Origin of the sequence: Paenirhodobacter ferrireducens (genome assembly GCF_004022265.1) — a bacterium.
Lineage (GTDB): Bacteria > Pseudomonadota > Alphaproteobacteria > Rhodobacterales > Rhodobacteraceae > Rhodobacter > Rhodobacter ferrireducens.
Genome location: NZ_SAVB01000010.1, coordinates 56,161 through 157,186, shown reverse-complemented (window position 1 = coordinate 157,186; position 101,026 = coordinate 56,161). Strand labels below are relative to the sequence as shown.

The 101,026-nt window shown below is 68.3% G+C and carries 98 protein-coding genes and 2 pseudogenes (1 of these 100 cut by a window edge); 45 read left to right on the top strand and 55 right to left on the bottom strand.

The window, feature by feature from the left end:
* Positions 1 to 118 precede the first annotated feature (118 nt).
* Positions 119 to 784 (bottom strand): DsbA family protein, encoded by a 666-nt coding sequence (locus tag EOW65_RS09925; protein WP_128148997.1) that lies wholly within the window; start codon positions 782 to 784, stop codon positions 119 to 121.
* A complete protein-coding gene (locus EOW65_RS09920; protein ID WP_128148995.1) occupies positions 784 to 1,335 on the bottom strand; it encodes a DUF721 domain-containing protein in 552 nt (183 codons plus the stop codon). Before EOW65_RS09920 ends, EOW65_RS09925 begins: the two co-directional genes overlap by 1 nt.
* Positions 1,336 to 1,430: 95 nt before the next feature.
* On the opposite strand from EOW65_RS09920, the gene mutY reads away from it, so the two are divergent.
* Positions 1,431 to 2,486, top strand: a complete 1,056-nt coding sequence (gene mutY / locus EOW65_RS09915) for an A/G-specific adenine glycosylase (protein WP_128148993.1) — start codon at positions 1,431 to 1,433, stop codon at positions 2,484 to 2,486.
* Positions 2,487 to 2,538: 52 nt separating this feature from the next.
* Complete coding sequence (locus EOW65_RS09910; RefSeq protein ID WP_128148991.1) at positions 2,539 to 3,681, top strand: alkane 1-monooxygenase; 1,143 nt, start codon at positions 2,539 to 2,541, stop codon at positions 3,679 to 3,681.
* A 91-nt stretch (positions 3,682 to 3,772) separates the two neighbouring features.
* On the opposite strand, the gene EOW65_RS09905 is transcribed toward EOW65_RS09910, so the two are convergent.
* Positions 3,773 to 4,408 (bottom strand): alpha-ketoglutarate-dependent dioxygenase AlkB family protein, encoded by a 636-nt coding sequence (locus EOW65_RS09905; protein WP_128148989.1) that lies wholly within the window; start codon positions 4,406 to 4,408, stop codon positions 3,773 to 3,775.
* 175 nt (positions 4,409 to 4,583) lie between these two features.
* Here EOW65_RS09905 and dnaK point away from each other — a divergent pair, with 175 nt between their 5' ends.
* From dnaK to radC, 3 genes are all read left to right on the top strand, one after another.
* Positions 4,584 to 6,503: a molecular chaperone DnaK gene (gene dnaK / locus EOW65_RS09900; RefSeq protein ID WP_128148987.1), complete on the top strand. Its 1,920-nt coding sequence runs from the start codon at positions 4,584 to 4,586 to the stop codon at positions 6,501 to 6,503.
* A gap of 60 nt (positions 6,504 to 6,563) precedes the next feature.
* Positions 6,564 to 7,709 (top strand): molecular chaperone DnaJ, encoded by a 1,146-nt coding sequence (dnaJ, locus tag EOW65_RS09895; RefSeq protein ID WP_121530629.1) that lies wholly within the window; start codon positions 6,564 to 6,566, stop codon positions 7,707 to 7,709.
* A 74-nt stretch (positions 7,710 to 7,783) separates the two neighbouring features.
* Entirely contained in the window at positions 7,784 to 8,551 is a 768-nt protein-coding gene (gene radC, locus EOW65_RS09890; RefSeq protein ID WP_128148985.1) for a RadC family protein, read from the top strand.
* On the opposite strand, the gene EOW65_RS09885 is transcribed toward radC, so the two are convergent.
* Both EOW65_RS09885 and secA read right to left on the bottom strand, forming a co-directional pair.
* The gene (locus EOW65_RS09885) at positions 8,548 to 9,507 is read right to left on the bottom strand and encodes a hypothetical protein (RefSeq protein WP_128148983.1); all 960 of its coding nucleotides are present in this window, start codon (positions 9,505 to 9,507) and stop codon (positions 8,548 to 8,550) included. The genes radC and EOW65_RS09885 overlap by 4 nt on opposite strands.
* 197 nt (positions 9,508 to 9,704) lie before the next feature.
* On the bottom strand, positions 9,705 to 12,413 hold the full coding sequence (gene secA / locus EOW65_RS09880; protein ID WP_128148981.1) for a preprotein translocase subunit SecA: 2,709 nt from the start codon (positions 12,411 to 12,413) through the stop codon (positions 9,705 to 9,707).
* A 185-nt stretch (positions 12,414 to 12,598) separates the two neighbouring features.
* Between secA and EOW65_RS09875 the strand changes: the two genes are divergently transcribed.
* The 4 genes from EOW65_RS09875 to EOW65_RS19960 all read left to right on the top strand — a co-directional run bounded on the left by EOW65_RS09875 (position 12,599) and on the right by EOW65_RS19960 (position 15,707).
* Positions 12,599 to 13,468 carry a peptidylprolyl isomerase gene (locus EOW65_RS09875; protein WP_128148979.1) on the top strand — a complete coding sequence of 290 codons (870 nt, stop codon included), beginning with the start codon at positions 12,599 to 12,601 and terminating at the stop codon, positions 13,466 to 13,468.
* Between the two features lie 24 nt (positions 13,469 to 13,492).
* Entirely contained in the window at positions 13,493 to 14,911 is a 1,419-nt protein-coding gene (argJ, locus tag EOW65_RS09870; RefSeq protein WP_128148977.1) for a bifunctional glutamate N-acetyltransferase/amino-acid acetyltransferase ArgJ, read from the top strand.
* A 50-nt stretch (positions 14,912 to 14,961) separates the two neighbouring features.
* Entirely contained in the window at positions 14,962 to 15,354 is a 393-nt protein-coding gene (gene mutT, locus EOW65_RS09865) for an 8-oxo-dGTP diphosphatase MutT (RefSeq protein ID WP_240664615.1), read from the top strand.
* A gap of 215 nt (positions 15,355 to 15,569) precedes the next feature.
* Complete coding sequence (locus tag EOW65_RS19960; protein WP_164880052.1) at positions 15,570 to 15,707, top strand: hypothetical protein; 138 nt, start codon at positions 15,570 to 15,572, stop codon at positions 15,705 to 15,707.
* Positions 15,708 to 15,801: 94 nt separating this feature from the next.
* Here the strand turns inward: EOW65_RS19960 and infB are convergent, their stop codons facing one another.
* From infB to pip, 5 genes are all read right to left on the bottom strand, one after another.
* Positions 15,802 to 18,336, bottom strand: coding sequence for a translation initiation factor IF-2 (gene infB / locus EOW65_RS09860; protein WP_128148975.1), 2,535 nt, complete (start codon positions 18,334 to 18,336; stop codon positions 15,802 to 15,804).
* The gene (locus EOW65_RS09855; RefSeq protein ID WP_128148973.1) at positions 18,333 to 18,962 is read right to left on the bottom strand and encodes an RNA-binding protein; all 630 of its coding nucleotides are present in this window, start codon (positions 18,960 to 18,962) and stop codon (positions 18,333 to 18,335) included. Before EOW65_RS09855 ends, infB begins: the two co-directional genes overlap by 4 nt.
* 1 nt (position 18,963) lies before the next feature.
* Positions 18,964 to 20,568 carry a transcription termination factor NusA gene (nusA, locus tag EOW65_RS09850; protein ID WP_128148971.1) on the bottom strand — a complete coding sequence of 535 codons (1,605 nt, stop codon included), beginning with the start codon at positions 20,566 to 20,568 and terminating at the stop codon, positions 18,964 to 18,966.
* A gap of 3 nt (positions 20,569 to 20,571) precedes the next feature.
* Positions 20,572 to 21,168 carry a ribosome maturation factor RimP gene (gene rimP, locus EOW65_RS09845; RefSeq protein WP_128148969.1) on the bottom strand — a complete coding sequence of 199 codons (597 nt, stop codon included), beginning with the start codon at positions 21,166 to 21,168 and terminating at the stop codon, positions 20,572 to 20,574.
* 139 nt (positions 21,169 to 21,307) lie between these two features.
* The gene (gene pip, locus EOW65_RS09840; RefSeq protein WP_128148968.1) at positions 21,308 to 22,279 is read right to left on the bottom strand and encodes a prolyl aminopeptidase; all 972 of its coding nucleotides are present in this window, start codon (positions 22,277 to 22,279) and stop codon (positions 21,308 to 21,310) included.
* Positions 22,280 to 22,346: 67 nt separating this feature from the next.
* On the opposite strand from pip, the gene ubiG reads away from it, so the two are divergent.
* Positions 22,347 to 23,090 carry a bifunctional 2-polyprenyl-6-hydroxyphenol methylase/3-demethylubiquinol 3-O-methyltransferase UbiG gene (ubiG, locus tag EOW65_RS09835; RefSeq protein WP_128148966.1) on the top strand — a complete coding sequence of 248 codons (744 nt, stop codon included), beginning with the start codon at positions 22,347 to 22,349 and terminating at the stop codon, positions 23,088 to 23,090.
* 118 nt (positions 23,091 to 23,208) lie between these two features.
* Here ubiG and mog read toward each other — a convergent pair whose 3' ends face one another.
* Positions 23,209 to 23,745 carry a molybdopterin adenylyltransferase gene (mog, locus tag EOW65_RS09830; protein ID WP_128148964.1) on the bottom strand — a complete coding sequence of 179 codons (537 nt, stop codon included), beginning with the start codon at positions 23,743 to 23,745 and terminating at the stop codon, positions 23,209 to 23,211.
* A complete protein-coding gene (locus EOW65_RS09825) occupies positions 23,742 to 24,971 on the bottom strand; it encodes an argininosuccinate synthase (protein WP_121530656.1) in 1,230 nt (409 codons plus the stop codon). Before EOW65_RS09825 ends, mog begins: the two co-directional genes overlap by 4 nt.
* A 148-nt stretch (positions 24,972 to 25,119) precedes the next feature.
* Between EOW65_RS09825 and ilvA the strand changes: the two genes are divergently transcribed.
* Positions 25,120 to 26,367, top strand: a complete 1,248-nt coding sequence (gene ilvA, locus EOW65_RS09820) for a threonine ammonia-lyase IlvA (protein ID WP_128148962.1) — start codon at positions 25,120 to 25,122, stop codon at positions 26,365 to 26,367.
* Between the two features lie 3 nt (positions 26,368 to 26,370).
* Here the strand turns inward: ilvA and EOW65_RS09815 are convergent, their stop codons facing one another.
* The gene (locus tag EOW65_RS09815) at positions 26,371 to 26,700 is read right to left on the bottom strand and encodes an Hpt domain-containing protein (RefSeq protein WP_113898520.1); all 330 of its coding nucleotides are present in this window, start codon (positions 26,698 to 26,700) and stop codon (positions 26,371 to 26,373) included.
* Between the two features lie 150 nt (positions 26,701 to 26,850).
* Between EOW65_RS09815 and EOW65_RS09810 the strand changes: the two genes are divergently transcribed.
* Entirely contained in the window at positions 26,851 to 28,125 is a 1,275-nt protein-coding gene (locus EOW65_RS09810) for a PP2C family protein-serine/threonine phosphatase (RefSeq protein ID WP_128149013.1), read from the top strand.
* Here EOW65_RS09810 and EOW65_RS09805 read toward each other — a convergent pair.
* On the bottom strand, positions 28,122 to 28,568 hold the full coding sequence (locus tag EOW65_RS09805; protein WP_128148960.1) for an NUDIX hydrolase: 447 nt from the start codon (positions 28,566 to 28,568) through the stop codon (positions 28,122 to 28,124). The genes EOW65_RS09810 and EOW65_RS09805 overlap by 4 nt on opposite strands.
* Positions 28,569 to 28,668: 100 nt before the next feature.
* Here EOW65_RS09805 and hslO point away from each other — a divergent pair, with 100 nt between their 5' ends.
* The 6 genes from hslO (at position 28,669) to EOW65_RS09775 (ending at position 35,148) form a co-directional block, all read left to right on the top strand.
* Positions 28,669 to 29,682, top strand: coding sequence for an Hsp33 family molecular chaperone HslO (hslO, locus tag EOW65_RS09800; protein ID WP_128148958.1), 1,014 nt, complete (start codon positions 28,669 to 28,671; stop codon positions 29,680 to 29,682).
* Complete coding sequence (locus EOW65_RS09795; RefSeq protein ID WP_128148956.1) at positions 29,675 to 30,271, top strand: CoA pyrophosphatase; 597 nt, start codon at positions 29,675 to 29,677, stop codon at positions 30,269 to 30,271. Before hslO ends, EOW65_RS09795 begins: the two co-directional genes overlap by 8 nt.
* Positions 30,268 to 31,413 (top strand): CCA tRNA nucleotidyltransferase, encoded by a 1,146-nt coding sequence (locus tag EOW65_RS09790; RefSeq protein ID WP_128148954.1) that lies wholly within the window; start codon positions 30,268 to 30,270, stop codon positions 31,411 to 31,413. Before EOW65_RS09795 ends, EOW65_RS09790 begins: the two co-directional genes overlap by 4 nt.
* A 54-nt stretch (positions 31,414 to 31,467) precedes the next feature.
* The gene (locus tag EOW65_RS09785; RefSeq protein WP_128148952.1) at positions 31,468 to 33,303 is read left to right on the top strand and encodes an ABC transporter ATP-binding protein; all 1,836 of its coding nucleotides are present in this window, start codon (positions 31,468 to 31,470) and stop codon (positions 33,301 to 33,303) included.
* Between the two features lie 52 nt (positions 33,304 to 33,355).
* Complete coding sequence (locus tag EOW65_RS09780) at positions 33,356 to 34,579, top strand: class I SAM-dependent RNA methyltransferase (protein ID WP_128148950.1); 1,224 nt, start codon at positions 33,356 to 33,358, stop codon at positions 34,577 to 34,579.
* Positions 34,580 to 34,647: 68 nt separating this feature from the next.
* Positions 34,648 to 35,148: a L,D-transpeptidase family protein gene (locus EOW65_RS09775; protein ID WP_128149011.1), complete on the top strand. Its 501-nt coding sequence runs from the start codon at positions 34,648 to 34,650 to the stop codon at positions 35,146 to 35,148.
* Between the two features lie 75 nt (positions 35,149 to 35,223).
* Here the strand turns inward: EOW65_RS09775 and EOW65_RS09770 are convergent, their stop codons facing one another.
* Positions 35,224 to 35,736 carry a CAP domain-containing protein gene (locus EOW65_RS09770; protein WP_128148948.1) on the bottom strand — a complete coding sequence of 171 codons (513 nt, stop codon included), beginning with the start codon at positions 35,734 to 35,736 and terminating at the stop codon, positions 35,224 to 35,226.
* Between the two features lie 173 nt (positions 35,737 to 35,909).
* Between EOW65_RS09770 and EOW65_RS09765 the strand changes: the two genes are divergently transcribed.
* Positions 35,910 to 36,518, top strand: coding sequence for a L,D-transpeptidase (locus EOW65_RS09765; protein WP_128148946.1), 609 nt, complete (start codon positions 35,910 to 35,912; stop codon positions 36,516 to 36,518).
* Positions 36,519 to 36,575: 57 nt separating this feature from the next.
* Here EOW65_RS09765 and EOW65_RS09760 read toward each other — a convergent pair whose 3' ends face one another.
* Positions 36,576 to 37,532 (bottom strand): LysR family transcriptional regulator, encoded by a 957-nt coding sequence (locus EOW65_RS09760; protein ID WP_128148944.1) that lies wholly within the window; start codon positions 37,530 to 37,532, stop codon positions 36,576 to 36,578.
* A 149-nt stretch (positions 37,533 to 37,681) separates the two neighbouring features.
* Between EOW65_RS09760 and EOW65_RS09755 the strand changes: the two genes are divergently transcribed.
* From EOW65_RS09755 to EOW65_RS09715, 9 genes are all read left to right on the top strand, one after another.
* The gene (locus EOW65_RS09755; protein ID WP_128148942.1) at positions 37,682 to 38,458 is read left to right on the top strand and encodes a transporter substrate-binding domain-containing protein; all 777 of its coding nucleotides are present in this window, start codon (positions 37,682 to 37,684) and stop codon (positions 38,456 to 38,458) included.
* Between the two features lie 84 nt (positions 38,459 to 38,542).
* A complete protein-coding gene (locus EOW65_RS09750) occupies positions 38,543 to 39,190 on the top strand; it encodes an amino acid ABC transporter permease (RefSeq protein WP_128148940.1) in 648 nt (215 codons plus the stop codon).
* Between the two features lie 39 nt (positions 39,191 to 39,229).
* The gene (locus tag EOW65_RS09745) at positions 39,230 to 39,886 is read left to right on the top strand and encodes an amino acid ABC transporter permease (RefSeq protein WP_128148938.1); all 657 of its coding nucleotides are present in this window, start codon (positions 39,230 to 39,232) and stop codon (positions 39,884 to 39,886) included.
* A gap of 15 nt (positions 39,887 to 39,901) precedes the next feature.
* Entirely contained in the window at positions 39,902 to 40,669 is a 768-nt protein-coding gene (locus EOW65_RS09740) for an amino acid ABC transporter ATP-binding protein (RefSeq protein ID WP_128148936.1), read from the top strand.
* A complete protein-coding gene (locus EOW65_RS09735) occupies positions 40,666 to 42,024 on the top strand; it encodes an aminotransferase family protein (protein ID WP_128148934.1) in 1,359 nt (452 codons plus the stop codon). Before EOW65_RS09740 ends, EOW65_RS09735 begins: the two co-directional genes overlap by 4 nt.
* Positions 42,021 to 42,716 (top strand): CoA transferase subunit A, encoded by a 696-nt coding sequence (locus tag EOW65_RS09730; protein WP_128148932.1) that lies wholly within the window; start codon positions 42,021 to 42,023, stop codon positions 42,714 to 42,716. Before EOW65_RS09735 ends, EOW65_RS09730 begins: the two co-directional genes overlap by 4 nt.
* Positions 42,703 to 43,371 (top strand): 3-oxoacid CoA-transferase subunit B, encoded by a 669-nt coding sequence (locus EOW65_RS09725; RefSeq protein WP_240664613.1) that lies wholly within the window; start codon positions 42,703 to 42,705, stop codon positions 43,369 to 43,371. Before EOW65_RS09730 ends, EOW65_RS09725 begins: the two co-directional genes overlap by 14 nt.
* 11 nt (positions 43,372 to 43,382) lie before the next feature.
* Positions 43,383 to 44,675, top strand: coding sequence for an ArgE/DapE family deacylase (locus EOW65_RS09720; RefSeq protein ID WP_128148930.1), 1,293 nt, complete (start codon positions 43,383 to 43,385; stop codon positions 44,673 to 44,675).
* An 11-nt stretch (positions 44,676 to 44,686) separates the two neighbouring features.
* Positions 44,687 to 45,862 carry an acetyl-CoA C-acyltransferase gene (locus tag EOW65_RS09715; RefSeq protein WP_128148928.1) on the top strand — a complete coding sequence of 392 codons (1,176 nt, stop codon included), beginning with the start codon at positions 44,687 to 44,689 and terminating at the stop codon, positions 45,860 to 45,862.
* Positions 45,863 to 45,866: 4 nt separating this feature from the next.
* Here EOW65_RS09715 and hemH read toward each other — a convergent pair whose 3' ends face one another.
* Complete coding sequence (hemH, locus tag EOW65_RS09710) at positions 45,867 to 46,922, bottom strand: ferrochelatase (protein ID WP_128148926.1); 1,056 nt, start codon at positions 46,920 to 46,922, stop codon at positions 45,867 to 45,869.
* 101 nt (positions 46,923 to 47,023) lie between these two features.
* Here hemH and otsB point away from each other — a divergent pair, with 101 nt between their 5' ends.
* Together otsB and EOW65_RS09700 are read left to right on the top strand one after the other, a co-directional pair.
* Complete coding sequence (otsB, locus tag EOW65_RS09705; RefSeq protein ID WP_128148924.1) at positions 47,024 to 47,761, top strand: trehalose-phosphatase; 738 nt, start codon at positions 47,024 to 47,026, stop codon at positions 47,759 to 47,761.
* Position 47,762: 1 nt separating this feature from the next.
* Complete coding sequence (locus tag EOW65_RS09700) at positions 47,763 to 49,109, top strand: alpha,alpha-trehalose-phosphate synthase (UDP-forming) (protein WP_128148922.1); 1,347 nt, start codon at positions 47,763 to 47,765, stop codon at positions 49,107 to 49,109.
* Here the strand turns inward: EOW65_RS09700 and EOW65_RS09695 are convergent.
* Positions 49,106 to 49,939 (bottom strand): methyltransferase domain-containing protein, encoded by an 834-nt coding sequence (locus EOW65_RS09695; RefSeq protein WP_128148920.1) that lies wholly within the window; start codon positions 49,937 to 49,939, stop codon positions 49,106 to 49,108. The two genes, EOW65_RS09700 and EOW65_RS09695, sit on opposite strands and share 4 nt — an antisense overlap.
* Before the next feature lie 34 nt (positions 49,940 to 49,973).
* Here EOW65_RS09695 and EOW65_RS09690 point away from each other — a divergent pair, with 34 nt between their 5' ends.
* Genes EOW65_RS09690 through EOW65_RS09675 form a run of 4 tightly spaced genes read left to right on the top strand, consistent with a single transcriptional unit; the run spans position 49,974 to position 52,283 of the window.
* A complete protein-coding gene (locus EOW65_RS09690; protein ID WP_128149007.1) occupies positions 49,974 to 50,711 on the top strand; it encodes a ComF family protein in 738 nt (245 codons plus the stop codon).
* A 35-nt stretch (positions 50,712 to 50,746) separates the two neighbouring features.
* Positions 50,747 to 51,007, top strand: a complete 261-nt coding sequence (grxC, locus tag EOW65_RS09685) for a glutaredoxin 3 (protein ID WP_121530686.1) — start codon at positions 50,747 to 50,749, stop codon at positions 51,005 to 51,007.
* A complete protein-coding gene (locus EOW65_RS09680; protein ID WP_128148918.1) occupies positions 51,004 to 51,846 on the top strand; it encodes a carbon-nitrogen hydrolase family protein in 843 nt (280 codons plus the stop codon). Before grxC ends, EOW65_RS09680 begins: the two co-directional genes overlap by 4 nt.
* Complete coding sequence (locus EOW65_RS09675; protein WP_121530690.1) at positions 51,843 to 52,283, top strand: MarR family winged helix-turn-helix transcriptional regulator; 441 nt, start codon at positions 51,843 to 51,845, stop codon at positions 52,281 to 52,283. The genes EOW65_RS09680 and EOW65_RS09675 overlap by 4 nt, the downstream gene beginning before the upstream one ends.
* A 173-nt stretch (positions 52,284 to 52,456) precedes the next feature.
* Here the strand turns inward: EOW65_RS09675 and EOW65_RS09670 are convergent, their stop codons facing one another.
* The 3 genes from EOW65_RS09670 to EOW65_RS09660 form a co-directional block, all read right to left on the bottom strand.
* Entirely contained in the window at positions 52,457 to 53,560 is a 1,104-nt protein-coding gene (locus EOW65_RS09670) for a site-specific DNA-methyltransferase (RefSeq protein ID WP_128148916.1), read from the bottom strand.
* 111 nt (positions 53,561 to 53,671) lie between these two features.
* The gene (locus tag EOW65_RS09665) at positions 53,672 to 54,307 is read right to left on the bottom strand and encodes a ribonuclease HII (RefSeq protein WP_128148914.1); all 636 of its coding nucleotides are present in this window, start codon (positions 54,305 to 54,307) and stop codon (positions 53,672 to 53,674) included.
* A gap of 84 nt (positions 54,308 to 54,391) precedes the next feature.
* Complete coding sequence (locus EOW65_RS09660) at positions 54,392 to 54,910, bottom strand: hypothetical protein (RefSeq protein WP_128148913.1); 519 nt, start codon at positions 54,908 to 54,910, stop codon at positions 54,392 to 54,394.
* Between the two features lie 163 nt (positions 54,911 to 55,073).
* On the opposite strand from EOW65_RS09660, the gene EOW65_RS09655 reads away from it, so the two are divergent.
* The 4 genes from EOW65_RS09655 (at position 55,074) to EOW65_RS09640 (ending at position 58,489) form a co-directional block, all read left to right on the top strand.
* A complete protein-coding gene (locus tag EOW65_RS09655) occupies positions 55,074 to 55,367 on the top strand; it encodes a hypothetical protein (protein WP_128148911.1) in 294 nt (97 codons plus the stop codon).
* The gene (locus EOW65_RS09650; RefSeq protein ID WP_128148909.1) at positions 55,339 to 56,043 is read left to right on the top strand and encodes a winged helix-turn-helix domain-containing protein; all 705 of its coding nucleotides are present in this window, start codon (positions 55,339 to 55,341) and stop codon (positions 56,041 to 56,043) included. The genes EOW65_RS09655 and EOW65_RS09650 overlap by 29 nt, the downstream gene beginning before the upstream one ends.
* A gap of 66 nt (positions 56,044 to 56,109) precedes the next feature.
* Complete coding sequence (locus EOW65_RS09645; RefSeq protein WP_128148907.1) at positions 56,110 to 57,204, top strand: carboxynorspermidine decarboxylase; 1,095 nt, start codon at positions 56,110 to 56,112, stop codon at positions 57,202 to 57,204.
* Between the two features lie 49 nt (positions 57,205 to 57,253).
* Complete coding sequence (locus EOW65_RS09640; protein ID WP_128148905.1) at positions 57,254 to 58,489, top strand: saccharopine dehydrogenase family protein; 1,236 nt, start codon at positions 57,254 to 57,256, stop codon at positions 58,487 to 58,489.
* 600 nt (positions 58,490 to 59,089) lie between these two features.
* Here the strand turns inward: EOW65_RS09640 and EOW65_RS09630 are convergent.
* The 7 genes and pseudogenes from EOW65_RS09630 to EOW65_RS09600 form a co-directional block, all read right to left on the bottom strand.
* A pseudogene (locus EOW65_RS09630) lies at positions 59,090 to 59,411 on the bottom strand (integrase core domain-containing protein); the annotation flags it as partial.
* Positions 59,398 to 59,852 (bottom strand): annotated as a pseudogene (locus EOW65_RS09625) (IS5 family transposase); the annotation flags it as partial. The pseudogenes EOW65_RS09625 and EOW65_RS09630, both read right to left, overlap by 14 nt.
* A 71-nt stretch (positions 59,853 to 59,923) precedes the next feature.
* Positions 59,924 to 60,172, bottom strand: a complete 249-nt coding sequence (locus EOW65_RS09620) for a helix-hairpin-helix domain-containing protein (protein ID WP_164880051.1) — start codon at positions 60,170 to 60,172, stop codon at positions 59,924 to 59,926.
* The gene (locus EOW65_RS09615) at positions 60,172 to 61,347 is read right to left on the bottom strand and encodes an acetyl-CoA C-acyltransferase family protein (RefSeq protein WP_128148903.1); all 1,176 of its coding nucleotides are present in this window, start codon (positions 61,345 to 61,347) and stop codon (positions 60,172 to 60,174) included. The genes EOW65_RS09620 and EOW65_RS09615 overlap by 1 nt, the downstream gene beginning before the upstream one ends.
* A gap of 96 nt (positions 61,348 to 61,443) precedes the next feature.
* On the bottom strand, positions 61,444 to 62,175 hold the full coding sequence (locus EOW65_RS09610; RefSeq protein WP_128148901.1) for a metallophosphoesterase: 732 nt from the start codon (positions 62,173 to 62,175) through the stop codon (positions 61,444 to 61,446).
* A gap of 81 nt (positions 62,176 to 62,256) precedes the next feature.
* Positions 62,257 to 63,852 (bottom strand): phosphoglycerate dehydrogenase, encoded by a 1,596-nt coding sequence (serA, locus tag EOW65_RS09605; protein ID WP_128148899.1) that lies wholly within the window; start codon positions 63,850 to 63,852, stop codon positions 62,257 to 62,259.
* Between the two features lie 111 nt (positions 63,853 to 63,963).
* A complete protein-coding gene (locus EOW65_RS09600; RefSeq protein ID WP_128148897.1) occupies positions 63,964 to 65,109 on the bottom strand; it encodes a phosphoserine transaminase in 1,146 nt (381 codons plus the stop codon).
* Positions 65,110 to 65,278: 169 nt separating this feature from the next.
* Between EOW65_RS09600 and serB the strand changes: the two genes are divergently transcribed.
* Complete coding sequence (gene serB / locus EOW65_RS09595) at positions 65,279 to 66,151, top strand: phosphoserine phosphatase SerB (protein ID WP_128148895.1); 873 nt, start codon at positions 65,279 to 65,281, stop codon at positions 66,149 to 66,151.
* On the opposite strand, the gene nagA is transcribed toward serB, so the two are convergent.
* On the bottom strand, positions 66,127 to 67,275 hold the full coding sequence (gene nagA, locus EOW65_RS09590; protein WP_128148893.1) for an N-acetylglucosamine-6-phosphate deacetylase: 1,149 nt from the start codon (positions 67,273 to 67,275) through the stop codon (positions 66,127 to 66,129). The genes serB and nagA overlap by 25 nt on opposite strands.
* Positions 67,263 to 68,081, bottom strand: coding sequence for a BadF/BadG/BcrA/BcrD ATPase family protein (locus tag EOW65_RS09585; RefSeq protein WP_128148891.1), 819 nt, complete (start codon positions 68,079 to 68,081; stop codon positions 67,263 to 67,265). Before EOW65_RS09585 ends, nagA begins: the two co-directional genes overlap by 13 nt.
* 193 nt (positions 68,082 to 68,274) lie before the next feature.
* On the opposite strand from EOW65_RS09585, the gene EOW65_RS09580 reads away from it, so the two are divergent.
* The 3 genes from EOW65_RS09580 (at position 68,275) to EOW65_RS09570 (ending at position 70,205) form a co-directional block, all read left to right on the top strand.
* Positions 68,275 to 68,925 carry a hypothetical protein gene (locus EOW65_RS09580; protein WP_128148889.1) on the top strand — a complete coding sequence of 217 codons (651 nt, stop codon included), beginning with the start codon at positions 68,275 to 68,277 and terminating at the stop codon, positions 68,923 to 68,925.
* A 145-nt stretch (positions 68,926 to 69,070) separates the two neighbouring features.
* Complete coding sequence (locus EOW65_RS09575; RefSeq protein WP_128148887.1) at positions 69,071 to 69,844, top strand: DUF6478 family protein; 774 nt, start codon at positions 69,071 to 69,073, stop codon at positions 69,842 to 69,844.
* A 10-nt stretch (positions 69,845 to 69,854) separates the two neighbouring features.
* On the top strand, positions 69,855 to 70,205 hold the full coding sequence (locus tag EOW65_RS09570; RefSeq protein ID WP_128148885.1) for a hypothetical protein: 351 nt from the start codon (positions 69,855 to 69,857) through the stop codon (positions 70,203 to 70,205).
* Between the two features lie 59 nt (positions 70,206 to 70,264).
* Here EOW65_RS09570 and EOW65_RS09565 read toward each other — a convergent pair whose 3' ends face one another.
* From EOW65_RS09565 to EOW65_RS09545, 5 genes are all read right to left on the bottom strand, one after another.
* Positions 70,265 to 72,277 carry an NADPH-dependent 2,4-dienoyl-CoA reductase gene (locus EOW65_RS09565; RefSeq protein WP_128148883.1) on the bottom strand — a complete coding sequence of 671 codons (2,013 nt, stop codon included), beginning with the start codon at positions 72,275 to 72,277 and terminating at the stop codon, positions 70,265 to 70,267.
* An 83-nt stretch (positions 72,278 to 72,360) separates the two neighbouring features.
* On the bottom strand, positions 72,361 to 73,461 hold the full coding sequence (locus EOW65_RS09560; RefSeq protein WP_128148882.1) for an ABC transporter permease: 1,101 nt from the start codon (positions 73,459 to 73,461) through the stop codon (positions 72,361 to 72,363).
* 2 nt (positions 73,462 to 73,463) lie between these two features.
* Complete coding sequence (locus tag EOW65_RS09555; RefSeq protein WP_128148880.1) at positions 73,464 to 74,609, bottom strand: ABC transporter permease; 1,146 nt, start codon at positions 74,607 to 74,609, stop codon at positions 73,464 to 73,466.
* Positions 74,606 to 76,366, bottom strand: coding sequence for an ATP-binding cassette domain-containing protein (locus tag EOW65_RS09550; protein WP_128148878.1), 1,761 nt, complete (start codon positions 76,364 to 76,366; stop codon positions 74,606 to 74,608). Before EOW65_RS09550 ends, EOW65_RS09555 begins: the two co-directional genes overlap by 4 nt.
* 5 nt (positions 76,367 to 76,371) lie before the next feature.
* Positions 76,372 to 77,358: an HlyD family efflux transporter periplasmic adaptor subunit gene (locus EOW65_RS09545; RefSeq protein WP_128148876.1), complete on the bottom strand. Its 987-nt coding sequence runs from the start codon at positions 77,356 to 77,358 to the stop codon at positions 76,372 to 76,374.
* A 103-nt stretch (positions 77,359 to 77,461) separates the two neighbouring features.
* On the opposite strand from EOW65_RS09545, the gene EOW65_RS09540 reads away from it, so the two are divergent.
* Positions 77,462 to 78,115, top strand: coding sequence for a TetR/AcrR family transcriptional regulator (locus EOW65_RS09540; RefSeq protein ID WP_128148874.1), 654 nt, complete (start codon positions 77,462 to 77,464; stop codon positions 78,113 to 78,115).
* On the opposite strand, the gene EOW65_RS09535 is transcribed toward EOW65_RS09540, so the two are convergent.
* From EOW65_RS09535 to iolG, 9 genes are all read right to left on the bottom strand, one after another.
* Entirely contained in the window at positions 78,105 to 78,884 is a 780-nt protein-coding gene (locus EOW65_RS09535; protein ID WP_128148872.1) for a TIM barrel protein, read from the bottom strand. The genes EOW65_RS09540 and EOW65_RS09535 overlap by 11 nt on opposite strands.
* 24 nt (positions 78,885 to 78,908) lie before the next feature.
* Entirely contained in the window at positions 78,909 to 79,715 is an 807-nt protein-coding gene (gene iolB / locus EOW65_RS09530; RefSeq protein WP_128148870.1) for a 5-deoxy-glucuronate isomerase, read from the bottom strand.
* Positions 79,716 to 79,743: 28 nt separating this feature from the next.
* Entirely contained in the window at positions 79,744 to 80,646 is a 903-nt protein-coding gene (gene iolE, locus EOW65_RS09525) for a myo-inosose-2 dehydratase (protein WP_128148868.1), read from the bottom strand.
* Positions 80,647 to 80,669: 23 nt separating this feature from the next.
* Positions 80,670 to 82,502, bottom strand: a complete 1,833-nt coding sequence (iolD, locus tag EOW65_RS09520) for a 3D-(3,5/4)-trihydroxycyclohexane-1,2-dione acylhydrolase (decyclizing) (protein ID WP_128149003.1) — start codon at positions 82,500 to 82,502, stop codon at positions 80,670 to 80,672.
* Positions 82,503 to 82,504: 2 nt separating this feature from the next.
* Complete coding sequence (locus EOW65_RS09515; protein ID WP_128148866.1) at positions 82,505 to 84,421, bottom strand: bifunctional 5-dehydro-2-deoxygluconokinase/5-dehydro-2-deoxyphosphogluconate aldolase; 1,917 nt, start codon at positions 84,419 to 84,421, stop codon at positions 82,505 to 82,507.
* Between the two features lie 122 nt (positions 84,422 to 84,543).
* Positions 84,544 to 85,362, bottom strand: a complete 819-nt coding sequence (locus EOW65_RS09510) for an ATP-binding cassette domain-containing protein (RefSeq protein ID WP_128148864.1) — start codon at positions 85,360 to 85,362, stop codon at positions 84,544 to 84,546.
* Between the two features lies 1 nt (position 85,363).
* Entirely contained in the window at positions 85,364 to 86,467 is a 1,104-nt protein-coding gene (locus EOW65_RS09505) for an ABC transporter permease (protein WP_128148862.1), read from the bottom strand.
* A gap of 61 nt (positions 86,468 to 86,528) precedes the next feature.
* Positions 86,529 to 87,455, bottom strand: a complete 927-nt coding sequence (locus EOW65_RS09500; protein WP_128148860.1) for a sugar ABC transporter substrate-binding protein — start codon at positions 87,453 to 87,455, stop codon at positions 86,529 to 86,531.
* Between the two features lie 116 nt (positions 87,456 to 87,571).
* Positions 87,572 to 88,579: an inositol 2-dehydrogenase gene (gene iolG, locus EOW65_RS09495; RefSeq protein WP_128148858.1), complete on the bottom strand. Its 1,008-nt coding sequence runs from the start codon at positions 88,577 to 88,579 to the stop codon at positions 87,572 to 87,574.
* Between the two features lie 166 nt (positions 88,580 to 88,745).
* On the opposite strand from iolG, the gene EOW65_RS09490 reads away from it, so the two are divergent.
* Positions 88,746 to 89,771, top strand: a complete 1,026-nt coding sequence (locus EOW65_RS09490) for a LacI family DNA-binding transcriptional regulator (protein WP_128148856.1) — start codon at positions 88,746 to 88,748, stop codon at positions 89,769 to 89,771.
* A gap of 12 nt (positions 89,772 to 89,783) precedes the next feature.
* Here EOW65_RS09490 and EOW65_RS09485 read toward each other — a convergent pair whose 3' ends face one another.
* Together EOW65_RS09485 and EOW65_RS09480 are read right to left on the bottom strand one after the other, a co-directional pair.
* Positions 89,784 to 90,203, bottom strand: coding sequence for a MarR family winged helix-turn-helix transcriptional regulator (locus tag EOW65_RS09485; protein ID WP_128148854.1), 420 nt, complete (start codon positions 90,201 to 90,203; stop codon positions 89,784 to 89,786).
* 116 nt (positions 90,204 to 90,319) lie between these two features.
* A complete protein-coding gene (locus EOW65_RS09480; protein WP_240664611.1) occupies positions 90,320 to 91,360 on the bottom strand; it encodes a substrate-binding domain-containing protein in 1,041 nt (346 codons plus the stop codon).
* 202 nt (positions 91,361 to 91,562) lie between these two features.
* Between EOW65_RS09480 and EOW65_RS09475 the strand changes: the two genes are divergently transcribed.
* Positions 91,563 to 93,014 (top strand): amidase, encoded by a 1,452-nt coding sequence (locus tag EOW65_RS09475; RefSeq protein WP_128148852.1) that lies wholly within the window; start codon positions 91,563 to 91,565, stop codon positions 93,012 to 93,014.
* On the opposite strand, the gene EOW65_RS09470 is transcribed toward EOW65_RS09475, so the two are convergent.
* The 9 genes from EOW65_RS09470 to EOW65_RS09430 all read right to left on the bottom strand — a co-directional run.
* On the bottom strand, positions 93,011 to 93,775 hold the full coding sequence (locus EOW65_RS09470; RefSeq protein WP_128148850.1) for an urease accessory protein UreD: 765 nt from the start codon (positions 93,773 to 93,775) through the stop codon (positions 93,011 to 93,013). The genes EOW65_RS09475 and EOW65_RS09470 overlap by 4 nt on opposite strands.
* 11 nt (positions 93,776 to 93,786) lie before the next feature.
* A complete protein-coding gene (ureG, locus tag EOW65_RS09465) occupies positions 93,787 to 94,392 on the bottom strand; it encodes an urease accessory protein UreG (protein ID WP_121534270.1) in 606 nt (201 codons plus the stop codon).
* Entirely contained in the window at positions 94,389 to 96,092 is a 1,704-nt protein-coding gene (gene ureC, locus EOW65_RS09460) for an urease subunit alpha (protein ID WP_128148848.1), read from the bottom strand. The genes ureG and ureC overlap by 4 nt, the downstream gene beginning before the upstream one ends.
* Positions 96,089 to 96,763: an urease subunit beta gene (gene ureB, locus EOW65_RS09455; RefSeq protein WP_128148846.1), complete on the bottom strand. Its 675-nt coding sequence runs from the start codon at positions 96,761 to 96,763 to the stop codon at positions 96,089 to 96,091. The genes ureC and ureB overlap by 4 nt, the downstream gene beginning before the upstream one ends.
* Positions 96,764 to 96,775: 12 nt before the next feature.
* Positions 96,776 to 97,444 carry an urease accessory protein UreF gene (locus EOW65_RS09450; RefSeq protein WP_128148844.1) on the bottom strand — a complete coding sequence of 223 codons (669 nt, stop codon included), beginning with the start codon at positions 97,442 to 97,444 and terminating at the stop codon, positions 96,776 to 96,778.
* Positions 97,441 to 97,875 carry an urease accessory protein UreE gene (locus EOW65_RS09445; RefSeq protein WP_240664609.1) on the bottom strand — a complete coding sequence of 145 codons (435 nt, stop codon included), beginning with the start codon at positions 97,873 to 97,875 and terminating at the stop codon, positions 97,441 to 97,443. The genes EOW65_RS09450 and EOW65_RS09445 overlap by 4 nt, the downstream gene beginning before the upstream one ends.
* 74 nt (positions 97,876 to 97,949) lie before the next feature.
* Positions 97,950 to 99,464 carry an amidase gene (locus EOW65_RS09440; protein ID WP_128148839.1) on the bottom strand — a complete coding sequence of 505 codons (1,515 nt, stop codon included), beginning with the start codon at positions 99,462 to 99,464 and terminating at the stop codon, positions 97,950 to 97,952.
* A 144-nt stretch (positions 99,465 to 99,608) separates the two neighbouring features.
* A complete protein-coding gene (locus EOW65_RS09435) occupies positions 99,609 to 100,322 on the bottom strand; it encodes an ABC transporter ATP-binding protein (protein ID WP_128148837.1) in 714 nt (237 codons plus the stop codon).
* Positions 100,306 to 101,026: the 3' portion of an ATP-binding cassette domain-containing protein gene (locus EOW65_RS09430; RefSeq protein ID WP_128148835.1), read on the bottom strand. Its footprint extends 17 nt past the window's final position; the window shows 721 of its 738 coding nt (coding positions 18–738); its start codon lies beyond the right edge, outside the window; the stop codon is at positions 100,306 to 100,308. The genes EOW65_RS09435 and EOW65_RS09430 overlap by 17 nt, the downstream gene beginning before the upstream one ends.

Sequence of the window (101,026 nt, the reverse complement as noted above, 5' to 3'; positions counted from 1 at the left end):
TGGGGGGGGGGGGGGGGGGGGGGGGGGGGGGGGGGGGGGGGGGGGGGGGGGGGGGGGGGGGGGGGGGGGGGGGGGGGGGGGGGGGGGGGGGGGGGGGGGCCCCCCCCCCCCCAGCCCCTCAGCCCGCGAGCTTCGCGTCGAGGATCTTCTTCAGCTCCTCGTAGCTCATGTTCGAGTATTTCTCGCCATTGATGATCAGCGTCGGCGTGCCCTCGATCTGATCGTCGGTGGCGTGCTTCTGGAAGGTGGTCACCATCGCCTCGGCGCGGGCCTGATCCTTCAGGCAGGTGTCGAGCTGTTCGTTCGTCAGCCCGGCCTTCAGCCCGATCTTGCGCAGGTTGTCCGAGATCGTCTGTTCCTTGCCGTCGCCGATCCAGTCCTTCTGCGTGCCATAGATCATGTCGACGATGCCGTAATACTTCATCGTGCCGCCGCATTGCGCGATCAGCCCGGCCCAGAGACCGAACTTGTCGAAATAGACTTCGCGGTGGATGAACTTGACCTTGCCGGTGTCGATGTAGTCGCGCTTGAGCGCCCCGAAGACCTCGTCATGGAAATGCGCGCAATGAGGGCAGGTGTAGGAGGCGTATTCGATCAGCGTCACCGGCGCATCGGGGCTGCCGAGCGGCACGTCGGGAAGCAGGTCCGCCGCCGGGGCGTCCTCGGCCATCGCCGGCACGGCAAAGCCGGTCTGGCCCGCGCCCTGGCGCGTGGCGATCCAGCCGCCGGCGACAGCGATCACGGCGGCCCCGGACAGCCCGAGGAGGAGGGTGCGTCGGTTCATCAGTCAGCCTTTCTTTCTTTCGCCCGCCTTGCGGACTTCATCAGGACGTTTTCAGCAAGTTGTTCGAGTGCGGCGCGCAGGCCGGCATCAGCGCAGCCCTCGGCGGTCTCGCGCGCCTCGGCGCGCTGCGCCGGGGTGGGTTCGGGGCGGGCCGCGCGCGGCGCCGGGGCGAATTGCGCCTGGCCCTCGGCAAAGCCCGTGGCGGAGGTCTGCGTCAGCACCACGCGCGAGATCGCGTTATAGCCGTAGCAGGCGTTCACCTTCTCGCGGATGCGCTCGCGGCTCATGTCGACCATCGGCGCGGCGGCGCCCTCGACCAGCAGGGTCAGGGTCGCGCCGAAGCCGCCCTTGGCATAGCCGATCTTCACCGGGCGGGTGAGACGGGAAAGGTCGTCGCCCACCACCTCGGGCCAATGGGTGAAGAGCCGCGCCACGGCGAAGCCGCGCGCCTCGCCTGCGGTGCGGATACGCTCGCGCACCAGCTTCGAGGCGGGCTCGAAGCCGCGGGTGCGGCGCTCTGCATTCGGCGTGGTGCGAGACGTGTCGCTCATCGGCTCCTTCCGGCCTGTCCTTCCCGGCGTTCGGCGTTATTCTAGGCTCCCGCCGGGGCTTTGCCAGATCCCGGACGGGAAGGGGAGCATAAAGATTGCGTGACGGAGACGAAGCGGCGGCGGGCGAGGCCCTTCTGGCCTGGTATGACCGCGCCGCGCGGGTGCTGCCCTGGCGGGTCGGGCCGGCGGAGCATGCCGCGGGCGAGCGGGCCGATCCCTATCGGGTCTGGATGTCCGAGGTGATGCTGCAACAGACCACCGTCGCGGCGGTGAAGGACCACTTCCACCGCTTCACCACGCGCTGGCCGCGGGTCGAGGATCTGGCCGCGGCCGAGGATGGCGCGGTGATGGCGGAATGGGCGGGGCTTGGCTATTACGCCCGTGCCCGGAACCTCTTGAAATGCGCCCGCGTGGTGGCGCAAGACCACGGCGGGGTGTTCCCGGCGACCTCGGAGGGGCTGCGCGCCCTGCCCGGCATCGGCCCCTATACCGCCGCCGCCATTGCCGCGATCGCGCATGACGAGCCCGCGGTCGTCGTCGACGGCAATGTCGAGCGGGTGGTATCGCGGCTCTGGGCCGTCGAGACGCCGCTGCCCGGGGCGAAGACCGAGCTGACGACCCTGGCCGGGCGGCTGACGCCCGCGCGGCGGCCGGGCGATCATGCGCAGGCGATGATGGACCTTGGCGCCACGATCTGCACGCCGCGCAACCCGGCCTGCGCGATCTGCCCGCTGCGGCCGTTCTGTGCGGCCGCGGCACAGGGCATCGCCGACAGCCTGCCGCGCAAGGCGCCGAAGGCGGAAAAGCCGGTGCGGCAGGGCTTTGCCTTCGTCGCGCGCGACGGCGCGGGGGGCGTGCTTCTGGAACGGCGGCCGGAGAAGGGGCTCTTGGGCGGGATGCTGGGTTTTCCGGGCTCGGACTGGGGGCCGGCGCCCGAATTCACCCCGCCGCTGGCCGCCGACTGGCGCGAGGCGCCCTCGGTGGTGCGTCACACCTTCACCCATTTCCACCTGCAGCTGCGGGTCTTCGCGGCGCAGGCGGAGGGGACAGAGTTCACCCCGCGCACCGAGTTCCGCCCCGCGTCGCTGCCCACGGTGATGCGCAAGGTCTGGGACGCCGCGCAAAGCGCGCTTTCGCCGCATCCCGAGTGATTGCCTCGGGAAACGCCTCGGCTATCATGGCGCAACCGCTGAAGGAGCGCCCATGTCCACCCGCGAGGAAATCCGCCGGCCCGGCCGGGCCCTGCCGTTCTGGGTGTCGCTCGGCACCCTGCCGCTTGCGGCGATCGAGGCGCGCTTCGGCGGCTGGTCGCTGATCCTGCTGCCGACCTATGCCTGGTGGTCGGTGACCGTACTCGACCAGATCCTCGGCCGCAACGAGGACCAGCCCGATGTCTCGACCCCGGTCGAGGATCTGTTCTGGTATCGGTTGATCACCCTGATCTGGTTCCCGATCCAGGCCTGCGTGATCTATGGCCTGATCTGGTGGGTGACCCATACCGACCATCTGGCCTGGGGAGAGATCGTCGCGCTGTTCTTCGGGGTCGGCGTGATCTCGGGCACGATCGGCATCGTCTACAGCCACGAGCTGATGCACCAGAAGACCCGGGTCGAGCGCTGGCTCGGCGATCTGTTGCTGGCGAGCGTGCTCTATTCGCATTTCCGCACCGAGCATCTTCTGGTGCACCACCTCTGGGTCGGCACGCCGCGCGACGCGGTGACCGCGCGCTACAACGAAGGCTTTCACCGCTTCTTCTGGCGCGTTCTGTTCGAATGCCCGGTGAGCGCGTGGCGCGCCGAGCGGCTGAAGCTTGCCCGGGCCGGCCGGACGGTCTGGCACGCCAGCAACCCGTTCTGGCGCTATGGCGCACTGCAGGCGCTGGCGCTGGCGCTGGCCTTTGCGGTCGGCGGCTGGCTGGGCGTCGGGCTCTTCATGCTGCAGGCCTTCTTCGCGATCTGGCAGCTCGAACTGACGAATTACGTCGAGCATTACGGGCTCACCCGCGAATACAAGGGCGAGGGGCGGTACGAGCATGTGCTGCCGCGGCACAGCTGGAATGCCGACCAGATGGCATCGAACTGGCTGCTGATCAATCTGCAGCGCCATTCGGACCACCATTACAAGCCCGACCGGCGTTTCCCGCTGTTGCAGACCTATGCCCCCGAAGAGGCGCCGCAGCTGCCCTTCGGCTATCCGGCGATGACGGCGCTTGCCATGGTGCCGCCGCTGTGGCGGCGCCGGATGAACCCGCGGGTGCGGGCCTGGCGCAAGCGCTATTACCCGCACATCGAGGACTGGACGCCCTACAGGGAGGGCACCACGCCGATGCCGCGCGGCTCGGTCTGAGCCCGCCGGGGGCGTCGCGCCCCCGGACCCCCGCGAGGTATTTTCGGCAAGATGAAGATGCCCTTTTTTCTGGCCCGGATACGCCTCTGTCTCAGGTCACCACGCGCAGCGTCAGGTTGAGGCGCCCGCCCTTCGGCAAGAGCATCGAGGTGCCCGGCGCGATCCGGTCGATGCCGTGATGGCGCAGCCGTGCCGGCCCGCCCATCACCAGCACATCGCCCGAACGCAGCCACAGGCTTTGCGTCGCCCCGCCGCGGCTTTCGTTGCCGATGCGGAAGAGCCCGTCGTCGCCGAGCGAGATCGACACCACCGGCTCGCCGAAATCGGCCTCGTCGCGGTCCTGGTGCAGCCCCATGCGCGCGCCCGCATCGTAGAAGTTGATCAGGCAGCATTCGGGCTGCCGTGCCGAGCCCGAGACCGCGCGCCAGACGGCAAGGATGCTGTCGGGGATCGCGGGCCAGGGCGTGCCCTGCGGATGCGTCTCAGCGTAACGGTAGCCGCGCCGGTCGCTGACCCAGCCGAAGCGCCCGGCCGCGCTCATCCGCACCGACATCGGCCGGCCCGAGGGGGTCACCGGCGTGACCAGTGGCGCCGCGGCCACCACGGCACGCAGATCGGCAAGCATCTGCCGCTGCTCTCCCGGGAGCAGCCAGCCCGGGTAATGCAGAAAGCCCCGGATTTCCTGCGCTTGCGGGCGTTCCGCCGCGTTCTTGTCAGATTCCGTCATTTGTTGCGATCTTCCCCCGGAACGGGTTCTTGCAGGGCCCCGGACCCCTCCTTATATACGCCCAGAAGCCCGGAGAGGACAGTTCCCGCACGGGCAGAGACTTGAACCCTGGGATAGGGGACGGGGGCCTGACGGGACCCGGCCCCGCCGTATCGCCGAAAGAAGAGGTATTGAAATGGCCAAAGTCATCGGGATCGACCTCGGCACCACGAACAGCTGCGTCGCCATCATGGACGGGGCTCAGCCGCGGGTGATCGAAAACTCGGAAGGCGCGCGCACCACGCCGTCGATCGTCGCCTTCACCGACAATGAACGCCTTGTCGGTCAGCCTGCCAAGCGTCAGGCCGTCACCAACCCCACCAACACCATCTTTGCCGTGAAGCGCCTGATCGGCCGCCGGGTCACCGACGCCGAGGTGCAGAAGGACAAGAAGCTCGTTCCCTTCTCGATCGTCGACGGTGGCAATGGTGACGCCTGGGTCGAGGTGAAGGGCGACAAGTATTCGCCCGCGCAGATCTCGGCCGTGATCCTGCAGAAGATGAAGGAAACCGCCGAAAGCTATCTCGGCGAGACCGTCACCCAGGCCGTCATCACCGTCCCCGCCTATTTCAACGACGCCCAGCGTCAGGCGACGAAGGACGCCGGCAAGATCGCCGGCCTCGAGGTGCTGCGCATCATCAACGAACCGACGGCCGCGGCGCTTGCCTATGGCCTCGACAAGAAGGACACCAAGACGATCGCGGTCTATGACCTCGGCGGCGGCACCTTCGACATCACCATCCTCGAGATCGACGACGGTCTGTTCGAGGTGAAATCGACCAACGGCGACACCTTCCTCGGTGGTGAAGACTTCGACATGCGGATCGTGAACTACCTCGCCGAGGAGTTCAAAAAGGAGCATGGCGTCGACCTCACCAAGGACAAGATGGCGCTGCAGCGTCTGAAGGAAGCGGCCGAAAAGGCGAAGATCGAGCTGTCCTCGAGCCAGCAGACCGAGATCAACCAGCCCTTCATCTCGATGGACGCCTCCTCGGGCACGCCGCTGCACATGGTGATGAAGCTCACCCGCTCGAAGCTCGAGCAGCTGGTGGGCGACCTGATCAAGGCCTCGCTGAAGCCCTGCGCCGCGGCGCTGAAGGATGCGGGCGTCTCGAAGGACGAGATCGACGAAGTCGTTCTGGTCGGCGGCATGACGCGTATGCCGAAGGTCGTCGAGGAAGTGACGAAGTTCTTCGGCAAGGAACCGCACAAGGGCGTGAACCCGGACGAGGTCGTGGCGCTTGGCGCGGCGATCCAGGCCGGCGTGCTGCAGGGTGACGTGAAGGACGTGGTCCTTCTGGACGTGACCCCGCTGTCGCTCGGCATCGAGACGCTGGGCGGTGTCTTCACCCGTCTGATCGACCGCAACACCACGATCCCGACGAAGAAGTCGCAGATCTTCTCGACCGCCGAGGACAACCAGTCGGCCGTGACCATCCGCGTCTTCCAGGGCGAGCGTGAAATGGCCGCGGACAACAAGCTGCTTGGCCAGTTCAACCTCGAGGACATCCCGCCGGCCCCGCGCGGCATTCCGCAGATCGAGGTGACCTTCGACATCGACGCGAACGGCATCGTCTCGGTCTCGGCCAAGGACAAGGGCACCGGCAAGACCCAGAACATCACGATCCAGGCCTCGGGCGGTCTGTCCGACGACGAGATCGAGAAGATGGTCAAGGACGCCGAGGCCAATGCCGAGGCCGACAAGCAGCGCAAGGAGCTGGTCGAGACCAAGAACCAGGGCGAAAGCCTGCTGCACTCGACCCGCAAGTCGCTGGAAGAGCATGGCGACAAGGTCGACGGCTCGACCGTCGAGGTGATCGAGCTGGCCTGCAACGCGCTGGAAGAAGCCCTCAAGTCGGAAGAGCCCGGCAAGATCAAGGGCGCGATCAGCAACCTGACCGATGCCGCGATGAAGCTGGGCGAGGCGATCTACAAGGCGCAGCAGTCGCAGGGCGGCGATGCCGGTGCCGAGGACGAGGCGCAGGACGGGCCGTCGCAGGACGACGACATCGTCGACGCCGACTTCGAGGACATGGGCGAGAACAAGCGCAAGTAAGCGCCGGAACAGCGGAGCGGGCCCCATGGGGCCCGTTCCCGTTCCCCGAAGGGGGCTTCAATGGCAAAACGCGATTTCTACGAGGTGCTGGGCGTTGTCCGGACGGCCTCGTTCGAAGAGATCAAGAAGGCCTATCGCGGCAAGGCGAAGGAACTTCACCCCGATCGCAACAAGGACAATCCCGACGCCGAGGCGCAGTTCAAGGAAGTGAACGAAGCCTATGACGTTCTGAAGGACGCCGAGAAGAAGGCGGCCTACGACCGTTACGGCCATGCGGCCTTCGAGGGGGGCATGGGCGGCGGCCGCGGCGGCTATGGCGGCGGCCAGGGCGATTTCGCCTCGGCCTTCTCGGATGTGTTCGAGGACCTGTTCGGCGACTTCATGGGCGGGCGTGGCGGCCAGGGCGGGCGGTCGCGCGCCACCCGCGGTTCGGACCTGCGCTACAACATGCGGGTCACGCTGGAAGAGGCGTTCAAGGGCGCGCAGAAGACGATCACTGTGCCCGGCTCCTCGGCCTGCACCGCCTGCAACGGCACCGGTGCCGAGGGTGGCGCCGAGCCGCAGACCTGCCCGACCTGTTCGGGTCTGGGCAAGGTGCGGGCGCAGAACGGCTTCTTCACCGTCGAGCGCACCTGCCCCACCTGTGGCGGCCAGGGCCAGGTGGTGAAGAACCCCTGCCGCGTCTGCCATGGCGCCGGCCGCGTCGAGAAGGAGCGCACGCTTTCGGTCAACATCCCGGCGGGGGTGGAGACCGGCACCCGCATCCGGCTTGCCGGCGAGGGCGAGGCCGGGCTGCGTGGCGGGCCGGCGGGCGATCTCTACATCTTCCTCGAGGTGCGCGAGCACGCGATCTTCCAGCGCGACGGCGTGCATCTGTTCTGCCGCGTGCCGGTCAGCATCACCTCGGCCGCGCTTGGCGGCGAGGTCGAGGTGCCGACGATCGACGGCGGCCGCTCGCGGGTGAAGATCCCGGCGGGCAGCCAGTCGGGCCGGCAGATGCGGTTGCGCGGCAAGGGGATGCCCGCGCTGCGCGGCGGTGCGGTCGGAGACATGGTGATCGAGCTGGCCGTCGAGACGCCGGTGAACCTGACCACGCGGCAAAAGGAACTGTTGCGCGAATTCGAGAAGATCGAGGCCGAGAACAACCCCGAGGGGGCGTCGTTCTTCAAGAAGGTCAAGAGCTTCTGGGACAGCATGACGGGTTGAGAGGGGCGCCTTCGGGCGCCCTTTCCAGTTTTCGCCTTCAGGTTTCGTTAACCAGACGCAGGCACAGTTGTGCCATGACCCGCCCGGACCCCGCCTTTGATGACGCGATGCTGCCGCTTTTCGGCGATGCCGACGAGGCGGAGCCGGTCGCGCTGACGGGCGAGCGCCTGCCCTCCTACATCCGCGACCACCGCAAGCGGCTGCGCGCCCGCTTCAGCGAGGGCGGCGCGGCGGCAATGCCGGATTACGAACTCCTTGAGCTTCTCCTCTTCCGCGCCCTGCCCCGGCAGGATGTGAAGCCTCTCGCCCGCCGCCTGATCGACCGCTTCGGCGATTTCGGCCGGGTGATCTCGGCCGCACCGGCGCGGCTGATGGAGGTCGAAGGCGTCGGCGAGGCGGTGGTGCAGGAGCTGAAGATCACCGAGGCCGCGGCACTGCGGCTCGCGCGCGCCAAGGTGATGCAGCGGCCGGTGCTGTCGTCCTGGGATGCGCTGCTCGACTACTGCCACACCGCGATGGCGCATCGCGAGACCGAGCAGTTCCGCGTGCTCTACCTCGACCGCCGCAACGTCCTGATCGCCGACGAGGAGCAGGCGCGCGGCACCGTCGACCATGTCCCGGTCTATCCGCGCGAGGTGATCCGCCGCGCGCTCGAGATCAACGCCTCGGCGCTGATCCTGGTGCACAACCACCCCTCGGGCGACCCGACGCCCTCCGAGGCCGACATCGCGATGACGGAGCAGATCCGGCAGGCCGGCGCGCTTCTGGGCCTCGTGCTGCACGACCATCTGGTGATCGGCAAGAGCCGCGAGGTCAGCTTTCGCGCCGCGGGCTATCTTTAGTTCGTGGCGACCGAGACCGGCAGGTCGGGCAGCGGCACGACCACATCGCCCAGCCGGTCGTCGCAGCCGGGCATGGCGACGGCGATCTCCTCGGACGCCTCGGCCCGGCCGGCGATCACCCGCCGCATGCCCACCCGCAGATCGGTGCCGCAGGTCACGTCGCTCACCGGCGCCTCGAGGTCCAGCGCAAGCCCGGTGAGGCCCGCAGGTGCGGTGTAGACCTGCAGATGCGGCCCCTCCTCGGCGAGACCATAGCTCAGAAGCCAGCCCGTGCCCGCCGCATCCGGCACCCCCGGCGCCTCGGCCCGAACGTGCCCCGCCCCGCCCCAGGAGGCGCCGCGCTCGAAGGCGTTCAACAGGAAGGCCGGCGCGCCGGTCCAGGCGACCACCACCCGGTTCACCGCCTCGAGCCCCGGCACAGCGATCGCGGTGGCAAGCGTCTGGCCATCGGGCAGATCGAGGGCATAGCCGGCCACGGGTGCCAGTGCTGGCACCAGCCCGCTCCAGTCGCCCGCCGCATCCAGCTGCACCGGAATCACCAGCCCCTCGTGCCGGATCTCGGCCGCCGCATCCGCTGCACAGGGTGCCGAGATGCTCAGCAGAACCGAAGCCCCCGCGGCGGGGGCAAGCTTCAGCGTCGGCGCAGCGCAGCGGGCAAAACCGGCCGGGGGCGCCTCGGCGAGCGGCAGCGGCCCGATTGCGGCATCCGCGGCCACGGTGCGCCGCGGCAGTGCCGGCAGCTCGGCCACCACGCCCATGCGCACACCCGTCACCTCGACCCCGGCAGGGGCATCGGCGATATTCGCGACGGCCGTGACATTGGTCAGCCCGGCGACATCAAGCCCTGCCGGCTGCGACGCCAGACCGAACTGCGAGGCGTTCTGCATCACATGGCCCATCATGCCCGCAAGCGTGACCATCATCGCCGCCGTCGTGATCTTGTGCAGGGCCCTCATCGCCGCCTCCGGAACTTCCACGAGTCGCAGGAGTAGCGGGCGAAACGGGCAAGGCCATGGCCCCGATGGGGCAATGTTTCCAAAATCAGGACGAAGATGCGGCGTTGTTCACGCGCAGAAAATCAAATGCGATCAACTGGATATGAGAAGGGCGGCCAGTGTCGCCACCGCGCCGCCCCACAGGTGCCACAATGCGGTCAGACGATCCGGCCGTGGCAGTGCTTGAACTTCTCGCCCGAGCCGCAGGGGCAGGGATCGTTGCGCGAGGGGTTGCCCCAGGTGGTCGGATCCGATTCGACGAAACCGGGCGCCGGGGTGCCGGGCTGCGGCGCCTCGCCGGCCGGAATCTCGGGCTCGGGCTCGACCTCGGGCGCGGCCATCTGCGGCATCTGCTGGGCCAGGATCGCGGCGCGCTCCTCGTCGGTCAGCGGCCGGATCTGCGCGAGCCGACGGGTCACCTCGACGCGCAGCCCGTCGAGCATCGTCTCGAACAGATGGAACGCCTCGGTCTTGTATTCCGACAGCGGGTCGCGCTGCGCATAGCCGCGGAAGCCGACGACCGAGCGCAGGTGTTCGAGCGTCACCAGATGCTCGCGCCACTTGCCGTCGATCGTCTGCAGCAGGATCTGCTTCTCGATCACCCGCATCGTCTCGTCGCCGAAGGCCTCGGCCTTCTGCGCCATGTAGGCATCGGTTGCCGCCTCGAGCCGCTCGCTCACCACGTCCTGATCGACGCCTTCCTCGGCCGCCCATTCGGCAAAGGGCAGGTCCAGGTTGAGCTGGTCGATGACCGCGGCCCGCATCCCCTCGACGTCCCACTGATCGGCATAGGATTTCGGCGGCATGTAGGTGTCGAGCAGATCGGCGACCACCTGCAGGCGCATGTCACGGGTGATTTCCGAGATGTCCTCGGCTTCCATGATCTCGCGGCGCTGGCTGAAGATCGCCTTGCGCTGATCGTTCATCACGTCGTCGAATTTCAGCAGCTGCTTGCGGATGTCGAAGTTGCGGCCCTCGACCTTCGCCTGAGCGCGTTCGAGCGACTTGTTCACCCAGGGGTGGATGATCGCCTCGCCTTCCTTCATGCCAAGCTTCGACAGCACCGCATCGAGCTTGTCCGAGCCGAAGATCCGCATCAGGTCATCTTCGAGCGACAGGAAGAACAGCGAACGGCCCGGGTCGCCCTGACGGCCAGACCGGCCGCGGAGCTGGTTGTCGATGCGGCGGCTCTCGTGCCGCTCGGTGCCCAGAACGAAGAGGCCGCCGGCCTCGATCACCTTCTGCTTCTCCTCGGCATGCTCGGCCTCGATCCGGCTGCGCAACTCGTCGGGGTTCGCCTCGGGATGCGCGGCCAGCTCGTCATGCACCTTCATCTCGACGTTGCCGCCAAGCTGGATGTCGGTGCCGCGGCCGGCCATGTTGGTGGCGATGGTGACGGCGCCGAAGCGGCCGGCATCGGCGACGATCTGCGCTTCCTGCGCGTGCTGGCGGGCGTTCAGGACGTTGTGCGGGATGCCGTCCTTCTTCAGCATCTCGGACAGCATCTCGGATTTCTCGATCGAGGTGGTGCCGACGAGGATCGGCTGGCCCTTGGCATGGGCTTCCTTGATCGCCTCGATCACCGCGGCGTATTTCTCGGCGGCGGTGCGATAGACGCGGTCATGCTCGTCGATACGGGCGACCGGGCGGTTGGTCGGCACCTCGACCACGCCGAGGCTGTAGATCTCGGCGAATTCCTCGGCCTCGGTGGCGGCGGTGCCGGTCATGCCGGCCAGCTTGTCATAAAGGCGGAAGTAGTTCTGGAAGGTGACCGAGGCGAGGGTCACGTTCTCGGGCTGGATCGCCACGCCTTCCTTCGCCTCGATCGCCTGATGCAGACCGTCGGACAGGCGCCGGCCCTTCATCATGCGGCCGGTGAACTCGTCGATCAGCACGATCTCGCCGCCGGCGACGACATAGTTCTGATCCTTGTGGAACAGCTTGTGCGCGCGCAGGGCCTGGGTGATGTGGTGCACGATCGTCGTCGATTCCGGGTCATAGAGCGATTGCCCCTCGGGCAGGATGCCGACCTCGTGCAGGCGGCGCTCCATGTATTCGTTGCCCTCTTCGGTGAAGGTCGCGTTGCGGGTCTTCTCGTCGACCGTGTAATGCGCCTCGGTCAGCTCGGGGATATACTTGTCGAGCGCGACATAAAGTTCCGAGCGGTCTTGCGACGGGCCCGAGATGATCAGCGGCGTGCGCGCCTCGTCGATCAGGATGCTGTCAACCTCGTCGACGATCGCGAAGAAATGATCGCGCTGCATCATTTCCTCGACCGATCCCTTCATGTTGTCACGCAGGTAATCGAAGCCGAGCTCGTTGTTCGTGGCATAGGTCACATCGGCGGCATAGGCGATGCGCTTCTCGTCGTCGGGCTGGAACGGATAGACGACGCCCGTCGTCAGGCCAAGCGCGCCATAGACCTTGCTCATCCATTCGGCATCGCGCCGCGCGAGGTAGTCGTTCACCGTGACCACGTGCACGCCCTTGCCGGCCAGCGCGTTCAGATAGGCCGGGAAGGTCGCCATCAGGGTCTTGCCTTCGCCCGTCTTCATCTCGGCGATATTGCCCTGATGCAGGAAAATGCCGCCCATCAGCTGCACGTCGAAGGCCCGCAGGCCAAGGGCGCGGCGCGCGCCCTCGCGGCAGTTGGCAAAGGCTTCCGGCAGCAGCGAATCCAGGCTTTCGCCGCCTTCCTGCGCGCGCTTTTGCAGCTCGTGCGTCTTCTCGATGATCTCGGCATCCGAGAGCTTCACGAAATCGGGTTCGAGCGCGTTGATCTTCGCCACCAGCGGGCGGACCGATTTCACCTTGCGGTCGTTCGGCGTCCCGAAGACCTTTTTCGCGAGTGTTCCGAGGCCCAGCATGTTTTCTCCGCGGGTTGGTCTGACCAAATCGTGTGCATTGCGGCCTTGCCGCCCCCCCGGCCGTTGCCTAGAACAGCGAACGAATACAGGGCGGAGCTGCCTTCACAGGTCCCTAGGCGATGTAAGGGGCGGCCGTCAGAGTGTCAACGCCGCGGGCTGCCGCGGCCCTTGCTGGAGTGGCCTTGATGGCGAAACTGACGAAACTTCTGGGCACCGCCGCGCTGGTGGCCTGCCTTGGCGGCGTGGCCCTGGCCGAGGATGCGAAACCGGCGCCCCGCACCGACCTCGGTGCCGATACCGTCGTCGCCACGGTGAACGGCAAGGATATCACGCTGGGCGAGATGCTGACCGTGCGCAACGGCCTGCCCGCCGAATACAAGCAGCTGCCCGATGACGTGCTGTTCAACGGCATCCTCGACCAGCTGGTCCAGCAGACCGCGCTGTCGCAGATCGGCGAGGGGATGATGACCCACCGCGACGAGATCGCGCTCGAGGTCGACCGCCGCGCCTATCTCGCGGGCGTCGTGCTCGACAGCACCGCGAAGAAGGCGGTGACCGACGAGGCGTTGCAGAAGGCCTATGACGAGAAATACGCCAAGGCCGAACCGACCAAGGAATATCACGCCGCCCATATCATCGTGCCGACCGAGGACGAGGCGAAGGCGGTCAAGGCCGAGATCGACGGCGGCAAGGACTTTGCCGAAGAGGCCAAGGCCAAGTCGCAGGACGGCGCCGCGGCGAATGGCGGCGACCTTGGCTGGTTCGCGCTCGACAAGATGGTGCAGCCCTTCGCCGATGCCGTCGCCGGGATGAAGGACGGCGATGTCGCCGGCCCGATCCAGACCGAATACGGCTGGCACGTGATCAAGCTTTACGGCACCCGCATGGCCGAGGCGCCGAAACTTGACGACGTGCGCGACCAGCTGACCGGCGATCTGCGCCAGAAGGCGGTCGAGGACCGCGTCACCGACACCGTCGCCAAGGCGAAGGTCGAGAAGAAGACGGATGGCATCGACCCTGCCGTCCTGAAAGACGACAAGATCCTCGGCGAGTGAGCCGATTTCGGAGGGGGTGAGCCCATGGCAAAGAAGAAGGACCTCGAGGACAAGGTCGAAAAGCTGAAGTCCAAGGTGAAGCAGCTGAAGGCGGAGCTGGCCGATGTGGCCGGCGACGCCGGCGAGGTGGCCGCGGCAGTTCTGGGCGAGATCCGCGAGGAGATCGTCGAGAAAGCCAAGGCGACGGTGAAGGTGAAGACGGCCAATCCGGTCTCGCCGCTCGCCCCCGAGGCCTTCCCGGCGCTGCCGGTGATCGACGGCGTCGACTTCGCCGCCGCCGCCGCCGGCGTGCGCTATGCTGGCCGCACCGACGTGATGCTCGCCCGCATCGCGCCCGGCTCGGCGATCGCCGGGGTGTTCACCACCTCCTCCACCCGCGCCGCCTGCGTGCTCGATTGCCAGGCGAAACTTGCGGGCCCGGTGGACGAGACCACGGGCGCCGCGATCATCGTCAACTCGGGCAATGCCAACGCCTTCACCGGCGCGCTTGGCCAGGCCTCGGTCGATGCGGTGACCGGCGCCGTCGCCGAGGCGCTCGGCGTGCCGGCGACGCGCGTCTTCTCCTCCTCGACCGGGGTGATCGGCGAGCCGATGCCGCATGACCGCATCGTCGCCGCGATCGACACGCTCAAGGCGGGCCTCAATGCCACCGGCATCGAGGCTGCGGCGCGCGCGATCATGACCACCGACACCTTCCCGAAAGGCGCCACCGCCGAGATCGAGGGCGAGGGCGGCACGATCCGCATCGCCGGCATCGCCAAGGGCTCGGGGATGATCGCGCCGAACATGGCGACGATGCTGGTCTACATCTTCACCGATGCGAAGATCTCGGCCGCGAACCTGCAGAAGATCCTGTCGCGCAATGTCGGCGACACCTTCAACGCGATCACCGTCGACAGCGACACCTCGACCTCGGACGCGCTGATCCTTGCCGCCACCGGCCGTTCGGCCGCAGCCGAGATCGACGACCTGCGCTCGAAGACCGCCCGTGCCTTCGAGGCCGCGTTGCGGGGCGTGATGCTCGACCTCGCGCAACAGGTGGTGCGCGACGGCGAGGGCGCGACGAAGTTCGTCGAGGTCCGGGTCACCGGCGCCGAGACGGCCGAGGACGCACACAGGGTCGCGATGGCGATCGCCAACTCGCCGCTGGTGAAGACCGCCGTCGCCGGCGAAGATGCGAACTGGGGCCGCGTTGTGATGGCCGTCGGCAAGTCCGGCGCCAAGGCCGACCGCGACAAGCTGCGCATCTCCTTCGGGGACATGGTTCTGGCCGAGAACGGCTGGCGCGTGCCCGATTACGACGAGGCGGCGGCCTCGGCCTACATGAAGAACAAGGAGCTGGTGATCGCGGTCGATCTCGGCCTTGGCTCGGCGGCGAAGACGGTGTGGACCTGCGACCTGACGCATCGCTACATCGACATCAATGCGGATTACCGCTCGTGAGCGGCGGCTGCGGCCCCGAAGGCGCACCGGCCCCGGTTTCCCCGGGGCGGGTGCTGCTTGTCTCCGCCGTTGCCCTGATCGACACCGACGGGCGCGTGCTTCTGGCACAGCGCCCGGCGGGCAAGTCACTGGCCGGGCTGTGGGAGTTTCCGGGCGGCAAGGTCGAACCCGGCGAGACCCCCGAGGCCGCGCTGATCCGTGAATTGCGCGAGGAGCTCGGCATCGACACCTGGCACAGCTGTCTGGCACCGCTGACCTTCGCCTCGCACAGCTACGAGGGCTTTCATCTGCTGATGCCGCTCTTCGCCTGTCGCCGCTGGGAGGGCACGCCCATGCCGCGCGAAGGGCAGGTGCTGAAATGGGTGCGGGCTCAGAACCTGCGCGACTATCCGATGCCGCCGGCCGACGAGCCGCTGATCCCGATCCTGCGCGACTGGCTCTGAGCTGCCACGCGCCGGCATGCCTCGCCCCGGTCCCCGGACAAAAGATCGCCCGCATGACCGCTGCGCCCGGCCGCTGCGGCATGCCGGGGTGCGTGATCCGCGCCGGGAGCATCCGCCGCGGCGCCGTCATTCCAGTGGAATGCGGTCTTTTTTATTTGCCAATTCTTCGCCTTCTGTGACAATGAGCCCAGCATGAGAGATTTGGAGGATATCTGATGCTCCGTACCATCACCGTCGGAAGCTGCGTGTCCGTGCAGGGCACCTTCGAGGCGCAACACGACGACGGTCGCGTCACCGTGCGCGTCGACGACCGGCTCTATGTCGGGCGCCCCGTCCCCCGCAAGGCGGACTGAGCCGCCCCGCCGCACCCCGCGCCGGGCGATCACTCACAGAAACGCAGAAGGGGGCCCGCCGGGCCCCCTTCGCATTTCGTGCGGCATCCTGAGCTTACAGGCTGCGCTCGACCTCTTCGCGTTCGAAGATTTCGATAACATCGCCGGGGCGGATGTCGTCGTAATTCTCGAAGGCCATGCCGCATTCCTGACCCGAGATGACTTCCTTCACCTCGTCCTTGAAGCGCTTGAGCGTCTTCAGCGTGCCCTCGTGGATCACCACGTTGTCGCGCAGCAGGCGCACGCCCGCCGAACGGCGTGCCACGCCCTCGGTGACAAGGCAGCCCGCGACCTTGCCGACGCCGGAGACCTTGAAGACCTCCTTGATCGTGGCATAGCCGATGAAGTTCTCGCGAACCTCGTTCTTCAGCAGGCCCGAGGCCGCCGCCTTGATGTCGTCGACCAGGTCATAGATGATCGAATAATAGCGGATCTCGACGCCCTTCTGGCTCGCCGCGGCACGGGCCGGGGCGTTCGCACGGACGTTGAAGCCGATGACCGGCGCCTGGCTCGCCTCGGCAAGACCGATGTCGCTTTCGGTGATCGCGCCGACGCCGGAGTGGATGACGCGCACCCGCACCTCGTCGTTGCCGATCTTCTCGAGCGCCTGGACGATCGCCTCGGCAGAGCCCTGCACGTCGGCCTTCACCACCACCGACAGCTCGGCAACGCTCTCGTCAGCCTTGGCCTTCGCCATCAGCTGTTCGAGCGTGGTCGCTGCACCGGCGGCAGCGCGCTTGTCCTTGGCGGCCTTGATCCGGTAATCGGCGATCTCGCGGGCCTGCGCCTCGGTCTCGACGACGTTCAGAACATCGCCCGCCTCGGGCGTGCCGTTGATGCCGAGCACCTCGACCGGAACCGAAGGACCGGCCTCCTCGACGCGATCGCCCTTGTCATTGATGAGCGCACGGACCTTGCCCCACTGCTCGCCGACGACGAAGATGTCGCCCTTCTTCAGGGTGCCGTTCTGCACCAGGACGGTCGCGACCGGGCCACGGCCGACGTCGAGCTTCGCCTCGATCACCGCGCCCTGCGCCGCCCGGTTCGGGTTGGCGCGGAGTTCGAGGATCTCGGCCTGCAACGCGATCGCCTCGAGCAGGGTATCAAGCCCCTGACGGGTCTTAGCCGAGACCTCGACAGTCTGCACGTCGCCGCCCATCTCTTCGACGACAACCTCGTGCTGCAGCAGATCGGTGCGCACCTTCTGCGGGTTGGCAGAGGGTTTGTCGATCTTGTTGATCGCCACGATCATCGGCACCTTCGCCGCCTTGGCGTGGTTGATCGCCTCGATCGTCTGCGGCATCACCGCGTCATCCGCGGCAACGACCAGCACGACGATGTCGGTGACCTGCGCCCCACGGGCCCGCATCGAGGTGAAGGCCGCGTGGCCGGGAGTATCGAGGAAGGTCAGCACCGCCCCCGATTCCGTCGTCACCTGATAGGCACCGATGTGCTGGGTGATGCCGCCCGCCTCGCCCGACACGACGTTGGTCGAGCGGATCGCGTCGAGCAGCGAGGTCTTGCCGTGATCGACGTGGCCCATGATCGTGATGATCGGCGGGCGCGGCTGCAGGTCCTCGTCCTTGTCCTCGACGGTGTCGATCACCTGTTCGACGTCCGCATCCGAGACGCGCACGGCGTGGTGGCCGAATTCCTCGATCACCAGTTCGGCGGTGTCGGCGTCGATGGTCTGGTTGACGGTGACCATCATCCCCATCTTCATCAGCACCTTGACGACATCCGCGGCGCGTTCGGCCATGCGGTTCGCCAGCTCGGAGACGACGATGGTCTCGGGCAGCTGCACGTCACGGGCCTGCTTCTCGGCCTTGTGCCCCATGCCCATGGCCTTCTGCCGCGCCTTCTCCTGCTTGCGCTTCATCGCGGCAAGCGAGCGCTGCCGTCCGCCTTCGCCCTCGATCTCGCTCAGGCTCAGCTTGCCGGCGCGGCGGCCATCGCCGCCCTTGCTCTTGCCACGGCTGTCGCGGTCGGCGGCCGGGGTGCGGTCGTCGCGGTCACGGTCGGTCTTGCGCGGACCGGTCGCCGAGACGCCCTTGGTCGCGGCGCGCGCGGCCGCAGCCTCGGCCGCGGCCGGGTCGGCCGGGGTCTCGGACTTCGGCGCGGGTTTCGCCCGGACCTCTTCCTTTTTCTTCTCGCGCAGCTCGGCCTCGCGGGCCTTGCGTGCCTCTTCCTCGGCCTTCAGGCGCAGCGCTTCTTCACGCTCGCGCTCTTCGCGCTCCTTGGCCTCGATCTCGGCACGCCGGCGCTCGCGCTCTTCCTCGCGGGCCTTCTCATCGGCCTCGCGTTGCGCGGCTTCCTCGACCTCGCGGGCCTTGGCGGCACGCAATGCGGCCATGCGGCGCTCCATCTCGGCGTCGGAGATGCCAGCGGGTCGGCGCGACGGATCGCCCAGATGTGCCTTTCCGGTCCCCTTTGCGGGGGCCGCGGCTCCGGGTTTCGGCACCACCACCTTCTTGCGCTTGGTCTCGACCACGACATTCTTCGTGCGCCCGTGGCTGAAGCTCTGCTTCACCGAACCGGGGCGCGCGCCGCCGCCAAGGCCGAGGGGTTTTTTGCCGTCCGTATCGCTCATGCCGTCTTACTATCCTTCATGGCGGTCTCGCCGCCGTCCTGCCTGCGCAACCCTGCAAGCCTTGCCGCTTCTCTAATCACACGAGGGGTGAGTCCGCCAGCCGCAAGCGCGCCGTGTATCGCATGATCGCGGCCGAAAGCCAAACCCAATTCCGAGGAGGTCAGGCAGCCAAACCAGCGCCCACCCTCCGGTGTCCAGAGCTTGCCCTTGCCGCGTTCCGATCCGTCGGAGGCCTGCAGGAGCACTTTGGCCTTGCCGTCGGCCAGCCAGCCCTTGACCTTTTCAAAGCCGACGATAGCGCCGCCGGCCTTTCTCGCCAGAGAGATAAGCTCAACCACGCGATGCGCAAGCCCTTCCTCGACCATGTCGGCAAGGTTTTCCGGCACCCGCACCTGCGCCCTGGCCGCGCGGGCGAACATGCCCTTCGCCGCAGCCTTCTCGATGACCGCCCGATCGGCGGTCACCCAGATCCCCCGGCCCGGCAGCTTTTCTGCCAGGTCCGGGAAGATCGTGCCATCGGGGGCGACGACGAAACGCACAAGCCCGGGCTTGGGCTGCACGTCACCGGTGACGATGCAGCGCCGTTCCGGCAGTTCGTTTTCCTTTTCCCGGCCCCCGCGGCTCATCTTACTCCTCGGCCTCCTCTTCCGACTCCTCGGGCTCATCGGCGAGCTCCGACGGGTCGACCCAGCCAAGCTGGATCCGAGCGGTCATAATCAGGTTCTGCGCGTCCTCGAGGCTCATGCCGAACTTCTCGAGGATGCCCTCGTCCTTCACCCGCTGGCCGTTCACCGTGGTCCAGCCGCCGGCCAGTTCCCAGTCGGCGCAGGTGGCGAAGTCCTCGAGCGTCTTGACGTCATCCTTGGCCAGCGCCTCGACCATCTGCGGGGTCAGCCCGTCGAAGTCAAAGAGCGACTGCTCGACGCCCAGTTCCTTCGCGGCCTCGATCGCCTTGCGGTTCTGCTCCTCGATGTAGTCGCGGGCACGCGCCTGCAGCTCCTCGGCGGTGCCTTCGTCCACGCCCTCGATCGACAGCAGCTCGTCGAGATCGACATAGGCCACTTCCTCGAGATTGGTGAAGCCCTCGGCCACCAGCAGCTGAGCGAAGAACTCGTCGAGATCCAGCGCGTCGACGAAGAGCTTGGTGCGCTCGGCGAACTCGGCCTGGCGACGCTGCGATTCCTCGGCCTCAGTCAGGATGTCGATGTCGAGCCCGGTCAGCTGCGAGGCAAGGCGCACGTTCTGGCCGCGACGGCCGATGGCGAGCGACAGCTGCTCGTCGGGCACCACGACCTCGATCTTGCCGGCATCCTCGTCGACCACGACCTTCGACACCTCGGCTGGCTGCAGCGCATTCACCAGGAAGGTCGCCTGATCGGCGTTCCATGGGATGATGTCGATCTTCTCGCCCTGCAGCTCGCCGACCACAGCCTGCACGCGCGAGCCGCGCATGCCGACGCAGGCGCCGACCGGGTCGATCGAGTTGTCATGGCTCAGCACGGCGATCTTCGCACGCGAGCCCGGGTCGCGGGCGACGGCCTTGATCTCGATGATGCCGTCATAGATTTCCGGCACTTCCATCTTGAACAGTTCCGCCATGAACTGCGGATCGGTGCGCGAAAGGAAGATCTGCGGGCCACGGGTCTCGCGGCGCACATCCTTCACATAGGCGCGGATGCGGTCGTTCGGGCGATAGCTCTCGCGGCCGATCTTCTCGTTGCGGCGCAGGATCGCCTCGCCGCGGCCGACGTCGACGATGATGTTGCCGTATTCCTCGCGCTTGACCACGCCGTTGATGATCGTGCCCTTGCGGTCCTTGAACTCGTCGAACTGACGGTCACGCTCGGCCTCGCGCACGCGCTGCAAGATCACCTGCTTGGCCGACTGCGCCGCGATGCGGCCGAGATCGACCGGCGGCACCTCGTCGATGATCTCGTCACCGATCTCGGGATCGCGCTTGTACTGCTTGGCCTGCGCCACGGTCAGCTGCGCCTGATAGTTCTCGACCTCTTCATCGGCCACGACCGTGCGCACACGGGTGAAGGTGGCGCGCCCCGTCTTGCGGTCGATGTGGACGCGGATGTCCATCTCGCTGCCGTAGCGCGACTTTGCCGCCCGCGCGAGGCTGTCCTCCATCGCCTGGATCACCAGATCCGGGTCGATCATCTTCTCGCGCGCGACGGCTTCGGCCGTCTGCAGCAGTTCGAGCTGGTTGGCAGAGGTGATTGCCATCTCTCAGATCTCCTCGTCGGGGGAATTCGTGTCGTCGTCTTCTTCGATCTCGTCGAACTTCGTCTCGTCGAGCGTGCCGTCGGCCTTCTTCTGGCGCAGCATCTCCTCGATCAGCTCGTCGGTCAGCACCAGCTTCGCGTCCGACAGCCAGTCGAACTGCAGCCCGATGGTGACCATCTCGCCCTTCTCCTCGATCTCGACCAGCACCTCGTCGCCCTCGGTGCCGCGCAGGATGCCCTTGAAGCGCTTGCGCCCGTCGATCTGCTCGGAGGTTTCAAGGCGCGCCTCGTAGCCCTCCCAGACGTCGAAATCCTTCAGCCGGGTCAGCGGCCGGTCGATACCGGGCGAGGAAACTTCGAGCGTGTACTGCTCCTCGATCGGGTCCTCGACGTCGAGCACGGCCGAAACCGCGGTCGAGATCGCGGCGCAATCGTCGACGACGATGCCGCCCTCGGGCCGGTCCGCCATGATCTGCAGCAGCGGGTGGCGCCCGCCCTGCAGCCGCAGGCGGACAAGCTCGAAGCCCAGCCCCTCGATCACGGGGGAGACGATCTCGGCAAGACGCCGGTCGATCGCGGTCTTGGCGATCAGGTCGGTCATGTTCCGATCCTCTGAATAACAAAAAACGGGCCGAAGCGGCCCGTCACACTTCTCCGGTGGGCGTCAGGTTTGGACCCCGGCGCGCCGCTGTTGAACGCTCATATACGCGTTTCACCGCGACTGTGCAAGGGCGGCGTTGTCATCCCCGCATCCGGTCCATCGCCGCGACCAGTGCCGAGGCAATGCCGGGCTCGCTCAGCGCATGGCCGGCGGCGGGCACCATGCGCAGCTCGGCCCGGTTCCAGCCCTGCGCCAGCCGCCAGGCCGAGACCGGCGGGCAGATCATGTCCATCCGCCCCTGCACGATCATCGCCGGGATCTGTTCGATGCGGCCGCGGTCGCGCAGGATCTGGCCGTCTTCCTCGAGGAAGGCGCCATGGGTGAAATAGTGGTTCTCGAGCCGGGCGAAGGCGCGGGCGTAATCGGCCGGGGCCTCGCCCGGGAAACCGTCGTAATCCACCGAAGCGAGGGCATTTTCCCACATCGCCCAGTGCCGGCCGAAGCGCGCCTCCTCGGCGTAGTCGCCCGAGAACAGCCGCTTGTGATAGGCCGCGATCAGATCGCCGCGCTCGTCCTCCGGGATCGGCCGGGTGAAACGCTCCCACAGGTCGGGGAAGAACTGCCCCGCGCCGCCGCCATAGAACCAGTCGAGCTCGCTCTGCATCGCCAGGAACACCCCGCGCAGCACCAGCGCATCAACCCGCTCGGGATGGGTTTCGGCATAAAGCAGCGACAGCGTCGCGCCCCAGCTGCCGCCGAAGACGATCCAGCTGCGCAGCCCGAGGGCAAGGCGGATCTTCTCCATGTCGGCGACCAGATCCCAGCTGGTGTTCCTTGTCACCGAGGCATGCGGGCGCGACAACCCGCAGCCGCGCTGGTCAAAGAGAATCACCCGGTAATGCGCCGGGTCGAAGAACCGCCGCATCGCCGGGCTGCACCCGCCCCCCGGCCCGCCGTGGCACACCACCACCGGGCGCCCCTGCGGGTGGCCCGATTGCTCGACATAGATCCGGTGGCCATCGCCCACGTCGAGCATGCGCTGATCGAAGGGCTCGACCGGCGGGTAGAGAAAGGCGCCGGCTGCGCGTTTTTGCCCTGCGTTTCTATCCATGATCCGACTATATAACGGCTCAGCTCCGCCCGCCACGGGGGAGGCGCAAGGAATGACGGAGGACGGCATGGAAGCTGCGACGCAGACGATCGACCCGGCAGAAGTGGCCAAATTCGAGGCAATGGCCGCCGAATGGTGGGATCCGAACGGCAAGTTCAAGCCGCTGCACATGCTCAACCCCTGCCGCCTCGACTATCTGGTGACGCAGATCGCCGCGCAATTCGGCCGCGACCTGAAGGCGCCGCGCCCGTTTGACGGGCTGCGGCTGCTCGACATCGGCTGCGGCGGCGGACTGCTGAGCGAGCCGATGGCGCGGCTTGGCGCGACCGTGGTCGGCGCCGATGCCGCCGGCGGCAACATCCCGGTGGCGCGGCTGCATGCCGAACAGTCGGGGCTCCAAATCGACTATCGCCACTGCGCGGCCGAGGACCTGGCCGTGGCAGGCGAGCGCTTCGACGTGGTGCTGGCGATGGAGATCATCGAACACGTCGCCGATCCGCAGGGATTCATGAACACCTGCGCCGAGCTGCTGGCGCCCGGCGGGCTGATGTTCTGCTCGACGATGAACCGCAATCCGAAAAGCTACATGATGGCGATCATCGGCGCCGAGCGGGTGATGCGCTGGCTGCCGGTGGGCACCCATGACTGGTCGAAATTCGTGACGCCCGACGAGCTTTACGCGCTGATCCGCAGCGCCGGGCTCGATCCGGTCGACCGCAAGGGGATGGTGTTCAACCCGCTGTCCTGGCGCTGGTCGCTGTCGGACCGCGATCTGAGCGTGAACTACGTCACCGCAAGCGTGAAACGCTGAGGGGGCTCCGCCCCCGCTGCGCTCCCCCGGAGTATTTGGGCCAAGAAAAAACGGCGTTTTCCTTGGAAAAATACTCCGGGGTGAATTCGGCGCAGCCGAAGAGGGGCAGCGCCCCTTCTTACTTTGCCTTCGGGCGAAACGCCGCGATCTTCGCGGGATCGGTCTCGAGGAAGGCCGCCCCGATCAGATCGAGGCAATAGGGCACGGCGGCGAAGACAGCGTTCAGGCAGGTGGCGATCGCCGAGGGCTTGCCCGGAAGGGTGATGATCAGCGACTTGCCGGCGATGCCCGCCGACTGGCGTGACAGGATCGCGGTGGGCACCTCAAGCAGCGAGGCGCGGCGCATTTCCTCGCCAAAGCCAGCGAGTTCCTTCTCGATCACCTGCGCGACACCCTCGGGCGTCTCGTCGCGCGGCGCGGGGCCGGTACCGCCGGTGACCAGGATCAGGTCCGCCTCTTCCGCGACAAGGGCGCGCAACCTGTCGGCCACGCTCTCGCGTCCGTCGGGGATGATGTGGCGGGTGATGGTGAGGGGGGTGGTGACCACCTCCCTCAACCAGGCTTCGCAGCCCGGGCCGCCCTTGTCCTCATACTCGCCGCGCGAGGCGCGGTCGGAGACGGTGACGATGGCGGCGCGGGGCTGCGAGAGGCTCATTTCTTCGCCACGCGGGCGTTGCGGGTCGCGATCAGCTTCAGCCGCAGCGCGTTCAGGTGGATGAAGCCCGCCGCGTCGCGCTGATCATAGGCGCCCGCGTCTTCCTCGAAGGTCACGTGCTTTTCGGAATAGAGCGAGTAGTCCGACCACCGCGCCACGGTCCGCGCCGAGCCCTTGTAGAGCTTCAGCTTCACCGTGCCGGTGACGTATTCCTGCGTCTTGTCGATCAGCGCCTGCAGCGCCTCGCGCTCGGGCGAGAACCAGAAGCCGTTGTAGATCAGCTCGGCATAGCGCGGCATGATCGAGTCCTTGAGGTGGCCCGCGCCGCTGTCCAGCGTGATCTGCTCGATGCCGCGGTGGGCCTCCAGCAGGATGGTGCCGCCGGGGGTTTCGTAGACGCCGCGCGACTTCATCCCCACGAAGCGGTTCTCGACGAAATCGAGCAGGCCGATGCCGTGCTTGCCGCCAAGCTCGTTGAGCTTGGTCAGGATCGTCGCGGGCGACATCTTCTCGCCGTTGATCGCGACGGCGTCGCCCTTCTCGAAGGTCACCTCGATGAATTCGGGCTCGTTCGGCGCCTGTTCGACCGGCACGATGCGCTGCGCGACATAGTCGGGCGCCTCTTCGGCCGGGTTTTCCAGCACGGTGCCTTCCGACGAGGTGTGCAGCAGGTTCGCGTCGACCGAGAACGGCGCCTCGCCGCGCTTGTTCTTCGCGATCGGGATCTGGTTCTGTTCGGCGAATTCCAGAAGCTTGGTGCGCGAGGTCAGATCCCACAGCCGCCAGGGCGCGATCGTCTTGATCGAGGGATCGAGCGCCGCGACGCCCAGCTCGAACCGGACCTGGTCGTTGCCCTTGCCGGTCGCGCCATGCGCCACCGCATCGGCGCCGGTGCGCTGCGCGATCTCGACCAGATGTTTCGAGATCAGCGGCCGCGCGATCGAGGTGCCGAGCAGGTAGAGCCCTTCGTATTGCGCATTGGCACGGAACATCGGGAAGACGAAATCGCGCACGAATTCCTCGCGCAGGTCGAGGATGTTAATGTTCTCTTCCTTGATGCCGAGCATCAGCGCCTTCTGCCGCGCGGGCTCCAGCTCTTCGCCCTGGCCGAGGTCGGCGGTGAAGGTCACCACCTCGCAGCCGTATTCGGTCTGCAGCCATTTCAGGATGATCGAGGTGTCGAGGCCGCCCGAATAGGCGAGGACGACTTTCTTGGGCGCGGACATGGAGAACCTCCGGATGTGGTTTTGGCGCGGGATAGTGCGTTTTGCCCTGCATCTCAAGGCCTGCAAGCATGCCTGGCGGTGCGGAATTGTTCCCGACACAAAGGGAATCGGCTTGCCTGCCCGAAGTTTGCGCGCCACAGCTGGCGCCATGACTCAGTTCGCCCTTTCCGCCCTCGCCGCCACCCGCGCCCTGCGCGCGCTGTTCGAGCCGACCCCGCTGCAGCGCAACGACTTCCTGTCGAAGCGCCATGGCGCCGAGATCTGGCTCAAGCGCGAGGATCTGACGCCGGTGCGCAGCTACAAGCTGCGCGGCGCCTTCACCGCGATGCGCAAGCTGCGCGAGCACGACCCCGAGGCGCGCCATTTCGTCTGTGCCTCGGCCGGCAACCACGCCCAGGGCATGGCCTTCGCCTGCCGTCACTTCGGCGTGAAGGGGACGATCTTCATGCCGGTGACGACGCCGCAGCAGAAGATCGACAAGACCCGCACCTTCGGCGGCGACGCGGTCGAGATCGTGCTGACGGGCGATTACTTCGACCAGACGCTGGCCGCCTCCAAGGCCTATTGCACCGATGTGCAGGCGCATTTCCTGGCCCCCTTCGACGATGCGGACGTGATCGAGGGGCAGGCCTCGGTCGGGGTGGAGATCCTCGACCAGCTCGGCCGGGCGCCCGATCTTGTGGTGCTGCCGGTGGGCGGCGGCGGGCTGGCGGCCGGGGTCACGGGCTATCTGCGCGCGACCGCGCCCGGCACCGATTTCCGCTTCGTCGAGCCCGCAGGCGGCGCCAGCCTGACCGCGGCCATCGCGGCGGGCGAGCCGGTGACGCTGAAACAGGTGAACAGCTTCGTCGACGGCGCCGCGGTGGCGCGGATCGGCGCGCTGCCCTTCGCTGCGCTCGACTGGGTCGTGCCCGAACAGATCCTGCGCGCGCCCGAGGACCGGATCTGCGTCACCATGCTCGAGATGCTGAACGTCGAGGGGATCGTGCTTGAGCCCGCCGGCGCGCTTGCCGTCGACGCCCTGCCCGAGCTCGGCCCCGAGATCCGCGGCAAGACCGTGGTCTGCGTCACCTCAGGCGGCAATTTCGACTTCGAGCGGCTGCCCGAGGTGAAGGAGCGCGCGCAACGATTCTCCGGGTTGAAGAAGTATTTCATCCTGCGCATGCCGCAGCGCCCCGGCGCGCTGAAGGAATTCCTGCAAATGCTGGGACCGGACGACGACATCGCCCGCTTCGAGTATCTGAAGAAATCGGCGCGCAACTTCGGCTCGGTGCTGATCGGGATCGAGACGAAACAGGCGGGTGCCTTTGCCGCGCTGACCGATCAGCTCGATGCGGCGGGCTTCACCTATCGCGACATCACCGACGACGAGGCACTGGCGGAATTCCTGATCTGAGCCTCAGGCCGCCGACAGGAATTCCGCCGCGCGCGCCATGAAGGCCTGTTTCGAGCGGGCATAGCTCGCCCGCACGGCGGCGGGATCGACGCTCGCCTCCTGCCCGGCGACGCACCGCCGCTCGCCGTCCTGGCATAGCGCGCCGAATTCGCGAAAGCCGAGATTCCAGGCCGAACCCTTGAGAAAATGCAGCTCATCCTCGAGCTGCCCCGGGGTCTGACCAAGCCGGGCCAGCGTCGTTTCAACCTCGTCGAGAAACAGATCGACCACCTCGGCAAATTCCTCCGCGCCGACTTCCGCCCGAAGTTCCGTCACCCGGTCCCAGTCAATCATCTCGCGCGCCTCCTCGGGTTGACCTCTCGCGCCGAGGCTAGGCGGCAATGCTTGCGGAAGGCTTAACCAGGCCGATTCACCTGATCTTAAGCCGGCCGCCGGACAATTTGGCGGATGCAGATGGCCCTTGCCGAGAGTTCGAGTCAGACGATGCTGCCCCAGCGCAGGTCCGCGCAAGACGCGGCCACCTTCCGCACGCCCCGCCGAGTTCTGGTTGTCGACGACAGCCGGATGCAGCGCCGCATCCTCTCGGCGCAGCTCACCCGCGCCGGCTACGAGGTGATCGAGGCCGGCTCGGCCGAGGAGGCGATTGCGATCTGCGCCGAGATCGAGCCCGACATCGTCCTCTCCGACTGGATGATGACCGGCATGACCGGCATCGAATTCTGCCGCATCTTCCGCGGGATGGACCGCTCGGGCTATGGCTATTTCGTGCTGCTGACCTCGAAGAACGACAAGAACGATATCAGCTACGGGCTGGAAAGCGGCGCCGATGACTACCTGCCGAAACCGGTGAACGGGATGGAGCTGCGGGCGCGCCTCGCGGCGGGCGAACGGATCCTGACGATGGAGCGGGAGCTGCAGGAGAAGAACCGGATGCTCTCCTCCACCCTGCGCGAGTTGCAGGGGCTCTATGATTCGGTCGATCGCGACCTGACCGAGGCGTGCAAACTGCAGCAGAGCCTGGTGAAGGAGCGCTACCGTTCCTTCGGTTCGGCGCAGGTGTCGCTGATGCTGCACCCCTCGGGCCATGTCGGCGGCGATCTCGTCGGCTTCTTCCCGATCAACGCGCGCCGCCTCGGCCTTTACGGCATCGACGTCTCGGGCCATGGCATCACCTCGGCGCTGATGACGGCGCGGCTCTCGGGCTATCTCTCCGGCTCCTCGCCCGATCAGAACATCGCCCTGATCCAGACCGAATACGGCATCTACGACGCCCGCGACCCGGCCGAGCTTGCCGCCTTCCTGAACGCGCTGGTGCTGCAGGAGATGTCGACAGACAGCTACTTCACCCTGATCTATGCCGATGTCGACCTGGTCTCGGGCCGGGTGGCGCTGGTGCAGGCGGGCCACCCCTACCCGGCGGTGCAGCGCAAGAGCGGCGAGATCGAATTCCTCGGCACCGGCGGCATGCCGATCGGGCTGATCGACGACGCCGAATACGAGACCATCACCACCCAGCTCGCCCCCGGCGACCGGCTGCTGCTCGCCTCGGATGGCATCACCGAAGCCTCGAGCCAGCATGGCCTGCTGCTCGCCGAGGACGGGCTCGCCCGGATCATGCGCAGCTGTGCCAGCCTGCGCGGCCCCGCCTTCCTTGACGCCTTCTATGCGGATCTCGAGAAATTCACCGGCGGACAGCTGAGCGATGACGTCTCGGCCATCCTGTTCGAGTTCGACGGCGCCAAGCAGAACGCCGACTAGCGCGCCGCGCCTTGCAGAACCTGCGCCAGGAAATGCCGGTCGCCTTCGCTGGCAAGCAGGTCGATCGCAGCCTCGGGCGCGGCCCAGACGGCGCTGTGGCCCGGCTCGCTCGGCGGGCCGCGGCGCAGCACCGGGCGGGCCAGGTACACGGTGCAGATCTTCTCGGCCCAGCGGTCATATTCGGGCATGTAGGTGAAGCGGCGATAGGCGCCGAGCCGCCGTGCGGCACCGATCGACCAGCCGGTCTCCTCGAACACCTCGCGGTGCAGCGCCTGCAGCGCGCCCTCGCCCGGGTCGATGCCGCCGCCCGGCAGCTGGAACTCGGGATGTGGCCGCGACTGATGGGTGATCAGCACCCGGCCCGCGCGCATCAGCACCGCATAGGCCCCCGGCCGTGGCCGATAGGTCTGCCCCCGCACGATCGCCTCTCCGAACCGCCGCATCCTGCCCTCCTGTGCTGCGCCCCCTTGGTCGAAAGGTTGCCGCGCCTATATAGGCAGGGTATGGCAGCCCAAGGGCTGAACGAAAACCCCCGGGAAATACATGACCACGCTTTCGCAAATCGCATGGGACGATACCGTCCTGCCGTTCCAGCTCGACCGTTCCGACGTGCGCGGCCGCATCGCGCGCCTTGACGGCGTTCTGGAGCAGGTGCTCGCACAGCACAATTACCCGCCGATGGTCGAGGCCCTGGTGGCCGAGGTCGCGCTGCTCACCGCGCTGATCGGCCAGACCATCAAGCTGCGCTGGAAACTCTCGATCCAGGTGCGCGGCAACGGCCCGATCCGCATCCTCGCCACCGATTACTATGGCCCCGGCGAAAATGGCGAACCCGCCCGCATCCGCGGTTGGGCGAGCTTCGATGCCGACCGGCTCGACCCCGACGCGCCGCCCTTCGCGCAGATCGGCGAGGGCTATTTCGCCATCCTGATCGACCAGGGCGAGGGCACGCTGCCCTATCAGGGCATCACGCCCCTCGACGGCGGCTCGCTGACCGCCTGCGCCGAGACCTATTTCGCGCAGTCCGAACAGCTGCCCACGCGGTTCGAACTGGCCTATGGCCGCTCGATCCTGCCCGGTCAAGGCGAGCGCTGGCGGGCGGGCGGCGTGATGCTGCAGATGATGCCCGCCGTTGCCGGCGTGGCGCGCGAGGGGTCGGGGGAGGGTGGGCTTCTGCGCCACACCGACATCCTTGCCGGCGAGGAGGACGAGAACTGGGTCCGCGCCAACGTGCTGCTCGACACCGTCGAGGACATGGAGCTGATCGGCCCGGGCGTCGAACTGACCGGCCTGCTGGTGCGGCTGTTCCACGAGGAAGTGCCGCGCGTCTTCGATCCGCAGCGGGTGGAGTTCGGCTGCACCTGCTCGGCCGAGCGGGTGCGCGACAGCCTGGCGATCTATTCCGCCAAGGACATCGGCCACATGACCACCGAAGACGGCAAGGTCACCGCCGATTGCCAGTTCTGCGGCGCACATTACGAGTTCGACCCCGCCTCGCTCGGCTTCGAGGCGACGGTGAACCCCGACGGCACGCCGAAGGCGGCTGCCGATGAGTGACCCTTTCGCCCCGGTTCTGGCCGCCCTGGCCCGTCCGGGGCGGCCCTCCTCGGATTACGACCTGAACCCGGACGTCGTCCTGCCCGAGGGGCGCAAGCTGCGCCCGGCGGGGGTTCTGGTGGCGCTCGAGGAACACGAGGCGGGGCTGCGGCTGTGGCTGACGAAGCGCAGCTCGCATCTGCGCCACCACCCCGGCCAGATCGCCTTTCCGGGCGGCAAGGTCGAAAGCGGCGATCCGAGCGCGGCGATGGCCGCGCTGCGCGAGGCGCGCGAGGAAATCGCCCTGCCCCCCGAGAATGTCGAGATCCTCGGCACGCTCGATCCGCACGAGACCGTGACCGGCTTTCTCGTCACCCCGGTGATCGCCCGCGTCGCCCGCCCCTTCGTGCCGCAGGCCGAACCCGGCGAGGTCGAGGAGATCTTCACCGTGCCCTTCGCCCATGTCGCGAACCCTGCGCACTTCCGCATCGAGAAGCGGCGCTGGCGCGGCACCTGGCGCAGCTATTACGTCGCGCCCTTCGGCCCCTATTACATCTGGGGGGCAACCGCGCGGATCCTGCGCGCGCTGAGCGACCGGATGGCGCCATGAGGCTGACCGGCGCCTGGATCGAGGCCGCGCATGTGCAGCGGGTTCTGGCGCTGCTCGAGGCGGGCGGGCATCTGGCCTTCCTGGTCGGCGGCTGCGTGCGCAATGCCGCCCTGGGCACCGCGGTCTCGGACATCGACATTTCCACCGATGCGCGGCCCGAGCGGGTCGTGGCGCTGGCCGAGGCCGCCGGGCTGCGCGCCGTGCCGACCGGGATCGAGCATGGCACGGTCACCGTGATCGCCGATCACGAGCCGCACGAGATCACCACCTTCCGCCGTGACATCGAGACCTTCGGCCGCCACGCCACCGTCGCCTTCTCGACCCGGATCGAGGAGGACGCGGCGCGGCGCGACTTCACGATGAACGCGCTTTACGCCCGCGCCGACGGCACCGTGCTCGACCCGCTGGGCGAGGGGCTGGCCGATCTGGCCGCGCGCCGGCTGCGCTTCGTCGGCGAACCCACGCAGCGCATCCGCGAGGATTACCTGCGCATCCTGCGCTTCTTCCGCTTCACCGCCTGGTATGGCGCGCCCGAAGAGGGCTTCGATGCCGAAGGGCTGGCCGCCTGCGCGATGCTCGCCGAGGGAATCGAGCGGCTGTCGCGCGAGCGGGTCGGCCACGAGATGCGCAAGCTTCTGGGCGCCCCAGACCCCGCGCCCGCCATCGCCGCGATGGCCACGACCGGCATCCTGCCGCATGTGCTGCCCGGCGCCGATCCGGCGGGGCTTGCGCCGCTTGTTCACCTCGAGGCCGGGCTGCCCGCCGACCCGATCCGCCGGCTGGCGGTGCTGGGCGGCACCGATCCTGCCGAGCGGCTGCGGCTGTCGAAGCCCGAGGCGCGGCGGCTCGAACGGCTGCGCGAGGGCGCGCTCTCGGGCGCGGGGCCGGCGGTTCTGGGCTATCGGCTGGGCGCGCGCGACGGGCTCGATGCGGTGCTGATCCAGGCCGCGCTGACCGGCATGCCGCCCGCGGAAACCAGCAGGAACAGGGTCGAATTCGGTGCGGCGCAACGCTTCCCGGTGCAGGCCGCCGACCTGATGCCCGCACTTCAGGGCGCGGCGCTTGGCGCCCGTCTGAAGGAGCTCGAGGCGCGCTGGATCGCCTCGGGCTTTGCCCTCGACCGCGCCGCCCTTCTGGGCTGAGCCCTTTCCCCCGGCCGCCCCGCCCCTATATTCGGCGGGCAGAAAGGGTTTTCGATGATCGACGCATTCCGCCCCGCCGAGGGGCCGCCGCCGCAGCGCCTTGGCGCCTTCTTCCGCTGGTGCCTGCGCGGGGCCTGGCCCGCGATCTGGGTCTCGGGCTTCTTCTCGGCCGCCGCCGGCACGATGGAGGTCGCCGCCGCTTGGCTGCTGGGCCTGGTCATCGACAGCGCCACCGGCACCCCGGGGCCGAGCTACCTGCAAGACAACTGGGCGCTGCTGCTGGCCTTTCCGCTGTTCTATCTGGTGATCCGGCCGGCGGCCTTCGGGCTCTCCACCTGGTCGTCGAACATGCTGATCGGGCCGAATGTTCTGCCGCTCGTGCTGTCGCGGCTGCACCGCTGGACGATGGGTCAGGCGGTCACCTTCTTCGACAACGACTTTGCCGGCCGCATCGCGCAAAAGCAGATGCAGACCGCCCGCGCCGTCACCGACACCGTGTCCGAGGTGATCGGCACGGTGTTCTTCGCGCTGGCCTCGATCGTCGGCTCGGTGGTGCTGCTGGCCGGCATCGACGGCTGGGGCGCACTCGCGCTCGCGCTCTGGCTGGTGGCCTATCTGGCGCTGATCCGCAGCTTCCTGCCGCATGTGCGCGGCCGGTCGAAGGCGCGGGCCTCGGCCCGGGCGATGGTCACCGGGCAGGTCGTCGACACCATCACCAACATCAAGACGGTGAAGCTCTTCGCCCATGCCGAGCACGAGGACCGCGCCGCGCTTGGCGCGATGGAGACCTTCCGCGACCGCGCCCGCGACTTCGGCGTCACCAGCACCTGGTATCGGCTGTCGCAGATCACCTTCTCGGGGCTGTTGCCGATCCTGCTCGTCGGCGGTGCCATCCTGATGTGGCAAAAGGGCGCCGCGACCCCCGGCGACATCGCTGCGGCCGGCGCCATCGCCATCCGCATCGCGCAGATGTCGGGCTGGGTGTCGCAGGCGCTGATGGCGATGTGGGGCAATGTCGGCGAGGTCGAGGACGGCATGCGCACCCTGACCCCGGCGCATGAGCTGACCGACGCCCCCGGCGCGCTGACGCTGGACCGGGTGCGCGGCGAGATCGTCTTCGACCACGTCTCCTTCGCCTATGGCCGGCAGGCGGGCGGGCTCGATGACGTCACCCTGACCATCCGCCCGGGCGAGCGCATCGGCATCGTCGGCGCCTCGGGGGCGGGGAAATCGACCCTCGTCGCGCTGCTGTTGCGGCTTTACGACACCGAGAAGGGCGCGGTGCGCGTCGACGGCCACGACCTGCGCGAAGTGACGCAGGAATCCCTGCGCCGGCAGGTCGGCATGGTCACGCAGGAGACCGCGATGTTCAACCGCTCGGCGCGCGAGAACATCCTTTACGGCCGCCCCGACGCGACCGAGGCCGAGATGATCGCCGCCGCGAAGGCCGCCGAGGCCGACGAGTTCATCCGCGGCCTGGTCGATTTCCAGGGCAACCGCGGCTATGACGCGGCGCTTGGCGAGCGTGGCGTGCGGCTCTCGGGCGGACAGCGGCAGCGCATCGCGCTCGCCCGCGCCTTCCTCAAGAACGCGCCGATCCTGGTGCTGGACGAGGCGACCTCGGCACTCGACAGCGAGGTCGAGGCGCAGATCCAGGAGGCGCTGACCCGGGTGATGGAGGGCAAGACCGTGCTTGCCATCGCGCACCGGCTGTCGACCATCGCCGAGATGGACCGCATCGTCGTGCTCGACCGCGGCCGCATCGTCGAACAGGGCAGCCATGCCCAGCTGCTGGTGGCGCAGGGGCTCTATGCCCGCTACTGGAGCCGGCAATCGGGCGGCTTCCTCGGCACCGAGGAGGACACGGCCGGGGAGGAGGCCGCGCAATAGCGATGGCGCGGCGGGCCCGGCTTTGCTACTTCCCGCGCAAAGGAGCCCCGCCATGACGCTGACCATCGATCGCCTTTCGCTGCACGCAGACGGGGTTGCCCGCGGCCCCGAGGGCACCGTGCATGTCGCCATGGTCCTGCCCGGCGAGGAGGTCGAGGGCGAGGTCGAGGCCGGCCGCATCGCCGCGCCGCGCATCCTCACCCCCTCGGCCGACCGGGTGAAGCCGCCCTGCCCGCATTATCGCGCCTGCGGCGGCTGCGTGCTGCAGCATGGCTCGGACGGGTTCGTCGCCGGCTGGAAGGCCTCGGTGGTGCTGAATGCGCTCGCACAGCGCGGCATCGAGGCGACGGTCGCCCGGGTCGAGACCTCGCCCGAATTCTCGCGCCGCCGCGCCACGCTTGCGGGCCGGCGCACGAAGAAGGGCACGCTTGTGGGCTTTCACGCCCGCGCCTCGGACACGCTGGTCGAGGTGCCCGGCTGCCGCATCCTGCGCCCCGAACTGCTGGCGATGGTGCCCGCGCTGCACGAGGCCACCGCGCTTGGCGCCTCGCGCAAGGGCGAGATCGCCTTCGCCCTGACCCTGAGCGAGGCCGGGGTCGAGATCGCCGCGAAGGGCGGCAAGGAGATCGACCCGCAGCTCTTCGAGGCGCTCGCGGACCTTGCCCGGCGCCACGACCTTGCCCGGCTGAGCTGGGGCGAGGAAACCGTCGCCGCCCGCCGCCCGGCGCAGCAGGTCTTCGGCCGCGCCCGCGTCACCCCGCCGCCCGGCGCCTTCCTGCAGGCAACCGCCGAGGGCGAGGCGGCGCTGGTGGGCTTCGTGCGGCAGGCCGTGGGCAAGGCCGCCCGCGTCGCCGATCTGTTTGCCGGCTGCGGCACCTTCGCCCTGCCGCTCGCCGAGACCGCCGAGGTCCACGCCGTCGAGGGCGAGGCGGCGATGCTCGCGGCACTCGATCGCGGCTGGCGCGAGGCACAGGGCCTCAAGCGTGTCACCCACGAGGCGCGCGACCTGTTCCGCCGGCCGCTGCTGCCCGACGAGATCGACCGCTTCGATGCGGTGGTGATCGACCCGCCCCGCGCCGGCGCCGAGGCCCAGATCGGCGAGATCGCCGCCTCGCGACTCGGCCGGCTGGTGCATGTCTCGTGCAACCCCGTCACCTTCGCGCGCGACGCCCGCCGTCTGCTGGATGCCGGTTTTTCGCTCGAAGACCTGATCGTTGTCGATCAATTCCGCTGGTCCGCGCATGTCGAGCTTGCCGCACGGTTCGAACGGCGCTAGGGGCTTCGCGCGATCCGAGAATTGTGCTAGGGTCAGCGAAAAATGAGCAGCAGATAACAGGCATGAACATGCACCGGCGCACGCTTCTTGCGGGACTTTCGACCGTTCCGTTCCTCTCCGCCTGTGGCGGGGATTCGAGCAAGTTTCAACGCTATTCCGGCCCGCCCGTGACCCAGGTCCAGGTGCACAAGGCCCAGCGGGAGATGTATCTGATCTCGGGCGACAAGGTCGTGCGCGACTACAAGGTCGCGCTTGGCGGCAACCCGGTCGGGCGCAAGCAGTTCGAGGGCGACGGCCGCACCCCCGAGGGGCTTTACTATATCAACCGCCGCAATCCGAATTCGGCCTATCACCTGTCGCTCGGCATTTCCTATCCGAACGATCAGGACCGCGTCTTCGCCGAATCGCTCGGCCGCAAGCCCGGTGGCGACATCTTCATCCATGGTCGCGCCGGCAAGGACGGCGGCCGCCAGGACTGGACCGCCGGTTGCGTCGCCGTGACCGACCCCGAGATCGAAGAGATCTACGCCATGGTCAACACCGGCACCCCGGTCTTCCTGATGCCCTGAGGGGCGGGCAGACCCCGGAAATGAAAAAGGGCCCCGCGGGGCCCTTTTTCATGCGCCGTCGGTGGCGGACCGGGCTCAGTTGTGCCCGGTCACCATGGTCCACCAGATCTTGCCCGACGGTTCCTGATACCAAGCAAAGCCCATCTCGGTCGCCGAAGGGTTCAGGATCACATCGCGGGTGTCGGCCAGGCTCATCCAGGCCGAGAGCGTCTCAGTCTCGGTCTCGTAGGTCTCCGAGATGTTCTCGCCCACCACCTCGCCGGTGAAGCCCTGTCGGCGCGCCCGGTCGAGCGGCGAGGAGCCATCCGAGCCCCAGTGCCACGGCCGGTTCTGCTGCGCCATGTCCTGTGAATGCGCTGCTGCCGCCGCCATCAGCTGCGGGTTCAGCGCGACGGGCGCGGTGCCGCGCGCGGCGCGCAGCGAGTTCACCGCCTCGAGCACACGACCGGGGATTTCCTTCCCGACCTTCGAGGTGATCTGGTACACCTGCGGCAAGGGCTTACCGTCAGGGCCGAGTTCGGGCCCCGAGGGCTGGCAGGCGGCCACTGCCATCACGGCAAGCAGCATCAGGGCTTTCACGCTGGTCATTCTCTGTCCCCTGGAATTTCAGCGCCGAGCCTTACACCGCGGGCCGAGGCCACGCAAACCCACAGTTGCGTGAAATCACCTAATGACGATGGTTTGATTTGCACCTGCGGCAAAGGCGCACTAATGCTGCGCGCGAAGCGGCCGCGGGACTCGGCCGCAAGCGGAGTTGACCCATGACCATCGCGCGCAAAACGCTTGATCGTCGCGCTTTCCTCGGCACTGCAGCGCTCGCCGGGGCAAGCCTTGCTGCCCCTGCCGTGTTCGCCCAGACGCCCGACGCCGGCCTCGAGAGCTTCGAGGAATCGGCGAACACCAACATGCGCCGCAACATCTCGAGCTTCCGCGAGCTCGACTGGCACGACTATTTCAGCAACACCACGAACGGCGCCATCCTCGTCGACACGGTCTCGCGGTGTCTGCATTTCTGGTCCGCCGACCAGTCGGTCTACAAGCTCTACCCGACCTCGGTTCCGGTCTCGGACGAGCTGACCCGCCGCGGCCGCACCGAGGTGATCCGCAAGGTCGAGGGCCCGACCTGGTCGCCCACCCCCTCGATGAAGCAGCGCAACCCCGACTGGCCGGATTTCGTGCCCGCGGGCCCGGACAATCCGCTTGGCACCCATGCGCTCTATCTCAGCTGGCAGTATTACCGCATCCACGGCACCCACGACACCCGCAAGATCGGACGCAAGTCGTCGAACGGCTGCATCGGTCTTTACAACCAGCACATCAAGGAACTCTACGGCCTGACCAAGGTCGGCACCCAGGTCGTGCTGATCTGACCCCACGCCGCAAGCCGGATGCGAAAGGGCCCCTCGGGGCCCTTTTTCATGGCCGGCTCAGCTGTAGGTGCGCTCGCGCAGGTCGACGCGCTGCAGCATCTCGTTGCAGGCCTTCACCAGCGCCGCCTCGGCATCCGACAGCCGCCGGCGCGGGTTGGTCAGCAGGTAGATGTTCACCAGCGGCAGCTCGTCATAGGGCGGCAGCTGGCGCAGCAGGCCCTGGCTGACGTCCGCCCGCGCCACATGCAGCGGCAGCGCGCCGATGCCGACATTCGACACGATCATCCGCCGCAGCTCCAGCAGGTTCGACGACACCCCGCTCCAGCGCGTGGAGATCTTGGCGCGCAGCCGCAGCCGGGTGACGGGCTCGAGCGCACCGCCCTCGACCTCGGTCTGGAACGACACCGCGCGCTCGTCCTCGAGTTCGGACAGGGTGATCTGCGGCTGATGGAACAGCCGGTGATGCGGGCCGCAGAACAGGCCGAAATATTCGCGATACAGCACCTGCGCCTGCAATTCGGGCGGAATCCGGTTCAGCAGGCAGATCCCGAGCGAAGCACGGTTCTGGCTGATCCGGCTGACGACATCGTCGCTTTCCGCCACGGTGATCGAGAAGGTGACCTTCGGCTGACGCTCGGTGAAGGCGCGCAACACCTCGTCGAAATGCTCGGACACCACATGCGAGGTGGTGGCGATGGCGATATGGCCGCGCAGCTCGGTGCTGCCGGTTTCGAGCAGCGAGGGCAGCTGCGACACCGCCCCGAAGATCGAGGAGCATTCGGCATAAAGCAGCTGCCCGGCGCGTGTCACCCTGAAATCATTTGGCTTTCGCACGATCAGCTGATGCCCCGCGCTGTCCTCGAGCCGCTTCAGCGCCGAGGAGATCGTGGGCTGTTTCAGCCCCAGGAAATCGGCCGCGCGGGAAATGCCGCGTTGCTCCACCACCACCATGAAGGTGCGCAGCAGGTTCCAGTCGAGGGTCCAGGGGAAACGCTGTTCGTAGGGCCTGACCATAGATCTTATCTATATTGAGAATTCTCATTACTTATTTGCGTAATACTGCGCGACGTGCAACCTCCATCACAGCGCGGCCCCGATGCCGCGGCGCAAAATCACCAAGAGTCGCCGCACCGACGGCGTCCCCCAACAGGAGAGTGCACGAAATGACCAGCCGCAGAAGTTTTCTCAAATCCGCCCTCGTTGCGGGCGTGGCGCTCGGCCTTGCAGGTCCGGCCGCGGCCGACGAGCTTGCCACGCTGAAGGACAAGGGCGTGCTGCGCATCGCCATGTCGGGCGCCTACCCGCCCTTCAACTTCGTCGACGACAGCAACCAGGTCGTCGGCTTCGACCCGGCGATCGGCGCCGAGATCGGCAAGCGCATGGGCCTGAAGGTCGAGATCGTCACCACCGCCTGGGACGGCATCATCGGCGGGCTGCTGGCGAACAAGTACGACGCCATCGTCGGGTCGATGTCGATCACCGACGAGCGCAAGCAGGTCGTCGATTTCGTCGGCCCCTATTACCGGATGCGCCGCGGCATCTTCGTCGCCAAGGACAGCAAGATCGCCACGCTCGACGACCTGAAGTCGGCGACGCTCGGCGCCACGCTGGGCGAGACGCACGAGCAATGGGCGCGCGAGGCGGGCTACAAGGTGCGCACCTACAAGGGCCTGCCCGAACTGCTGATGGAGCTCGAGCACGGCCGCGTCGACGCGATCGTGAACGACGACATCCCGGTGCTGCTGGCGATCCGCAGCCAGGATGCGCCGGTGCGCCAGCTCGAGGTCGAGCTGCCGGGCGTCGCCGACGAGGCCGGCATCGCCATCCGCAAGGGCAACCCCGAGCTGCACAAGGCGATGCAGGACGCGCTTGACGCGATGCAGGCCGACGGCACCTATCTGGCGATCGCGCAGAAATGGGTGGGCGGCGACATCCGCTGACGCCCGCCCCCGCCCGCATCGCCCGGCCCTTCGCGCCCGGGCGGTGCGCCGCGTCCGATCCCCCAAGCGACAGGTCCGCCCGTCATGGACACAGATCTCATCCTGAAGGTCACTCCCTTCTTCCTGCAGGCCGCCGTCATCACCGTCGAGCTCTCGGTGCTGACCGTGCTGATCGGGCTTGCCTGCGGCGCGCTCGGGGCTGCGGCGCGGCTCTCGCGTCACGCCGCCCTGCGCTTTCTCGGCGCCGCCTATGTCAGCGTGATCCGTGGCACGCCGGCGCTGATCCAGCTGTTCCTGCTCTATTTCGGCGGGCCGCAGATCGGCATTCAGCTCGACGCCTTCTCGGCCGGGGTGATCGGTCTCGGCATCAACATCGGCGCCTACATGACCGAGACGATGCGCGGCGCGATCGTCGCCGTCGATCACGGTCAGGCCGAAGCCGCCCGCACATTGGGCCTCTCGCGCGCACAGGCCTTCCGCAAGGTGGTGCTGCCACAGGCGCTGCGGCTGATGATCCGCCCGCTTGGCGTCAACATCAACGCACAGATCAAGGCCACCGCCCTCGTCTCGGCGATCTCGGTGATCGAGCTGACCTATACCGCGCAGCGCTATATCGGCTCGACCTACAAGCCGTTCGAGATGTTCCTGCTGGCGGGCGTGCTTTACCTCGCGATCATCACCGTGACCGGCAAGGTCATCGCCGCCCTCGACCGCCGGGTGCGCCTGCCATGAGCCGCGCCCGCCTTCTCCTTCAGCCGAAAGGTGCACGCCATGGGGCTTGATTTCTCCATCGTGCCGTCCTTCGCCGGGCCGCTGCTGCTCGGGGCGCTCTGGACGGTGCTGCTGACCGTTGTCTCGGCGGTGCTCAGCTTTCTGGGCGGCATCGCACTTGCTGTGATCGCGCTTTACGGGCCTTGGGCGATCCGCCTGCCCGCGCGGTTTATCGCCTGGCTCTTCATGGGCACGCCGCTGCTGCTGCAGCTGTTCCTGATCTATTTCGGCCTCGTGCAGATCGGCATCGACCTGCCCGCCTTCGTCGCCGGGGTGATCGGGCTGGGCCTGCATTACGCGGTCTACAATTCCGAGCTGATCCAGACCGCAATCCTTGCCGTCGACCGCGGCCAGATGGAGGCCGCCCGTACCCTTGGCCTGTCGCGGCCGCAGGCACTGGTGCGGGTCGTCGTACCGCAGGCGGTGCGCGCGGTGGTGCCGCCGATCGGCAACAACATGATCGCGCTGCTCAAGGACTCCGCCCTCGTCTCGGTGATCGGGGTGGCCGAGCTGACCCTTGCCGCGCAGCTCGCCATCGGCCGCACCTATCGCGCCTTCGAGTTCTACGCCGCGGCCGCGGTTCTCTACTACGTCATCAACCTCGGGATGGAAGCCGTCCTGCGCCGGATCGAACGGCGCATCCGGCTCTCCCGCTGAGAGATCGGAAGCGACATGACCCAGACCCCCTTCGTCGAAATCCGCCACGCGCAGAAATCTTATGGCACGCTCGAGGTGCTGCGCGACGTCAACCTGACGGTGAACCGCGGCGAGATCGTCGCGATCATCGGCCCCTCCGGCTCGGGCAAGTCGACGCTTCTGCGCGCGATCAACGATCTGGATCCGCTCAGCGCGGGCGAGGTGCTGCTGGAGGGGGTGCAGGTGAACAAGACCCTGCCGCCCCGCGCGTACGAGGCGCATATCAACGAGATGCGCCAGCACATCGGCATGGTGTTTCAGCACTTCAACCTGTTCCCGCATCTGACTGTGCGGCAGAACGTGACGATGGCGCCGAAGCTGCTGAAGCGGCTTGGCGAGGCCGAGGCGAACCGGCTGGCCGAGGAACAGCTCGCCCATGTCGGCATGCTGGAACGGATCGACTATTACCCCTCGCAGCTGTCGGGCGGGCAAAAGCAGCGCGTCGCGATCGCCCGGGCGCTGGCGATGAAACCCAAGCTGATGCTGTTCGACGAGGCGACCTCGGCGCTCGACCCCGAACTGGTCGAGGAGGTGAATCAGGTGATGAAGCGCCTCGCCGAGGAACACATGACGATGATCATCGTGACCCACGAGATGGATTTCGCCGCCTCGGTCTGCGACCGCGTGATCTTCATGGACGGCGGTGTCGTCGTCGAAGAGGGCCCGCCCTCGGTGGTCTTCAGGACCCCCACACAGGAGCGGACCCGAAACTTCCTGCGCAAATATCTCGAAGGTGCAAAATGACCGAGAGCCAGTCCCATCTGTTCTACCAGTCGCGCCAGCCGCGCCCCTTCCTCGACCACGGCGAGGGGATCTATCTCTTTGACGAGAGCGGCAAGCGCTACATCGACGGCTCGTCGGGGGCGATGGTGTCGAACATCGGGCATTCGAACCCGACGGTGCTCGCGAAGATGAAGGCGCAGATGGACCGCGCCACCTTCGGCTACCGGCTGCATTTCCGCACCCGCCCCTCCGAGGATCTGGCCGCGCGTCTGGCCGCGCGCATGCCCGCGGGGCTCGACCGGATCTTCTTCGTCTCGGGCGGCTCCGAGGCAGTGGAGACGGCCGAGAAGCTCGCCCGGCAATATGCCGTCACCCAGGGCCAGCACAGCCGCTGGAAGGTGATCTCGCGCAGCCCCGCCTATCACGGCGGCACGCTTGGCGCGCTGGCGCTGACCGGGGGCAAGCTGTTCGCCGGCCCCTTCGCGCCGATGTTCCGCGAGATGCCGCATGTGAAGGCGCCGCAGACCTATCTCGACCTCGACAACCTGACCGAGGAGGCGCGCGGCATCCGCTATGCCGAGATGCTGCGCGAGCGGATCGAGGCCGAGGGCCCCGAGACCGTGCTTGCCTTCATCATGGAGCCGGTGGGCGGCGCCTCGACCGGCGCGCTCGTCGCCCCCGACAGCTATTACACCCGGATCCGCGAGATCTGCGACGAATACGGCGTGATCCTGATCTATGACGAGGTGATGACCGGCGCCGGGCGCACCGGCACCTTCCTCGCCTGCGAGCACTGGGGCATCACCCCCGACATCGTGGCGATGTCGAAGGGGCTCGGCGCGGGCTATGCGCCGCTCGGTGCGGTGGCGGCACGCGCCGACATGGTCGAGGCGCTGCTCGATGCCGGCGGCTTCCTGCATGGTTTCACCTATGCCGGCAACCCGCTGGCCTGCGCCGCGGGGCTGGCCGTTCTCGACGAGATGGAAGAGCACGGGATCATCGAGCATGGCGCGCAGATGGGCGAGCTGCTGAAGGCCCGGCTCGAGGCGCTGATGGAGCGCTATCCCTTCATCGGTCATGTCCGCGGCAAGGGGCTGCTGCTGGCCTTCGAGATGGTCTCGGACCGCGCCACGATGGCGCCGCTGCCGAAGGAATGGAACGCCTACAGCGAGCTGGTGGAGCTCGCCTATGCGCGCGGGCTCATCATCTATTCGCGCCGCACCCGCGGCGGGGTCGAGGGCGACCATTTCCTCGTCTGCCCGCCGCTGATCATCACCGCGGCGCAGATCGACGAGCTGATGGCGATTCTGATCGACGCGCTCGATGCCTTCGCCGCGGCGCATGACCTGCCGGTGCAGCCGGAGGCCGCGGCGTGACCAGCCTTCCCGACAAGACCGCCTCGATCGAGGCGGCCATCGCCGCCGTCCCGGACGGCGCCACGATCATGGTGGGCGGCTTCGGCGTGCCCGGCACCCCCTTCACCCTGCTGCGCGAGCTGCTGCGGCAGGGGCAGACCGGGCTCACCCTGATCAAGAACGACGCCAACGAGACCGGCATGGGCCTTGATCACCTGATCGCCGCGGGCCGGGTGCGCAAGCTGATCGCCACCCATATCGGGCTGAACGCCCATGCCATCGCCGCGATGAACGAGGGCCGGCTGGAGGTCGAGTTCTGCGCGCAGGGCATTCTGGCCGAGCGCATCCGGGCGGGCGGCGCGGGCCTGCCCGCGATCCTGACCGACATCGGCCTCGACACCGAGCTTGCCGCCGGCAAGCAGCGCGTCGAGGTCGAGGGCCGCCCCCTGCTCGTCGAGACCGCGCTGCGTGCGGACGCGGCGCTGATCCACGCCGACCGCGCCGACCGTTTCGGCAACCTCGCCTATGTCGCCACGGCGCGGAACTTCAACCCGCTGATGGCGATGGCCGCGCGCCTCGTCATCGCCGAGACCGAGACGCTCCTGCCGCTCGGCGGGCTGCCCCCCGATGCGGTCGAGACCCCCGGCGTCTTCGTCGACCGGATCTGTCCGCTCACCGAGATCAGCGAGGAATACGGCGTTGTCAGACGATAAGACCCCCGACCCGCGCCGGCGCATGGTCGCCCGCGCCGCCCGCGAGATCGCACCGGGCATGGTGGTGAACCTCGGCATCGGCCTGCCCACCCAGGTGGTCGACCATCTGCCCGCGGGCTTCCCGGTCTGCCTGCACACCGAGAACGGCATGGCCGGCATCGGCCCGACACTGCCCGCGGCCGAGGCCGACCGCAACCTGATCGACGCCGGCGGCGCCTATGTCTCGCCGATCCCGGGCTCGGCCTATTTCGACAGCGCGGTGAGCTTTGCGCTGGTGCGCTCGGGTCGGCTCGACCTGACCATGCTCGGCGCCTTCGAGGTGGCCGAGACCGGCGATCTGGCGAACTGGAAGATCCCGGGGCGGTTCTCGCCGGGGGCGGGCGGGGCGATCGAGCTTGCGCAAAAGGCGCGGCGGGTGGTGGTGCTGACCACCCACACCGACCGCAAAGGCAACCCGAAGCTGTTGGCCCGCTGCACGCTGCCGCTGACCGCCACCGCGCACGTCGCGCGGATCTTCACCGATCTCGCGGTGGTCGACATCACCCCCGGGGGCTTCGCCCTGCGCGAACTGGCCCGCGGCATCACCGCGCGCGAGGTGCAGGAGGCGACCGGCGCCCCCCTCGCCCTGCCCGCAGGCGACATCCCGACATTCTGAGGCAAGAGAGCATGGACCCCGACCTTTCCACCCGCATCCTCTCGGCGGTCGACACGCTCTTCGAGCGCGAGATCGACTTCCTGTGCGAACTGACCGCGCATCCCTCGACCCGCGGCAACGAGCAGAGCGCGCAGGCCTTCATGGCAGACGAGATGGTGGCGCGCGGCCTTGCCGTCGACCATTGGCAGATCTCGCTCGACGAGATCCGCGACCAGCCCGGCTTCTCGCCCGTCCTCACCCCCTATGAGGACGCCTGGAACGTCGTCGGCAGCCACCGCAGCCGCAGCCGCAAGGGCCGCTCGCTGATCCTGAACGGCCATGTCGACGTGGTGCCGGCAGGCCCCGAGGAGATGTGGAGCACCCCGCCCTTCGCGCCCCGCGTCGAGGACGGCTGGCTTTACGGCCGCGGCGCAGGCGACATGAAGGCCGGGCTCGCCTCGAACCTCTTCGCGCTGGATGCGCTGCGCGCGCTCGGGCTGCAGCCGGCGGCCGATGTCTTCGTGCAATCGGTGGTCGAGGAGGAATGCACCGGCAACGGCGCCCTTGCCTGTCTGGTGCGCGGCTATCGCGCCGATGCGGCGCTGATCCCCGAACCCTTCGAGGAAAGCCTGGTCACCGCGCAGCTCGGGGTGATCTGGTGTCAGGTGCATCTGCGCGGTCTGCCGACCCATGTCGCCTATGCCGGCAGCGGCGCGAATGCGATCGAGGCGGCCTTCCCGCTGATCGAGGCCTTGCACGGGCTCGAGGCGCGCTGGAACGCCCCGGCCTGCCGCCATCCCGATTTCGCCCATGCGCATCACCCGGTGAACCTGAACATCGGCCGCATCACCGGCGGCGACTGGCCGAGCTCGGTGCCGGCCTGGTGCGTCTTCGACCTGCGCATCGCGGTCTATCCGGGGCAGGATCTGGCCACCGCCCGCGCCGAGATCGAGGCGGTGATCCGCGACGCCGCCCGCGCCAATCCCTTCCTGCGCGACGCCCTGCCCGAGCTCGTCTATCACGGCTTCATGGCCGAGGGGTATGCGCTCTCGGACGACGGTTCGGCCAAGGCCCGCGCCGCGATCGACACGATCGACCGCGCGCATCTGGGCGCCACCGGCGAGGCACTGCCGCGCCGCGCCATCACCGCCACCACCGACGCGCGCTTCTTCGGCCTCTATGCCGACACCCCGGCCATCGTCTATGGCCCCCGCGCCGAGGCGATCCATGGCTTCGACGAGCGCGTCGAGCTGGAAAGCCTCCGCCGCGTCACCCGCTCCACCGCCCTTTTCATCGCCGACTGGTGCGGCGTCGAACCCATCTGAGGACCCGAAGAATGCGCGAAGCCGTCATCGTCTCCACCGCCCGCACGCCGATCGGCAAGGCCTATCGCGGCGCCTTCAACGACCTCGAGGGGCCGGCGCTGGCCGCCCATGCGATCCGCGCCGCGGTCACGCGCGCGGGCCTCGAGGGCGGCGAGATCGAGGAGGCCATCCTCGGCTCGGCCCTGACCCAGGGCAGCACCGGGGTGAACGTCGCGCGCCATGCGGTGCTGGCCGCGGGCCTGCCCGACACGGTGGCCGCGGCGACCGTCGACCGGCAATGCGCCTCGGGGCTGAACGCGATCGCCGCGGCCGCGCACATGATCGCGGCCGAGGGGGTCGAGGTGGCGCTGGCCGGCGGGCTCGACAGCATCTCGCTGGTGCAGAACGCAAACTGGAACGGCACCCGCTACCGCTGCCCGGGGGTGCCAGACAGCTATTACATGACGATGATCGAGACCGCCGAGGTGGTCGCGCAGCGCTGCGGCGTCAGCCGCGCGGCGCAGGATGCCTATGCGCTGCAAAGCCAGGTGCGCACTGCCGCGGCCCAGGCCGCGGGCCGGTTCGCGGCCGAGATCGTGCCGGTCGAGGCCCTGCGCCGCGTCACCGACAAGGCGAGCGGCGAGACCCGGAGCGAGCCGGTGCGGCTCGAACAGGACGAGTGCAACCGCCCCGGCACCACGGCCGAGGGGCTGGCGGCGCTGGCCCCGGTGCTGGGCGCCGGGGGCTGCGTCACCGCCGGCAATGCGAGCCAGCTTTCCGACGGCGCCTCGGCCTGCGTGCTGATGTCGGCGGCCGAGGCGGCGCGGCGCGGGCTGAGCCCGCTGGGCGCGCTGCGCGGCTTTGCGGTGGCGGGCTGCGCACCCGAGGAGATGGGCCTTGGCCCGCTGCGCGCGATCCCGCGGCTTCTCGACCGCGCCGGGCTTCGCGTCGCGGACATCGACCTGTGGGAGATCAACGAGGCCTTCGCGGCGCAGCTTCTGCCCTGCCGCGACCGGCTCGGCATTCCCGACGAACGGCTGAACGTGAACGGCGGCGCGATCGCGATCGGCCATCCCTATGGCATGTCGGGCGCCCGCATGGCGGGGCACCTGCTGATCGAGGGCCACCGCCGCGGTGCGCGCCTTGGCGTCGTGTCGATGTGCATCGGCGGCGGTCAGGGCGCGGCGGGTCTGTTCGAGATCTTCTGAGCGGTCAGTCGATCCAGCCGGCGAGGTTTTCCTCGACCACTTCCATCAGCGCACGCACATGCGGTTCGTCGTCGTTGAGGCAGGGGATGTAGGTGAAACTCTCGCCGCCCGCATGCACGAAGGCCTCGCGGATCTCGCCGTTGATCTCCTCGAGCGTCTCGATGCAATCGGCCGAGAAGGCCGGCGAGATCACCGCGATGTTCTTCTTGCCGGCCTTCGCAAGCTCGGCCACATGCTCGACGGTATAGGGCTTGAGCCATTCCTCGCGGCCGAAAACCGACTGGAAGGTGGTGTCGATATCGCCCTTCTGCCAGCCAAGCCGTTCCCGCAGCAGGCGCGAGGTCTTCTGGCACTGGCAATGGTAGGGGTCGCCTTCCATCAGATAGCGCTTGGGCATGCCGTGATACGACGCCACCAGCACGTCGGGGCGGGCGGGCAGCGTGGCATAGACCCGCTCGACCGACTGCGCGAGCGCGTCGATATAGCTCGGCCGGTCGAAATATTCCGGCACGGTGCGGGCGGCGGGCGCGCGCTTTTGCGTCATCAGCGCGCGGAAGAAAGCGTCGTTCGCGGTGGCGCTCGTGGCGCCCGCGTACTGCGGGTAGAGCGGGAAGAACAGGATCTTCTCGCAGCCCGCCTGCACCATCCGCTCGACCACCGAGGCGGTCGAGGGATTGCCGTAACGCATGCAGAAATCGACCATCACGCCGGCGCCGAACCGCGCCTCGATCGCCTCGCGCAGCTTCGCCACCTGGTTTTTGGTGATCGTCATCAGCGGGCTTTCATTCGCCTCGGTGTTCCAGATCGAGCGGTAATTCGCCCCCGAGGTGAAGGGCCGCTTGGTCAGGATGATCAGTTGCAGAAGCGGCTGCCATTTCCACGAGGCGATGTCGATCACCCGCTTGTCGGAGAGGAATTCGTTCAGATAGCGCCGCATCGACCAGTAGTCGGTCGCATCCGGCGTGCCGAGATTGGCAAAGAGCACCCCGATCTTCGCTTGCGGCACCGGCGGGTGGTCTGCGGGGGCGTGGGCAAGGCGCGGGTTCGGGTCGATCTTCATCTCATGTCCTGTCGCTTCGGGAACCACCCCCGACTTATCGCGTTTTCCCCCCGGGTCAATGCGACCGTTGCAATCAGGACAAGATGACCTAGGCTTAACCCATGACTTCCGACAGACCCTTTTCCGCAAGCGCCCCGCCCGCGCCCGATTTCGCGCGCGCCTCCCTCTTCCTCGACTTCGACGGCACCCTCGTCGGCATCGCACCGCGCCCGGATGCGGTGGTGGTGCCCCCGGGCCTCGCCACGCATCTGCGCCGGCTTTCCGACGCGCTCGAGGGCGCGCTCGCCATCGTCTCGGGCCGGTCCCTGCCCGAGCTTGCCCGTTTTCTCGACGGCTTCGACGGGCTCCTCGTCGGCAGCCACGGCGCCGAGGCGCGGGGGATGGCACCGCCCCTCGCCCATGCCCCCGAGGGCATCGGCGCGGTGCAGGCGGCGCTGTCGGCCTTTGCTGCGCGCGAGGGCCTGCTCTACGAGCCGAAGACGCTGGGCGGGGCAGTGCATTTCCGCGACCGGCCCGCAGCCGGGGCCGCGGTGGCGGCCTTTGTCGACACGCTCGCCGCGGCAAGCCCCGGCTTTGCCGTGCAACCCGCGAAGATGGCTTTCGAGCTGAAACCCGCAGGCGCCTCGAAGGACAGGGCGCTGACCGCGCTGAGCGCCCTTCCGGCCTTTGCCGGCCGCGCGCCGGTGTTTCTGGGCGACGATGCCACCGACGAGCCGGCACTCGCCTGGGCGGGCACGCAGGGCGGTTTCGGCATCAAGGTCGGCCCCGGCGACAGCGCCGCGCGCTACCGGCTGCCCGACCCGCAGGCGGTAGCGCGCTGGCTGGGGATGGAGGGCTGAGATGGGACGTCTGATCTGCCTCTCGAACCGCCTGCCGCTTGGCCCCACCCCCTCGGGCGGGCTGGTCGTCGCACTGGCCGATGCGCTGGCCGAACGCGGCGGCGTCTGGATCGGCAGCTCGGGCGAGCTGTCCGAGACGCCCGAGACCCGCTTCACCGAGATCGAGGGCGGCCCGTTCCGCCGCCTGGCCTTCGACCTCAGCCCCGAGGAGCAGGCAAGCTATTACCACGGCTATTCGAATTCGGTGCTCTGGCCGCTGTTTCACGGCCGCACCGACCTGCTCGACATCCGCGGCGAGTACCTGACCGGCTACAAGGAGGTGAACCGGCGCCTTGCCAAGATGCTGCTCGAGGTGCTGGAGCCCGACGACCGGATCTGGGTGCATGACTTCCACCTGCTGCCGCTCGCCCATGACCTGCGCGTGCTCGGCGCCGAGAACCGGATGGGGTTCTTCCTGCACACGCCCTTTCCGACGCCGCTTGCCCTTCAGGCGCTGCCGAACGGGCCCGAGCTGTGCACATGGCTCGCGCATTACGAACTGGTCGGCCTGCAGGCCGAGCGCGACGTGCGCAACTGCATGGATGCGATGGTGCAGATCGGCGGCGCGACCGAGCTGGCCGGCGGCTTCATCCATCTGGCGCCGCGACAGGTGCGCATCGCCGCCTTCCCGGTCGCCATCGACGCGGCCGAGTTCCGCACCCTCGCCGAGGAACAGGTGACGCAGCTGCCCGAGGGGCTGGTGAAGCCGAACCGACGGCTGATGATCGGCGTCGACCGGCTGGATTACACCAAGGGCGTGCCGCAGCGTTTCCGCGCCTTTGGCGAGTTCCTCGACCGGCACGAGGAATGGCACCGCCACGTCTCGCTGATCCAGATCTCGCCGCCGACGCGCGAGGGGGTGACGGCCTATGACGACATCCGTCAGGAGACCGAGCACCTCTCGGGCCAGATCAACGGCACCTTCGCCGACATCACCTGGGCACCGATCCGCTTCATCAACCGCCCCGTCCCGCGCGAGGTGCTGGCCGGGCTCTACCGCGCCGCCGACATCGCGCTGGTGACGCCGTTGATGGACGGGATGAACCTCGTGGCGAAGGAATTCGTCGCCGCGCAGGACCCCGACGACCCCGGCGTGCTGATCCTGAGCCAGTTCGCCGGCGCCTCCGAGCAGCTGGTCGACGCGCTTACCGTGAACCCGCATGACCCCGAGCAGATGGCGACGGCGATGATGACCGCGCTCGCCATGCCGCTGTCCGAACGCCGGCGGCGGCACGCGGGGATGATGCAGCTCCTTCTGAAGAAGGATGTGCACTGGTGGTCGAAGGGCTTCCTGACCGCGCTTGGCTAGCGCCCGGCCTTGTCGCCTGCCGGCAGCTCGAAAGTGCCCAGCACCTCGGCCAGCCGATGCGCGGCCGAGCCGGGGCGCAGCGGCTTCTGCTGGCTTTCATGCGGCTTCCAGCCGGTCAGCCAGACCATGTCGAAGGTCGCCCGCACCCGGCCATCGGGCTCGGCGAAATTCTCGGCATAATGGCGCAGTGCCTCACCGATCACCGCGCGGCGGGTGAAATGGCGCGGCCGCGCGGTCAGCGCATTCGTCTCGCCCATGGCGCGCAGGTCGGTCAGCAGCCGCAGCGGGTCGGGATAGGTGACCTTGCGGATCACGCTGTCGGCGACCGGCAGTGCGAGCCCCGCGCGCTGGATCAGCGCGCCGAGATCGCGGATCTCGCCCATCGGCAGCACCCGCGGGCTGAGCCCGCCGGTGACGGCGATCTCGGCCTCGCCCAGTGCGGCGCGCAACTCGGTCAGGGTCTGGCCGCCGAACATCACCGCGATGAACAGCCCGTCGGGCCGCAGTGCGCGCGCCGCCTGCACCATCTGCCCGACGATGTCGTTCGACCAGTGCAGGCATAGCGCGTGCACCACAAGGTCATGCGCGCCGGGGTCGAGGCTCAGCACCTCGTCATCGGCGACGACCTTTGCCCCGGGCAGCACGGCGCGCCAGGGATCCGGGAAATTCGTCACCAGAGCCGGGTCCGTAAACGTTCTGTTAACCTCGAGCAGCCTCTCCTGAAGTTCGGCGGCGGCATCCTCGTGCAGGAACAGCGCGGGCTCTGCGGCGGCGCGGCGGCGGTGGCGCGTCAGCGCGTCTCGATCGGTCAGGGGGAGCGGCGTGGTCATGATGGGGCCGGAGATTACGGCGATCCGCGAACGGATGCCAGCGGCGATCCGCGCCGCTGCGCTGCAACTGCTGCATGTCGTTCTGCCGCCGCGCTGCATTGCCTGCGGTGCGGCGGTGGCCACGGACTTCGGCCTGTGCGGCCCCTGCTGGAGCGAGACCGGCTTCATCACCGGGCTGGCCTGCGACGCCTGCGGCGCGCCGCTGCCGGGCGAGGCCGAGGGGCAGGTCCAGTGCGACGACTGCCTTGCCACCCCGCGCCCCTGGGCGCAGGGGCGCGCGGCACTGCGCTACGCCGGCACCGGGCGGCAGCTGGTGCTGGCGCTGAAACACGGCGACCGGCTTGACCTGGCGCGCCCGCTCGGCGGCTGGCTCGCCCGCGCCGCGGCGCCACTGCTGAGCGCCGAGACCATCGTCGCCCCGGTGCCGCTGCACCGGCTGCGGCTGATCCGGCGGCGCTACAATCAGGCGGCGCTGCTGTCGCGCGAGGTGGCCCGGGCGGCGGGGGGCAGGCATCTGCCCGACCTGCTGGTACGCCTGCGCGCCACGCCCAGCCAGGACGGCCGCAGCCCTGCCGAGCGTTTCGCCAATCTCGAGGGCGCGCTCGCCGTGCGGGCGCGCCATGCCGCCGCGATCGCCGGCCGGCCGGTGCTGATCGTCGACGACGTGATGACCACCGGCGCCACCCTTGCCGCCGCGGCGCAGGCGGTGCTGGAGGCCGGCGCGGCGCAGGTTTCGGTCGCGGTACTGGCGCGCGTTGCGAAAGACGCCTAAATCCCTCTAATCTGCCCGGACCGGAGGGATTGCCCATGAAACGCGTCGAGATCTACACCACCCGCACCTGCCCCTATTGCATCGCCGCCAAGGCGCTGCTGACGAAGAAGGGCGTGACCTTCGAGGAGACCGACGTCGGCGCCGATCCGTCGCTGCGCAGCGCGATGATGGCGCGGGCGAACGGCCGGCGCACGGTGCCGCAGATCTTCATCGGCGGCGCGCATGTCGGCGGCTGCGACGATCTGCATGCGCTTGACGCGGCGGGCAAGCTCGACGCGATGTTGGCCGACGCATGAAGGCCGCTCTTGTCCAGCTCTCGGTCGGCGACGATCCGGCGGCCAACCTGCCGGTCACGCTGGCTTTCATCCGCGAGGCCGCGGCCGCCGGGGCCGGGTTCGTGCTGACCCCCGAATGCACCAACCTGCTGTCCTCGGACCGCGGATGGCAGCGCGAGGTGCTGTGCCACGAGGAAGACGACCCGACCCTTGCCGCGCTGCGCGCCGAGGCGGCGGCACTTGGCATCACCCTGCTGATCGGCTCGCTCGGGCTGAAGACGCATGACGCCGACGGCCGGTTCGCCAACCGCTCGTTCCTGATCGGCCCCTCGGGCGCGATCGTCGCGCGCTATGACAAGATCCACATGTTCGACGTCGATGTCTCGGAAACCGAGAAATACCGCGAATCGGAGGGGTATCGCCCCGGCACGCGGGCGGTGGTGGCCGATGCGGGATTCGCGAAGATCGGCATGGCGATCTGCTATGATCTGCGTTTCCCGCAGCTGTTCCGCCGCACCGCGCAGGGTGGCGCGCAAATCCTGACGCTGCCGGCGGCCTTCAACGACACCACGGGGGCGGCGCATTGGGAAAGCCTGCTGCGCGCCCGCGCGATCGAGAACACCTGCTTCGTCCTTGCCCCCGCGCAATGCGGCGCCCATGCCGTGCATGACGCCACCCCCGGCCAGCGGCTGCGCCGCACCTGGGGCCACAGCCTGGCCGTCGCCCCCTGGGGCGAGGTGCTGGCCGATGGTGGCGAGGCGCCCGGGGTGACGCTGGTCGAGATCGACATGGCGCGCGTCGCCGAGGCCCGCGGCCGCGTGCCCTCGCTTTCCCACGACCGCGACTTCGAGGGCCCATGAACGACGGCTCGGATCCGCTGGCCGCCTCGCTGTTCGCCGAGGTCTTCATGGTCGACCAGCTTGCCCGCAACACGGTGAGCCGGGCGCTGCCGCGCGGCATGGAGATCTCGCATTTCTCGGTGCTGAACCACCTCGCCCATATCGGCGAGGAGCGCACCCCCGCGCAGCTCGCCGCGACCTTTCACGTCACCCGCGGCGCGATGACCAACACGCTGTCGAAGCTCGAATGGGCGGGGCATGTACATATCCGCCCCGACTGGGACGATGCGCGGCGCAAGTTCGTCTCGATCTCGCCCGCCGGGCGGCATGCCCGCGACGCGGCGCTGGCGGCCTTCATGCCGGTGATCGCGGATGTGGTGCGCTCGGTCGGGCCGGAGAAGGTGCGGGCGGTGCTGCCGGTGCTGCGCGAGCTGCGCGCGCATCTCGAGGACGGCTGAGCGGGATCGGGTGGATCGCACCGGGGGCTGCGCGCCCCCGGACCCCCGCGAGGTATTTCAGGCAAGATGAAAAGTGCGGCGGCCCTTGGCCAAAAGACCCCGCCGAGCGAACGGCGGGGCAAGGTCGTGCCCGCGGGCGGACCACGGGCACTGGCGGTAACCCGTGATCGGGATCAGTTCAGCTCGGCGCGGATCTGCTGACGCAGCAGGTCGATCGGCACGAGTTTCCCCTCGCGCTTGAAGTGCCAGTAGGTCCAGCCGTTGCACGAGGGCGCGCCCTCGAGATGGGCGCCGACCTGATGGATAGAGCCCTTCACGTCATTGCCGACGAGCGTGCCGTCGGCGCGGACCTTGGCCTTGAAGCGGTTGCCGATGGAGTAAAGCTCCTCGCCCGGGCGCAGCATGCCGCGTTCGACCAGCTGGCCGAAGGGCACGCGCGGCTCGGCGCGTTTCGAGGTGGTGGTCTCGAGCGCTTCCTTGTCGAACTTGCGCACCTTCTCGAGCCGCTTCAGCGCCACCTTGCGATAGGCCTCCTCGCGCTCGATGCCGATGTAGTCGCGGCCGAGCATCTTCGCCACGGCACCCGTCGTGCCGGTGCCGAAGAACGGGTCGAGCACCACATCGCCCGGGTTCGTCGTGCCGAGGATGATGCGGTGCAGCAGCGCCTCGGGCTTTTGCGTCGGATGCGCCTTGTCGCCCGCGTCGTCCTTCAGCCGCTCGTTGCCGGTGCAAATGGGCAGCACCCAGTCCGAGCGCATCTGCACGCCTTCGTTCAGCGCCTTCAGCGCCTCGTAGTTGAAGGTGTATTTGGCACCTTCCCCCTTCGAGGCCCAGATCAGCGTCTCGTGCGCGTTGGTCAGCCGCTTGCCGCGGAAGTTCGGCATCGGGTTCGACTTGCGCCAGACCACGTCGTTCAGGATCCAGTAGCCCTGATTCTGCAGCTCGGCTCCGAGGCGGAACACGTTGTGATAGGAGCCGATCACCCAGATCGCCCCGTTCGGCTTCAGGATCCGGCGCGCGGCGGCGAGCCAGTCGCGGGTGAAGCGGTCGTAGTGGTCGAAGGAACCGAACTGGTCCCAGGCATCATCGACGGCGTCGACCTTGGAATTGTCGGGCCGGTGCAGCTCGCCACGCAGCTGCAGGTTATAGGGCGGATCGGCGAAGATGAGGTCGACGCTTGCCTCGGGCAAGCTGTTCATCATCTCGATGCAGTCACCTGCAAGAATCTGGTTGAGCGGCAGCAACGGTTGCTGCGCCCGCACGGTGGTTTTCGTCATGTCTGCCTCATTCTGCCCTTTGCGGGCTTGCCCGTATGGGTGTCGGCTTGTGCCGATCTGGTGGGGTCAAACATGAGTCAAAGGCGATTCCCCGTCAAATTCTTTTTTGAATCAAGCACTTACAGATTTCGCTTGGCACAAGATGTTGTGTACGGGCTTGAACGAACGCCTATGAACGGGGGTCACGCCAAGATCTAGGAGCGCCTGCAGATGGTCCCTGGTCGGGTAGCCCGCATTCCGCTCCCAGCCATAGCCCGGGTATTGTTGCGCCAAGCCCACCATGAGCGCATCGCGCGCTTCCTTGGCCAGGATCGAGGCCGCCGCGATCGAGACGGAACGCCCGTCCCCCTTCACGATCGCCTCGGCCGAGACCCCTAGATCTTGTGGCACGCGGTTGCCGTCCACAAGAACATGATCGGCGCGCGCCCTCAGCCCTGCGACGGCGCGGCACATCGCCAGATGGCTGGCGCGCAGGATGTTGAGGCTGTCGATCTCCTCGACGCTGGCGTGGGCCACACACCAGTCGGCGGTGGCGGTGATCTCCTCGACCAGCGCGGCGCGGCGCTTCGCCGACAGCTTCTTCGAATCGTTCAGCCCCTCGGGGATGCGGGCGGGATCGAGAATCACCGCGGCGGCGGTGACCGGGCCGCAGAGCGGGCCGCGCCCAACCTCGTCGGTGCCGGCGATGCGGATCAGGCCGCGCGCCTGCGCCGCCAGCTCGAAGGAATAGTCGGGTACCTGTGTCATGGCCCCGTCCTGCCCTTTCGGGCCCTGCCGCGCAACGGAAAAGGGCGGGGAAATCCCCGCCCTCTCCTGCCGATTGTGTCCGGCTCAGTAACGGCCGATGCGGAAGCCCCGGTCCTCGAGGCAGTTGCGGCCATAGACGCGCTCCTTGCGGCCGCGGTCGGTGACGAGGTCGAAGGCGCAGCTGCGCGGCAGCGAGACCCGGCCGAGCGAGTGCTGCGCGCAATCGCCGCGCACCACATCGCGCCGACCGTCGCGGGTACGCACCTGCATCAGGCAGTTGCCCGGCACCGTGAGTCGTGCCCCGCGGCGATCATCATCGCGGTCGCGGCGATCGTCGTAGCGGTTCTCGTAGCGGTTCTCGTAACGATTGTCGTAGCGATTGTCGTAGCGATTGTCGTAACGCCGCTCGGTGTTGTGATTCTTGTTCTTGTCGATCTCGTTCAGCAGCAGGGCCGCGGCGCCGATGCCGACGACCCAGCCGAGCGCCTGCTTGCCGTCGTCGCTGAGCGCGGCGGCCGGGGTGGCGGTGGTGGCGAGAGCGCCGAGCCCCACCGCGGCAGCGGTGATGGCGGCGGTCAGGCGGGTGCGGAAAACTCCGGTCATGGGATCTGTCCTGGCTGATGCGGGAGGGCCCGCAGTTGCGATGCCCTCACCCTTGGCCAGAGCCCCTCCGCCGCGCAATATCAGCCCCCGGTTATCCGATAACAATGGCCTCAAGCCCCTTTTGTCATTGCATAACTTCACATCCCATCGCAGCGTGGCAGGCATGATGACACATGCGCTCTCCGCCCTTGCCATTGCCCTTGCCGTGCTGGTCGCCGTGCCGGCGCAGGCGCAGTGCTTTGCCGATTACAAGGCCAAGCGGGACAATCCGCTGCGCCTCCACTACGGCGTGGCGCAGCTGCCCGACAATGCCTGCACGAAACAGGCGGCCGCCCGCGCATTGGCGCCGCGGCTGGCGCGAGACGGCTGGACGCTGCTCAACATCCTGTCCATTTTCGGGCCCGAAGGACTCGAGCAGAGGAAAGCCAGTGCCGGACCATACTTCCTCCGTTACTGAGGGGCTGAAGACGGGCGCCCGCGCGGTGACCTGGGGGGTGGCGGGGATCACCGCGATCCTCGGCCTTGCTGCGGCGCTGCTGTTCCTGTCGCTGCCCGATGCCGATGCCTTCAACGCGCGCGTCGAGCAGATCTTCGTGCAGAACGATGCCCTGACCGACCCGACGCAGCTGCGCCTGCTCGAGGTGCTGGGCCAGTCCGGCACCGCCTTTTCCGAAGTGCTGACCTCCTATCGGATCATCATTTTCATCCTGCTCGTTTTCGCCACGGCGCTGATGGTGGCGGCCTTGGTGCTGCTTTTGACCATCGTCGGGCTGAACCGGCGGATGGGCGAGATCCGCCGCACCGGGATCGAGGTGCAGAGCCTGCGCATCCGCCGCGCCGAGAATGCGGTGATGCTGAACGACATGGCCTTCTCGCTGACCCCCGCCGCGATCGAGACCTTGGCCGTGCTGGCGGAGGCGCGAATGGACGACGACATCCTCACCGGCGCGCAGATCGAATCGGTGATCTCGGGCAAGCCCGAGGCGGAGTGCGACGAGGCCGCCGGCGCCACCCGCATCAAGCGGCTGCGCGACGGGCTGGGCAATGCGCTTGTCTCGGAACTGCTTGTCAGGAACATTTCACGCAAGGGTTACACTCTGGCGGTAGCCAAGGACGCGCTGCGGGTCGACTGAGTTTTCCTTGCGAAGGCAGGGGCGGGGGCCTATATCGCGGCTTCACTTTGCCGCTTGGGGGGGCCCATGATTCCGACACCCTTCTACCTGATCGACGAAGCGCGTCTCCTCGAGAACATGCGCAAGATCGCCGCCCTGCGCGAAGCGTCCGGGGCGAAGGCGCTGCTGGCGTTGAAATGCTTCGCGACCTGGTCGGCCTTCGACATCATGCGCCCCTATATGGATGGCACCACCTCGTCCTCGCTCTACGAGCTGCGCCTTGGCCGCGAGAAGTTCGGCAAGGAAACCCACGCCTATTCCGTGGCCTGGTCCGACCGCGAGATCGACGAGGCCTGCGGTTACGCCGACAAGATCATCTTCAACACCACGGGCCAGCTGAAACGCTTCGAGGCGCAATCGGCCGGCATCAAGCGTGGCGTGCGGCTGAACCCGCGGTTCTCGACCTCCGGCTTCGACCTTGCCGACCCGGCGCGGCCGTTCTCGCGGCTTGGCGAATGGGACATCGCGAAACTCCTCGACGTGGCCAGCCTGATCTCGGGCGTGATGATCCACTACAATTGCGAGAACCGCGATTTCGCGCTCTTCGACGCACAGCTCGGCCGGATCGAGCGCGACTTCGCGCCGCTGCTCGAGCGGCTCGACTGGGTCAGCCTTGGCGGCGGCATCCATTTCACCGGCGAGAACTACCCGATCGAGGAACTGGCCGCGCGGCTGAAGGCGTTCTCGGACCGTTTCGGCGTGCAGGTCTATCTGGAACCCGGCGAGGCGTCGATCACGCAATCGACCACGCTCGAGGTCTCGGTCCTCGACCTGCTCGAGAATGACAAGCAGATCGCCATCGTCGACAGCTCGATCGAGGCACATATGCTCGATCTTCTGATCTACCGGGAATCTGCGAAACTGCCACAGGACGGCGATTTCCCCTATCAGATCGCGGGCAAGAGCTGCCTTGCGGGCGACATCTTCGGCGAGGCGCGCTTTGCCGCGCCGCTGCAGGTCGGCGACCGGATCTCGGTGCGCGACGCTGCGGGCTACACGATGGTCAAGAAGAACTGGTTCAACGGCGTCGCCATGCCCTCGATCGCGATCCGCCGCGCCGATGGCACGGTCGAGCTGATCCGCGAATTCACCTATGAGGATTATCTCTCCTCGCTCTCCTGAGGGGCCGAGACGCCCCCCTTCCCCTTGCTCGTGAAAGGAGCCAGCTGAAGTGAAAAAGAACGTGCTCATCATCGGTGCCGGCGGTGTGGCGCAAGTGGTCGCCCACAAATGCGCGCAGTCGAACGACATCCTGGGTGACCTGCACATCGCATCGCGCACCAAGGCGAAATGCGACGCGATCATTGCCTCGGTCCACGAGAAGAAGGCGATGAAAGTGCCGGGCACGTTCGAGGGACACGCCGTCGACGCGATGGACAGCGCCGCGGTCGCCGCGCTGATCCGGCAGACCGGCGCGGAGATTGTCATCAATGTCGGCTCCTCCTTCGTCAACATGACGGTGATGGACGCCTGCATCGAGACCGGCGCCGCCTATATCGACACCGCGATCCACGAAGACCCGGCGAAGATCTGCGAGATCCCGCCGTGGTATGGCAATTACGAGTGGAAGAAGCGCGAGCTCTGCGCCGAGAAGGGCGTCACGGTGATCCTGGGCGCGGGCTTCGACCCGGGTGTGGTGAATGCCTACGCCCGCTTCGCCGCCGACGAATATCTCGACACCGTCACCGCGATCGACATCGTCGACATCAACGCGGGCAGCCACGGCCGCTATTTCGCGACGAACTTCGACCCCGAGATCAACTTCCGCGAGTTCACCGGCACGGTCTATTCCTGGCAGGGCGGCAAGTGGCAGGAAAACGCCATGTTCGAGATCGGCAAGGAATGGGATCTGCCGGTCGTCGGCAAGCAGAAGGCCTATCTGTCGGGCCATGACGAGGTGCATTCGCTCTCGGCCAATTACCCCGACGCCGACGTGCGCTTCTGGATGGGCTTCGGCGATCACTACATCAACGTCTTCACCGTGCTGAAGAACCTCGGCCTCTTGTCTGAACAGCCGGTGAAGACTGCCGAAGGGCTCGAGGTGGTGCCGCTGAAGGTGGTGAAGGCGGTGCTGCCCGATCCGGCCAGCCTTGCGCCGAACTACACCGGCAAGACCTGCATTGGCGACTATGTGAAGGGGCTCAAGGACGGCAAGGAGACCGAGGTCTTCGTCTACAACGTCGCAGATCACAAGGAAGCCTATGAAGAGGTCGGCTCGCAGGGCATCTCCTACACCGCGGGCGTGCCCGCGGTGGCCGCGGCGCTGATGGTGGCCGAGGGCACCTGGGACGTGCACCGCATGGCGAACGTCGAGGAACTGCCGGCGCGGCCCTTCCTCGAACGGTTGGGCAAGATCGGCCTGCCGAGCCGGGTGATCGGCCCCGACGGCGTCGACGTCGCGATCTGACCCCCCGCGACAGATTGCAGCTCATCCCGGGCAGAGACCTTCTCGCCCGGGATTTTTCTGCCTCGCGACAGTCCTGCCCCGCCACAGGCCTCCGGTCTCGAATTTACGGCAAATGTCGAGACCACCCCGCCGGCGGCGCCACGCACCGCGGCGCGGATCCCGCCCCCCCCGGCCGGTGGCGTCCGACGCAGGCGGCAATGGAATGCTCGCGGGCGAGACCGCTCTCCTGCCTCAAACGGGGCTTGGTGGTGTGCCGGAATGTCTGGCCGCAGCGTCTCGTGCGGAAGTCGAACCACTTTGGCGGCATATCGCGCACCGGAACGCACGATCGGGCCGCTGTGCGGCGCTGTGAGGATATTTCCGACTGCTGGGCACCGCGGCGACGGATCGTCCGTCGCATATGGACAAACCCCTGTCACAAATGGAAAACTCGGGTGCCATCCGAAAGGTGTCGGGGCCAGACTTCGGCAACGGGGACCCGTCAGTCAAGCTGTTTTCACATGCGCCACAGGTCGCTTAGATGCGGTGCCCCTTTTCTCGGAGGTGGTTCGGTTTGTTTGAACAGGTTCCGGGCGTTCTTTAAGTGGATTTCCGCCTCAGTTATGCCGCCACCGCTTCGGGCATCGGCTGGTTGACGGAGGCCTGATCGGGAGTTTTCCGGTCAAGCGATGAATCCGGGCGACGGCTGTTGATAGAAGCCCAGGTATCGGCCGATCCCGGCCCGGGCTTCGAAGACGCTGGCATAGGCCCGCAGGTGGACTTCTGCGTAGTTGATGGTCCGCAACAGGCGCTCGACGAAGACGTCGTCGCGCCAAGCGCCCTTGCCATCCATGCTGACCTTGATTTCGCGGGCGGCCAGCACCTTGAGGCAGTCGGTGGACGTAAACTGGCTTCCCCGATCCGGGTTGAAGATCTCGCCCTTTCGAATCGGCAACAGCGTGCAGCTTGGTGTTCATGCCACCTTTGGTCCGCCCGATCAGGCGCCCGCCCCCTTTTTTCACCCCACGGCTTGAAGCCGTGCACTGTGCCTTGAGATCAGTCGCGTCGATCAGGATGGTCTTGTGCTCGGCGTACTCAGCGGTCAGTCCAACCATGATCCAGGCGAAGACGCCGTTGTCGCTCCAACGCTTCCAGCGGTGGTAGAGGGTCTTGACCGGACCGCATTCCCCGGGCACGTCATGCCAGCGCAACCCGTTGCGATTGATGAAGAGTATGCCGCTGAGGACGCAGCGATCATCGACGCGGGGCTTGCCATGACTCTTGGGGAGTGAGGCGGATCAGAAAACAGTCCGGGGGACTGTTTCCCGACGAACGGCTTCAGGCGTTTCATCTGCGTGTCGGATCGCCAGTAAAGATGGCTCATTGAACAGGTCTCCTTGCGGGGCCTGAATCACGCAAAGTGCCTGATATCAATGGGTCCTGAGCCTAAGGCCCTCAGCCCCGGGCTGCAGCCAGCGCCTGCGCCGCGGCGATGGCATTGGCCACCGAAGCCCGCGCCCGCGGCGCATTGGCCCAGCAGGTCGTGCCCAGATGGGCCGCGACCAGCCGGCACAGGTCTTCGGGCTGCGCCGCGGCGAGGGCTTCGACCGTGCCGAAGCCCACTTCCTCGAACCGGCGCAGGACCGTCGGCCCCACCAGGGGCGCGGCCAGCAGGGCTGCCCGCTCCTCTGGCGAGAAAGCCATCAGACCAGCTCGATCGCCAGCGCGATGCCCTGACCGCCGCCGATGCACATGGTGATCAGGCCGCGTTTGCCGCCGGTGCGCTCGAGGTGATAGAGCGTCTTCACCGTCAGGATCGCGCCGGTGGCGCCGATCGGGTGGCCAAGCGCGATCGCGCCGCCGTTCGGGTTGACCTTGGCCGGGTCGAGGCCGAGTTCCTTGGTCACCGCCAGCGCCTGTGCGGCGAAGGCCTCGTTCGACTCGATCACGTCGAAATCGGCGACCGTCATGCCGAGCTTCTCGCACAGCTGCTGCACCGCCGGGATCGGGCCGACGCCCATCACCTCGGGGCGGACGCCCGCGACCGAATAGCCGAGGATCTTCGCGCGCGGCTTCAGCCCGGCGGCCTCGGCGGCATCGGCACGCGCCAGGATCAGCGCCGCGGCGCCGTCATTGATGCCCGAGGCATTGCCGGCGGTGACGGTGCCGTCCTTCTTGAACACCGGCTTCAGCCCGGCCAGCGCCTCGGCCGAGGTCTTCTTCGGGTGCTCGTCGGTGTCGAAGACGACGGTCGCACGGCGCGAGACGATCTCGATCGGCACGATCTCGTCCTTGAAGAGGCCAGCCTCGATCGCCGCGGCAGCACGTTCCTGACTTTGCAGCGCCAGCGCATCCTGCTCCTCGCGCGAGATCGAATGCTCGCAGGCGACGTTCTCGGCGGTGACGCCCATGTGGCCGGTGCCGAAGGGGCAGCTCAGCGCGCCGGTCATCATGTCGATGGCCTTCACGTCGCCCATCTTCTGGCCGAAGCGGGCCTGCTGCAGGATGTAGGGTGCGCGCGACATGCAGTCGACGCCGCCGGCGAGCGCGAAATCAGCATCGCCCAGCATCAGCGACTGCGTCGCCGAGACGATCGCCTGCGCGCCCGAGCCGCACAGCCGGTTCACGTTCATCGCCGGGGTGCCGACCGGAACGCCGGCCTGCACCGAGGCCACGCGCGAGACATACATGTCGCGCGGCTCGGTGTTGATAACGTGGCCGAAGACCACCTGGCCGATCTTTTCGGCGTCGATCCCGGCGCGGGCAATCGCCGCCTTCGAGACATGGGTGGCGAGGTCGATCGGGCAGAAGCCCGAGAGGCTGCCCCCGAAGGTGCCGATAGCGGTGCGCGCACCGGAAAGGATGACGATGCCGGTCATGGAGAACTCCCCCTTTGAGATATGGGGGGGAGGTTATCGTGGCGCCGCGGCGGGCGCCAGTTGCCCCAGGGGCAAGTGACGGGGCGTCACATCGCCTCAGACAAGAGGAACGCGCCCCGCGGGGGTCAGCAGCCAGGCCTTGCGCCCCTCGATCACCGCGGCCGAGACCGGCCCGCCATAGGCCGCGCTCGAATCCATGTTCAGCCGGTTGCCGTAATGGGTGACCTTGTCGATCGCGGTATGGCCATGCACCACCAGCACGCCGTGATCGCGCGGATCGTCGAGGAACTCGGCCCGGATCCAGAGCAGATCGTCCTCGACCTGATCGGCAAGGGCCACGCCCGGGCGGATGCCCGCGTGCACGAAAAGCTGTTCACCATGCAGGAAATACGTCGGCCGCGCCGCGATCCAGGCCCGCACCTCGGGCGCGACGGCGGCCAGTGTGTCGGCGTGGACCTCGGGCAGCGGCCGCTCCTCGGGGTTGCGCACGCCCCAGGAGGCGAGTGTCGTCACGCCACCCACCCGCGGGTGCATCCATTCGATGCCACTGCGCAGCATCGGGTCATGCGCGTAGGGGTCTTCGAGGAAACGCTCGAACATGCGGTCGTGGTTGCCCTTCAGCACGACCCAGTGCTCGCCGCGCGCCTGGCCCGCCATCAGATGCTCGACCACCTGGCGCGAGCGCGGACCGCGGTCGATCAGATCGCCGATATGGACCAGCGGCGCCTCGGTGTCGCCCACCCGGGCGCGGTCCTCGGCGACAAGCGCCTGAGCCGCCTGCAGCAGGTCGAGATGACCGTGGATATCGCCGATCGCATAAGCGCGCATGCTGTTCCTCCGAACCTCGGGACCGAATGCAATGGGCCCCCCGCGGCAGCGGAGGGCCCGGATCTCATCCTCTCATGTCGCTCAGGCGACGAGGAATTCAAGCGGCTTGACCTGCTGGAAGAGGCCCGTCGCCTCGAGTTCCTTCACCACTTCCGGGGCGAGCGGCGCATCGAGATAGGCGATGGCGATCGCTTCGGCGCCGGCCGCGGCACGGCCGAGGGTGAAGTTCGCGACGTTGACCTTGTGGTCGCCAAGCAGCGTGCCGAGCTTGCCGATGATGCCGGGGACGTCCTTGTTCGTGGTGTAGAGCATGTGCGGCCCCACCTCGGCGTCGACGTTGATCCCCTTGATCTGGATGAAGCGCGGCTTGCCATCCGAGAAGCAGGTGCCAGCCACGGCGCGCTCGCGCACGTCGGTGACGACGGTGACCTTGATGTAGCCGTCGAACACGCCCGACTTGTCCTGCGTGGTCTTCGAGAGCTGGATCCCGCGTTCCTTCGCGATCACCGGCGCCGAGACCATGTTCACGTCCGGGTTCGCCTTCTTCATGATCCCGGCGATCACCGCGCAATCAAGCGCCTTCAGGTTCATCTTCGAGACGATGCCGTCATAGGTGATGTTGATCGCCTTGATCGGTTCGTCGGTCATCTGGCCGATGAACGAGCCGAGGTATTCGGCCAGCTTCACCCAGGGGCCCATGACCTTCGCCTCTTCGGCGGTCATCGAGGGCAGGTTCAGCGCGTTCTCGACGGCACCGTCGAGCAGGTAGTTCGACATCTGCTCGGCGACCTGCAGCGCAACGTTTTCCTGCGCTTCCGAGGTCGAGGCGCCAAGGTGCGGCGTGCAGACGACGTTCGGCAGGCCGAAGAGCACGTTCTCGGTCGCCGGTTCGACGGCGAAGACGTCGAGCGCGGCACCGGCCACATGGCCCGATTTCAGCAGATCGGCGAGGGCGTCCTCGTCGACCAGACCGCCGCGGGCGCAGTTGATGATGCGCACGCCCTTCTTGGTCTTCTCGAGGTTCTCGCGCGACAGGATGTTGCGGGTCTGCTCGGTCAGCGGCACGTGCAGGGTGATGAAGTCGGACCGCTCGAGCAGCTCGTCAAGCTCGACCTTCTCGACGCCCATCTTCGCGGCCTTCTCGTCCGACATGAAGGGATCGTAGGCGATGACCTTCATCTTCAGGCCCTTGGCGCGGTCGCACACGATGCCGCCGATGTTGCCGGCGCCGATCACGCCAAGCGTCTTGCCGGTCAGCTCGACGCCCATGAACTTCGACTTCTCCCACTTGCCGGCCTGGGTCGAGGCCGAGGCTTCGGGGATCTGGCGGGCGACGGCGAACATCATCGCGATCGCATGCTCGGCGGTGGTGATCATGTTGCCGAACGGCGTGTTCATCACGATCACGCCCTTCTTCGAGGCGGCTTCCTTGTCGACGTTGTCGACACCGATGCCGGCGCGGCCGACGACCTTCAGCTTCGTCGCCTTCTCGAGCAGGGCAGCGGTCACCTTGGTGGCCGAGCGGATCGCAAGACCGTCGTAATCGCCGATCACCTCGGCCAGTTTGTCCTTGTCCTTGCCGAGTTCCGGGCGGAAGTCGACTTCGATGCCGCGGTTCTTGAAGATCGCGATGGCGGCGTCGGAAAGCTTGTCGGAGATGAGAACCTTGGGGGCCATTTCTGGATTTCCTGAATATACGGGATTTCGGAAAGGGCGGGTCGTCACGGAGTCTATAGACGTCCCGCCGCGCTTTCGCATGCGGCCCGCCCGGAGGCAGGCCGCCTGAAATCAGGCCTGAGCCGCGATTTCCGCCTCGAAGGCGTATTCGATCCAGGGCATCAGCGCCTCGAGATCGGCCTTCTCGACGGTCGAGCCGCACCAGATGCGCAGGCCGGCCGGGGCGTCACGATAGGCGCCGACGTCAAGCGCGACGCCTTCCTTCTCGAGCCGCTTCGCGACCGCCTTGGCGAAGGCCGCGCCGTCCTTGATGCGGGCGTCGTTGAACTTCAGGCACACCGAGGTGGTCGAGGCATTCGCCGGGTTGTTGGCGAGGTTCTCGATCCAGGGCTTCGCCGCGACGAAATCCCACACCACCTGCGCGTTCGCCTCGGCGCGGCCGATCAGGCCCTTCAGGCCGCCGATCGTCTTCGCCCATTTCAGCGCCACGAGGTAATCCTCGACGCAGAGCATCGACGGCGTGTTGATCGTCTCGCCGACGAAGATGCCGTCGATCAGCTTGCCGCCCTTGGTCATGCGGAAGATCTTCGGCATCGGCCATTTCGGGGTGTAGGTTTCCAGCCGCTCGACGGCGCGCGGGCTGAGGATCAGCACGCCATGGCCGCCCTCGCCGCCCAGCACCTTCTGCCAGGAGAAGGTGACGACGTCGAGCTTGTCCCAGGGCAGATCCATCGCGAAGGCGGCCGAGGTCGCGTCGCAGATGGTCAGGCCCTGGCGCTCGGCCGGGATGTCGTTGCCGTTGGCGACGCGCACGCCCGAGGTGGTGCCGTTCCAGGTGAAGACGACGTCGGTGTTGAAGTCGACATCGGTGAAATCGACGATGTCACCATATTCGGCCTTCTTCACGTCGGCGTCGATCTTGAGCTGTTTCACCACATCGGTGACCCAGCCCGAGCCGAAGGATTCCCAGGCGCACATGGTGACCGGGCGGGCACCGAGCAGCGACCACAGCGCCATCTCGACGGCGCCGGTGTCCGACGCGGGAACGATGCCGATGCGGTAGTCGGCGGGAACACCCAGGATCTCGCGGGTGGTCTCGATCGCCTCTTTCAGCTTCGCCTTGCCGACGGCGGCACGATGCGAGCGGCCAAGCGGCGCGTCAGCGAGCATGTCGAGGGAGAAACCGGGGATCTTCGCGCAGGGGCCCGAAGAAAAACGCGGATTGACCGGACGCGCGACCGGAGCTTCGTAAGCCATCAATGGTATCCTTCCAGATAAACGCCCCTCGTTGGGGAGAGGTGTCCCGCTGCGGCAGATACGCCTCCGCCTGCTCTGGCACAAGGGGGGAAATTGCGATATTGCGCCGCATCGGCGCCCGAAAGCGACGCCGCGCTCCACTATCGGAAACTTCTCGCGGAATCCCCCAATGTTCATTGCCGTCCTCCTCGCCGATCCGAAAGCCGCCAATCTCGAGCGCGTCACCGTTGAATCGCTGCGCAATGCCTGGGGCGGGGGCGAGGCGCGCTGGCTGAGCCCCGGCATCGCCGCCGAGTTCGAGCTGAGCGAGATGCCCTCGAATCGCTGGGACGTGTGGGAAAGCCTGCAGGGGCTGGGCCACGACCTGGTCATCGTGCCGGCCGCGGGGCGGCGCAAGAAGATGCTGCTCGCTGACATGGACAGCACGATGATCCAGCAGGAATGCATCGACGAGCTCGCCGACGTGGCGGGCGTCGGCGCGCGGGTGAAGGAGATCACGGCGCGGGCGATGAACGGCGAGCTCGATTTCGAGGGCGCGCTGACCGAACGCGTCGGCCTGCTCCGGGGGCTGTCCGCCGACGTCATCCGCCAGGTGATCGACGAGCGGCTCAGCTTCATGCCGGGGGGCCACGACCTGCTGCGCACGATGAAGGCGAACGGCGCCTATTGCGCGCTGGTCTCGGGCGGCTTCACCGCCTTCACCGGCCATGTCGCCGAGGTGCTGGGCTTTGACGAGAACCGCGCCAACGTGCTGCTGGTCGAGGACGGCAAGCTCACCGGCGTACCCTCGCGCCCGATCCTTGGCCGCGAGGCGAAGGTGCAGGCCTTCCACGAGATCTCGGCCCGGCTCGGCCTTGCCGCGACCGAGGTGATCGCCGTGGGCGACGGCGCGAACGACCTCGGCATGCTGCATCTGGCCGGCATGGGCGTGGCGCTGCACGCCAAGCCCTCGGTCGCCGCGCAATGCGACATCCGCATCAACCACGGCGACCTGAGCGCGCTGCTGTATATCCAGGGCTATTCGGTCGAAGACTTCGCCTGAACTGCGACACCGCCGCGCCAGGTGCCGCCAAGGCGCCAGTCGGCGGTGAGATGCACGAGATCCGCGACCCGGCCGGGGGCGATGCGCCCGGCCGGGGCCCCAATCAGCCCGGCAGGCCGCGCCGTCGCCATCGTCAGCGCCGCCTCGGGCGCAAGACCAAGACGGGTGATGCAGAGCCGGATCGCCTCAGGCAAGGTCAGGTCCGCCCCCGCAAGCGTGCCGTTTTCCAGCCGCAGCGCACCGTCACGGCGCAGGATCCGCCGCCCGGCCAGGGTGAACTCGCGCACCTCGGTGCCCGCGACCGCCATCGCATCGGTCACCAGAAACAGCCGCTCCCCCGCCAGTCGCAGCGCAAGCGACAGGGTCTCGGGGCAGACATGGATGCCGTCGGCGATCAGCCCGGCGGCGAAAGGCAGGCTCAGCGCCGCGCCAACGAGCCCCGGCTCGCGCGAGCCAAGCTGCGACATCGCGTTAAACAGATGGGTGACCATCCGCGCCCCGGCGGCATGGGCCGCCTGCGCCTCGGCAAAGCTTGCCTCGGCATGGCCGAGCGAGACGAGGATGCCGGCCTCGGCCAGTTGCGCGATCTGATCGGGGGTGGCAGAGGCGGGCGCCAGCGTGACCACCAGCGCCGGCAGACCGGTCTTCGCCTCGGTCAGGATGTCGATGTCGTCCTGCGTCAGCGGCCGGATGCACTGCGGCGGGTGGCAGCCCGGCCGCTTCGGATCAAGATGCGGCCCCTCGAGGTGCAGCCCCAGAAAGCCCGGCACCCGCGCCGCCGCGGCGATCCCCGCCGCCAGAACCGAGCGTGTCGCCGCCGCGGTGTCGGTGATCAGCGTCGGCAGCAGCCCGGTGGTGCCAAGCCGTGCGTGCGCATCGCAGATCGTGGCGATGGTCTCGACCGTGGCCGAACCATCGAGCATCACGCCGCCACCGCCGTTCACCTGCAGGTCGATCAGCCCGGGGGCAAGGGTGCCACCCGAAAGCGTTACGCGCGGCCCCACGGGCGCCTCGGCCTCGGGCAGAAGCCGCGCAATGCGGCCGCCCTCGACCACAAGCGCGGCGGCGTCGTGAAAGCGCATGCCGTCGAAGATCCGCGCGCCCGTAAAAATCAGTCGGTCCATGTCATCTCCTCGCGCGCAAGGGCCAGCGCGCCGTCCAGTGCCGTGCCCGCGGGCGTCAGCGCCGGCCAGTCGGGCAGAGCGAGCCGCGGCCCAAGCCCGCCCATCCAGACCACGGGCAGCGCGACCTCGGGTTGCAGCAGCTCCACCGCGGCGCGGATCTCGGCCGCGGCGCCCGCGCGCACCGCCTGCGCGGCCGGGTCGTCCTCGAAGGCGCGCGGCGCAAGGCGGGCCCAGTCGGCAGGCGTCGCGGCAAGCGAAAAGGCCACAAGCCCCGCCGGCCCGCCCAGCTCGTCCGCGAGCGCCGCCAGCAGCGGCGTCAGCGTCACGAAGCCATCGAGCGCACGAGTCGCGCGCATCACCAGCGCCCGGCCGATCCAGGCGCCCGAGGCCTCGTCGCCGAGCCGCAACCCCCAGCCGCCAATCGCGTGCAGCCGCCCGCCCAGCTGCCGGGCAAAGACCGAGCCGGTGCCGATCGCCACCGCGATCCCGTCGCGCGGACCAAGCGCGCCGCGCACCGAGGTGGCGACGTCCTGCACCACCTTCGCGCGAAACGGCAGTTCTGCCGCCAGCCGCGGCCCCGCGCCCGAGAGGTTCGCGCCGGCAAGGCCCAGCACCGCGCGCACCTGCGCCACGGGGCGCTCGCCGATCACCGCTTGCGCAACGGCGGACACCTCGCGCAGGGCCGCCTCGTAATCGGTGGCGATGTTCGCCGGGCCCGCCTCGGCCCGGGCCAGCACCGCCCCCGAGGCATCGGAAAGTGCCGCACGGCATCCGGTGCCGCCGCCGTCGATCCCGAGATAGAACATCGCCCCTCCTGCCCGGTTGCGTGGCGCCGGGCCTGTGCCCGCGCGAAGATGCCGCGCCGGGGGGCGGGGGGCAAGGCGAAACGCCGCCTGCGCCGCGGCGCACCGGCGGCCAACCGCACACGCGGCATCACCCCTTCGGCACAGGCCGCGGCAAGGCTTGCCGGGCGCCGCCGCGCTCGCTATGCCTTTTTGCATGAGCACAAGGACCCGTCCCTTTTCGCTGCGGCGCCTGCTGCTGCCGGCCCTGCTTGCGGGGCTTGCCGGCTGCGTTGCGCCCGGCACGCCCGCCACCGACCGCGCCGAGGTGCTCGGCGGCACGATGACCCTCGTTGCGCCGAAGGGGTTCTGCGTCGACCCCGGCTCGCGCCGCGAGGAGCGCGCCGGCAGCTTCGTGCTCTGGGGCAATTGCGCGGCGATCTCGGGCGATCCGGCAGCGCCGAAGCCGCCCTATCGCGCGATGCTCACCGCCACCGTCGGCCCCGAGGGCGCGGGCCCGGTGGAGGCGACCTTCCCGGGCTTCGAGCGCTTCTTCCGCTCGGGCGCGGGGCGCGCGGCGCTCGCCCGTTCCGGCGCGCCCGATGATGTCGAGATCCTGAAGGTCCGGCGCAGCGGCCATCTGCTGCTGCTGAAGATCCGCGACCGTTCAAGTGTGCAGGGCGCGCCGGTGAGCGAGACCTACTGGCGCGCGATCACCGGCCTTGCCGGGCGGATCACCGCACTTTCCGTGCTGCCGCTCGAGGGCGCCTCGATCAGCGACACGGCGCAGATTCGCCTGCTGACCGATTTCGATGCAACCATTCGCGCGGCGAACCCTGAAACGATCGCCGGTTCGCCGAAGGGTTGAGCGGCGGTCCCGGCTTTCCCGCGAAATCCCCGGAAACCGGAACGATTCCACTTTTCCCGCTTCAAATTCGGGAAGGGCGCGAATAAAACTCTGAAAAGCTGGGATTGTTTCCAAGAAGTTAACGATTTGTTACAAGGGTCGCGGCATGGTCAAGAAGCAGGACTCTTTTCTCGATCGGCTGGTGCAGCGACGGGCGCTGGCGCGCTGGCAACGGGCGACGCGCCTTGCCCCTTCTCTCGACCTCGATGACCTGCGTCAGCTGCGCGCAGATGCCGCGCAGGTGCGCCATGCCGTCGGTCAGCTTCTGCATGTCGCCGACGGCCGACTGACGATGCCGGTCAGCAGCGGCGACGGCATCGAGCGGCCGCTCGGCGCGGACTGGGCCTGGCGGCCGAACCTGTGGCGTGGCCCGATCAGCCCCGCCGGCATCGCCGCGGCGGAGAACCGCGACCGGCTCGGCGACGAGATCACGCTGTTCCACGACTGCAAGGTTTCCGAACTGACGCTGCGCCAGATGCGCAATACCCGCGACAAGGATCTTGCCCCCTACGGGCTGCGCATGGACGTGTTCCGCTTCGACGGCTCATTCCTCTCGCTGGTGCTCGATCTGCCTGAAAGCGGGCTGCGCGGGCTGCGGCGCACCCATCTGCTGCGGCTGAACATGGAGGTCGAGGTGGAAAAACCGCTCGAGATCTTCTGCCGGCTGAACGTCAAGCACGGGCCGAACACCGAGCAACTGGTGCGCGAGCTGCCGCTGAGCTCGGGGCCGAGCCATGTCGATTTCGACCTCGCCTATACCAAGATGAACGAGAAGCGGCTGGAGAAGGCCTGGGTCGACCTGATCTTCGAAGGGCCGCAGATGAACCAGGTGGTGCTGCGCGACGTGACCTTCGTGCGCCACCCACGTGCGGATATCTGAGGGGGAAGCCATGCTGGAAATGTCGCGGGTCCGCGGGGGCCGGTGGGAAGCGATCTGGGACGGGGCGGATAACGCACGCATCGCCGTGCTGCATCAGGGCGAGGAGCTGACGGGGCTGAGCTTCGAGGCGACGGGCGACGGCAAGTGGCGGCTGAGCCTGCCGCTGCCGCCCGAGCTCTTGTCGGACGGGGTGCAGACCTTTGTCATCCGCGAGGGCGGCGAGACGGTGGGCAGCTTCGCGATCGTCACCGGCGCGCCGCTCGAGGATGACCTGCGCGCCGAGCTCGACCTGCTTCGGGCCGAGCTCGATCTGCTGAAGAAGGCGTTCCGGCGCCATTGCGTCGAAACCGGCGCGGCCTGATGGCCACAGCCGGGGGGCGCCGCCCCCCGCCCCCCGAGGTATTTCGGGCAAGATGAAGATCAGAGCGCCGCGCCGAGGCGAGTTCCCTGGTCGATTGCCCGCTTCGCATCAAGCTCGCCCGCGACATCGGCACCGCCGATCACCTGCGGCGTGATCCCGGCGGCGATCAGCTGCTCGGCAAGGCTGCGCTCGCTCAGCTGGCCGGCGCACAGAACCACCGTGTCGGCGGCGATCAGCGTCGGGTCCTTGCGCTCGGGGCCGAAGCTGACCTCCAGCCCCTCGGCGGTGATCGCCTCGTAGTTCACCCCGCCGAGCATCCGCACGCCCTTCGCCTGCAGCGCCGCGCGGTGGATCCAGCCCGTCGTCTTGCCCAGCTTGCGGCCGGGCTTTTCCGGCTTGCGCTGCAACAGCGTCACCTGCCGCGCGGGCGATTCGGGCTGTGGCGCAGCAAGGCCGCCCGGGGTGCGCGCCGGATCGCCGACACCCCATTCGCGCATCCATTCGGCCCGGTGCAGGGTGGGGCTGTCGGTGACGGTCAGGAACTCGGCCACGTCGAAGCCGATGCCGCCCGCGCCGACGATCGCGACGCGCGGGCCAGCTGTGACCCGCCCGGTCAGGATGTCGATGTAGCTTGCGGCCCGTTCCTCGCCCGCGATGCCGGGGCTGCGGGGCGTGACGCCGGTGGCGATGATGACATCATCGAAGCCCGCAAGCGTCTCGACCGTCGCCTCGGTGTTCAGCCGCAGCGTGACGCCGGTGCGGGCGAGCATCGTCGCGAACCAGTCGGTGAGGCCGTGGAACTCCTCCTTGCCCGGCACCCGGCGCGCCATGCACAGCTGCCCGCCGATCTCGGCCGCGCGGTCGATCAGGGTGACGGCATGGCCGCGCCCGGCGGCGGTGATCGCGGCCGACAGGCCCGCGGGCCCCGCCCCGACGACGGCGATGCGCTTCGGCGCGGGCGTCGGGGCCAGCGTCAGCTCGGTCTCGTGCCCGGCGCGCGGGTTGACGAGGCAGCTCGAGATCTTGCCCGAGAAGGTATGATCGAGGCAGGCCTGGTTGCAGGCGATGCAGGGGGCGATTTCCGCCGCGCGCCCCTCGGCGGCCTTGGCGACGAAATCGGGATCGGCAAGGAAGGGGCGGGCGAGCGAGACCATGTCGGCATCGCCGCGGGCGAGGATCTCCTCGGCGACGCCCGGGGTGTTGATCCGGTTCGAGGTGATGACCGGGATCGAGACCTCGGGGCGCAGCCGCGCGGTGAGCCAGGTGAAGGCCGCGCGCGGCACCGAGGTGGCGATCGTCGGCACCCGCGCCTCGTGCCAGCCGATGCCGGTGTTGAGCATGCTGGCGCCGGCGGCCTCGATCGCCTTCGCGAGCGTCACCACCTCGTCCCAGGTCGAGCCCTCGGGCACCAGGTCGATGAGCGAGATCCGGTAGATCACGATGAAATCGGGGCCGACCGCCGCGCGCACGCGTTTCACCACCTCGACCGGCAGGCGCATCCGGTTCTCGTAGGAGCCGCCCCAGCGGTCCTCGCGCCGGTTCACATGGCGCACGAGGAACTGGTTCAGGAAATAGCCCTCGGATCCCATCACCTCGACGCCGTCATAGCCCGCCTCACGGGCGCGGGCGGCGGCGGTGGTGATGTCGGCGATCTGCTTCTCGATCCCGGCCTCGTCGAGTTCCTTTGGCGGGAAGGGCGAGATCGGCGATTTCACCGCGCTGGCCGAGACGCAGTCGGGCGAATAGGCATAGCGGCCGGCATGCAGGATCTGCATCGCGATGCGCCCGCCCGCCGCATGCACGCGCTCGGTGACGAGGCGGTGATGGGCGATGTCCTCGGGGGTGAACAACCCCGCCGCGCCCGGAAACACCCCGCCCTCCCGGTTCGGCGCCATGCCGCCCGTCACCATCAGCCCGACGCCGCCGCGGGCGCGTTCGGCGTAGAACTCGGCGACGCGGTTCCAGTCGCCCGTCTCCTCGAGATTGGTGTGCATCGAGCCCATCAGCACGCGGTTCTTCAGAACCACGTGACCGAGGTCGAGCGGCGCAAGCATGTGCGGATAGTGGCTCATAGGTCTCCTCCCTGGCTGGCGCCAAAGTGACGTGCACGGAAGCCTCTGTCACGCCGAACGCGGCGTCAATGGCGGGCAGGCCGTCAGGACCGCGCCTGCCGGTCGAAGACCCGATGCGCGACGAAAAGCGTGACGGCGGCGATGGCGAACAGCGCCGAGACCGCCGGCACCACCTCGGCGAGGCCAAAGCCCTTGAGGAAGATCCCCTTCGACAGCGCGATGAAATGGGTGAGCGGGTTCACCGCACTCAACATCTGCAGAGGGGCGGGCATGTTCTCGACCGGGGCAAGATAGCCCGAGAGCACCACCGAGGGCACCATGAAGCAGAAGACGCCGAGGAAGGCCTGCTGCTGGCTGGCGCTGATCGCCGAGATCAGCAGCCCCACGCCCGACAGCGCCAGCGCATAGGCGAACATCGCAAGCAGCAGCATCCACAGTTGCCCGGTGAAGGGCACGCCGTAAAGGAACACCGCCGCCGCGGCGATCACGCTGGCCTGCACCATCGCCACCAGAATGCCCGGCACCGCCTTGCCGACCATGATGTAGCCCGGCGTCAGCGGGGTGACGAGCAGCTGGTCATAGGTGCCCTCCTCGCGCTCGCGCGCCAGCGACAGGGCGGTGACCAGCAGACAGCCGATGGTCGAGATGATGGCGACAAGGCTGGGCAGCACGAACCACTTGTAGTCGAGGTTCGGGTTGTAGAGGTTGCGCCGCTCGATCCGTGCCGGCAGCACCTGCCCCGCACGCTCGTCGGCGAAGGTCGAGGTGATGCCGCGGATGTAGGAAAAGGCGATCTGCGCGGCGTTCGACTTGCGCCCGTCGATCAGCGCCTGCACCGTGACCGGGGTGCCCTCGAGCAGCTTGCGCGAGAAGTCGGGCGGGATGCGCAGCCCCAGAAGCGCCTTTTGTGCGTCGATCGCCTGCTCGAGCCCGGCCTCGCTGTGCACCGGGTGGAGCGTGCCGAAGGCCGAAGCGGCGGCGATGCGGTTCACCAGCTCGACCGCCTCGGCGCCCGGATCCTCGTTCAGGATCGCGATGGCGGCGCTGCGCACCTCGAGCGTGGTGGCGAAGGGGAAGACAACGAGCTGCACCAGAAGCGGCATCATCAGCATCGCCACGTTGCGGCGCGAGGACAGCAGCTGCGCCAGCTCTTTCGCGATCAGGGTGAGGATGCGGCGCCACATCGTCAGCCGTCCAGTCTCATGCGGGTGCGCCGCGCCGTCAGGCCCAGCCAGAACAGCGCCGAGACCAGCAGGAACAGCAGGTTCGGCAGCAGGATCGCGGCGATGTCGCCGGCCTGGAACAGGGTCTGCATCACCGTCACGAAATAGCGCGCCGGCACGATCAGCGTCACCGCCTGCACGAAGGCCGGCATCGAGGAGATCTCGAAGATCAGCCCGGACAGCATCACTGCCGGCAGGAAGGCGGCGTTCAGCGCCGCGAGCGCCGCGTTGAACTGGTTGCGGGTCAGCGTCGAAAGAAGCAACCCGATGCCGAGCACGCTGCCCAGGAACAGGCTGGTGGCGACGAACAGCATGGCGATCGAGCCGCGCAGCGGCACGTGCATCAGCACCACCGCGATGACGACGCAGACCGCCATCGCGATCAGCCCGAGCCCGTAATAGGGCAGCGCCTTCGACAGCAACAGCTCGGCCCGCCGCACCGGGGTGGCGAGCAGCGCCTCCATCGTGCCGCGCTCCCATTCCCGCGCCACGACAAGCGAGGTCAGCAGCGCGCCGATGATCGTCATCACCACCGCGATCGAGCCCGGGATCAGGAAGTTGCGGCTTTCGGTCGAGGGGTTGAACCAGTAGCGCGGTTCCAGCGACACCGGCGGATCGGCGCTGAGGCCGCGGGCATCGGCGCGCGCGTGCAGCCAGCTTTCGAACAGCCCCTGGGCATAGCTTGCGACGAAATTCGCGGTGTTCGGCTCCGAGCCGTCGGTCAGCACCTGAATCCGCGCGCTGCCGTCGCCAGCGGCCAGCCGCGCACCGAAATCGGGCGGGATCACGATGAGACCGCGCAGCGCGCCTTCGGCCATCGGCGTTGCCAGCTCGGCCCGGGTCCGGGCAAAGCGCGGGGTGATATAGGGCGAACCCGCAGCCACGGCGGCAAAGCGCTGCGCCTCGACGCCCTGATCCTCGAGCACGATGCCGAGCGACAGCCGGTTGGTATCAAGCGAGATGCCGAAGCCGAAGATGAACAGCAGCACGACCGGCAGCAGCACGGCAATCAGCAGGCTGCTCGGATCGCGCAGGATCTGCTTCGTCTCCTTGATGCAGAGCGCGCGCAGCCGGCGCAGCGAAAACCCCTCGTGCGGTGTGCGGGTCATGGGACACCCCCTGCCGCGGCGCGGGCGGCATCGTCGCGCTCGATCAGCCGGATGAAGGCATCCTCGAAGGTCGGGTCGGGCAACGCGGCATCGGCGACCTGCCGCTTCAGATCGTCGGGCGGGCCAACGGCGATCAGACGGCCGCGATAGACCAGCCCGATGCGGTCGCAATATTCCGCCTCGTCCATGAAATGGGTGGTCACCATCACCGTCACGCCGCGGTCGACAAGCGCGTTGATATGCGACCAGAACTCGCGCCGGGTCACGGGGTCGACGCCCGAGGTCGGCTCGTCGAGGAACAGCAGCGGCGGCTCGTGCATCAGCGCGCAGGCGAGCGACAGGCGTTGCTTGAAGCCAAGCGGCAGCTCGCCCGCCTGCGTGCGGCGATAGCGGTCAAGCTCGAAGCTTTCCAGCATCTGCGCCACCTTGCGGTCACGGCTGCGGCCGCTGAGCCCGTAGATGCCGGCGAAGAAGCGCAGGTTCCGCTCGACCCCGAGGTTGCCGTAAAGCGAGAATTTCTGCGCCATGTAGCCCAGATTCTGCCGCGCCTCGGGGGCCGAGTGCTTCAGGTCGATGCCCATCACCTGCGCCTCGCCGGATGTGGGCGCGAGCAGGCCGCACATCATCCGGAAGGTGGTCGACTTGCCGGCGCCGTTCGGGCCGAGCAGGCCGAAGATCTCGCCGCGCCGGACCGAGAAGCTGACGTGATCGGTGGCGACGAAATCGCCGAAGCGGCGGGTCAGGTCATGGGCGCGGATCACCGCCTCGGGGTCGACATGATCGGGCAGCGCCACCTCGGCGAGCGTGCCGGCAAGGGCCGAGCGGCCGTCGGGCCCGCCGCCCACGAGATCGATGAAGGCATCCTCGAGCCGCGGCTCGACCGGCACGATGCGCGGCGCGTCCTCGCCGAGCTCGGCCACGGGCGGCGCCTGCCCCTCGGCCAGCACAAGCCGCACCGCATCGCCCTGGATCACCCCGTCGATCACCCCCGGAAGGCCGAGCGCGCGGCGCAGGAAATGACGCCGGTTGCCGCGGATGTCGCAGGCGAGAACCGAGCGGCCGCGCATCCGCGCGATCTGCTCGCCCGGCGCCCCGGCAAAGATCACCCGCCCGGCGTTCATCAGGCACAGCGCGTCGCAACGCTCGGCCTCCTCGAGGTAGGCCGTGGCCCAGACCACCGCCATGCCGTCGGCGGCGAGCGCCTGCACCATCCGCCACAGCTCGCGCCGCGAGATCGGATCGACGCCCACCCCGGGTTCGTCGAGCAACAGCAGTTCCGGCTGCCCGACCAGCGTGCAGGCAAGGCCGAGCTTCTGCTTCATGCCGCCCGACAGCTTGCCGGCGAGCCGCCCGGTGAAGCGGTGCAGATCGGTGAAATCGAGCAGCCGCTCGAACTGCGCCTGCCGCGCCGCGCCGGTGACGCCGCGCAGATCGGCATAGAGAACCAGGTTCTCCATCACCGTCAGATCCTCGTAGAGGCCGAATTTCTGCGGCATGTAGCCCACCCGCAGGTGCAGCTCCGACGCGGCATGCAGCGGGTCGAGCCCCAGCACCTCGATCTCGCCCGAGACGGGTTTCAACAGCCCCGCCATCAGCCGCATCAGCGTGGTCTTGCCCGCGCCATCGGGCCCCGCCAGCCCGGTGATGACGCCGCGATCGACGCTCAGCGCCACATCGTCCAGCGCGTGCTCCTCCGCGCCCTGCCCGGCATAGTGGTGGGTCAGGCCGCGGATCGAGACCGCCAGACCCGCCGCCATCGCACTCACCCCGCCTCGGCGGCAAGGCGCACCGTCACCGGCATGCCCTGACGCAGCGCGGCGTCACCATCCTCGACGGTGATCCGCAGCCGGTAGACGAGGGCGCTGCGCAGGCTCTGCGTCTCGACCTGCTTCGGCGTGAACTCGGCGCGCGAGGAGACGAAGCCGACCGTGCCGTGATAGGGCGCGCCCGGGTGGGCATCGGTGAAGACCAGCACCTTGGTGCCCGGCGCGACCCGGCCAAGGTCGGGCTCCCCGACATAGGCACGCACGCGGATGGGCGTGTCGAGTGACAGCGTGACCACCGTGGTGCCGGCCGCGACCATCGCGCCCGGCTCGACCGCGCGGGTCAGCACGGTGCCTGCCTCGGGCGTAGTGAGCACGGTATCGTCCAGCTGGATCTGCGCCGCGTCGCGCGCGGCAGTGGCGGCCTGTCGCTGTGCCACGGCCTGCGCGATCTCGGCCGGGCGGGCGCCGGTCACCGCAGCAAGATGCGCCTGCACCGCGGCCTCATGCGCCGCCTGTGCCTGGCCAAGCGCGGCCTCGGCGGAATCGAGCGCCTGCTGCAGCGAGACAGAGGTGGTCTTGAGCGCCTTCTGCCGCGCATAGGTCGCCTCGGCATTGCGCAGCGCCGCCTCGGTGCCGGCGACCTCGGCCGCGAGCCGGGCGATCTCCTCGGCGCGCGCGCCCTCCTTCAGCAGCGTCTCGGCCGCCGTCGCGGCATCGAGCGCCCCCTGCGCCTGTGCGAGCGCCGCGCGCTGCGGCGCCGCGTCGAGCCGCGCGATCTCGTCCCCGGGCGCCAGACGGTCACCCTCCTCGACGGCAAGCGACAGGATCCGACCGCCGGTGCGGAAGGCCAGGTTCAGCTCGCGGATGTCGACATTGCCGCCAAGAACCAGCGGCCCCTGCGCGGCCGGGCGCGCCTGCCACAGGACAAGGCCGCCCACCGCCAGCGCGACGGCCAGCCCCGCCATGATCGCCCCTCGCCGCATCGCGCCGCTCCCCCGTGGTTCCGCGTCAGCCTAGGAAGGCACGACCCCGCTGACAACAGAAAAATGACTGGCGGGTCATTTTGTCCCGTGCAAGGATGGCGCCATGCAGGAGACCACGCCCGAGCCACAGCAGGCCCAGCCCGAAGCGGGGCTGCGCGACCGCAAGAAGGAAGCCAAGCGTGCCGCGATCATCGCGGCGGCGCAGGCCGAGTTCATCGCCCATGGCTTTGCCGAGGCGCGGCTGGCGCGTGTGGCGGCGCAGGCGGGCGTGGCGAAGGGCACGCTCTACCTGTATTTCGACAGCAAGGAGGCGCTCTTCGATGCGGTGCTGCGCGGCGCGCTGCCGCTGATCTTCGCGCCGCCCGCAGCGCCCGATCCCGGCACGCCGCCGCAGCTCGCCTTTCGCCGCCGGCTGCGCGCGGCGATCGCCGACATGCAGGCCTCGGAGCGCGACAAGCTGGCGCTGATCGTGCTGAGCGAAAGCGCGCAGTTTCCGGGCCTTGCGCGGATCTATCTCGAGGCGATCCTCGAGCCGCTGTTCGGGCTGGTGCGCGACTATGCCCGCAGCTCGGGGGTGGCGCGGCTCGAACCGCTCACCCGCTATCCGCAGCTGCTGCTGGCGCCGATGCTGGCGGCGACGATGTGGAACCGGCTGATGACCGAACGCCCGCCGCTCGACCTGTCCGAGATGCTCGAGACGCATCTGACGCTGGTTCTGGGCCCGCCCGAGGGCGAACCCGCCGGGGTCACAGGGTGAAGGCCGCGACGAAGGCGTCGACGGCGGCGTCGCTGTCGCCCGCGGCGAAGGCCTCCATCCCCACCGGGCCGCGATAGCCCATCGCCCACAGCCCCCGCGCCACGCCGGGATAGTTGATCTCGCCGGTGCCAGGTTCGCAGCGGCCGGGATTGTCGGCGACCTGCACCTCGCCGATCCAGGGCAGGCATTTCCCGCACCAGCGCAGCAGATCCCCCTCGCCCAGCTGGGTGTGATAGAGGTCGAGGTTGATACGCAGCTGCGGCCGGTCGACCGAGGACACCAGCGCCAGCACATCCGCGGTGCGGCCGAAGGGGCAGCCGGGGTGGTCGAGCGGGTTGAGGTTCTCGAGGGTGAAGACCACACCCTCGGCCTCGGCCAGATCGCAGATCCGCATCAGCGTGTCGCGCGCGCGCAGCCACATCGCGCCGGTGACGACCTCGCTTTGGCGCAGCGGAATGCCGCCCGGGCCAAGCCCCGTGCCATGCAGGTTCAGCCGCGCCACGCCCAGCCGCTTGCCCACCTGCACCGTCTCGCACGCCGAGGCCAGCAGCCGCTCGGCCCCCTCGGCATCGGCGAGCCGCCCCTCGAGATAGCCGTTCATGATCGTGTAGCGCGCGCCCAGCCGTTCCAGTTCGGCGATGTCATGGTCGGGCCAGTTCCACAGCCCGACGCCAAGGCCGCGCTCAGTCAGGCGGGCGACGCGCCACGCGATCGGGCGGTCGGGCCAGAGCATCTCGGCGCAGACGGCAAGCGGAAAGGGTCGGGTCATTCGTGTCACTCCGGTAAGCCGCGCTCAGGCATCGCGGTCGAGGATCCAGGTCACCGCCGGGTCGGGCTGAAAGCGCCAGTTGCGGCGCGGCCCGGCCATGACGTTGAGGTAATACATCTCGAAGCCATAGGGCGCGCCGCAGGGGTGATGGCCGCGCGGCACCAGCACGACATCGCCGTCCTGCACCGCCATCGTCTCGTCGAGCGTGCCATCCTCGGTATAGACCCGCTGGATGCCGAAGCCCTGCGCCGGGTTGATCCGGTGATAATAGGTCTCTTCGAGATAGGTGATGCGGGGGAAGTCGTCCTCGTCGTGGCGGTGGCTCGGATAGGAGGACCAGTGGCCGGCGGGGGTGAAGACCTCGGTCACCAGCAGGCTGTCGCAGTAATCCTCAGCCTCCATCGCGATGTTGTGCACATAGCGGGTGTTGGTGCCGCGTCCGCGTTCGGTGAGCGCGATGCCTCCGGGCCCGATCCGGCGCGCCGGATGGTTGCCGCGGCCCGGCGCGGCGCAGACCGCGACGGTGCAGTCGGTCTCGGCGACAAGGCTCCAGTCCTGCCCGTTCGGGACGTAAAGGCACTGCGGCGGCGTGCGCTCGAACACATTCATCCGCTCGCCCAGCACGCCCCAGTCCTGCCCGGCGGCATGGATCCGCGCCCGGCCCTCGACCAGGACGAGGATCACCTCGGTCGCGCCGGTCGCCTCGGCCGCGCTCTCGCCCGGGCGCAGCCGGTAAAGCGAGAAACCGACATAGCGCCAGCCGGCCGAGGCCGGGGTGATCTCGTGCACCTTGCCATGGGTGCCGAAGGGTTTGCGCAGCAGATCCGCCATCATCCTCTCCTTTTCACCGACACCGCCCTCAGGCGGCATCAAGCCCCGCCTCGTGCGCCGCCGCCTTCAGCGCCTTCAGCCCCATCGACTGGTAGACGAGCGGCGAGCGGACCGTCGGGTCCTGCTCGGCCTCGATCACCAGCCAGCCGTCATAGCCCGCCTGCGCCAGCAGCCGCAGCAACGGCACGAAGTCGATCTCGCCCTCGGGGTCGCCCGGCACGGTGAAGGCGCCGGCCAGCACCCCCTCGATGAAGGACAGATCCTCGGCCCGGACCCGGTCGCAGATCGCGCGGCGGATGTTCTTGGCGTGGAAATGGCGCACCCGGCCGACGTGGCGGGCCAGCACCTCGGCCGGCACACCGCCGCCAAAGGCACAGTGCCCCGCATCGAACAGCAGATGCGTCGCCGGCCCCGTCGCCGCCATGAAGGCGTCGATCTCTGCGGGGCTTTCGACCACGGTGCCCATGTGGTGGTGATAGACGAGGGTGATCCCCTCGCCGGCCAGATAGGCCGCGAAGGCCTCGATCTTGGCGCCGAAATCGCGCATCTCGTCGGCGCTCAGATGCGGGCGGTCGTTCACCGGGTGGCTCGGGTCCGAATGCACCGCGTTCGAGGTCTCGCAGACGATGCAGACGGCACAGCCGTTTTCCTTCAGCTTCGCAAGATGGCCCTGCACCGCTTCGATCTCGGCCTCGACGGAGCGGGTCAGAAGCTCGGTCGAATACCAGCCCGAGATGAAGGCAAGGCCATAGGAGCCCAGCAGCGTGCGCAGCGCCTGCGGGTCCTCGGGCCAGCGGTGGCCGTTCTCGATACCGTCGAAGCCGATCACTTCGCCGGCCTCGTGCAGGATCTGCGCGGTCGGGATCTCGGCGCCGATCGAGCGGTCGTCGTCGTTCGCCCAGGCGATGGGGTTGGTGCCATAGCGGATCATCTGGTTCTCCTGTCGGGCGGGGGTCAGTTGGCGCGCCGCACCCGGGCGGCCTGCGCAAGGTAACGGTCATAGGCGGCGGCGATCTCGGGGCGGTGGCTGACCTCGGGCACGGCCACGTCCCACCAGTGCCCGGCGGCGCCGAAGCCCGGCCCCTCGGTGGCGCTGGTCTCGATCACGATCACGGTGGGGATGTCGCGCCCACGCGCCGCGGTGATCTCTGCCTCAAGGTCGGCAATGGTCACGACGCGGACGGCATGGGCGCCAAGCGAGGCGGCATGGGCGACATAGTCGATCTCGGGCTGTGCCTCGACCGCGCACTCCGTGTAGAGGTTGTTGAACGCGGCCCCGCCGCAGGCCTGCTGCAGCCGGTTGATGCAGCCGTAACCGCGGTTGTCGGTCAGCACCACGGTGAAGGGCACGCGCCGCATCACCGCCGTCGCCAGTTCCGAATTCGCCATCATGTAGCTGCCGTCGCCGGTGAAGCAGATCACTTCGCGCTCGGGCCGCGCGAGCTTCAGCCCCATCGCGCCGGCGATCTCGTAGCCCATGCAGCTGAAACCGTATTCCATGTGATAGCCGCCCTGCGACGGCTGCCACAGCAGCTTGAGCGCGCCGGGCATGGTGCCCGCGGCGCCCATCGCGATCGCCTCGGGGCCGGTCGCGCGCTGCACCGCGCCGATCACCTGTGCGTCGCTCGGCAGCGGGCCGTCCGGGTCGGGGGCGGCGCAATGGGCATCGACCGCGGCAAGCCAGGCGGCCCGCGCCGGCGCGTCGACCGTGCCGCGATAGCCATCGAGCTGCGCCGACAACCGTTCAAGCGCCACGCGCGCATCGGCGACCAGCGGCACCGCGCCATGCTTGCGCGCGTCATGGGCCTGCACGTTCACCGAGACCAGCCGCCGGGCGGGATTGGCGAAAAGCGACCACGAGCCGGTGGTGAAATCCTGAAACCGGGTGCCGATGCCCAGCACCAGATCGGCCGCCGCCGCCGCCGCATTCGCCGCGGCCGAGCCATCGACCCCGGCCGCGCCAAGGTTCATCGGATGTGCCTGTGCCAGCGCCGACTTGCCCGCCTGCGTCTCGATCACCGGGATTGCGTGGCGGGTGGCGAACTCGGCCAGCATTGCCTCGGCGCCGGAATAGATCACCCCGCCGCCCGCCACGATCACCGGCGCCTTTGCGCCGCGGATCAGCGCTGCCACCTCGGCCAGCTCGGCCGCGTCGGGCTCGGGCCGGCGGATGCGCCAGACCCGCGGCACGAAGAACTCGCGCGGCCAGTCGAACCCCTCGGCCTGCACGTCCTGACAGAAGGACAGGCACACCGGGCCGCAGTCGGCCGGGTCGGTCATCACCGCAAACGCGCGCGGCAGGGCGCTCAGCAGCTGTTCGGGCCGGGTGATGCGGTCGAAATAGCGCACCACAGGGCGGAAGCAGTCATTGGCCGAGACCGTGCCGTCGCCGAAATCCTCGATCTGCTGCAGCACCGGATCGGGCCGGCGCCCGGCGAAGACATCGCCCGGGATCAGCAACAGCGGCAGCCGGTTCACATGCGCGAGCGCCGCCGCCGTCACCATGTTCGTCGCCCCCGGCCCGATCGACGAGGTCACCGCCATCGCCCGCCGCCGCGCATGGCCCTTGGCGAAGGCGATCGCGGCATGGGCCATCGTCTGCTCGTTCTGGCCGCGCCAGGTCGGGAAGGTGTCGCCCGCCTCGTGCAGCGCCGCGCCCAGACCTGCCACATTGCCATGGCCGAAGATCGCCCAGATCCCCTCGAGGAAGCGCTCGCCCTCCTCGGTCATCTGCGCGGCAAGCCAGCGCACCATCGCCTGCGCCGCCGTCAGCCGGATCGTCTCCATCGTCATGCCTCCTTCGCGGCCGCGCGGGCCGTGTCCCAAAGCCCGGCGAGCCGCACATAACGGCGCGCCATCTCCTCAACCGCCGCCGCATCGCCAAGCGCGCCGGTCATCCAGGCGCGCGCCACCTCGCCGAAGATCGTGCGGCCGACGGCAAAGCCGCGCACCAGCGGGAAGGCCGCCGCCGCACGGAAGCTTGCCGCCAGCTCCGCCTCGGGCGCATCGAGGCCAAGCACGACGATGCCGCGGCTGTGCGGGTCGTGTTCCTCGATGGCGACACAGGCCCTGGCCCATTCGGCCCGCGTCGCCATCGGTTCCAGCTTCCACCAGTCGGGAAAGATCCCCGCTGCGTAGAACTGCCGGATCAGTGTGGGGGTGGTGTCGGCATCGACCGGGCCGACCTTCGAGGGGATGATCTCGAGCAGGAATTCGAGGTCGTTGCGCCGCGCGGCCTCGAACAGGCGCCGCACCGTCGCCTCCTGCGCCGCGCGGGTGGCTGGATCGTCGCCCGGGTGGCAAAAGCACAGCACCTTCACCACATCCTCGCGCGCCCAGGCCTCGAGCCCGCCGCAATCGGCGCCAAGGGCCGGCTCAAGCGTCAGCGGCCGCGAGCCCGGCCATTCGCAGGGCCGCCCGACCCAGAGCCCGCTGCCCGAGGCGGCATGGAGCGCGCGCCGGCCGATGCGGTCGTCGCACAGGATGCCATAGCCCGGCCGCCCCGCCTGCACCCGCTGCGCGGCCTGAAGGCACAACTCCTTGAAGGCGCCTCCCTTTTCCGGGGTGAAGCCTTCCATCTGCTCAAGCTGCATCCGGTGGTCGAAGGCGAAGATGCGGATGTCGGACCAGTCGGGCAGGCCGCGGCGGGCGCGGTTCGTCGACCAGTGGATCTGTTCGAGATCCGCGTCGTTGCGCAGGTCGGGGCGGATCACGCCGCGCGCGAGGAAGAAATCGAGTTCGGCGCGCGAGGGATAGGCCGGCGTGCAGCCGTGCCGGCTGACCGCAAGCGCGCCGCAGGCATTGGCGTATTCAAGCGCCTTCGGCCAGTCTTCGCCCTCGAGCCAGCCGCGCAGCAGGCCCGAGAAGAAACCATCGCCCGCGCCGAGCACGTTGAACACCTCGATCGGGAAGCCCGGGCCGCTGACGCCGTCATCAAGGCTGTCGGGGATCTCCCCCGCAAAGGCCACGGCGCCGGCCGCGCCGCGCTTGCACACCAGCGTCGCGGCGCTGACCGCCCGCGCCGCACGCAGCGCCGCAACCGTGTCGGTGCTGCCGCCGGCGATGTGGAATTCCTCCTCGGTGCCGACGATCAGATCGAAGAGCCCCAGATGCGCCTGCAACCGCGCGGTGACGGCCGCGCTTTCGATGAAGCGGTTCTCGCCGTCGCCATGGCCCGACAGGCCCCACAGGTTCGGGCGATAGTCGATGTCGAGCGCGGTCCTCGCGCCGGTTTCACGCGCCAGGCGCAGCGCCTTCAGCACCGCCGCCTCGGTGCGCGGGTGGCTCAGATGCGTCCCGGTCGCCACCACCGAGCGGGTCTCGGCGATCAACGCTTCGTCAATGTCGGCCTCGCACAGCGCCATGTCGGCGCAATTCTCGCGGTAGAAGATCAGCGGGAATTGCTCCTCGTCGCGGATGCCCAGAAGCACCAGCGCGGTCAGCCGCTCGGGGTCGGTGGTCACGCCGCGCAGATCGACGCCCTCGCGGCCCAGCTGTTCGCGGAGGAAGCGGCCCATGTGCTCGTCGCCGACCCGGGTGATCAGCCCCGAGCGCAGGCCGAGCCGCGCCGTGCCGCAGGCGATGTTGGTGGGCGAGCCGCCGATATACTTGCGAAACGACCCCATGTCCTCGAGCCGCCCGCCGATCTGCGCGCCGTAAAGATCGACACCGGCGCGGCCGATGGTGATCACGTCAAGGGTCTTCATCCGTCCTGATCCTCGTGCTGGAGTGCCCGGCCCTGTCGCCGGGCGCGGTCGCGTTGGGGTGTGCGCTCCCGCGGCCCTCCCGAGGGGGGCCGGCCATGCCGCCGATGGCGGAAGCGCCGCTGTCAGATGGTGCCGCCGAGCGAGCCCTCGAGTTCGGCAAGCTCCTGCCCGCCGGCCATCAGATCCTGCAGTTCGGCCGCCGAGATCTGGCCGCGCACCGCGGTGCCGAGTGTCTGGCCGCGGTTGAGCACGGTGAAGCGGTCGCCCACCGCCAGCGCATGGCGCACGTTGTGGCTGATGAAGACCACGCCGACGCCCTGCCGCCGCACCCGGTCGATGGTGGAGAGCACATTCGAGGTCTGCCGCACGCCCAGTGCCGAGGTCGGCTCGTCGAGGATCAGCACGCGCGCACCGAAATGCACCGCGCGGGCGATCGCCACGGTCTGCCGCTCGCCGCCCGAAAGCGTGCCCACCGCCTGATCGGGGCCGCGCAGGTTGATGCCCATCTTGCGCATCTCCTCGACGCAGATCTCGTTCGCGCGGCGATGGTCGAACCGCTTGAACAGGCCCCGGCCCTTCGTCGGCTCGCGCCCCATGAAGAAGTTGCGCGTCACCGACATCAGCGGGATCATCGCCAGATCCTGGAACACCGTCGCAATGCCCGCGTCCTGCGCGTCGCGCGGGCCGCTGAAGCTGGTTTCCTGGCCGTCGATCAGGATCCGCCCCTCGGTCGGTTTCAGCACGCCCGACATCGTCTTGATGAAGGTCGACTTGCCGGCACCGTTGTCGCCCAGAAGGCAATGGCACTCGCCCGGGCGCACGTCGAAGGTGACACCGTTCAGCGCGATCACATTGCCGAAGTGCTTGCGGATCTCCTCGAGGCGGATGATCGGGGCCGTCGTCGCGGCCTCTCCGTGATGAAACTTGCTGTCCTGCATCATCTCAGCGCTCCCCGGTCACGCGCTTGCGGATCACGTTGTTGAACACCACGGCAAGAAGCAGCATCCCGCCGAGGAAGACCTGGAACCAGTCCTGGTCGATCTGCGTGTAGGTCAGGCCGATCACCACCATGCCGAAGATGATCGAGCCGAAGAAGGCGCCGATCGCCGAGCCATAGCCGCCGGTCAGCAGACAGCCCCCGATCACCGCGGCGATGATGCCCTCGAATTCCTTCTGGAAGCCGCGCCGCGCATCGGTCGAGCCCGCGTCCATCACCTGCATGATCGCCAGCAGCGCGGCACAGACGGCGGTGAACATGAAGAGCGCGGTCTTGACCTTGCGCACCGGCACGCCCGCATTCGCCGCGGCATTGGCATCGCCGCCCGAGGCGAAGACCCAGTTCCCCGCCGGGGTGCGCAGCAGCACCCAGGTGGCGGCAAGGGCAAGGCCCACGAACCACAGGATCTCGACCGGGATACCCGGCACCTTCGGGGTGCCGTTCGGGAAGGTGTCGATCACCCCCGAGCGGGCAAGAGCAGCGAACAGCCCCTTGAACGCCTCGCCCGAGAACAGCGGCGCGAGCATGTCCTGTGCCGTCGCCTCGCGCAGGCCGCGCAGCTGCGTCGAGCCGCCGGTGAGCGCCTTCAGCCCGACAAGGGTCAGCCCGCGCAGGATGAACAGGAAGGCGAGGGTGACGATGAAGGAGGGCAGCCCGGTGCGGATGGTGAGCTGCCCGTTCACCACGCCGACCAGCGCCGCGAAAGCGAGCGTCAGCGGGATCGCCACGATCAGCGGCAGCCCCAGATTGACCACCAGCGCGCCGAAGATCATCCCCGCGAAGGCGACCATCGAACCGATCGACAGGTCGAACTCGCCGCCGATCATCAGCATCGCCGCGCCGATCGCCAGAATGCCGAGCTGCGCCGCCGGGCTGAGGAAGTTCATGATCCCCGACAGCGTGAACATCGCGCTATTGGCGGTGATGAGGAAGAAGACCGTCACCAGGATCAGCCCGGCGATCGAGCCGAGTTCGGGGCGTTTCATCAGCCGCGCGATCCAGGACTCGGTCCGGATCCGCTCGTCGGTCAATGGGGTGTCCACAGGCATTTCGTCCTCCCTGCAAGCTGTGGCCTGGGCCGGGGCGCGCCCCGGCCCGTCCGGATGCGGCTCAGCGGATGCCCTTGGCCGACAGCTCGACGACCTGCGCCGCCTTGTCCTGGGTGATCAGGTTGGGACCCGAGGGCACGTTGCCGCCCGGCATCAGCCCGTATTCGGCATAGAGCGCGAGGAAATCGACCGGCAGATAGCCCTGCAGGAACTGCTGCTGGTCGATCGCGAAGGTCGCATCGCCCTGCGCCACCGACTCGAGGAAGCCCGCCGAGAGATCGAAGGTCGCGACCCGGACCGCGCCCACTCGGCCAAGCGCCTTCACCGCCGCCACCGCAGGCTCGCCCGCGACCGAGGCATTGAGCGCCATCACCGTGTCGATCTCGGGATCGGCCTCGAGCGCGGCCCGCACCTTCGCCTCGACCTCGGTCGGATCGGAGCTGGTCGGCAGCACCTTCACATTGCCGCCGAAGCCCTCGGCGAAGCCGGCGCAGCGCTGGTCGAGCGAGACGTTGCCGACCTCCTGGTTGATGCAGATGCCCTTCTTGCCGCCCATCTCGCGCAGCTTCTCGCCCGCCTTCATGCCGGCGTCCTTCTCGTCCTGGCCGACATGCAGCAGCGCGCCGAGCTTCTTCGACACGTCCGAGCCCGCGTTGATCGAGATCACCGGGATGCCGGCGGCCACCGCGCGCTCGATCGACGGGCCAAGCGCATCGGCATCGGGGATCGAGACCACGAGCCCGTCGGGATGCTGGTTCACCGCGGCGTCGATCAGCTGGCTCATCGCGACCATGTCGAAGGTCTCGGGCGAGCGGTACTCGACATGCGCCCCCGTTCGCTGCGCGGCATATTCCACGCCGTTCTTTACCACCGACCAGAACGGATCGTTTGCCTGACCATGCGCCACAACGACGATGTCGGTGGCAAGGGCCGGCAGGGCGATGGTGATCGCCGTCGCAGCCATCAGGCCGCCAAGCAGTTTCTTCATGGTCTCCTCCCAGTGTCCTCTTGTACCCCGGAGCGGCCCTCCTCGCCGCCCCGCGCCCCGGCGCCTCATGCTCCGGGGCAGCCCCCGTGACGCCCGGCCGGGCGCCCGGGATTTCCTCAGCCGCCGAGCATGTCGGCGGTGATCGCCGCGGCGCGCCCGCTTTGCGCGGCCCGCGTCGCGGCCTCGGCGCAGGCCAGCGCCGCAACCCCCTCGGCCAGCGGTACCGGCATCGCCGTGCCAGCTTTCACCGCAGTGACGAAGGCGCTCCATTCCGCCTCGTAGGCACGCATGTAGCGCTCGAGGAAGAAATACACGGGCTTGGCCGAGCTGACGCCCGCCGTCGTGATCTTCTGCACGGTGTTTTCCAGAACGTTCTGCGCCGACAGTAGCCCGCCCGAGCCCAGCAGCTCGAGCCGCTGGTCATAGCCATAGCCCGCCCGGCGCGAGTTCTTGATGACGGCGAGGCGGCCGTCGGCCCAGGTCAGCGTCACCACTGCGGTGTCGACATCGCCCGCCGCGCCGATTTCCGGATCGACGATCGCCGAGCCGGTGGCGCTCACCACCGCCGGCGCTCCGCCCATGATCCAGCAGGCCATGTCGAAGTCGTGGATCATCATGTCGCGGAACAGCCCGCCCGAGACCCGCACATAGCTGACCGGCGGCGGCGCCGGATCGAAGGAGGTGATCGCCAGCAGCTCGCCCTTGCCGATCTCGCCACGGTCGAAGGCGGCCTTCAGCGCGGCGAAATTCGGGTCGAAGCGGCGGTTGAAGCCGATCATCACCGGCGCGCCATTGCCCGCCGTCGCCGCCTGACAGGCCAGCGCGCGCTCAAGCGACAGATCGACCGGCTTTTCGCACAGCACCGCCTTGCCGGCGGCCGTCGCGCGTTCGATGAGCGCGGAATGGGTGTCGGTCGAGGTCGCGATCAGCACCGCGTCGATCGCCGGATCGGCCAGGATCGCCTCGACGCTGCGCACCTCGGCGCCCACTTCGGCGGCGAGTGCCTGCGCCGCCGCCGCATTCACGTCGGCAATCGCGACAAGCGCGCTTTCGGCATTCGCAAGGATGGATTTTGCGTGCACCTGACCGATCCGGCCAGCGCCGAGCAACGCGACTTTCAGCATGACGTCCTCCCAGACCCGGGCGACTCGTCCCGGTGATGGCGCTACCATCACGCCATTTGCACGCGCGTGCAACAGATTTTTGCACGCGCGTGCAGATTTCCTCGCCGCGCCGGATTTTCCATGTATCTTCGGAGAAGGAGAGCATAGAACCAGCGCAGGAGGACCGATGACTCAGCACCGCGGCAAGACGGGCCCCGACGCCAATGTGACGGCCGATGACGTGGCGACGGCGGCCGGCGTCTCGCGCTGGACGGTCAACCGGGCGTTCAAGAAGGACGCCTCGATCTCGCCGCGCACGCGCGACAAGGTGATGGAGGCGGCGCAGACGCTGGGCTATGTGCCCGACCTGCGCGCCGCCTCGCTGGCCTCCGACCGCTCGAACCTGGTGGCGCTGCTGGTCGACGATTTCGCCAACCCGCACAAGCTGGTGATGATGGAGCGGCTGACCCGGATCCTGCGCAAGCACGGCTGGGACACGCTTCTGGTCAACACGCTCGACCGCGACGACACCGGCCATGCGCTGTTGAACGCCAGCCAGCGCCGGGTCGATGCGGTGATCCTGATCGGCATCCAGTTCGACGACGAGACGCTGGCCGCGGCTCAGCACGCCCGCCGTTTCCGCAAGCTGATCATCTTCGCGCGCACCTCGCAAAACCCCGACACGATCTCGATCGCGGTGGACGACGTGGCGGCGATGACCGAGATCGCCGATTACGTCCGCGCCCGCGGCTATCGCCGGCCGTTCTTCCTGGCCGGGCCGCGCACCGTTTCGGCGCATCTGTCGCGCAAGGAAACCTTCCTGTCGCGCTGGAAGGCCCATTTCGGCACCGAGCCCGAAAGCGCCGAGGTCCCGGCCTATGACCCGATCCAGGCCGAGGCGGTGGTGACCGCGGTGCTGGGCAACCGCCCCCGGTCCGAGATGCCCGATGTGCTGGTGTGCGAGAACGACGCGCTTGCCATCGGTGCGGTGGACGTGATCCGGCACAAGCTCGGCCTGCGCATCCCCGAGGACATTGCCGTCACCGGCTTCGACGACGTGCCGCAGTGCCGCAGCCCGAATTACCGGTTAACCACCTATCGCCAGCCGCTGACCGAAATGGCGGACTATCTGGTCGAGGTGCTGGAAAGCAGCGAGGAGCGCGATTTCGACCGCGCCTTCACCGGCTGTCTGGTGCCGCGCGAAAGCGCCTGACCGGGGGCCGCGTCAGGTGCCCAGCTCGGACAGGATGCGCCGCATCTCCTGCAACTGACCGTCGCTGAAGGTCTCGGCGATGTGCTTTTCGTGATCGCCGCTGACATCGCGCAGCTTGCGGCACATGGCCACCCCGGCCGCCGCCAGCGCGATGCGCACCTTGCGGCGGTCCTTCTCGTCGGGCACGCGGAACACGAGGCTTTCACGCACCATCCGGTCGATGATCTTGGTCAGCGTGGCGGGCTCGACCAGCACCTTCTCGGCCAGCTGCCCCATCGGTGTCGGCCCGTCCTGCTCGAGCGCCTTGAGCACGCGAAACTGTTCGATCGCGATGCCGCCGGGCTGAAGCCGGCGCGCCAGATCGTCCTCGATCAGGCGATTGGCGCGGGCGATGAGATATCCGATCTGCTCGGTGAGCTTTTGATCCGCCATGTGACTACTGTGCCGATTAATCTAATGCGTTTTTGATAGTAGCAGTTTCAAAAAAATAAATCCATGGGATTTGCGCCGGTTCTGCGCAGGCCCGCCCGCAATGCCAATTTTGCCGATCAGGCCATGAAGGTCTCCCGCACCTGGAACTCCACCCCCTCGGCCTCGGCCAGGCGCACGCCCGCATCGGCATCGCTGCGCCCGATCAGCCGATAGGCCGCGGCCCGCGGCAACCGGTCGCGCAGGAAGCGCGCCATCAGATGGCCGTCGACCCGGCCGATCCGGTCGGCCAGCGCCGCCACCAGATAGATCGCGTCGTAACAGTTGACCGTGTTCGTGGTCATCGACGGCAATTCGCCCGAGAAGCAGCTTTCATAGCGCGCGGCCAGATCGTCGCGGTTGTGGCCGCGGCTCGAATCGAAATAGGCCTGTGCGGCGAACAGGTTCTCGGAACAGCCCTCGGACACGCCCAGAAGCTGCGTTTCCTCGAAGGCGAGGTTGAGGCGGATGATCCGCCGGCTCAGCCCGGCATCGGCGAAGGCGCGGTTGAAGCAGACCGAATCCTCGCCCAGCATCGCCACCACCACCACGTCGGGGCGCGCCCGCGCGATCTTCAGCAGGGTCTCGTCATAGTCGCGCGCGCCCAGCGACACGAAGGCGTCGCCGACGAAGTCGCCGCCGATCATCCGGATCGCGGTTTCCGTCGTGCCATGGGCCACGCGCGGCCAGATGTAGCGATTGCCGACGAAGAAGAAGCGGCGCGCACGCCGGTGGCTGAACATCCAGTCGAGGCTGGGGATCAGCACCTCGGCATCGGTGATGCCCAGCGTCGCCGTGCCCGGGCCGCAAAAGCCGCCTTCGTAATGCGGCGTGTAGATATAGGGGGCCAGCCCCGCCAGCCCGCGCCGCACCGCCGGGCGCAGGTTGCTCGACTGCAGGCCGATCACCGCGTCGACGTTCTCGTCGATCGCCAGCCGCTGCGCCGCCTGAAAGGCACTTTCCTGCGTCTCGCCCGAATCGATGTGGACGATCTCGACTTCCTGGCCCAGCACGCCGCCCGCGGCGTTCAGCTCGGCCGCGGCAAGAATCGCGCCGCCCTGGCACCCGAGTGTCCAGAGCCCAGCCAGGCCGTCATGCGAGAGGATCAAGCCGATTTTCATGCGGCAACTGTGTCGCAGCCCGCGCAGGCCGGCAAACGTCGCGCGGGGTGTCGCCGGTGCTGCGCGACATTTGCCCATTCTTTGGTCGCCTTTGGCCCGGGGAATGCTGAATTTCGCCCGAAAGCGCGCAAGATCCGCAATTTGGTTGATACATTGTTTGTTTACTTTTCTACTAATTGAAAAGCAACAAATTGGGTCTGTCATGAACGCATATTGCACGGCCGTCGACCTGTCGACGCGGGAAATCCCCGATCTTTCGCTGCTCGAGACGCGGGCGCTGATCGCCTCGGGCGCGGCCAGCCCGCTCGAGGTGACCGAGGCGGTGCTTGACCGCATCGACGCGGTCGATCCGGCGTTGAATGCCTATCTCACGCTGACCCGCGCGCATGCGCTCGAGGCGGCGCGGATCGCCACCGAGGAACGCGCGAAGGGGCTCGACCGCGGGCCGCTGCACGGCGTGCCCTTCGCGCTCAAGGACCTGTATGAGACCGATTTCGCGCCGACCTCGGCCGGGCTTGCGCTGCTGCGCGACAACGCCACCGGGCGCAACGCCACCGTCACCACGCGGCTCGAGCAGGCCGGGGCGGTGATGCTGGGCAAGCTCGGCATGACCGAGGGCGCCTATTCGGGCCACCACCCAGAGATGGCGGTGCCGAAGAACCCGTGGAACCCGGCCTGCTGGGCGGGGTCGTCCTCCTCGGGCTCGGGGGTGGCGGTCGCGGCGGGGCTGTGCTTCGGCGCGCTCGGCTCGGACACCGGCGGCTCGATCCGCTTCCCCTCTGCCGCCTGCGGCATCACCGGGATGAAGGGCACCTGGGGCCGGGTCAGCCGCGCCGGGGTCTTTGCGCTCGCCGACAGTCTCGACCATGTCGGGCCGATGGCGCGCAGCGCCGCCGATTGCGCCGCGATCCTGTCGGTGATCGCCGGGGCCGATCCCGCCGACCCGACGGCGCTCCTTGACCCGGTGCCCGATTACCTTGCCGCCTGCGCCGGTCCGGTCCGCGGCCTGCGGATCGGCATCGACCGCGCCGCGGTGCTCGAGAACGTGGCGCCCGAGACGGCGGCGGTGATCGCCGACGCCATCGCCGCCTTTGAGGCGCTTGGCGCCGAGATCGTTCCCGTCGCCTTCCCCTGGCCCGCCGACGCCACCGACCAGTGGTCGGTGCTCTGCGCGATCGAGGTGGCGCTGGCCCATGCCGGTCGCTTCCCGGACCAGCGCGCGGGCTATGCGCCGCATCTGACCGCGCTGCTCGATTACGGCCACGGGCTTTCGGCGAAGGAGGTCGGCGCGGCGATGCAGTGGCGGCTGGTCTACAACGGTGCGGTGGCGCGGGCGATGCACGGTCTCGACATGGTTCTGTTGCCGATCACCACCGGGCCGGTGGCCGAGCTTGACAACATCTATGCCGCACCCTCGGCCGGCGAAAGCGACGAGAACCTCGGCGATCTTCTGAAGTTCACCGCGCCCGCCGATTTCACCGGCCGCCCGGCGCTGACCCTGCCCGGCGGCTTCGACCGCCGCGGCGCGCCGATCGGCTTCCAGCTGGTCGGGCACGCGCTGGCCGAGGCCACGCTGTTCCGCGCCGGTGCCGCCTTCCAGCGGGTGACCGACTGGCACACCCGCCGCCCCGACCTTGCGCCGTTCCACGGCTAGGCGAGGTGGTCGCGCAGCAGGCGGAAGGCGCGGTCAAGCGCGCCTCCGCTCTCCGCCGCGATGCGGATCGCCGTGCCCAGCCCGCCGCGCAGCCGCGCCGCGGCGGCATAGGCGCCGGGCAGATCAAGCGGCCCCTCGGCCAGATCGTCGCGGCCAAAGAACGTGACCGAGCCAAAGGCCGCCGCCCGCCCCGGCAGGGCGGCAAGCGCGATCAGCCCGGCCTCGTCCACTGCCTGCCGGTCGTGCAGCAGCACCTGCCCGGCCGGGTCGGTGACCCGCAGTGCCGAGTGCCAACCGCCACCGGCCGCGGGCGCGGTGGGGGCCTGGCGGCAAAACCCGTCGAACAGGATCGCGACCGCACCGGGCTCGAGGCAAAGCTCGACCTCCTGCGCGAGCTGCGCGCCGGGCATCAGCACGGTCGGGTCGGGCATCTGCCGCAGCACCGCCCCCGCGGCGACATGGAAGGCCCAGTCAGACCGCGCGGGCCGCGGCGCCGCACGGTCGGCATGGACCAGAAGCGCGCCCGCACTGACCAGATCGACCCACGCGCCGGGCTGCAGCGTGACGTGGTGGCGCCAGTGATCGCCCGGCAGCAGCGCCGCCCCCGCGCATTGCGGCAACACCGTCAGCGGCCCGGTCACCCCCGCCCGCCGATAGCCGCGCGGCAGCGACCAGGGCCATTCGACATGACGCGCAAGCAGCGCCGTGCCGCCGTCCGCCGCGCGCCCGAAGCGCAGCGACAGCTGAGGCCGCGCGGCCATGTCCTCGCCCTTCACTTGAACAGCACCTCGTGGCGCAGATGGGCGACGACCTCGGCCACGCCCTCGCCGCGGCGACAGACCGTCGCCAGCACCGGGGCACCACCGCGCACCGCCTGCGCCTCGGCCAGCATCTTCGGGAAATCGACGCCGACATGCGGCGCCAGATCGACCTTGTTGATGACCAGCAGGTTCGATTGCACGATGCCCGGCCCCTTCTTGCGCGGGATGTCGTCGCCCCCCGCCACGTCGATCACGAACATCCAGAAATCGACGAGGTCCGGCGAGAAGGTCGAGGCAAGGTTATCGCCCCCCGATTCCAGCAAGATCAGGTCGAGCCCGGGATAGTCGGCCTCGAGCCGGTCGGCCGCGGCCATGTTCAGCGTCGGGTCCTCGCGGATCACCGTGTGCGGACAGGCCCCGGCCTGCACCGCGCGCACCCGGTCGGGCGGCAATTGCCCGCCGCGGCGCAGCCGTTCGGCATCCTCGTCGGTCACCAGATCATTGGTGATCACCGCCGTGTCGATGCCCTGGCGCGCCAGCTCGCCCAGCATCGCCTCGATCAGCGCCGTCTTGCCCGAGCCCACCGGCCCGCCGATCCCCACCCGTGCCGCGGTCATCGCAGGAAATACCTCCGCGCCAGCGGCACCTCGCGGGCCGGTTCCACCACCAGCGGCACGCCGTCCGCAGTCACCGCAAAGGTCTGCGGATCGACCTGCACATCGGGCAGCGCGGCGTTGCGCAGCATGTCGCGCTTGCCGAGCCCGCGCACCGAGCGGATCTGCACGAAGTCCTTCAGCACGCCGAGCCGCGCATGGGTGCCCGCCTCGATCGCCAGCCGCGAGACGAAGGTGACGCCCAGCCGGTGTTTCGCGCTGCCAAGCGCGCCCCACATCGGCCGGTGGATCTGCGGCTGCGCCCCGGGGAAGGAGCCGTTGCCGTCGCCCATCGTCGCCCAGACGATGGTGCCGCCCTTGATCACCAGATCGGGTTTCGCGCCGAAGAAGGCGAAGGGCCACAGCACGATATCGGCCATCTTGCCCGGCGCGATCGAGCCGACCTCGTGGTCGATCCCGGCCGCGATCGCCGGGTTGATCGTGTATTTCGCCAGATAGCGCAGGATCCGCTCGTTATCGGCGCGGGCGGTTTTCTCCCCGGGCAGGCGGCCGATGCGGTCCTTCATCACCGAGGCGAGCTGCCAGCATTTCGCGACGTTCTCGGCCAGCCGCCCCATGCCCTGGGTGTCGGTGGCGAAGATCGAGATCGCGCCCATGTCGTGCAGCAGATCCTCGGCCGCCATCGACTGCGGCCGGATCCGCGCCTCGGCGAAGGCCACGTCCTCGAGCAGATCGAAGCTCATCATGTGGGCGAGCATCGTCATCGGCACGCCTTCCTCGAGCGCGGGCAGCGTGAAGGGGTTGGTCGGGTTGGTCGAGGAGGGCAGGACGTTCTCGAACCCGTTCACCGCCAGGATGTCGGGGGCATGGCCGCCACCCGCGCCCTCGGTGTGATACATGTGGATGGTGCGCCCGGCGATGGCGGCCATCGTGTCCTGATAGAAGCCGAATTCGTTGATCGTGTCGGTGTGCAGATGGACCGAGAAATCGGCCGCATCCGCCGCCCGCAACGCGCCGTCGAGCACCGCCGGCGAGGCGCCGAAATCCTCGTGGATCTTCACGCCAAGCGCCCCGCCCGCGACGCTTTCCGCGACCGCGTCGGGGTTCGAATTGCCACGGCCGAGAAAGCCGAAGTTCAGCGGGAATTCGTCGGCCGCCTGGATCAGCCGGCCGAGCGTGTGCGGCCCCGAGCAGCTGACGTCGAAATTCGGCCCCGGCGACATGCCGATCATCGTCGTCGTGCCACCGGCAAGCGCGTGCCAGGCCTGCTGCGGCGAGAGGAAATGCGCATGTGCCTCGATCGCGCCGGCAGTGACGAAATGGTTGTCGCCATGCACCACGGTGGTGTTCGGCCCGGTGACGAGGTCGGGGTCGACGCCGTCCATGATGTCGGGGTTGCCGGCCTTGCCGATGCCGACGATGCGGCCACCGCGAATGCCGATGTCGCCCTTCACGATGCCGAGTTCCGCATCGAGAATGACCGCGTTCTGGATCACCATGTCGAGCGCGCCCGAGGCTGCGGTGCCGCTGGTGCGGAACCCCTCGCCGTCACGCATCGCCTTGCCGGCGCCGGTGGTCAGCTCGTCGCCATACTGGGTGTGGTCGCATTCGATCTCGGCCAGAAGCGAGGTGTCGCCAAGCCGCACCATGTCGCCCGCGGTGGGGCCGTAAAGGCGGGCATAGTCCGCGCGCGAAATCCTCATCCGAGATACCCTTTCGCCTGTGCGCGGGCCATCGCGGCCTCGCGCCCGCCCTCGACCGGGCCCTCGGTCAGCCCGGCAAAACCGTGCACCACCTGCAACCCGCCATAGGGGACGAGCGTCACCTCCTTCTCGATGCCGGGATCGAAGCGCTCGCCACCGCCCGAGGGCCGGTCGAGCCGCATCCCGAAGGCCGCCGCGCGGTCGAAGGAGAGCGCCCGGTTGACCTCGAAGAAATGCGCGTGGCTGCGCACCTGGATGGTGCGGTCGCCGGTGTTCAGCACGCGCAGCACGCGGGTCGGGCGGCCGGCGTTCAGCTCGATCTCGCCCTCGGCGGCGATCACCTCGCCCGGACGGATCTCGCCTGGGCCGGGCTCGATCGGGTCGAAGACGGTGACGAGCTTCGTGCCCTCGGCCATCGAGACCTCGACCGAGAAGGTATTGAGCAGGCTCGCCACGCCCGGCTCGACCTGCTCGGCGGTCAGCACGGTGGCGGCATGGCTGACGATCTCGGCATGGGTCAGGCCCTGCCGCGCCACGGTCAGCAGCTCGTCGGCGATCAGCGCCACCGCCTCGGGATGCGAGAGCCGGATGCCCAGCCGGACATAGCGGCGGGCAAGCTCGGCGGCGGTGAAGATCGTCAGCCGCTCGGTTTCGGTTGGGGTCAGGTGCATTCCGTCCTCCGCTCAGTTGATGAACAGCCGCCCGTCGCGCGGCCGCATCAGCGCGATGTCGGACAGCGGCGAAAAGCCCGCGGGCAGGGTGCCGGGTGCGGGCAGGTCGGCGGCAAGGGCAGCGATCCGGGGGGCAAGGGCGGCAAGCTCGCGCTGCATCGCGATCGCCCCGATGGCGCCCAGCCGCACCGCGGCCGAGAAACAGCCCCGCGCCATCGCCAGCGCCGAGACGGCGAGCGCCGCGGCGAGATCAAGCCCCGAGACCGCGAGGAAATGGCCATGCACCACGGTGAAATGGCCAAGCCCCGCACGCTCGGCCGCAACCGCCGCGGGGTCGAGCCCGATCCGCAGCGCGCGCGCCGCGGCGAACAGCGCCTCGCCCGCCTGCACCGAGGCGCCGCGCAGCCGCTCGACGGGCATCAGCCTGTCGATGGTGGCGAACCAGTCACCAAGCGCGGCCCCGGTGGCGCGGAACCCGCCCGCCAGCGCCAGCCGGTCGAAGCCGTGCCAGCGCCCCTGCAGTTCCGCCAGAACCCAGCCCGGCAGGCTGTGCCGGTCGACCCGACCATCGGCCAGCGCGCTTTCCAGCCCCCAGGAAAAGGCGAAGACGCCGCTTGGAAAGCCGCTGTCGGCAAGCTGCATCGCCCGCACCAGCGGCATCATGCCCGCCTCCGCGCTCATCCGATGTCGAACCGCGCAAGCGTCGCAAGATCGCGCAGCCGGTCGCGATAGCGCGCCTCGGGCCCGTCGAGGATGACATCCATCCAGCCCTCGCCGAAGACCACCTTCCAGTGCAGGTTGCCGCACCAGTGGCCCAACCGCAGCGCATCGCCCAGCGACTGCGGCACCAGCCGCAGCCGCGCGCCGCCGTCGATCCGCGCCACGATCGCCATGCCGTCGCGGCAGTAAAGCACCGCGCCGTCGGTCAGCTTTTGCGCGCGCGGCAGGGCAATGGCGCAGTCGCGGCCGCGGTCGGTGGTCAGGCGGATGCGCTTGCGCCCGGCCTCGGCCTCGGGGATCGCCACGGTCTCGAGCCCGCCCAGATGGTCGAGCGCATGCAGCCTCTCGGCCCAGGGTTCCTCGGCGGCCTGGCCGAGGATCCGGTCGAGCATCAATGGCCCCTGTCCCGTCATCCGCTGTCCTTTCGTGGGCCCGCCCCGGCATGGTGACCGGGGCGGGGCGTTGCTCAGAACGATTTCCAGTCGCCCGATTTCTCGAAGGCGTCGCCCAGGGTGTAGAGCGTGCTTTCGTCCCAGAGCTTGCCGACCAGCATCATCCCCACCGGCAGGCCGTCGACCATGCCGCAGGGCACCGACAGCGCCGGGTGATGCGAGATGTCGAAGGGCGCAGTGTTGGGCAGGATATCGAAGCCGCGTTCGATGATCTCCTCGCGCGAGGCATCGGGGCCCGGCAGCGGCGTCGCCACCTTCGGCACCGTCGGCATCAGCAGCGCATCGTAATCGGCGAGAACCGCGTCATAGGCCGCCCGCAGCGCATAGGTCAGGTTGTGCGCCTTGCCGTAGAAGCGCTTGCCGTATTCATCATCGGCGAACTGCGCGAAGATCATCGCAAGCTTGAGCGTCTCGGACAGCTCGTCTGCCCGCTCGCGCCAGCCGCGGTGAACGTCCATGAAGCTGGTGACGTAGAGGTCCTGCCGCGAGGTGCCATAGCCGTCACCCAGCATCATCGTCTGCATCAGCCCCTGCAACCCGATCGGGGTCCAGATGTCGGGCCCGTCGAGGTGCATCGGGATCGAGACCTCCTCGACGATCACGCCGAGCGCCTCGAGCCGCTTCGCCGCGGCGCGGACCTTGTCGTCGACCGCCGCCTCGGATTGCGGATGGCCGAAGCCCTCCTTCAGCAGCGCGACCTTCATCCCCTTCACCGGCTTGCCGAGCGCCTCGGTATAGGGCGCGGTCTTCACCCCGATCTGGCGGCAGTCATAGCCGTCGGGGCCGGCCAGCACCTCGAGCATCAGCGCGCTGTCGGCGACGGTCTTGGTGATCGGACCGGCATGGTCGACGGTGATCTCGATCGGCACCACGCCGGTATAGGGCACGAGGCCGTGGGTGGGCTTCATGCCCACCGTGCCGCAGAAGGCCGAGGGCATGCGGATCGAGCCGCCCTGGTCGCCGCCGATCGCCATGTCGACCTCGCCCTTCGAGACCAGCACCGCCGAGCCCGAGGAGGAACCGCCGGCCGAACGGCTCGGGTCATAGGGGTTGCACACCGGGCCAAGCGCCGAGGTGTGGCTGCCGCAGGACATGCAGAAGCATTCGCAATGCGCCTTGCCGACGATCGTCGCACCTGCGTCGAGCAACCGCGTCACCAGCGTCGCGTCGACGTTCGGGATATAGCCTTCGAGCGTCGAGGAGCCGTTCATCATCGGCACGCCGGCCAGCATGACGTTGTCCTTCAGGACCACGGTCTTGCCCTTCAGCTTGCCCTCGGGCGCGCCGGGCACGGTCGACTTCACATACCACGCATTGAGCGGGTTCTCGGCCTTCGGCGGCTGCACGCCCGGTGTGCGCGGGTATTTCACCACCGGCAGCGGGTCGATCATCCGGTCGACCTTGTTGTAGGCGGCGACATAGCCGCCGAGCAGCCCCTTGATCGAGGACACGTCCTCGGGCGAGAGGCTGAGGCCGATCCTTTCGGCCACATCCGCGATCTGGGCGTCGTTCGGAAGTCTGACTGCCATGGGGGAACTCCTTCGGGTTTGCGCGGCTCGGCCACGCGGGCAGTTGCATGCGGCACGGCCGCACGGGATCGTTCCCTTCCGCGACCATCGCGAAAGGAAGGAAGACAGGTGTCGGGGCTGGGGATCCGCCGCGGCGGGTCTCCGTCAGGCGGTGAAGCCCATGAAGGCGCTGACCGACCGCGAGTCGGTCAGCTCCGCGCGCGGGATCTCCTTCTCAAGCACGCCGTTCGAGATCGCGTAGACGCGCTTCGACAGGCCCGCGATGAACTCGAGGTTCTGCTCGACGAGGACGATGGTGATGTCGACCTTCTGCGTCAGCGCCGCGAGCGTTTCCGAGATCTCGTCGATGATCGAGGGCTGGATCCCCTCGGTCGGTTCGTCGAGCAGCATCAGCTTCGGCCGCCGGCACAGGCAGCGCGCCAGCGCCAGAAGCTGTTGCTCGCCGCCCGAGAGCGCGCCGCCGCGCCGGTCGAGAAGCCGCTTGAGCCGGGGGAAAAGCTCGAGCATCTCCTCGACCGTCTGCGCGACGACAGCCGCCTTGCCGGGGATGCCGACCTGCAGGTTTTCCTCGACGCTCAGGTTCGGGAAGATCTGCCGGCCCTGCGGCACCAGACCGATGCCGGCGCGGGCGCGGGCGTTGACCGGCTGGCCGAGGACGGACGTGTCCTCGAAGCGGATCTCGCCGCCGGTGACCTTCACATAACCCATGATCGCGCGCATCAGCGTGGTCTTGCCCATGCCATTGTGGCCGAGAATGCCGACCACCTCGCCGCGATCGGCGTGAAAATCGACCCGGTGCAGCGCCGGGACCAGCCCGTAGGCGGCCGACAGGCCGGAGACTTCAAGCAGATGCGGCATTGGCCTGTTTCCCCAGATAGATTTCCTGAACCTCGCGGTCGGCCATGATCTCGTCGATCATCGCCTCGCGGAAGATCGCGCCGCGGTTGAAGACGGTGACGAATTTCGCGATCTGCCGGATGAAGACCATGTCGTGCTCGACCACGATCACCGCCGCCGAGCGCGCCGATTCCAGCACCAGTCGCGCCAGCCGGTCGCGCTCCTCGCCGGTCATGCCGGCGGCGGGCTCGTCGAGCAGGATCAGCGCCGGCTCGGCCGCCAGAACCATCGCCAGTTCCACAAGCTGGCGCTGGCCGTGCGACAGATACCCCACCTCGCGCTTCGCCAGATGGGTGATGCCGCAGCGCTCGAGCGTCTTCTCGGCCAGCTCCTTCGCCTGCGCCGCCATGTGCTTGCGCCGCGAGGACAGCCGGACGTTCTCATAGACCGAAACCCCGTCGAATACGTTCGGCATCTGCGTCTTGATGCCGATGCCGAGGTTGACGATGTCATGGGTGTTCCACCCGGTCATGTCCTGGCCCTTGAAGGTGACGGTGCCGCGGGTCGGGATCAGCTGGCCGGTGAGGCATTTGAAGAAGGTCGACTTGCCCGCGCCGTTCGGCCCCAGCAGGCAGCGCAGCTCGCCGTCGCGCAGGGTGAAATCGACCTCGTCGACCGCGGTGACGCCGCCGAACTGCATCGTCAGGCCACGGGTCTCGAGGATG

What these genes read in the sequence shown, in the direction of transcription:
- EOW65_RS09660 (WP_128148913.1), bottom strand. Translation starts at nt 54,910, where the DNA reads ATGACCGGAGTTTTCCGCACCCGCCTGACCGCCGCCATCACCGCTGCC.
- EOW65_RS09510 (WP_128148864.1), bottom strand. Translation starts at nt 85,362, where the DNA reads ATGATGCAGGACAGCAAGTTTCATCACGGAGAGGCCGCGACGACGGCC.
- EOW65_RS09550 (WP_128148878.1), bottom strand. Translation starts at nt 76,366, where the DNA reads ATGGCGGCGGGTCTGGCGGTCTCGATCCGCGGCCTGACCCACCACTAT.
- EOW65_RS09920 (WP_128148995.1), bottom strand. Translation starts at nt 1,335, where the DNA reads ATGAGCGACACGTCTCGCACCACGCCGAATGCAGAGCGCCGCACCCGC.
- EOW65_RS09600 (WP_128148897.1), bottom strand. Translation starts at nt 65,109, where the DNA reads ATGGCTTACGAAGCTCCGGTCGCGCGTCCGGTCAATCCGCGTTTTTCT.
- EOW65_RS09740 (WP_128148936.1), top strand. Translation starts at nt 39,902, where the DNA reads ATGACCCAGACCCCCTTCGTCGAAATCCGCCACGCGCAGAAATCTTAT.
- EOW65_RS09780 (WP_128148950.1), top strand. Translation starts at nt 33,356, where the DNA reads ATGACGCTGACCATCGATCGCCTTTCGCTGCACGCAGACGGGGTTGCC.
- EOW65_RS09555 (WP_128148880.1), bottom strand. Translation starts at nt 74,609, where the DNA reads ATGACCCGCACACCGCACGAGGGGTTTTCGCTGCGCCGGCTGCGCGCG.
- EOW65_RS09545 (WP_128148876.1), bottom strand. Translation starts at nt 77,358, where the DNA reads ATGCGGCGAGGGGCGATCATGGCGGGGCTGGCCGTCGCGCTGGCGGTG.
- EOW65_RS09785 (WP_128148952.1), top strand. Translation starts at nt 31,468, where the DNA reads ATGATCGACGCATTCCGCCCCGCCGAGGGGCCGCCGCCGCAGCGCCTT.
- EOW65_RS09515 (WP_128148866.1), bottom strand. Translation starts at nt 84,421, where the DNA reads ATGAAGACCCTTGACGTGATCACCATCGGCCGCGCCGGTGTCGATCTT.
- infB (WP_128148975.1), bottom strand. Translation starts at nt 18,336, where the DNA reads ATGAGCGATACGGACGGCAAAAAACCCCTCGGCCTTGGCGGCGGCGCG.
- EOW65_RS09480 (WP_240664611.1), bottom strand. Translation starts at nt 91,360, where the DNA reads ATGAAAATCGGCTTGATCCTCTCGCATGACGGCCTGGCTGGGCTCTGG.
- grxC (WP_121530686.1), top strand. Translation starts at nt 50,747, where the DNA reads ATGAAACGCGTCGAGATCTACACCACCCGCACCTGCCCCTATTGCATC.
- EOW65_RS09445 (WP_240664609.1), bottom strand. Translation starts at nt 97,875, where the DNA reads ATGCTCGACCGGATCCTCGGCCAGGCCGCCGAGGAACCCTGGGCCGAG.
- EOW65_RS09535 (WP_128148872.1), bottom strand. Translation starts at nt 78,884, where the DNA reads ATGACCCGACCCTTTCCGCTTGCCGTCTGCGCCGAGATGCTCTGGCCC.
- ubiG (WP_128148966.1), top strand. Translation starts at nt 22,347, where the DNA reads ATGGAAGCTGCGACGCAGACGATCGACCCGGCAGAAGTGGCCAAATTC.
- EOW65_RS09720 (WP_128148930.1), top strand. Translation starts at nt 43,383, where the DNA reads ATGGACCCCGACCTTTCCACCCGCATCCTCTCGGCGGTCGACACGCTC.
- EOW65_RS09665 (WP_128148914.1), bottom strand. Translation starts at nt 54,307, where the DNA reads ATGACACAGGTACCCGACTATTCCTTCGAGCTGGCGGCGCAGGCGCGC.
- EOW65_RS09470 (WP_128148850.1), bottom strand. Translation starts at nt 93,775, where the DNA reads ATGGCCGCGCGGCCTCAGCTGTCGCTGCGCTTCGGGCGCGCGGCGGAC.
- EOW65_RS09580 (WP_128148889.1), top strand. Translation starts at nt 68,275, where the DNA reads ATGAGCACAAGGACCCGTCCCTTTTCGCTGCGGCGCCTGCTGCTGCCG.
- EOW65_RS09490 (WP_128148856.1), top strand. Translation starts at nt 88,746, where the DNA reads ATGACTCAGCACCGCGGCAAGACGGGCCCCGACGCCAATGTGACGGCC.
- iolE (WP_128148868.1), bottom strand. Translation starts at nt 80,646, where the DNA reads ATGATCCGCTATGGCACCAACCCCATCGCCTGGGCGAACGACGACGAC.
- EOW65_RS09620 (WP_164880051.1), bottom strand. Translation starts at nt 60,172, where the DNA reads ATGGCTTTCTCGCCAGAGGAGCGGGCAGCCCTGCTGGCCGCGCCCCTG.
- EOW65_RS09795 (WP_128148956.1), top strand. Translation starts at nt 29,675, where the DNA reads ATGAGTGACCCTTTCGCCCCGGTTCTGGCCGCCCTGGCCCGTCCGGGG.
- nusA (WP_128148971.1), bottom strand. Translation starts at nt 20,568, where the DNA reads ATGGCAATCACCTCTGCCAACCAGCTCGAACTGCTGCAGACGGCCGAA.
- EOW65_RS09540 (WP_128148874.1), top strand. Translation starts at nt 77,462, where the DNA reads ATGCAGGAGACCACGCCCGAGCCACAGCAGGCCCAGCCCGAAGCGGGG.
- EOW65_RS09585 (WP_128148891.1), bottom strand. Translation starts at nt 68,081, where the DNA reads ATGTTCTATCTCGGGATCGACGGCGGCGGCACCGGATGCCGTGCGGCA.
- EOW65_RS09760 (WP_128148944.1), bottom strand. Translation starts at nt 37,532, where the DNA reads ATGGTCAGGCCCTACGAACAGCGTTTCCCCTGGACCCTCGACTGGAAC.
- EOW65_RS09825 (WP_121530656.1), bottom strand. Translation starts at nt 24,971, where the DNA reads ATGTCCGCGCCCAAGAAAGTCGTCCTCGCCTATTCGGGCGGCCTCGAC.
- argJ (WP_128148977.1), top strand. Translation starts at nt 13,493, where the DNA reads ATGGCAAAGAAGAAGGACCTCGAGGACAAGGTCGAAAAGCTGAAGTCC.
- hemH (WP_128148926.1), bottom strand. Translation starts at nt 46,922, where the DNA reads ATGAAGATCGACCCGAACCCGCGCCTTGCCCACGCCCCCGCAGACCAC.
- nagA (WP_128148893.1), bottom strand. Translation starts at nt 67,275, where the DNA reads ATGGACCGACTGATTTTTACGGGCGCGCGGATCTTCGACGGCATGCGC.
- EOW65_RS09735 (WP_128148934.1), top strand. Translation starts at nt 40,666, where the DNA reads ATGACCGAGAGCCAGTCCCATCTGTTCTACCAGTCGCGCCAGCCGCGC.
- EOW65_RS09700 (WP_128148922.1), top strand. Translation starts at nt 47,763, where the DNA reads ATGGGACGTCTGATCTGCCTCTCGAACCGCCTGCCGCTTGGCCCCACC.
- radC (WP_128148985.1), top strand. Translation starts at nt 7,784, where the DNA reads ATGACCCGCCCGGACCCCGCCTTTGATGACGCGATGCTGCCGCTTTTC.
- dnaK (WP_128148987.1), top strand. Translation starts at nt 4,584, where the DNA reads ATGGCCAAAGTCATCGGGATCGACCTCGGCACCACGAACAGCTGCGTC.
- otsB (WP_128148924.1), top strand. Translation starts at nt 47,024, where the DNA reads ATGACTTCCGACAGACCCTTTTCCGCAAGCGCCCCGCCCGCGCCCGAT.
- EOW65_RS09435 (WP_128148837.1), bottom strand. Translation starts at nt 100,322, where the DNA reads ATGCCGCATCTGCTTGAAGTCTCCGGCCTGTCGGCCGCCTACGGGCTG.
- iolD (WP_128149003.1), bottom strand. Translation starts at nt 82,502, where the DNA reads ATGGAGACGATCCGGCTGACGGCGGCGCAGGCGATGGTGCGCTGGCTT.
- EOW65_RS09505 (WP_128148862.1), bottom strand. Translation starts at nt 86,467, where the DNA reads ATGCCTGTGGACACCCCATTGACCGACGAGCGGATCCGGACCGAGTCC.
- ureB (WP_128148846.1), bottom strand. Translation starts at nt 96,763, where the DNA reads ATGCACCTGACCCCAACCGAAACCGAGCGGCTGACGATCTTCACCGCC.
- EOW65_RS09855 (WP_128148973.1), bottom strand. Translation starts at nt 18,962, where the DNA reads ATGAGCCGCGGGGGCCGGGAAAAGGAAAACGAACTGCCGGAACGGCGC.
- serA (WP_128148899.1), bottom strand. Translation starts at nt 63,852, where the DNA reads ATGGCCCCCAAGGTTCTCATCTCCGACAAGCTTTCCGACGCCGCCATC.
- hslO (WP_128148958.1), top strand. Translation starts at nt 28,669, where the DNA reads ATGACCACGCTTTCGCAAATCGCATGGGACGATACCGTCCTGCCGTTC.
- mog (WP_128148964.1), bottom strand. Translation starts at nt 23,745, where the DNA reads ATGAGCCTCTCGCAGCCCCGCGCCGCCATCGTCACCGTCTCCGACCGC.
- EOW65_RS09885 (WP_128148983.1), bottom strand. Translation starts at nt 9,507, where the DNA reads ATGAGGGCCCTGCACAAGATCACGACGGCGGCGATGATGGTCACGCTT.
- EOW65_RS09680 (WP_128148918.1), top strand. Translation starts at nt 51,004, where the DNA reads ATGAAGGCCGCTCTTGTCCAGCTCTCGGTCGGCGACGATCCGGCGGCC.
- EOW65_RS09765 (WP_128148946.1), top strand. Translation starts at nt 35,910, where the DNA reads ATGACCATCGCGCGCAAAACGCTTGATCGTCGCGCTTTCCTCGGCACT.
- EOW65_RS09815 (WP_113898520.1), bottom strand. Translation starts at nt 26,700, where the DNA reads ATGATTGACTGGGACCGGGTGACGGAACTTCGGGCGGAAGTCGGCGCG.
- ilvA (WP_128148962.1), top strand. Translation starts at nt 25,120, where the DNA reads ATGACTCAGTTCGCCCTTTCCGCCCTCGCCGCCACCCGCGCCCTGCGC.
- EOW65_RS09575 (WP_128148887.1), top strand. Translation starts at nt 69,071, where the DNA reads ATGGTCAAGAAGCAGGACTCTTTTCTCGATCGGCTGGTGCAGCGACGG.
- EOW65_RS09675 (WP_121530690.1), top strand. Translation starts at nt 51,843, where the DNA reads ATGAACGACGGCTCGGATCCGCTGGCCGCCTCGCTGTTCGCCGAGGTC.
- EOW65_RS09925 (WP_128148997.1), bottom strand. Translation starts at nt 784, where the DNA reads ATGAACCGACGCACCCTCCTCCTCGGGCTGTCCGGGGCCGCCGTGATC.
- EOW65_RS09500 (WP_128148860.1), bottom strand. Translation starts at nt 87,455, where the DNA reads ATGAAGAAACTGCTTGGCGGCCTGATGGCTGCGACGGCGATCACCATC.
- EOW65_RS09715 (WP_128148928.1), top strand. Translation starts at nt 44,687, where the DNA reads ATGCGCGAAGCCGTCATCGTCTCCACCGCCCGCACGCCGATCGGCAAG.
- EOW65_RS09790 (WP_128148954.1), top strand. Translation starts at nt 30,268, where the DNA reads ATGAGGCTGACCGGCGCCTGGATCGAGGCCGCGCATGTGCAGCGGGTT.
- EOW65_RS09905 (WP_128148989.1), bottom strand. Translation starts at nt 4,408, where the DNA reads ATGACGGAATCTGACAAGAACGCGGCGGAACGCCCGCAAGCGCAGGAA.
- EOW65_RS09750 (WP_128148940.1), top strand. Translation starts at nt 38,543, where the DNA reads ATGGACACAGATCTCATCCTGAAGGTCACTCCCTTCTTCCTGCAGGCC.
- EOW65_RS09485 (WP_128148854.1), bottom strand. Translation starts at nt 90,203, where the DNA reads ATGGCGGATCAAAAGCTCACCGAGCAGATCGGATATCTCATCGCCCGC.
- EOW65_RS09670 (WP_128148916.1), bottom strand. Translation starts at nt 53,560, where the DNA reads ATGACGAAAACCACCGTGCGGGCGCAGCAACCGTTGCTGCCGCTCAAC.
- EOW65_RS09810 (WP_128149013.1), top strand. Translation starts at nt 26,851, where the DNA reads ATGCTGCCCCAGCGCAGGTCCGCGCAAGACGCGGCCACCTTCCGCACG.
- EOW65_RS09775 (WP_128149011.1), top strand. Translation starts at nt 34,648, where the DNA reads ATGCACCGGCGCACGCTTCTTGCGGGACTTTCGACCGTTCCGTTCCTC.
- EOW65_RS09805 (WP_128148960.1), bottom strand. Translation starts at nt 28,568, where the DNA reads ATGCGGCGGTTCGGAGAGGCGATCGTGCGGGGGCAGACCTATCGGCCA.
- ureC (WP_128148848.1), bottom strand. Translation starts at nt 96,092, where the DNA reads ATGAGGATTTCGCGCGCGGACTATGCCCGCCTTTACGGCCCCACCGCG.
- pip (WP_128148968.1), bottom strand. Translation starts at nt 22,279, where the DNA reads ATGGATAGAAACGCAGGGCAAAAACGCGCAGCCGGCGCCTTTCTCTAC.
- EOW65_RS09645 (WP_128148907.1), top strand. Translation starts at nt 56,110, where the DNA reads ATGATTCCGACACCCTTCTACCTGATCGACGAAGCGCGTCTCCTCGAG.
- EOW65_RS09610 (WP_128148901.1), bottom strand. Translation starts at nt 62,175, where the DNA reads ATGCGCGCTTATGCGATCGGCGATATCCACGGTCATCTCGACCTGCTG.
- EOW65_RS09755 (WP_128148942.1), top strand. Translation starts at nt 37,682, where the DNA reads ATGACCAGCCGCAGAAGTTTTCTCAAATCCGCCCTCGTTGCGGGCGTG.
- EOW65_RS09910 (WP_128148991.1), top strand. Translation starts at nt 2,539, where the DNA reads ATGTCCACCCGCGAGGAAATCCGCCGGCCCGGCCGGGCCCTGCCGTTC.
- ureG (WP_121534270.1), bottom strand. Translation starts at nt 94,392, where the DNA reads ATGACCGCGGCACGGGTGGGGATCGGCGGGCCGGTGGGCTCGGGCAAG.
- EOW65_RS09690 (WP_128149007.1), top strand. Translation starts at nt 49,974, where the DNA reads ATGCCAGCGGCGATCCGCGCCGCTGCGCTGCAACTGCTGCATGTCGTT.
- EOW65_RS09440 (WP_128148839.1), bottom strand. Translation starts at nt 99,464, where the DNA reads ATGGCAGTCAGACTTCCGAACGACGCCCAGATCGCGGATGTGGCCGAA.
- dnaJ (WP_121530629.1), top strand. Translation starts at nt 6,564, where the DNA reads ATGGCAAAACGCGATTTCTACGAGGTGCTGGGCGTTGTCCGGACGGCC.
- EOW65_RS09570 (WP_128148885.1), top strand. Translation starts at nt 69,855, where the DNA reads ATGCTGGAAATGTCGCGGGTCCGCGGGGGCCGGTGGGAAGCGATCTGG.
- EOW65_RS09695 (WP_128148920.1), bottom strand. Translation starts at nt 49,939, where the DNA reads ATGACCACGCCGCTCCCCCTGACCGATCGAGACGCGCTGACGCGCCAC.
- EOW65_RS09745 (WP_128148938.1), top strand. Translation starts at nt 39,230, where the DNA reads ATGGGGCTTGATTTCTCCATCGTGCCGTCCTTCGCCGGGCCGCTGCTG.
- EOW65_RS09450 (WP_128148844.1), bottom strand. Translation starts at nt 97,444, where the DNA reads ATGAGCGCGGAGGCGGGCATGATGCCGCTGGTGCGGGCGATGCAGCTT.
- EOW65_RS09655 (WP_128148911.1), top strand. Translation starts at nt 55,074, where the DNA reads ATGATGACACATGCGCTCTCCGCCCTTGCCATTGCCCTTGCCGTGCTG.
- EOW65_RS09770 (WP_128148948.1), bottom strand. Translation starts at nt 35,736, where the DNA reads ATGACCAGCGTGAAAGCCCTGATGCTGCTTGCCGTGATGGCAGTGGCC.
- serB (WP_128148895.1), top strand. Translation starts at nt 65,279, where the DNA reads ATGTTCATTGCCGTCCTCCTCGCCGATCCGAAAGCCGCCAATCTCGAG.
- EOW65_RS19960 (WP_164880052.1), top strand. Translation starts at nt 15,570, where the DNA reads ATGCTCCGTACCATCACCGTCGGAAGCTGCGTGTCCGTGCAGGGCACC.
- iolG (WP_128148858.1), bottom strand. Translation starts at nt 88,579, where the DNA reads ATGCTGAAAGTCGCGTTGCTCGGCGCTGGCCGGATCGGTCAGGTGCAC.
- EOW65_RS09615 (WP_128148903.1), bottom strand. Translation starts at nt 61,347, where the DNA reads ATGACCGGCATCGTCATCCTTTCCGGTGCGCGCACCGCTATCGGCACC.
- EOW65_RS09875 (WP_128148979.1), top strand. Translation starts at nt 12,599, where the DNA reads ATGGCGAAACTGACGAAACTTCTGGGCACCGCCGCGCTGGTGGCCTGC.
- EOW65_RS09560 (WP_128148882.1), bottom strand. Translation starts at nt 73,461, where the DNA reads ATGTGGCGCCGCATCCTCACCCTGATCGCGAAAGAGCTGGCGCAGCTG.
- rimP (WP_128148969.1), bottom strand. Translation starts at nt 21,168, where the DNA reads ATGACCGACCTGATCGCCAAGACCGCGATCGACCGGCGTCTTGCCGAG.
- iolB (WP_128148870.1), bottom strand. Translation starts at nt 79,715, where the DNA reads ATGGCGGATCTGCTGCGCAAACCCTTCGGCACCCATGGCAAGGTGCAC.
- secA (WP_128148981.1), bottom strand. Translation starts at nt 12,413, where the DNA reads ATGCTGGGCCTCGGAACACTCGCGAAAAAGGTCTTCGGGACGCCGAAC.
- EOW65_RS09565 (WP_128148883.1), bottom strand. Translation starts at nt 72,277, where the DNA reads ATGAGCCACTATCCGCACATGCTTGCGCCGCTCGACCTCGGTCACGTG.
- EOW65_RS09475 (WP_128148852.1), top strand. Translation starts at nt 91,563, where the DNA reads ATGAACGCATATTGCACGGCCGTCGACCTGTCGACGCGGGAAATCCCC.